Source organism: Streptomyces sp. NPDC041784, assembly GCF_055591025.1.
In genome coordinates this window covers 1-114,400 of sequence record NZ_JBVJAB010000008.1, presented here as the reverse complement: position 1 = coordinate 114,400, position 114,400 = coordinate 1, and the positions used below count along the sequence as shown (strand labels likewise).

General features: G+C 72.8%; 92 protein-coding genes, 4 pseudogenes and 1 riboswitch. Of the genes and pseudogenes, 58 read left to right on the top strand and 38 right to left on the bottom strand.

Annotated features, from left to right (window positions below; genetic code table 11):
* Positions 1-90: 90 nt before the first annotated feature.
* The 3 genes from coaBC (at position 91) to ACZ6D7_RS19080 (ending at position 5,158) form a co-directional block, all read left to right on the top strand.
* Positions 91-1,293 (top strand): bifunctional phosphopantothenoylcysteine decarboxylase/phosphopantothenate--cysteine ligase CoaBC, encoded by a 1,203-nt coding sequence (gene coaBC, locus ACZ6D7_RS19090; RefSeq protein ID WP_469491741.1) that lies wholly within the window; start codon positions 91-93, stop codon positions 1,291-1,293.
* A 240-nt stretch (positions 1,294-1,533) separates the two neighbouring features.
* Positions 1,534-2,742 (top strand): methionine adenosyltransferase, encoded by a 1,209-nt coding sequence (gene metK / locus ACZ6D7_RS19085; protein ID WP_469491739.1) that lies wholly within the window; start codon positions 1,534-1,536, stop codon positions 2,740-2,742.
* Positions 2,743-3,004: 262 nt separating this feature from the next.
* Positions 3,005-5,158 (top strand): primosomal protein N', encoded by a 2,154-nt coding sequence (locus tag ACZ6D7_RS19080; RefSeq protein ID WP_469491737.1) that lies wholly within the window; start codon positions 3,005-3,007, stop codon positions 5,156-5,158.
* Positions 5,159-5,226: 68 nt separating this feature from the next.
* On the opposite strand, the gene ACZ6D7_RS19075 is transcribed toward ACZ6D7_RS19080, so the two are convergent.
* Positions 5,227-5,760: a hypothetical protein gene (locus ACZ6D7_RS19075; RefSeq protein WP_469491735.1), complete on the bottom strand. Its 534-nt coding sequence runs from the start codon at positions 5,758-5,760 to the stop codon at positions 5,227-5,229.
* 267 nt (positions 5,761-6,027) lie between these two features.
* On the opposite strand from ACZ6D7_RS19075, the gene fmt reads away from it, so the two are divergent.
* Positions 6,028-6,960, top strand: a complete 933-nt coding sequence (fmt, locus tag ACZ6D7_RS19070; protein ID WP_469491733.1) for a methionyl-tRNA formyltransferase — start codon at positions 6,028-6,030, stop codon at positions 6,958-6,960.
* On the opposite strand, the gene ACZ6D7_RS19065 is transcribed toward fmt, so the two are convergent.
* Positions 6,957-9,797, bottom strand: coding sequence for a CHAT domain-containing protein (locus ACZ6D7_RS19065; protein WP_469491731.1), 2,841 nt, complete (start codon positions 9,795-9,797; stop codon positions 6,957-6,959). The two genes, fmt and ACZ6D7_RS19065, sit on opposite strands and share 4 nt — an antisense overlap.
* Positions 9,794-11,590 (bottom strand): tetratricopeptide repeat protein, encoded by a 1,797-nt coding sequence (locus ACZ6D7_RS19060; protein ID WP_469491728.1) that lies wholly within the window; start codon positions 11,588-11,590, stop codon positions 9,794-9,796. The genes ACZ6D7_RS19065 and ACZ6D7_RS19060 overlap by 4 nt, the downstream gene beginning before the upstream one ends.
* Positions 11,591-11,762: 172 nt before the next feature.
* Between ACZ6D7_RS19060 and ACZ6D7_RS19055 the strand changes: the two genes are divergently transcribed.
* The gene (locus ACZ6D7_RS19055) at positions 11,763-13,190 is read left to right on the top strand and encodes an RsmB/NOP family class I SAM-dependent RNA methyltransferase (RefSeq protein WP_469491726.1); all 1,428 of its coding nucleotides are present in this window, start codon (positions 11,763-11,765) and stop codon (positions 13,188-13,190) included.
* Here the strand turns inward: ACZ6D7_RS19055 and ACZ6D7_RS19050 are convergent.
* Positions 13,171-15,309, bottom strand: coding sequence for an MMPL family transporter (locus ACZ6D7_RS19050; protein ID WP_469491724.1), 2,139 nt, complete (start codon positions 15,307-15,309; stop codon positions 13,171-13,173). The two genes, ACZ6D7_RS19055 and ACZ6D7_RS19050, sit on opposite strands and share 20 nt — an antisense overlap.
* Positions 15,310-15,470: 161 nt before the next feature.
* On the opposite strand from ACZ6D7_RS19050, the gene rpe reads away from it, so the two are divergent.
* From rpe to ACZ6D7_RS19020, 6 genes are all read left to right on the top strand, one after another.
* The gene (gene rpe / locus ACZ6D7_RS19045; RefSeq protein WP_469491722.1) at positions 15,471-16,157 is read left to right on the top strand and encodes a ribulose-phosphate 3-epimerase; all 687 of its coding nucleotides are present in this window, start codon (positions 15,471-15,473) and stop codon (positions 16,155-16,157) included.
* Positions 16,158-16,258: 101 nt separating this feature from the next.
* On the top strand, positions 16,259-17,302 hold the full coding sequence (locus ACZ6D7_RS19040) for a sugar-binding transcriptional regulator (RefSeq protein WP_469491720.1): 1,044 nt from the start codon (positions 16,259-16,261) through the stop codon (positions 17,300-17,302).
* A gap of 77 nt (positions 17,303-17,379) precedes the next feature.
* Positions 17,380-17,685, top strand: a complete 306-nt coding sequence (locus ACZ6D7_RS19035) for a barstar family protein (RefSeq protein WP_469491718.1) — start codon at positions 17,380-17,382, stop codon at positions 17,683-17,685.
* A gap of 132 nt (positions 17,686-17,817) precedes the next feature.
* The gene (locus tag ACZ6D7_RS19030) at positions 17,818-19,260 is read left to right on the top strand and encodes a GuaB1 family IMP dehydrogenase-related protein (RefSeq protein ID WP_469492204.1); all 1,443 of its coding nucleotides are present in this window, start codon (positions 17,818-17,820) and stop codon (positions 19,258-19,260) included.
* 322 nt (positions 19,261-19,582) lie between these two features.
* Entirely contained in the window at positions 19,583-21,058 is a 1,476-nt protein-coding gene (locus ACZ6D7_RS19025) for an amino acid permease (RefSeq protein ID WP_469491716.1), read from the top strand.
* Positions 21,059-21,068: 10 nt separating this feature from the next.
* The gene (locus ACZ6D7_RS19020; RefSeq protein ID WP_055638498.1) at positions 21,069-21,521 is read left to right on the top strand and encodes an Lrp/AsnC family transcriptional regulator; all 453 of its coding nucleotides are present in this window, start codon (positions 21,069-21,071) and stop codon (positions 21,519-21,521) included.
* Positions 21,522-21,537: 16 nt separating this feature from the next.
* Here ACZ6D7_RS19020 and ACZ6D7_RS19015 read toward each other — a convergent pair whose 3' ends face one another.
* Positions 21,538-22,278, bottom strand: coding sequence for a GntR family transcriptional regulator (locus ACZ6D7_RS19015; protein WP_469491714.1), 741 nt, complete (start codon positions 22,276-22,278; stop codon positions 21,538-21,540).
* Positions 22,279-22,489: 211 nt separating this feature from the next.
* Here ACZ6D7_RS19015 and ACZ6D7_RS19010 point away from each other — a divergent pair, with 211 nt between their 5' ends.
* The 8 genes from ACZ6D7_RS19010 to ACZ6D7_RS18975 all read left to right on the top strand — a co-directional run bounded on the left by ACZ6D7_RS19010 (position 22,490) and on the right by ACZ6D7_RS18975 (position 32,070).
* Entirely contained in the window at positions 22,490-23,635 is a 1,146-nt protein-coding gene (locus tag ACZ6D7_RS19010; RefSeq protein WP_469491712.1) for an ABC transporter substrate-binding protein, read from the top strand.
* Positions 23,632-24,528: an ABC transporter permease gene (locus ACZ6D7_RS19005; protein ID WP_469491710.1), complete on the top strand. Its 897-nt coding sequence runs from the start codon at positions 23,632-23,634 to the stop codon at positions 24,526-24,528. The genes ACZ6D7_RS19010 and ACZ6D7_RS19005 overlap by 4 nt, the downstream gene beginning before the upstream one ends.
* On the top strand, positions 24,516-25,328 hold the full coding sequence (locus tag ACZ6D7_RS19000) for an ABC transporter permease (RefSeq protein ID WP_469491708.1): 813 nt from the start codon (positions 24,516-24,518) through the stop codon (positions 25,326-25,328). The genes ACZ6D7_RS19005 and ACZ6D7_RS19000 overlap by 13 nt, the downstream gene beginning before the upstream one ends.
* A 6-nt stretch (positions 25,329-25,334) precedes the next feature.
* On the top strand, positions 25,335-26,396 hold the full coding sequence (locus ACZ6D7_RS18995) for an ABC transporter ATP-binding protein (protein ID WP_469491706.1): 1,062 nt from the start codon (positions 25,335-25,337) through the stop codon (positions 26,394-26,396).
* Positions 26,397-26,477: 81 nt separating this feature from the next.
* A complete protein-coding gene (locus tag ACZ6D7_RS18990; RefSeq protein WP_469491704.1) occupies positions 26,478-27,935 on the top strand; it encodes an HAD-IA family hydrolase in 1,458 nt (485 codons plus the stop codon).
* Between the two features lie 106 nt (positions 27,936-28,041).
* Positions 28,042-29,262 carry an MFS transporter gene (locus ACZ6D7_RS18985; RefSeq protein WP_469491702.1) on the top strand — a complete coding sequence of 407 codons (1,221 nt, stop codon included), beginning with the start codon at positions 28,042-28,044 and terminating at the stop codon, positions 29,260-29,262.
* Positions 29,263-29,518: 256 nt separating this feature from the next.
* Positions 29,519-30,307 carry a carbon-nitrogen hydrolase family protein gene (locus ACZ6D7_RS18980; protein WP_469491700.1) on the top strand — a complete coding sequence of 263 codons (789 nt, stop codon included), beginning with the start codon at positions 29,519-29,521 and terminating at the stop codon, positions 30,305-30,307.
* Between the two features lie 50 nt (positions 30,308-30,357).
* A complete protein-coding gene (locus ACZ6D7_RS18975; RefSeq protein WP_469491698.1) occupies positions 30,358-32,070 on the top strand; it encodes a flavin monoamine oxidase family protein in 1,713 nt (570 codons plus the stop codon).
* 6 nt (positions 32,071-32,076) lie between these two features.
* On the opposite strand, the gene ACZ6D7_RS18970 is transcribed toward ACZ6D7_RS18975, so the two are convergent.
* Entirely contained in the window at positions 32,077-32,781 is a 705-nt protein-coding gene (locus ACZ6D7_RS18970; RefSeq protein WP_469491697.1) for a DUF5995 family protein, read from the bottom strand.
* A 143-nt stretch (positions 32,782-32,924) separates the two neighbouring features.
* On the opposite strand from ACZ6D7_RS18970, the gene ACZ6D7_RS18965 reads away from it, so the two are divergent.
* The gene (locus ACZ6D7_RS18965; protein ID WP_469492202.1) at positions 32,925-34,028 is read left to right on the top strand and encodes a glycoside hydrolase family 6 protein; all 1,104 of its coding nucleotides are present in this window, start codon (positions 32,925-32,927) and stop codon (positions 34,026-34,028) included.
* On the opposite strand, the pseudogene ACZ6D7_RS18960 reads toward ACZ6D7_RS18965, so the two are convergent.
* A pseudogene (locus tag ACZ6D7_RS18960) lies at positions 34,007-35,195 on the bottom strand (uracil-xanthine permease family protein); the annotation flags it as partial. The gene ACZ6D7_RS18965 and the pseudogene ACZ6D7_RS18960 overlap by 22 nt on opposite strands.
* Positions 35,196-35,286: 91 nt before the next feature.
* Here ACZ6D7_RS18960 and ACZ6D7_RS18955 point away from each other — a divergent pair.
* Positions 35,287-35,745: an acyl-CoA thioesterase gene (locus tag ACZ6D7_RS18955; RefSeq protein ID WP_469491695.1), complete on the top strand. Its 459-nt coding sequence runs from the start codon at positions 35,287-35,289 to the stop codon at positions 35,743-35,745.
* On the opposite strand, the gene ACZ6D7_RS18950 is transcribed toward ACZ6D7_RS18955, so the two are convergent.
* Positions 35,705-36,916, bottom strand: coding sequence for an MFS transporter (locus tag ACZ6D7_RS18950; RefSeq protein WP_469491690.1), 1,212 nt, complete (start codon positions 36,914-36,916; stop codon positions 35,705-35,707). The two genes, ACZ6D7_RS18955 and ACZ6D7_RS18950, sit on opposite strands and share 41 nt — an antisense overlap.
* A gap of 158 nt (positions 36,917-37,074) precedes the next feature.
* On the opposite strand from ACZ6D7_RS18950, the gene ACZ6D7_RS18945 reads away from it, so the two are divergent.
* Entirely contained in the window at positions 37,075-38,313 is a 1,239-nt protein-coding gene (locus tag ACZ6D7_RS18945) for an ROK family transcriptional regulator (RefSeq protein ID WP_469491685.1), read from the top strand.
* A gap of 62 nt (positions 38,314-38,375) precedes the next feature.
* Here ACZ6D7_RS18945 and ACZ6D7_RS18940 read toward each other — a convergent pair whose 3' ends face one another.
* Both ACZ6D7_RS18940 and ACZ6D7_RS18935 read right to left on the bottom strand, forming a co-directional pair.
* Positions 38,376-39,125 carry an SDR family oxidoreductase gene (locus tag ACZ6D7_RS18940; protein WP_469491683.1) on the bottom strand — a complete coding sequence of 250 codons (750 nt, stop codon included), beginning with the start codon at positions 39,123-39,125 and terminating at the stop codon, positions 38,376-38,378.
* A gap of 102 nt (positions 39,126-39,227) precedes the next feature.
* Positions 39,228-40,118: an RNA polymerase sigma-70 factor gene (locus tag ACZ6D7_RS18935; protein WP_469491681.1), complete on the bottom strand. Its 891-nt coding sequence runs from the start codon at positions 40,116-40,118 to the stop codon at positions 39,228-39,230.
* Positions 40,119-40,403: 285 nt separating this feature from the next.
* A riboswitch (FMN riboswitch) is annotated at positions 40,404-40,534 on the top strand.
* A gap of 146 nt (positions 40,535-40,680) precedes the next feature.
* Here ACZ6D7_RS18935 and ACZ6D7_RS18930 point away from each other — a divergent pair.
* From ACZ6D7_RS18930 to ACZ6D7_RS18890, 9 genes are all read left to right on the top strand, one after another.
* Positions 40,681-41,295, top strand: coding sequence for a riboflavin synthase (locus ACZ6D7_RS18930; protein WP_469491679.1), 615 nt, complete (start codon positions 40,681-40,683; stop codon positions 41,293-41,295).
* Positions 41,292-41,933, top strand: coding sequence for a nicotinamide mononucleotide transporter family protein (locus ACZ6D7_RS18925; RefSeq protein ID WP_469491678.1), 642 nt, complete (start codon positions 41,292-41,294; stop codon positions 41,931-41,933). Before ACZ6D7_RS18930 ends, ACZ6D7_RS18925 begins: the two co-directional genes overlap by 4 nt.
* A complete protein-coding gene (locus ACZ6D7_RS18920; RefSeq protein ID WP_469491676.1) occupies positions 41,930-43,219 on the top strand; it encodes a bifunctional 3,4-dihydroxy-2-butanone-4-phosphate synthase/GTP cyclohydrolase II in 1,290 nt (429 codons plus the stop codon). Before ACZ6D7_RS18925 ends, ACZ6D7_RS18920 begins: the two co-directional genes overlap by 4 nt.
* A 29-nt stretch (positions 43,220-43,248) precedes the next feature.
* Positions 43,249-43,734, top strand: a complete 486-nt coding sequence (gene ribH / locus ACZ6D7_RS18915; RefSeq protein WP_469491674.1) for a 6,7-dimethyl-8-ribityllumazine synthase — start codon at positions 43,249-43,251, stop codon at positions 43,732-43,734.
* Positions 43,735-43,768: 34 nt separating this feature from the next.
* Positions 43,769-44,041: a phosphoribosyl-ATP diphosphatase gene (locus ACZ6D7_RS18910; protein ID WP_161310382.1), complete on the top strand. Its 273-nt coding sequence runs from the start codon at positions 43,769-43,771 to the stop codon at positions 44,039-44,041.
* Positions 44,042-44,101: 60 nt separating this feature from the next.
* Positions 44,102-44,950, top strand: a complete 849-nt coding sequence (gene hisG / locus ACZ6D7_RS18905) for an ATP phosphoribosyltransferase (protein ID WP_469491672.1) — start codon at positions 44,102-44,104, stop codon at positions 44,948-44,950.
* Between the two features lie 13 nt (positions 44,951-44,963).
* On the top strand, positions 44,964-45,431 hold the full coding sequence (locus tag ACZ6D7_RS18900; protein WP_469491670.1) for a PH domain-containing protein: 468 nt from the start codon (positions 44,964-44,966) through the stop codon (positions 45,429-45,431).
* Positions 45,432-45,653: 222 nt separating this feature from the next.
* The gene (locus ACZ6D7_RS18895; RefSeq protein ID WP_469491668.1) at positions 45,654-46,979 is read left to right on the top strand and encodes a hemolysin family protein; all 1,326 of its coding nucleotides are present in this window, start codon (positions 45,654-45,656) and stop codon (positions 46,977-46,979) included.
* Positions 46,976-48,061 (top strand): hemolysin family protein, encoded by a 1,086-nt coding sequence (locus tag ACZ6D7_RS18890; protein WP_469491666.1) that lies wholly within the window; start codon positions 46,976-46,978, stop codon positions 48,059-48,061. Before ACZ6D7_RS18895 ends, ACZ6D7_RS18890 begins: the two co-directional genes overlap by 4 nt.
* Positions 48,062-48,122: 61 nt before the next feature.
* Here ACZ6D7_RS18890 and ACZ6D7_RS18885 read toward each other — a convergent pair whose 3' ends face one another.
* Together ACZ6D7_RS18885 and ACZ6D7_RS18880 are read right to left on the bottom strand one after the other, a co-directional pair.
* A complete protein-coding gene (locus ACZ6D7_RS18885) occupies positions 48,123-49,988 on the bottom strand; it encodes an AAA family ATPase (RefSeq protein WP_469491664.1) in 1,866 nt (621 codons plus the stop codon).
* A gap of 430 nt (positions 49,989-50,418) precedes the next feature.
* A complete protein-coding gene (locus ACZ6D7_RS18880; protein ID WP_469492201.1) occupies positions 50,419-51,039 on the bottom strand; it encodes a uridine kinase family protein in 621 nt (206 codons plus the stop codon).
* Between the two features lie 214 nt (positions 51,040-51,253).
* Here ACZ6D7_RS18880 and ACZ6D7_RS18875 point away from each other — a divergent pair, with 214 nt between their 5' ends.
* The 3 genes from ACZ6D7_RS18875 (at position 51,254) to ACZ6D7_RS18865 (ending at position 53,636) form a co-directional block, all read left to right on the top strand.
* A complete protein-coding gene (locus ACZ6D7_RS18875) occupies positions 51,254-52,630 on the top strand; it encodes a peptidase C39 family protein (RefSeq protein WP_469491663.1) in 1,377 nt (458 codons plus the stop codon).
* A 99-nt stretch (positions 52,631-52,729) separates the two neighbouring features.
* Positions 52,730-52,870 carry an SCO1431 family membrane protein gene (locus ACZ6D7_RS18870; RefSeq protein WP_469491661.1) on the top strand — a complete coding sequence of 47 codons (141 nt, stop codon included), beginning with the start codon at positions 52,730-52,732 and terminating at the stop codon, positions 52,868-52,870.
* 106 nt (positions 52,871-52,976) lie between these two features.
* Positions 52,977-53,636 (top strand): TetR/AcrR family transcriptional regulator, encoded by a 660-nt coding sequence (locus ACZ6D7_RS18865; protein WP_469491659.1) that lies wholly within the window; start codon positions 52,977-52,979, stop codon positions 53,634-53,636.
* Between the two features lie 141 nt (positions 53,637-53,777).
* On the opposite strand, the gene ACZ6D7_RS18860 is transcribed toward ACZ6D7_RS18865, so the two are convergent.
* Positions 53,778-55,019, bottom strand: coding sequence for a glycoside hydrolase family 18 protein (locus tag ACZ6D7_RS18860; protein ID WP_469491657.1), 1,242 nt, complete (start codon positions 55,017-55,019; stop codon positions 53,778-53,780).
* Between the two features lie 231 nt (positions 55,020-55,250).
* Between ACZ6D7_RS18860 and ACZ6D7_RS18855 the strand changes: the two genes are divergently transcribed.
* Positions 55,251-56,423 carry an acyl-CoA dehydrogenase family protein gene (locus ACZ6D7_RS18855; protein ID WP_469491655.1) on the top strand — a complete coding sequence of 391 codons (1,173 nt, stop codon included), beginning with the start codon at positions 55,251-55,253 and terminating at the stop codon, positions 56,421-56,423.
* On the opposite strand, the gene ACZ6D7_RS18850 is transcribed toward ACZ6D7_RS18855, so the two are convergent.
* Positions 56,386-56,661 carry a hypothetical protein gene (locus ACZ6D7_RS18850; RefSeq protein ID WP_469491653.1) on the bottom strand — a complete coding sequence of 92 codons (276 nt, stop codon included), beginning with the start codon at positions 56,659-56,661 and terminating at the stop codon, positions 56,386-56,388. The two genes, ACZ6D7_RS18855 and ACZ6D7_RS18850, sit on opposite strands and share 38 nt — an antisense overlap.
* A gap of 212 nt (positions 56,662-56,873) precedes the next feature.
* Here ACZ6D7_RS18850 and ACZ6D7_RS18845 point away from each other — a divergent pair, with 212 nt between their 5' ends.
* Both ACZ6D7_RS18845 and ACZ6D7_RS18840 read left to right on the top strand, forming a co-directional pair.
* Positions 56,874-57,989, top strand: a complete 1,116-nt coding sequence (locus ACZ6D7_RS18845; RefSeq protein ID WP_469491651.1) for an Rv3169 family protein — start codon at positions 56,874-56,876, stop codon at positions 57,987-57,989.
* A gap of 12 nt (positions 57,990-58,001) precedes the next feature.
* Positions 58,002-59,133, top strand: a pseudogene (locus ACZ6D7_RS18840) (phosphotransferase family protein).
* A gap of 10 nt (positions 59,134-59,143) precedes the next feature.
* Here the strand turns inward: ACZ6D7_RS18840 and ACZ6D7_RS18835 are convergent.
* Positions 59,144-59,590 (bottom strand): hypothetical protein, encoded by a 447-nt coding sequence (locus ACZ6D7_RS18835; RefSeq protein WP_469491649.1) that lies wholly within the window; start codon positions 59,588-59,590, stop codon positions 59,144-59,146.
* Between the two features lie 267 nt (positions 59,591-59,857).
* Here ACZ6D7_RS18835 and ACZ6D7_RS18830 point away from each other — a divergent pair, with 267 nt between their 5' ends.
* The 4 genes from ACZ6D7_RS18830 (at position 59,858) to fxsA (ending at position 64,109) form a co-directional block, all read left to right on the top strand.
* Positions 59,858-60,298: an Lrp/AsnC family transcriptional regulator gene (locus ACZ6D7_RS18830; protein WP_189936412.1), complete on the top strand. Its 441-nt coding sequence runs from the start codon at positions 59,858-59,860 to the stop codon at positions 60,296-60,298.
* Between the two features lie 112 nt (positions 60,299-60,410).
* Positions 60,411-62,021 (top strand): amidohydrolase, encoded by a 1,611-nt coding sequence (locus ACZ6D7_RS18825; protein WP_469491646.1) that lies wholly within the window; start codon positions 60,411-60,413, stop codon positions 62,019-62,021.
* 570 nt (positions 62,022-62,591) lie between these two features.
* Positions 62,592-63,392 (top strand): polyprenol monophosphomannose synthase, encoded by an 801-nt coding sequence (locus ACZ6D7_RS18820; protein ID WP_469491645.1) that lies wholly within the window; start codon positions 62,592-62,594, stop codon positions 63,390-63,392.
* Between the two features lie 165 nt (positions 63,393-63,557).
* Positions 63,558-64,109 (top strand): FxsA family membrane protein, encoded by a 552-nt coding sequence (gene fxsA / locus ACZ6D7_RS18815; protein WP_469491643.1) that lies wholly within the window; start codon positions 63,558-63,560, stop codon positions 64,107-64,109.
* A gap of 94 nt (positions 64,110-64,203) precedes the next feature.
* Here the strand turns inward: fxsA and ACZ6D7_RS18810 are convergent, their stop codons facing one another.
* The 4 genes from ACZ6D7_RS18810 to yczE form a co-directional block, all read right to left on the bottom strand.
* Positions 64,204-64,578, bottom strand: a complete 375-nt coding sequence (locus tag ACZ6D7_RS18810; RefSeq protein WP_020128921.1) for an RNA polymerase-binding protein RbpA — start codon at positions 64,576-64,578, stop codon at positions 64,204-64,206.
* A 278-nt stretch (positions 64,579-64,856) separates the two neighbouring features.
* Positions 64,857-66,206 (bottom strand): MFS transporter, encoded by a 1,350-nt coding sequence (locus tag ACZ6D7_RS18805; protein WP_469491642.1) that lies wholly within the window; start codon positions 66,204-66,206, stop codon positions 64,857-64,859.
* 51 nt (positions 66,207-66,257) lie between these two features.
* Entirely contained in the window at positions 66,258-67,025 is a 768-nt protein-coding gene (locus ACZ6D7_RS18800; protein WP_469491640.1) for a glycerophosphodiester phosphodiesterase, read from the bottom strand.
* On the bottom strand, positions 67,022-67,675 hold the full coding sequence (gene yczE / locus ACZ6D7_RS18795; RefSeq protein ID WP_469491638.1) for a membrane protein YczE: 654 nt from the start codon (positions 67,673-67,675) through the stop codon (positions 67,022-67,024). The genes ACZ6D7_RS18800 and yczE overlap by 4 nt, the downstream gene beginning before the upstream one ends.
* A 99-nt stretch (positions 67,676-67,774) precedes the next feature.
* Here yczE and ACZ6D7_RS18790 point away from each other — a divergent pair, with 99 nt between their 5' ends.
* Complete coding sequence (locus tag ACZ6D7_RS18790; protein ID WP_469491636.1) at positions 67,775-69,274, top strand: SCO1417 family PLP biosynthesis transcription factor; 1,500 nt, start codon at positions 67,775-67,777, stop codon at positions 69,272-69,274.
* 68 nt (positions 69,275-69,342) lie between these two features.
* Here ACZ6D7_RS18790 and ACZ6D7_RS18785 read toward each other — a convergent pair whose 3' ends face one another.
* Both ACZ6D7_RS18785 and ACZ6D7_RS18780 read right to left on the bottom strand, forming a co-directional pair.
* A complete protein-coding gene (locus ACZ6D7_RS18785) occupies positions 69,343-70,911 on the bottom strand; it encodes a hypothetical protein (protein ID WP_469491634.1) in 1,569 nt (522 codons plus the stop codon).
* Positions 70,912-70,963: 52 nt separating this feature from the next.
* Entirely contained in the window at positions 70,964-71,158 is a 195-nt protein-coding gene (locus tag ACZ6D7_RS18780) for a hypothetical protein (RefSeq protein WP_469491633.1), read from the bottom strand.
* 263 nt (positions 71,159-71,421) lie between these two features.
* On the opposite strand from ACZ6D7_RS18780, the gene ACZ6D7_RS18775 reads away from it, so the two are divergent.
* The 5 genes and pseudogenes from ACZ6D7_RS18775 to ACZ6D7_RS18755 all read left to right on the top strand — a co-directional run bounded on the left by ACZ6D7_RS18775 (position 71,422) and on the right by ACZ6D7_RS18755 (position 77,227).
* Positions 71,422-71,814, top strand: a complete 393-nt coding sequence (locus ACZ6D7_RS18775; RefSeq protein ID WP_469491631.1) for an ankyrin repeat domain-containing protein — start codon at positions 71,422-71,424, stop codon at positions 71,812-71,814.
* Positions 71,815-72,137: 323 nt separating this feature from the next.
* Positions 72,138-73,559, top strand: a complete 1,422-nt coding sequence (locus ACZ6D7_RS18770) for a HEAT repeat domain-containing protein (RefSeq protein ID WP_469491629.1) — start codon at positions 72,138-72,140, stop codon at positions 73,557-73,559.
* 217 nt (positions 73,560-73,776) lie between these two features.
* Positions 73,777-74,904, top strand: a complete 1,128-nt coding sequence (locus ACZ6D7_RS18765) for a glycosyltransferase family 4 protein (RefSeq protein WP_469491627.1) — start codon at positions 73,777-73,779, stop codon at positions 74,902-74,904.
* An 11-nt stretch (positions 74,905-74,915) separates the two neighbouring features.
* Positions 74,916-76,088 (top strand): annotated as a pseudogene (locus ACZ6D7_RS18760) (glycosyltransferase); the annotation flags it as partial.
* A 287-nt stretch (positions 76,089-76,375) separates the two neighbouring features.
* Entirely contained in the window at positions 76,376-77,227 is an 852-nt protein-coding gene (locus ACZ6D7_RS18755) for an SGNH/GDSL hydrolase family protein (protein ID WP_469491625.1), read from the top strand.
* Between the two features lie 69 nt (positions 77,228-77,296).
* Here the strand turns inward: ACZ6D7_RS18755 and ACZ6D7_RS18750 are convergent, their stop codons facing one another.
* The 5 genes from ACZ6D7_RS18750 to ACZ6D7_RS18730 are packed head-to-tail and all read right to left on the bottom strand — an operon-like array spanning position 77,297 to position 81,759.
* Complete coding sequence (locus tag ACZ6D7_RS18750; RefSeq protein ID WP_469491623.1) at positions 77,297-78,166, bottom strand: 5-oxoprolinase subunit C family protein; 870 nt, start codon at positions 78,164-78,166, stop codon at positions 77,297-77,299.
* On the bottom strand, positions 78,163-78,825 hold the full coding sequence (locus ACZ6D7_RS18745; protein ID WP_469491621.1) for a 5-oxoprolinase subunit B family protein: 663 nt from the start codon (positions 78,823-78,825) through the stop codon (positions 78,163-78,165). Before ACZ6D7_RS18745 ends, ACZ6D7_RS18750 begins: the two co-directional genes overlap by 4 nt.
* Complete coding sequence (locus ACZ6D7_RS18740; protein ID WP_469491619.1) at positions 78,822-79,580, bottom strand: LamB/YcsF family protein; 759 nt, start codon at positions 79,578-79,580, stop codon at positions 78,822-78,824. Before ACZ6D7_RS18740 ends, ACZ6D7_RS18745 begins: the two co-directional genes overlap by 4 nt.
* Before the next feature lie 20 nt (positions 79,581-79,600).
* Complete coding sequence (locus ACZ6D7_RS18735) at positions 79,601-80,431, bottom strand: putative hydro-lyase (protein ID WP_469491617.1); 831 nt, start codon at positions 80,429-80,431, stop codon at positions 79,601-79,603.
* Positions 80,428-81,759 carry an MFS transporter gene (locus ACZ6D7_RS18730; protein ID WP_469491616.1) on the bottom strand — a complete coding sequence of 444 codons (1,332 nt, stop codon included), beginning with the start codon at positions 81,757-81,759 and terminating at the stop codon, positions 80,428-80,430. Before ACZ6D7_RS18730 ends, ACZ6D7_RS18735 begins: the two co-directional genes overlap by 4 nt.
* Before the next feature lie 178 nt (positions 81,760-81,937).
* Between ACZ6D7_RS18730 and ACZ6D7_RS18725 the strand changes: the two genes are divergently transcribed.
* The 4 genes from ACZ6D7_RS18725 to ACZ6D7_RS18710 all read left to right on the top strand — a co-directional run bounded on the left by ACZ6D7_RS18725 (position 81,938) and on the right by ACZ6D7_RS18710 (position 90,021).
* Positions 81,938-82,642 carry a GntR family transcriptional regulator gene (locus ACZ6D7_RS18725; protein ID WP_469491614.1) on the top strand — a complete coding sequence of 235 codons (705 nt, stop codon included), beginning with the start codon at positions 81,938-81,940 and terminating at the stop codon, positions 82,640-82,642.
* A gap of 147 nt (positions 82,643-82,789) precedes the next feature.
* On the top strand, positions 82,790-84,319 hold the full coding sequence (locus ACZ6D7_RS18720; protein ID WP_469491612.1) for a hypothetical protein: 1,530 nt from the start codon (positions 82,790-82,792) through the stop codon (positions 84,317-84,319).
* Between the two features lie 136 nt (positions 84,320-84,455).
* Positions 84,456-85,334: a hypothetical protein gene (locus ACZ6D7_RS18715; RefSeq protein WP_469491610.1), complete on the top strand. Its 879-nt coding sequence runs from the start codon at positions 84,456-84,458 to the stop codon at positions 85,332-85,334.
* A 61-nt stretch (positions 85,335-85,395) separates the two neighbouring features.
* A complete protein-coding gene (locus tag ACZ6D7_RS18710) occupies positions 85,396-90,021 on the top strand; it encodes a coiled-coil domain-containing protein (RefSeq protein WP_469491608.1) in 4,626 nt (1,541 codons plus the stop codon).
* Between the two features lie 13 nt (positions 90,022-90,034).
* Here ACZ6D7_RS18710 and ACZ6D7_RS18705 read toward each other — a convergent pair whose 3' ends face one another.
* The 4 genes and pseudogenes from ACZ6D7_RS18705 to ACZ6D7_RS18690 all read right to left on the bottom strand — a co-directional run bounded on the left by ACZ6D7_RS18705 (position 90,035) and on the right by ACZ6D7_RS18690 (position 94,143).
* Entirely contained in the window at positions 90,035-91,600 is a 1,566-nt protein-coding gene (locus ACZ6D7_RS18705; RefSeq protein ID WP_469491606.1) for an APC family permease, read from the bottom strand.
* Positions 91,601-91,729: 129 nt separating this feature from the next.
* Positions 91,730-93,196 (bottom strand): aldehyde dehydrogenase family protein, encoded by a 1,467-nt coding sequence (locus ACZ6D7_RS18700; protein ID WP_469491604.1) that lies wholly within the window; start codon positions 93,194-93,196, stop codon positions 91,730-91,732.
* Positions 93,197-93,203: 7 nt separating this feature from the next.
* Positions 93,204-93,332: pseudogene (locus ACZ6D7_RS18695) on the bottom strand (SRPBCC family protein); the annotation flags it as partial.
* Positions 93,333-93,444: 112 nt separating this feature from the next.
* Complete coding sequence (locus ACZ6D7_RS18690) at positions 93,445-94,143, bottom strand: hypothetical protein (protein WP_469492199.1); 699 nt, start codon at positions 94,141-94,143, stop codon at positions 93,445-93,447.
* A gap of 420 nt (positions 94,144-94,563) precedes the next feature.
* Here ACZ6D7_RS18690 and ACZ6D7_RS18685 point away from each other — a divergent pair, with 420 nt between their 5' ends.
* From ACZ6D7_RS18685 to ACZ6D7_RS18670, 4 genes are all read left to right on the top strand, one after another.
* Positions 94,564-97,476: a sensor histidine kinase gene (locus ACZ6D7_RS18685; protein WP_469491602.1), complete on the top strand. Its 2,913-nt coding sequence runs from the start codon at positions 94,564-94,566 to the stop codon at positions 97,474-97,476.
* Positions 97,473-97,907, top strand: coding sequence for a roadblock/LC7 domain-containing protein (locus ACZ6D7_RS18680; protein WP_469491600.1), 435 nt, complete (start codon positions 97,473-97,475; stop codon positions 97,905-97,907). The genes ACZ6D7_RS18685 and ACZ6D7_RS18680 overlap by 4 nt, the downstream gene beginning before the upstream one ends.
* A gap of 9 nt (positions 97,908-97,916) precedes the next feature.
* Positions 97,917-98,312: a DUF742 domain-containing protein gene (locus ACZ6D7_RS18675; protein WP_469491598.1), complete on the top strand. Its 396-nt coding sequence runs from the start codon at positions 97,917-97,919 to the stop codon at positions 98,310-98,312.
* A 218-nt stretch (positions 98,313-98,530) separates the two neighbouring features.
* On the top strand, positions 98,531-99,136 hold the full coding sequence (locus ACZ6D7_RS18670; protein ID WP_469491596.1) for a GTP-binding protein: 606 nt from the start codon (positions 98,531-98,533) through the stop codon (positions 99,134-99,136).
* Positions 99,137-99,251: 115 nt separating this feature from the next.
* On the opposite strand, the gene glpK is transcribed toward ACZ6D7_RS18670, so the two are convergent.
* The 5 genes from glpK to ACZ6D7_RS18645 form a co-directional block, all read right to left on the bottom strand.
* Positions 99,252-100,772 carry a glycerol kinase GlpK gene (glpK, locus tag ACZ6D7_RS18665; protein WP_469491594.1) on the bottom strand — a complete coding sequence of 507 codons (1,521 nt, stop codon included), beginning with the start codon at positions 100,770-100,772 and terminating at the stop codon, positions 99,252-99,254.
* A 131-nt stretch (positions 100,773-100,903) separates the two neighbouring features.
* On the bottom strand, positions 100,904-101,659 hold the full coding sequence (locus tag ACZ6D7_RS18660; protein WP_469491592.1) for an MIP/aquaporin family protein: 756 nt from the start codon (positions 101,657-101,659) through the stop codon (positions 100,904-100,906).
* Between the two features lie 375 nt (positions 101,660-102,034).
* The gene (locus tag ACZ6D7_RS18655) at positions 102,035-103,690 is read right to left on the bottom strand and encodes an EAL domain-containing protein (RefSeq protein ID WP_469491591.1); all 1,656 of its coding nucleotides are present in this window, start codon (positions 103,688-103,690) and stop codon (positions 102,035-102,037) included.
* Between the two features lie 124 nt (positions 103,691-103,814).
* Entirely contained in the window at positions 103,815-105,005 is a 1,191-nt protein-coding gene (locus ACZ6D7_RS18650) for a lipid-transfer protein (RefSeq protein WP_469491589.1), read from the bottom strand.
* Positions 105,002-105,427 (bottom strand): Zn-ribbon domain-containing OB-fold protein, encoded by a 426-nt coding sequence (locus ACZ6D7_RS18645; RefSeq protein WP_469492197.1) that lies wholly within the window; start codon positions 105,425-105,427, stop codon positions 105,002-105,004. Before ACZ6D7_RS18645 ends, ACZ6D7_RS18650 begins: the two co-directional genes overlap by 4 nt.
* A 160-nt stretch (positions 105,428-105,587) precedes the next feature.
* On the opposite strand from ACZ6D7_RS18645, the gene ACZ6D7_RS18640 reads away from it, so the two are divergent.
* Positions 105,588-106,124 (top strand): NUDIX domain-containing protein, encoded by a 537-nt coding sequence (locus tag ACZ6D7_RS18640; protein WP_469491587.1) that lies wholly within the window; start codon positions 105,588-105,590, stop codon positions 106,122-106,124.
* A gap of 2 nt (positions 106,125-106,126) precedes the next feature.
* On the opposite strand, the gene ACZ6D7_RS18635 is transcribed toward ACZ6D7_RS18640, so the two are convergent.
* Positions 106,127-108,490: a glycoside hydrolase family 31 protein gene (locus tag ACZ6D7_RS18635; RefSeq protein ID WP_469491584.1), complete on the bottom strand. Its 2,364-nt coding sequence runs from the start codon at positions 108,488-108,490 to the stop codon at positions 106,127-106,129.
* A 214-nt stretch (positions 108,491-108,704) separates the two neighbouring features.
* Here ACZ6D7_RS18635 and ACZ6D7_RS18630 point away from each other — a divergent pair, with 214 nt between their 5' ends.
* Positions 108,705-110,672: an acetoacetate--CoA ligase gene (locus ACZ6D7_RS18630; protein ID WP_469491583.1), complete on the top strand. Its 1,968-nt coding sequence runs from the start codon at positions 108,705-108,707 to the stop codon at positions 110,670-110,672.
* A 156-nt stretch (positions 110,673-110,828) separates the two neighbouring features.
* Positions 110,829-111,731 carry a hypothetical protein gene (locus ACZ6D7_RS18625; protein ID WP_469491582.1) on the top strand — a complete coding sequence of 301 codons (903 nt, stop codon included), beginning with the start codon at positions 110,829-110,831 and terminating at the stop codon, positions 111,729-111,731.
* A 72-nt stretch (positions 111,732-111,803) separates the two neighbouring features.
* Here the strand turns inward: ACZ6D7_RS18625 and ptsP are convergent, their stop codons facing one another.
* Together ptsP and ACZ6D7_RS18615 are read right to left on the bottom strand one after the other, a co-directional pair.
* Positions 111,804-113,474, bottom strand: a complete 1,671-nt coding sequence (gene ptsP / locus ACZ6D7_RS18620) for a phosphoenolpyruvate--protein phosphotransferase (protein WP_469491581.1) — start codon at positions 113,472-113,474, stop codon at positions 111,804-111,806.
* A gap of 79 nt (positions 113,475-113,553) precedes the next feature.
* Complete coding sequence (locus tag ACZ6D7_RS18615) at positions 113,554-114,003, bottom strand: PTS sugar transporter subunit IIA (protein ID WP_469491580.1); 450 nt, start codon at positions 114,001-114,003, stop codon at positions 113,554-113,556.
* Between the last annotated feature and the right edge of the window lie 397 nt (positions 114,004-114,400).

The window sequence follows — 114,400 nt, the reverse complement described above, 5'->3', positions numbered from 1 at the left end:
CAGCTGACTTTTCCACAGGCCCGGCAGCGCGACTGCCGGGCCTGTGGTGTGTCATGGATGGCGTACGTTTCCGAGCCCGGGGAGAGACCGGTGGACAAGCCGAAGGTCGTGCTGGGGGTCAGCGGTGGCATCGCCGCCTACAAGGCCTGTGAGCTGCTGCGCAGACTGACCGAGTCCGGCCATGACGTGCGGGTGGTCCCCACCGCCTCCGCGCTGCACTTCGTGGGCGCCGCCACCTGGTCCGCGCTCTCCGGCCACCCCGTCTCCACCGAGGTCTGGGACGACGTCCACGAGGTGCCGCACGTCCGCATCGGCCAGCACGCCGACCTGGTGGTCGTCGCCCCGGCCACCGCCGACATGCTCGCCAAGGCCGCCCACGGCCTCGCCGACGACCTCCTCACCAACACCCTGCTCACGGCCCGCTGCCCGGTCGTCTTCGCCCCCGCCATGCACACCGAGATGTGGGAGCACCCGGCCACGCAGGAGAACGTGGCGACGCTCCGCCGCCGCGGCGCCGTCGTCATCGATCCGGCCGTCGGCCGCCTCACCGGCGTCGACACCGGCAAGGGCCGGCTGCCCGACCCCGCCGAGATCTTCGAGATCTGCCGGCGCGTCCTGGCCAGGGGCGTGCGCGAACCCGACCTCACCGGCCGGCACGTCGTGGTCAGCGCCGGCGGCACCCGTGAGCCCCTCGACCCGGTCCGCTTCCTCGGCAACCGCTCCTCCGGCAAGCAGGGCTACGCCCTCGCCCGCACCGCCGCCGCCCGGGGCGCCCGGGTCACGCTGATCGCGGCGAACACCGGCCTGCCCGACCCGGCGGGCGTCGACGTCGTCCCGGTCGGCACGGCCGTGCAGCTGCGTGAGGAGGTCCTCAAGGCCGCCGCCGACGCGGACGCGGTCGTGATGGCGGCCGCCGTGGCCGACTTCCGCCCCGAGACCTACGCCACAGGGAAGATCAAGAAGAAGGACGGCCAGGACCCCGACCCGATCGTCCTCGTACGGAATCCGGACATCCTCGCGGAGATCTCCGCCGACCGTGCCCACCCCGGGCAGGTGGTCGTCGGCTTTGCCGCCGAGACCGACGACGTGCTGGCCAACGGCCGGGCGAAGCTGCGCCGAAAGGGCTGTGATCTGCTGGTCGTGAACGAGGTGGGGGAACGCAGGACGTTCGGTTCCGAGGAGAACGAAGCGGTCGTCCTGGGTGCCGACGGCAGCGAGACCCCGGTGCCCCACGGACCCAAGGAAGCCCTGGCCGAAATCGTGTGGGACCTGGTGACGCCACGACTGGCCTGACTGTTTGATCGCTTCGCCGTTCCCCTGTCCCGTGCTCGATTCGGGCGTGGCGACTCTGGCCAAGGGTGCCCAGCATTGGGCAGAATGCCCGTGCCGCAGGTCACAGCGCTCCCGAGAGGCGAGACAGGTGGGCCGGTGGTCGAGCGCGACCGATAAACTGTTTCTCGGACGACGCCGGGCGCAGCCCCCGTCCCGTCCGCCCATGATCAGCCAGCAGCCGCTGCAACCACAGGGAGCGTTGTGTCCCGTCGCCTGTTCACTTCGGAGTCCGTGACCGAGGGTCACCCCGACAAGATCGCTGACCAGATCAGCGACACCATTCTCGACGCGCTTCTGCGCGAGGACCCGACCTCTCGGGTCGCCGTCGAGACGCTGATCACGACCGGCCTGGTGCACGTGGCCGGAGAGGTCACCACCAAGGCCTACGCGCCGATCCCGCAGCTCGTGCGCGACAAGATCCTCGAGATCGGCTACGACTCCTCCAAGAAGGGCTTCGACGGCGCCTCCTGCGGTGTCTCGGTGTCCATCGGTGCCCAGTCCCCCGACATCGCGCAGGGCGTCGACACGGCGTACGAGTCCCGGGTCGAGGGCGACGAGGACGAGCTGGACCGCCAGGGTGCCGGTGACCAGGGTCTGATGTTCGGCTACGCCTCCGACGAGACGCCGACCCTGATGCCGCTGCCGATCTTCCTGGCGCACCGCCTGTCCAAGCGCCTGTCGGACGTCCGCAAGAACGGGACCATCCCCTACCTGCGCCCCGACGGCAAGACCCAGGTCACCATCGAGTACGACGGCGACAAGGCCGTCCGCCTCGACACGGTCGTCGTCTCCTCGCAGCACGCCTCCGACATCGACCTCGAGTCGCTGCTCGCCCCCGACATCCGCGAGTTCGTCGTGGAGCCGGAGCTGAAGGCCCTCCTGGACGACGGCATCAAGATCGACACCGAGAACTACCGCCTGCTGGTCAACCCGACCGGGCGCTTCGAGATCGGCGGCCCGATGGGCGACGCCGGCCTCACCGGCCGCAAGATCATCATCGACACCTACGGCGGCTTCGCCCGCCACGGCGGCGGTGCCTTCTCCGGCAAGGACCCGTCCAAGGTGGACCGCTCGGCCGCCTACGCCATGCGCTGGGTCGCCAAGAACGTGGTCGCCGCGGGTCTGGCGTCCCGTTGCGAGGTCCAGGTCGCGTACGCGATCGGCAAGGCCGAGCCGGTCGGTCTCTTCGTCGAGACCTTCGGAACCCACAAGGTCGACGTCGACAAGATCGAGAAGGCCATCGACGAGGTCTTCGACCTGCGTCCGGCCGCGATCATCCGCGACCTCGACCTGCTGCGCCCGATCTACGCCCAGACCGCCGCGTACGGCCACTTCGGCCGTGAGCTGCCCGACTTCACGTGGGAGCGCACGGACCGCGTGGAGGCGCTGCGCAAGGCCGCGGGCCTGTAACTCCGCACGGTTCACGTATGGGGCCCGGCTTCCCGAGGGGAGGCCGGGCCTCGGCGTTCGCCCGGCACGGTTCGGCGGGTGGCTGCCGGTCCGCCTCGGTCCAGCGGGGCGATCGGGGCAACGGGGTGATCGGGGTGATCGGGGCGGCGGGCGGGCAACGTTTCGAGCGGTCGGGGACTCATTGAAGTAGCCGCTCGGGGCGGGAGGGGAAGCGGGGTGCGGGGGAGGGGCGTTGTCGGTGGCGTTTGGTATGAATGCAGGAGTGAGCAGCGAGAACGGGCAGGAGGGCGGTGGCGCGGCCGGCGAGGGCGCGCCGCCCGAACAGCTCGCGCTGATCCGGGAGAGCGTACGGCGGGCCAAGGCGCCCCGGGCCAAGCCGCGGACCTGGCGGGGGGCCGCGCTGGCCGAGGAGCTGCCGGTCGCGCGGGTGCTCGTCGACAAGGGCGTGCTCCATCTCGACCGGTACTTCGACTACGCGGTGCCCGCCGACCTGGACGCGGAGGCACAGCCCGGGGTGCGGGTACGGGTGCGGTTCGGCGCCGGGCGCGGCCGGGTGCGGGAGGGACGCCGCGAGGGCGGGGGGCTCATCGACGGCTTCCTGATCGAGCGGCTCGCCGCCTCCGACTACTCCGGACCGCTCGCGGCGCTCGCCCAGGTCGTGTCGCCCGAGCCCGTGCTCGGCGAGGAACTGCTGGGGCTGGCGCGGGCCGTCGCCGACCGGTACGCGGGAAGCCTGGCGGACGTCCTTCAGCTCGCCGTGCCCCCGCGCAACGCCCGCGCCGAGCAGCAGCCCTCGCCGGCGCCGCTGCCACCGCCGCAGGCACCCGGGCCCGGGTCCTGGGCGCGGTACGAGCGGGGGAGCGCGTTCCTGGAGTCCCTGGCGTCGGGAGGCGCGCCGCGTGCCGTGTGGAACGCGCTGCCGGGGCTCGAGTGGAGCGACGAACTGGCCCGGGCCGTCGCCGCGACGCTCGCCTCCGGGCGCGGCGCGCTGGTCGTCGTACCGGACGGGCGGGCCGCCGCGCGGGTCGACGCCGCGCTGACGGCGCTGCTGGGGGAGGGGCGGCATGCGCTGCTCACGGCGGACGCCGGGCCGGAGAAGCGGTACCGGGAGTGGCTCGCCGTGCGGCGCGGGAGCGTACGGGCGGTGGTCGGCACCCGGGCCGCCATGTTCGCCCCGGTACGAGACCTCGGGCTGGTCGCGCTGTGGGACGACGGGGACGACAGCCACAGCGAGCTGCACGCCCCCCAGCCGCACGCCCGGGAGGTGCTGCTGCTGCGGGCCGCGCAGGACCGGTGCGGCTTCCTGCTGGGCGGCTGGAGCTGCACCGTGGAGGGCGCGCAGCTCGTGGAGAGCGGATGGGCGCAGGGGCTGGTCGCCGCGCGGGAGCAGGTGCGGCGGGCCGCGCCGCTGGTGCGGACCGTGGGGGACCAGGATCTCGCGCGGGACGAGGCCGCCCGGGCCGCCCGGCTGCCCACCCTCGCCTGGCAGACGGTCCGGGAGGGGCTGCGGCAGGGGCCGGTGCTGGTGCAGGTGCCACGGCGCGGGTACGTGCCCCGGATGGCGTGCGCGCAGTGCCGGGCCGCCGCCCGGTGCCGGCACTGTGCCGGGCCGCTGGAGGCGCGGGACGGCGGGGCGCTGGCGTGCGGCTGGTGCGGGCGTGAGGAGAGCGCCTGGCACTGCCCGGAGTGCGGGTCGTTCCGGCTGCGGGCGCAGATCGTGGGCGCCAGACGGACCGCCGAGGAGCTGGGGCGGGCGTTTCCCGCGGTGCCGGTGCGGACGTCCGGGCGTGAGCATGTGCTGGACACGGTGCCGGGGGCGCCCGCGCTGGTGGTGAGCACCCCCGGGGCCGAGCCGGTCGCCGAGGGCGGCTACGCGGCGGCGCTGCTGCTGGACGGCTGGGCCATGCTCGGCCGGCCCGACCTGCGGGCCGGGGAGGACGCGTTGCGGCGGTGGATCGCGGCCGCCGCGCTGGTGCGGCCCCAGGGAGACGGGGGGACGGTCGTCGTCGTCGCCGAGCCGACCCTGCGGCCCGTGCAGGCGCTGGTGCGGTGGGACCCCGTCGGGCATGCCGTGCGGGAGCTGGCCGAGCGGGCCGAGCTGGGGTTCCCGCCGGTCTCGCGGATGGCGGCGGTGTCCGGGAAGGGGGAGGCGGTGGCCGCGTTCCTGGCGGCGGTCGAGCTGCCCCCGGAGGCGGAGCTGCTGGGTCCGGTCCCGCTGCCGTCCAGCCCTGCCGGGCAGCCGAGACGACCGGGAGCGCCACCGCCCGGGGAGCACTGGGAGCGCGCGCTGATCCGGGTGCCGCCGGGGAGGGGAGCGGCGCTGGCCTCCGCCCTGAAGGCGGCGCAGGCGGCCCGGATGGCACGGGGCGGGGAGGACGGCGTGCGGGTGCGGATCGATCCGCCGGACATCGGGTGAGGAGGGTCGGGGGCGGGCATGCGACTGCCCTCTCGGGAGGGGCCGAGAGGGCAGATGAATGAGGTGGGTCAGCCGTTGCGGGGGCCGGGGACGGCGGTCGGTCTGGCCTCTTCGCGCAGGGCCGGGCTGCCCGCGGTCGGCTGCGTCGGCATGGAGCGGGCGGCGGGGACCGTGGGGATGCCCGTGTTCACGCTGACCGTCCGGGTGGTGGTCGGCTCCGGTGTGTGCTCGGTCTCGGTGGCCGCCTGGGCGGGGGCGCGGCGGGCGCCGTAGCGGCGGTGCACCGCCTGCTTGGTGACGCCGAGCGCGGAACCCACCGCGTCCCATGAGAAGCCGAGCGAGCGGTCGAAGTCCACCGCCGCGGTGACCAGGGTCTCGACGCTGTCCCGCAGTTCCTGGGCGAGGCGGACCGTCGGGGCGGGGGCGCGTCCGTAGACGACGAATCCCGTGGAGGGGCCGGAGCGGCGGGGACGGTAGACGTTGCCCAGTTGGGCGGTGAGGGTGCGCAGCGCGTCCACCTGCCGGCGGACCCGCTCGATGTCCCGCACCAGCAAGTGCAGGCTGGCCCGGGCCTGGGCGTCGTGGGTTGCATGGTCGGCCATGAACAAGCCTCTCGAACCGGCGTTGAAGAGATGGGAGTCAACTCGTTCTTGACCAACGCGGGTTCGCTCCGCTGGTCACGGTGTGGGGGCGTATGGGCATATGCGTACGCCCCCTCTCGGTCGCTGTGCGCGGCGTGGCGTGCGGCCTTCGGGCCGGGAGCGGACGATTCCCGTGGGGTTTCCCGCCGTCGGCGGCCGTCTGGTCCGTCGTCATAAAATTGTGCGTTGCCCGTCGTCCGTTTCCGTCCGAGAGGCCCGTGTCCCTTCATGAAGCTCGTCTTCGCCGGTACCCCCGAGGTCGCCGTTCCCGCTCTGGACGCCCTGATCGCCTCCGGGCGGCACGAGGTGGCCGCCGTCGTCACGCGGCCCGACGCGCCGGCCGGACGCGGGCGGCGGCTGGTCGCCTCGCCTGTGGCCCAGCGCGCCGAGGAGGCCGGGATCGAGGTGCTGAAGCCCGTACGGCCCCGGGACCCGGAGTTCCTGGAGCGGCTGAGGGAGATCGCACCGGACTGCTGTCCCGTCGTCGCCTACGGGGCGCTGCTGCCCAAGGTCGCCCTCGACATCCCCGCCCAGGGCTGGGTGAACCTGCACTTCTCGCTGCTGCCCGCCTGGCGCGGCGCCGCGCCCGTGCAGCACTCGATCATGGCGGGGGACGAGATCACGGGCGCCTCCACCTTCCTGATCGAGGAGGGGCTCGACTCCGGCCCGGTCTACGGCACCGTCACTGAGGTGATCCGGCCCACCGACACCAGCGGGGACCTGCTGACCCGGCTCGCCTTCGCGGGTGCCGGTCTGCTCTCCGCGACCATGGACGGCATCGAGGACGGCGCGGTGAAGGCGCTGCCGCAGCCGAACGAGGGCATCACCCTCGCCCCGAAGATCACCGTCGAGGACGCGCACATCGACTGGGCCGCCCCGGCCCTGCGCGTCGACCGCGTGGTGCGCGGCTGCACGCCCGCGCCCGGAGCCTGGACGACCTTCCGGGGCGAGCGCCTCAAGCTCATCCACGTGCAGCCCGTGCCGGGGCGCGACGACCTCGCCCCGGGCGTGCCGGCCGTCGGCAAGAACAGCGTCCACGTCGGCACCGGCTCGTACGCCGTCGAGCTGCTGTGGGTCCAGGCCCAGGGCAAGAAGCCGATGCGGGCGGCCGACTGGGCCCGCGGGGTGCGGATCGGCGACGACGAGCGGCTGGGGGACTAGGGAGACCAGGGGGACTCGGGCTCCGGGAGACGCGCTCCCATTGAGGGGCCCCGGTCCCAGCCGGGTGGCAGGCCGAAGTAGGTGAAGGGGGCCCAGAAGGCGGGGTGGCGGAACGGGGCCCGTTCGCGCAGGCTGTTCCGGGCGGCGGTGAGTGCGTCCAGCGGGTGCAGGCCGCCGTCGACGAGACCTTCGTAGAACGCGTCCATGAACAGGCTCGTCGGGCGGTCGCGGACCGGCCAGCGGGTGGCCAGCACCCCGCAGGCGCCGCTCGCCAGGAAGGCGCGGACGAACCCGATCATCTCGTCCGTGCCCGACACCGAGCCGAGCCCGGTCTCGCAGCCGCTGAGCACGGCCAGGCACGGTTCGAGCCGCAGCTGGAGCAGGTCGCGCACCTCCAGGTTCCCCGAGCCGTCCGAGCCGTCGTCCGCGAGGACGATGCCGGAGAAGGCCGGGGTGTCCGGCTGGAGGTCGGTGTGCGCGGCCAGGTGCAGCAGCCGCGCCGTCGACGCCCACTCGGTGAACGCCGCCTTCGTCGCCGCGGCGCCGATCAGCGGACCGCCGCCCGCGATGTCCCGCACCTGCCGCCGGATCGCCTCGACCTCACCGCGCGCGTTCCGCAGGGTGTGGTCGGGGTCGGCCATGACCAGGGCGGGTTCGTAGGTCCCCGGCAGGTCGCGCAGGAAGTGGGATACCGACAGCGAGGGCAGATACGAGACGGCGTACTTCTCGAAAGCGTGACCGTCCGGGCCCAGCAGCGCCTCCAGGGGGAACCCGAACACCTCGGGTGTGGGGACGACGACGAGTTCGGTGGCTCCGGAGAGAGCCCCGGCGTCCTCGATCGGCGCCAGCAGCCGTGTGTGCAGGCTGCGGGAGAGCGCGGAGATCCGCTCCGTGTCCGAGCTGGTCCAGCCCAGTGCGGCCAGTTCGCGGTCCAGGGACCTGGTGCCGGCCAGCTCGCCGTGGCGGTGCACCGACAGCTCGCCGCGGTGGCGGACCAGGCTGATCAGCTCCTCGCCGACGACCGCGTACTCGACCACGGCGACCCGTCCGCCCGTCGCGATGTCCAGGGCCGACTCGTCGCCGGGTTCGACGGAGCTGAAGGACCGGTACGTGGGGTAGGACTGGGCGGCGAACGCCTCGTACTCGTCGAACTCGGTCCGTGCGCGGCGCAGTTCCCCGGCCAGGCGCTCCGGCGCATCCGGTGCGCAGTCCTCGCCCGAGCGGTGGGCCTGGAGCAGGGTCTGCCGTCTGCGCACCTCCCCGGCCAGGCCGGCGAGTCGGTCGCGGACCTCGGGCGGCAGGGCCACCGAGGCCGTGGGGGTCGAACCGAGCCGGTCCACGAGGACCCGCGCCCGGCTCCTCTCCAGGACGGCGAAGAGCCGTGACCGCCACAGCCGGGCCGCCTCGGGGCTCTCGCCGCTCTGCTCCTGCGCGAGGGCCAGGGACATGGCGCCGGTGACACAGTCCTCGGCGCTGGTGACCATGCCGAGCTGCACGGACTCGGCGAGGGTCAGCCGGCGCAGGGTCTCGTGGGCCGTCCAGGACCGCTCGTAGTGCTCCCAGGCGGTGGCCGGGTCGCCCAGGCGGGTGTTCAGATCGCCCATCGACTCGTGGACGGTCGCGAGGATCCGGTGGTCGCCGATCCTGCCGCCGATCTCCGCCGCCATGCCGAAGAAGTGCAGCGCGTCGGATCCCTCTCCCTCCCGTTCGAGCACGGCGGCCAGATGCGTGAGGGCGAGCGCCTGGCCCTGCTCGTCTCCCGCCCGGGCGTAGATCCCCCACGCCTCGGTGATGAGCCCCCGGGCCTGCCGGGGCTCCGAGGCGGCCGACAGGTTCAGCAGGGCGAGCGGCCGGCTCTCGCGCTCGTCGAGTTCCTCGGCGGAGTCCAGCGCCCAGCCGAGGTACTTCACGTACAGCCGGATCTGCTTCAGCTCCAGGTAGCACTGGGCGATGTTGTTGAGCAGCACCACCTCCTGGTCACGCCCGCCGATCCTCGCGTGGTGCAGCAGGGCCCGGTGGTAGTGGCGCAGGGCGAGGCGGACCTGGCCACTGGCGGCGGACACGTTGGCCCGGGCCGTCAGCGCGGCCGCCAGGGCGTCCGGTGCTCCTCCGGCCTCCGCCAGTGCGATCGCCCGGTCCGCCGCCCGGGCGGCGTCGTCGTGCCGGCCGATGCCGTTCAACGACGTGCTCAGGCTCGCCGCGGCCAGGGCCCGGTGTTCCGGCGGCGCGTCGTCGGGCATCAGCTCGTCCGCGGCCGCGAAGTCGGCGATCGCGGCCTCGGTCTGGCCCAGCCGCTCGCGCAGAATGCCGCGCCGGCGCAACAGCTCGGCGCGTTCCGGGCCGGCCGACGGTCCGGTCTCGACGGCCTGGGTCAGTACGGCGATGGCCTCGTCGGCCCGCTCCAGCGCGGCGAGGAGACGGGCCGTCTCACGTGCTGTCCCGGCGATGCCGTCCCCGGCGGCCTCCCGCAGCCGCCGCAGCGCTTCCTCACCCCGGCCCAGGGACAGCGCGCAGGTGGTGAAGGCGCTGACGAGCATGTCCGCCACATCGGGAGGCAACCCCCGCAGACCGGCCACGGCGCCGGCGAGCCTGTCGTGGGCGAGTTCCTTCTGCCCGGTGGTTCGCAGGGCCTCACCCAGCAGCAGGGCGACCCGTGCGGCGTCCGCGGGGTCCGGCAGTGTGCCGTCGAGAGCGGTGAGCACCGCGACGACGCGGTTCATCGCGGCCGGTGCCATCCGGGCGTCGATCGCCCGGGCGGCCGCCCGGAGCCGCTCGGGCAGGGGAGCCGCCCCGGATTCGAGCACGGAGATCAGTGCGGCGGCGTTCACCAGGCTCATCCCTCGCTCTCCCTTCCCTCGCTCTCCCTTCCCTCGTCCTCCTCGTCGCCGCCCCGTGCCGCCGCCCGTACGGAGCGGCAGGCGGCCAGGAGGGCCAGGGCCTGTCCGTGGTCCGGGACCCGGCGCAGGAGTTCGGCCGCGATCTCCTCGGCCTCGGCGAGGTGCCCCGTGTTGAAGTGGAGGGCGGCCAGCGCCAGGAGGGTGGTCGGAGCCTCCGGGGCGATTCGCCAGGCCCGTTCGACGTAGCCCAGGACCACCGACGGATCCGTGGTCTCGTCGGCGATGTTGAGGGCGGCCAGGGCCAGGTTGGCCCAGTGGAGGGCGTCGTCGGGGTCCTTGTCGACGGCCTTCTCGAAGCAGGCGAGGGCCCGGTGGCCGTCGCCGGTGTGCTGGAAGCAGACACCCAGGTCGTTCCAGGTCCGGCCGTCGTCGGGACACACCGCGAGATAGCGCTCGTAGTAGGTCACCGCCTCCGCCGGGTCGCCCGCGGCACCGGCGGCCTTCGCCCTGATGAACAACGCGCCGGAGGATCCGGGGTCCTGGGCCAGGACGAGGTCGGCACGGCTGACGGCGGTGCGGACGTCACCGTCGCGCAGCGCCACGTCCGCGCGGATCAGCGCGGTCGAGAGCCGGTCCTCGCCGCTGTCCGCCCTGGCGAGGTACTCCTGGGCCTCGGCAGGGCGGTCGAGTTCCCTGGCGGCCAGCGCACGCAACAGCCACCACTCCGAGGCCTCGGGGCGTAACGCGCACAGCGCGGCCGTCAGCTCCTCGGCCGTCTCGAAGCGGCCGCCGCCCAGCGCCGTCGCGGCGTGGCGGGCCAGCATGGAGACGGCGTTCTCCACCATGTCGGGCGTCATCTTCCAGCCGTCCGCGCGGATCCCGGCGCGCAACAGCGCCTCCGCTTCGAGCTCCTGTCCCCGCCCGGCCAGGACATGTGCCTTGTTGAGCAGCGCGGAGGGCCGCCCGGGGTCGAGTTCCAGAGCCCGGTCCAGGGCCACGAGCGCCTCGTCGGGCCGGCCGGCCGCCAGCAGGGCCGTACCGCGTGTCGCCTGGTACTTGGCGTCGTTCGGACGTTCCTCGCACAGGGCGTCGAGGATCGGGACCGCCTGGCCGGCCTCGGCGGCCCGGATCAGGCACAGGGCGCCGTTGAGGCGGGCGTCCCGGTCGTCGGGCCGGAGCCGGGCCGCCTCGGCCCAGAGGCCGGCGGCCTCCCGGTGCGCGTCGCGATCCTCCGCCGCCCGAGCCTCGTCGGCGAGGGCCCGGGCCCGGTCCCGTCGCTCGGACTCCGCGGGCCCGATGAGTGTGTGCATGCGGTCGCCCGACATCTCAGGTGGCAGATACAGGCTCGGCATCTCCCGTGCCGCCGTCCACGCCATGCGCTCCACCGGGTCCTGCGGCGGGGCGGGCAGGGCCGCGCGGTGCTCCTCGAACTCCGCCCCGCACACCGCCCAGGTGCCGTCCGCCTCGAGCGAGGCGATCGCCTCCCGCACGGGTTCCGCCTTGCTCGTCAGGGCCCTGAGCAGGCCGAAGGCGTTGAGGCGGGCACGGCCGGGGCCGGCCCGGCAGAGGTCGGTCATGGCCCGCAGGAAGCGAGCGCGCCACTCGTCCGGCAGGTCCTCGTCGTCCAGGAACCCGGACGTCTGGAGAGCCAGGGTCACGACCTCGTTGGTCACCAGCGGCGGGGCCGCGGACAGCACCCGCGCGGCGAGGTACTCCAGGGGGTCGGCCTCGTAGACCTTCGCGCTGTCCGTGCTCGCCCCGGTCAGGCGGACCCGACGAAATCCCACCGGCATCGAACGCCCCCGTCCCTGAACACCCCTCAGGAGGCCGACGGTACCCGGGACGATTTCCCCACAAACAATGATCTTGCCCCCGGTCGGCCGCTCCACGCCGGTACGTTCCCGGCTCTGCCCGCGTCGTAGGCTGGGAAACGCACCCCCCTTCCAGAAGCGGAGCACCTTTTTCGTGAGCGACCCGTCCCGCCGTCCCCGTAAGCCAGGCAAGCCGTACCGGCGGCCGCAGAAGGATCCCGTCCGTTTCCTCGCCTTCGAGGCGCTGCGGGCCGTGGACGAGCGGGACGCGTACGCGAACCTCGTGCTGCCGCCGCTGCTGCGCAAGGCGCGGGAGAAGGAGGGGCCCGAGAACTTCGACGGGCGGGACGCGGCGCTGGCCACCGAGCTGGTCTACGGGACGCTGCGCCGGCAGGGGACGTACGACGCCGTGATCGCGGCCTGTGTGGACCGGCCGCTGCGGGAGGTCGACCCGCCCGTGCTGGACGTGCTGAGCCTCGGTGTGCACCAGCTGCTCGGGACGCGCATCCCGACGCACGCGGCCGTGTCCGCCTCCGTGGAGCTGGCCCGGGTCGTGCTCGGGGACGGACGGGCCAAGTTCGTCAACGCCGTGCTGCGCAAGGTCGCCCAGCAGGATCTCGACGCCTGGATCGCGCAGGTCGCGCCGCCCTACGACGACGACCCCGAGGACCATCTCGCCGTCGTGCACTCGCATCCGCGCTGGGTCGTCTCCGCGCTGTGGGACTCCCTCGGCGGCGGCCGGGCCGGCATCGAGGACCTCCTGGAGGCCGACAACGAGCGGCCCGAGGTGACCCTGGTCGCCCGGCCGGGGCGTGCCACCACCGAGGAGCTGCTGGGCGAGGAGGCCGCCGTCCCCGGACGCTGGTCGCCGTACGCCGTGCGGCTCTCCGAGGGCGGTGAGCCCGGCGCCATCGACGCCGTACGGGAGGGCCGCGCGGGGGTGCAGGACGAGGGGAGCCAGCTCGTGGCGCTGGCTCTCGCGAACGCGCCGCTGGACGGACCGGACGAGAAGTGGCTCGACGGCTGTGCCGGGCCCGGCGGCAAGGCGGCGCTGCTCGCCGCCCTCGCCGCCGAGCGCGGGGCCGCCCTCCTCGCCTCCGAGAAGCAGCCGCACCGGGCGGGTCTGGTGGCGAAGGCGCTCGCCGGGAACCCCGGCCCCTACCAGGTGATCGCCGCCGACGGGACCCGGCCGCCGTGGCGGCCCGGCTCCTTCGACCGGGTGCTGATGGACGTGCCGTGCACGGGCCTCGGCGCCCTGCGCCGCCGTCCCGAGGCGCGCTGGCGCCGCCGCCCGGAGGACCTCGAGAGCTTCGCGCCCCTGCAGCGCGGGCTGCTGCGCACCGCGCTGGAGTCCGTCCGCGTCGGCGGGGTCGTCGGATACGCCACCTGCTCACCGCACCTCGCCGAGACCCGGGCCGTGGTCTCCGACGTGCTCAAGCACGTCCCCGAGGCCGACCTGATCGACGCCCGCCCCCTCCTGCCGGGCCTGCCGGCACTGGGCGAGGGCCCCGACGTACAGCTGTGGCCGCATCTGCACGGGACCGACGCCATGTACCTGGCGCTCATCCGCCGGACCGGGTGACCTCCGGCTCCTTCGGAGCGGTCGTGCCGTCCTCCCGCGCCAGCCGGTTCGGCCACCACACCTTCGGGCCGATGTCCAGGAAGAGGGACGTGACCAGGACGGAGCGGACGACGAAGGTATCCAGCAGGACGCCCAGGGCGACCGCGAAGCCGATCTCGGCGAAGGCGACCATGGGGAGGGTGCCCAGCGCGGCGAAGGTGCCGGCCAGCACCAGGCCGGCGGAGGTGATGACCGCGCCGGTGGCCGCGAGGCCCGTCACCACGCCGGGACGGGTGCCCTGGCGGCCCGCCTCCTCGCGGATGCGGGTCGTGAGGAAGATGTTGTAGTCGATGCCCAGGGCGACGAGGAAGACGAACACGAAGAGCGGGAAGTCCGTCGACTCGCCGGCGTAGTCGAAGAGATGACGGAAGGCGAGCGCGCTGAGGCCGAGCGCCGCCGCGAACGACAGGATCACCGTCGCGACCAGCAGCAGCGCGGCGATCACGGCGCGCAGCAGGGCACAGAGGATCAGCAGGACCACGAGCAGGACCAGCGGGATGATCAGCAGGTTGTCGTGCGTGGTCGCCTTGTCCATGTCCAGCAGGGCCGCCGTGCCGCCACCCACCTGGGCGTCGGCGTCGGGCACCGCGTGCACGGCGTCCCGGACCCGCTCGACGGTCTGTTTCGCGGCCTCGCTGTCCGACGGGTCGGTCATGGTCGCCTCGAACAGCACCTTGCCGTCGGACACCGGTTTCGCGCCCGGTGGGAGGCCGAGGGACGTCGGCACGACGCCCTCGGTGTCCGCGACCGCCTGGCCCACCTGCCGGGCCTGGGCCTGGTTGGAGACGATGACGAGGGGGTCGCCGCTGCCCGCCGGGAAGTACTCCTCGGACACCTCCTGGCCCGTGATGGAGTCGGGTTTGCCGGTGAAGGCGTCCGCGTTGCTGATGCCCTCCGCGCGCAGCTGGATCAGCCCGAGGGAGCAGATCGCGAGGACGAGCGTCGTCACGATCCAGATCATGCGCGGGCGCTCGGCGAGACCGCGGCCCGTGCGGGCCCAGACGCCGCGTTCGGTCGGGTCGGGCGTGCCGAAGTGCGGGATCACCGGCCAGAAGATCCAGCGGCCGCAGATCACCAGCAGGGCCGGGAACAGGGTCATCATCGCCAGCAGGGCGACCGCCACACCGATCGCCGCGACCGGGCCGAGCCCCCGGGTGGAGTTCATCTCGGCGGCCATCAGCACCAGCATGCTCAGCACCACCGTGGCACCGGAGGCCAGCACCGCCGGGCCCGCCCGGTGCAGGGCCAGCGCCATCGCCTCGTGCCGGTCCTCGTGCCGGCGCAGTTCCTCCCGGTAGCGCGCCACCAGGAGCAGCGCGTAGTCCGTCCCCGCGCCGAACACCAGCACCGTGAGGATGCCGGCGCTCTGTCCGTTCACGGTCAGGCCCGCGTGTTCCGCCAGGAAGTAGATCAGGGACTGCGCGGTGAACAGCGCGGCGATCACCGCGAGCAGCGGGACCACGAGGAGCGTCGGGCTGCGGTAGGTGATCAGGAGCATGACGATGACGACGGCCATCGCCGACAGCAGCAGGGTGGAGTCGATGCCCTCGAACGCCTCGGAGAAGTCCGCCGACGTGCCGCCGGGGCCGGTGATGTGCACGGCCAGTCCGTCGCCGCCCTCGCCGACGATGTCACGGATCGAGTCGACCGCCGGCGCGATCCGCTCCCAGCCCTGCTCGTCCATCGTGATCGGGACGAGGATCTGGGCGGCGCGCGGGTCCACCTGCCGGTCGTAGACCGGACCGCGGGTCTCGGCGCCCCGGATGCCGTGGTCGGTGAGCTGCTTCAGCTGCGCGGTGTCCTCGGTGATCTCCGCCCGGTCCTGCGCCGTCAGACCGCTGTCGCGGGCGTACACGACGACCGCGGGGATCTGCTCCGGCCGGAAGTCCTTCGAGATCTCCAGCACCTGGGTGGACTCCGCCGACCCCGGCAGCCAGGAGGCCGCGTCGTTGTCCTGGGCGTCGGTGAGCTTCTGGGCGAACGGCGCCGTCAGGAACAGCAGCACCAGCCAGAGCACCAGCACCAGCCACTTGGCACGCCGTCCGCAGACGAGGTGTGCGACACCGCGATTCTCGGCCATGGCTACCCCCCGAACCGGTCTGTCGACGCCGCGTGAGGCCGCGCCCCCCAAGGGGCGCGGGGAACTGCGCGCTCAGCCACAGCCGGTCCGCGGACGACGATCCACGGTCCCCCCGCGGGACCGATGCCCGCAACCCCCGGAGGGCATGGCAGGCTTGGGTCATGGCCGCGCAGATCAACCCCAGCATCCTGTCCGCCGACTTCGCCCGCCTCGCGGACGAGGCCAAGGCGGTGGAAGGAGCCGACTGGCTCCACGTCGACGTGATGGACAACCATTTCGTCCCGAACCTCACGCTCGGCGTGCCGGTCGTAGAGTCGTTGGCCCGTGCGACGGACACTCCGCTGGACTGCCATCTGATGATCGAGGCCCCCGATCGCTGGGCCCCGCAGTACGTCGAGGCGGGTGCCTCGTCCGTCACCTTCCACGTCGAGGCGGCCGCCGCGCCGGTGCGGCTCGCTCGCGAGATCCGTGCCAAGGGCGCCCGTGCCTCCATGGCGCTCAAGCCCGCGACGCCCATCGAGCCGTACGAGGACCTGCTGCCCGAACTCGACATGCTGCTGATCATGACGGTCGAACCGGGCTTCGGGGGCCAGGCGTTCCTCGACATCATGCTCCCGAAGATCCGCCGGACCCGCGAGTTGATCAGCAAGCACGGCCTCCAGCTGTGGCTCCAGGTGGACGGCGGCGTCTCGGCCTCGACGATCGAGCGGTGCGCCGAGGCGGGCGCGGACGTCTTCGTCGCCGGTTCGGCGGTGTACGGCGCCGAGGACCCGGCCGAGGCGGTCCGCGCGCTGCGGGCGCAGGCGGAGGTGACGACGGCCGGGGCGAGCTGGGCCTGCGCCCACTGAGACGCGGTCCATGCGGCCACTGGGCCACAGGAACGTGAACGGCTCTCATCGGGGCCGATCAAGACCGCCGCATCTGCGAGGATGAACGGCGTATCCAGAGTGTGAACAGCAGTGAGGAGATCGCCGTGTCGGGTATGTCGGCGGGCCGGTCAGCCATGCGGATGGGACCCGCAGAGCTGGTGCAGGCGGCGGCCATGGCCCGCCGCTTCTACCTCGAGGGCAAGTCCAAGATCCAGATCGCGGAGGAGTTCGGCGTCAGCCGCTTCAAGGTGGCCCGGGTCCTGGAGACCGCCCTCGAACGGGATCTCGTACGGATCGAGATCCGCGTGCCGGCCGAGCTGGACGCGGAGCGCTCCGACGCGCTCCGCGCCCGCTACGGCCTCAGGCACGCCGTCGTGGTCGAGTCCCCGGCCGATGCCGAGGAATCGCCCGATCCCGAGAACCTGGGAGAAGTGGCCGCCGATCTGCTCGGCGAGCTGCTGAACGAGGGAGATGTCCTGGGCCTGGCCTGGGGCCGCTCCACCATCCACATGGCGGCGGCGCTCGACCGGCTGCCGCCGTGCACGGTGGTGCAGCTGACGGGCGTGTACGACGCCGGGACCGCCGAGCGCGGCTCGGTGGAGGCCGTCCGCCGCGCCGCCCAGGTGTCGGGCGGCGACGCGCATCCCATCTACGCGCCGATGCTGCTGCCGGACGCGGCCACCGCGGCCGCGCTGCGCAACCAGACCGGGATCGCCCGGGCCTTCGAGTACTTCGACAAGGTCACGGTCGCCTGTGTCTCGATCGGCTCCTGGGAGCCCGGCATCTCGACCGTGCACGACATGCTCAGCGACGAGGAGCGGGCGCACTACGCCTCGCTCGGCGTCGCCGCCGAGATGTCCGCACACCTCTTCGACTCGGACGGCCGCCGGGTCGGGCGGGACCTGGGCGAGCGGTGCATCACGGTCAAGGCCGACCAGCTCCGCCGTATCCCCGAGGTCGTCGCGATCGCGGGCGGGCAGCGCAAGGCGGCCGCGATCGACGCTGTGCTGCGCTCCGGGCTCGTCACCAGCCTGGTCACGGACACGTCCGCGGCCGACTATCTGATGACGGCGGGGCCGACGCCGAAGCCGGCGCTCAACCGGTCGGACCCGGACGGGATCTGACGGACAGCGGGAGGGGGACGGCTCCGCGGGCCGTCCCCCTCCGCCGCAACCACCCACTTGCCCAGGACGGTGACGGAATGACCGAGCACATGCTCACGCTGGACCTCGACGGGGTGACGGACAAGGCGAGCCTGATGGACGCCTGCGCCCGGGACCTGGAGCTGCCCGACTGGTTCGGCCGCAACTGGGACGCGCTCGCCGACAGCCTCACCGACGTGCCGAACGGACCCGAGTCGGGGCCGGTGCTGGTCGTCGTACGCAACTGGCGGCCGTACGCGAAGACGCGGCCCGAGGAGTGGGAGATCGCGCAGGAGGTGTTCTCGTCGGCGGTGAACCAGGCGCCGGCACTCTCCGTGGTGCTCGCTCTCGGAGGATCCTCCTAACGCCCCGGTGAGCTGCTTGGACGTTCTGTCCGGGCAGCTCGGCACGGTCGTCATGGGAGAATGAAGTACGTGCTCTTCCCTCTGGCCGGCCGGTCGGGGGGTCACCTCTGATCGACTGGGATGTGCCAGCACGTGCGTTTCCTCAACGACATCCAGCCCGCCTACGACCTCACCTACGACGATGTCTTCATGGTGCCGAGCCGCAGCGCGGTCGGATCTCGTCAGGGCGTGGACCTCTCCGCCCCGGACGGCACGGGCACCACGATCCCGCTGGTCGTCGCCAACATGACCGCGGTCGCCGGCCGCCGGATGGCCGAGACGATGGCCCGCCGCGGCGGACTCGTCGTCATCCCGCAGGACATCCCGATCGACGTCGTCACCGAAGTCGTCTCCTGGGTCAAGAGCCGCCATCTGGTGCTGGACACCCCGATCGTGCTCGCCCCGCACCAGACCGTCGCCGACGCCCTCGCGCTGCTGCCCAAGCGCGCGCACAACGCGGGCGTCGTCGTCGACGAGGACGGCCGTCCGATCGGTGTCGTCACCGACCAGGACCTCAACGGCGTCGACCGGTTCACGCAGCTCGAGGTCGTCATGTCCCGCGACCTGCTGCTCCTGGACGCCGACATCGACCCGCGCGAGGCCTTCAACACCCTCGACGCGGCCAACCGGCGCTACGCCCCGGCCGTCGACCAGGACGGCAAGCTGGCCGGCATCCTCACCCGCAAGGGCGCCCTGCGCGCCACGCTCTACACGCCGGCCACCGACGCGCGGGGCAGGCTGCGGATCGCCGCGGCCGTCGGCATCAACGGCGATGTGGCCGGCAAGGCCAAGCAGCTGCTCGACGCGGGCGTGGACACGCTCGTCATCGACACCGCCCACGGCCACCAGGAGTCGATGATCAGCGCGATCCGCACCGTGCGCGCCCTCGACCCGCAGGTGCCGATCGCGGCCGGCAACATCGTCTCCGCCGAGGGCGTCAAGGACCTGATCGACGCGGGCGCCGACATCATCAAGGTCGGTGTCGGCCCGGGCGCCATGTGCACCACCCGGATGATGACCGGCGTGGGCCGGCCCCAGTTCTCGGCGGTCCTGGAGTGCGCGGCCGAGGCGAAGAAGTACGGCAAGCACGTCTGGGCCGACGGCGGTGTCCGCCACCCCCGTGACGTCGCCATGGCACTGGCGGCCGGCGCGTCCAACGTGATGGTCGGCTCCTGGTTCGCCGGCACCTACGAGTCGCCGGGCGACCTCCAGCAGGACGCGAACGGCCGCCTCTACAAGGAGTCGTTCGGCATGGCGTCGGCGCGCGCCGTGCGCAACCGCACGTCGGAGGAGTCGGCCTACGACCGCGCCCGCAAGGCGCTGTTCGAGGAGGGCATCTCCACCTCCCGGATGTTCCTCGACCCGGCCCGCCCGGGCGTCGAGGACCTGGTGGACTCGATCATCGCGGGCGTCCGCTCCTCCTGCACCTACGCCGGCGCCGGCTCCCTGGAGGAGTTCGCCGAGAAGGCCGTCGTGGGCGTCCAGAGCGCGGCCGGCTACGCAGAGGGCAAGCCCCTGCACGCCAGCTGGAGCTGACCCGACCCGTCCGGCCACGGCCCCCGCCGTCTCCCTCCCGGGAGGCGCGGGGGCCGTCGGCGTTCGGGTGATCGAAAACGCCTGATCAGGGGGTTCGCGCAACACTCGGCAGGCCCCGCGCAACGAACACCCGTCCCGCCCCGAGGAACGCAACGATCTTGCGGATACGCGCAAGGTTGCTGCATTACGACCGTGATGCCCCGGCTCATAGGGTCGTGCGCTGTACGTGGCGTGGCTGGGACCCCGCTCGGTGGTCCCCGCCCGCGCGGGCGTGCCATCCGGTCCCCGTCGCGTCGAGAGGCAGCGACAAAGGAGTCAGCGCGTGCTCGACCAAGGCGCACCCCCGCAGGACCGCACCCAGGCCGCCCCACCGTCCCCGGGGCCGGCCGCCCGGCTGATGCGGCGCAAGCCCGTGGAACGCCTGGTGGCCGAGGGTGGCCAGGGCGAGGGAGGGTCCCTCAGGCGCACCCTCGGGCTGTGGCAGCTCACCATGATCAGCATCGGCGCGACGCTCGGCACGGGCATCTTCGTCGTCCTCGGCGAGGCCGTCCCCAAGGCCGGTCCGGCCGTCACCCTCTCCTTCGTGATCGCCGGTCTCACGGCGCTCTTCTCGGCCCTGTCCTATGCCGAGCTGGCGGGCACCATCCCGGTCGCCGGGTCCTCGTACTCGTACGCGTACGCAACGATGGGCGAACTGGTCGCCTGGGTCTGCGGCTGGTGTCTGGTCCTGGAGTACGGCGTCTCGGTCGCCGCGGTGGCCGTCGGCTGGGGCGAGTACCTCAACGAGCTGCTCGACGGCACGATCGGCGTCACCATCCCGGACGCGCTGTCGGCGCCGCCGGGCGACGGGGGCGTCTTCAACCTCCCCGCGCTGATCGTCGTGCTGCTCGCCATGGCCTTCCTGCTCGGCGGTGCCCGTGAGTCGGCGCGCGCCAACACCGTCATGGTCGTCGTGAAGATCGCCGCGTTGGTGATGTTCTGCGCGATCGGCGTCCAGGGCTTCCGCTCGGGCAACTACGAGAACTTCATGCCGCTCGGCATGGCGGGCGTCAGCGCGGCCGGTGCCACCCTGTTCTTCTCGTACATCGGCTTCGACGCCGCCTCCACCGCCGGTGAGGAGGCGAAGGACGCGCAGCGCGACCTGCCGCGGGCGATCATGCTGTCCCTGGTCATCGTGACGGCGCTGTACGTCCTCGTCGCCGCCGTGGCCGTCGGCGCCAAGCCCTGGCGGCGCTTCGGGGACTCCGAGGCCGCGCTGGCCCAGATCATGCGCGAGGTGACCGGTCAGTCCTTCTGGGGCACCCTGCTGGCCTTCTGCGCGGTGATCGCCATCGCGAGCGTCGTGCTGACCGTGCTCTACGGCCAGACCCGCATCCTGTTCGCCATGTCCCGGGACGGCCTGGTGCCCAAGGTGTTCTCGCGCGTCCACCCGAAGACCGGCACGCCCCGGGCCAACACGCTGATCGTGTCCCTGTTCTGCGGTGTGCTGGCCGCCGCGATCCCGCTGGGCCAGCTGGCCGACGCCACCAGCATCGGCACGCTGTTCGCCTTCGCGCTGGTCAACGTGGCCGTCGTGGTGCTGCGCCGGAACCGCCCCGAGATGCCCCGCACCTTCCGGGTGCCGCTCTCGCCGGTCCTGCCCGCGCTGGGCTTCGCCTTCTGCGTCTGGATGATGGGCAGCCTCTCGGCCGTCACCTGGGTGGTCTTCGGAGTCTGGATGGCGGTCGGGCTCGTGTTCTACTTCGTGTACGGCTATCGCCGCTCCCGACTCGCCACACCCGTACCATCCGAGAAGTGATCATCCCACTGTGCTGAACGATCTCGACGAACGCATCGTGCACGCCCTCGCCGAGGACGCCCGCCGCTCCTACGCGGACATCGGCCACCTGGTCGGCCTGTCCGCCCCCGCCGTGAAACGGCGTGTGGACCGGCTGCGGGCGACCGGAGCCATCACCGGCTTCACCGTACGGGTCGACCCGGCGGCCCTCGGCTGGGAGACCGAGGGGTTCGTCGAGATCTACTGCCGGCGCAACACCTCCCCGGAGACCATCCAGCGGGGCCTGGAGCGCTATCAGGAAGTCGTGGCCGCCTCCACCGTCACCGGTGAGGCGGACGCGGTCGCCCAGGTCTTCGCCGCCGACATGCGCCACTTCGAACGCGTCCTGGAACGGATCGCGGGCGAGCCCTTCGTGGAGCGGACGAAGTCCGTGCTGGTGCTGTCCCCGTTGCTGCGGCGCTTCTCGTCGGGCTCGCCGACCTGACGGCGCGCCCCGGGTCCTACTCCGCCGTCTTGCGGGCCAGCGCGTTGTTCCCGATCGAGTTGTGCACGCTGAAGCTCACCGCGTCCGAGCGGTAGCGGTCGTCCGACCACTCCACCGGCCGCCCCTCGTACGTGGTCGTCACCCGGCGGACCCGCAGCAGCGGGCTCGTGCGGCGGACGCCGAGCAGCTCGGCGTCCTGGGCCCCCGCCGCCACCGCGTCGATGACGTGCTCGCCGTAGGCGAAGACCAGACCGGTGTCCTCCAGGAGCCGCTGCGTCACGGAGGGGCAGTCCGGCTCGATCGGCTCCACGGCGGGGGCGATCCAGCCGGCGTACACGGTCCGCTCCAGGAGGACCGGTTCGCCGTCCAGCCCGCGTAGCCGCAGGACGTGCAGCACCCGCGCGCCGGGCGTCAGCTGGAGCCGTACCGAGTCCTCGGTGGTCGCGGGCCGGTACTCCTGCGCGACCACCCGGCCGGTCGCCTCGCGGCCCATCGCGCGGGCCCACTGGGCGAAGCTGCGCAGCTCGGCGAAGCTCTGGCTGCGGCGGCTGGCCAGCACCACCCGGCGGGCGCCCTGGCGCGAGCCGATGAGCCCCTCGGCGGTCAGCGCGGCGACCGCCTGGCGGACCGTGCCGCGCGAGACGCCGTACCGGGTCGCGAGGTCCGTCTCGGCCGGCAGCAGAGCGCCGACCGCGTACTCCTCGCGGTCGATCGCCTGGCGCAGTTCGTCGGCGATCTCCTCGTGTCGCGCCGCCATGCTTCCCCTCGTAGTCGACTGCTGTACACAGCTTGACCAGCCTAGTCGACAGCCGGCGGTGATCGCCGTCGACCGTGAATGTGCGGTAAATCGGGGGTCAGGGTTTCGCCAGTGTTTACGAAGGGGACACCAGCGGCGTGCGTACTGAGGCCAACTTGTTCAGACAAGTTCTCCTCATCTCCTGCATTCTCGCGCGTCCCCTGGAGAAGCCGTGACCGTGTCCCTGCCGAGAACCGCCGCCCTCAGTGTCGTCGCCGCCCTCGCCCTGAGCGCCTGCGGAGCCGCCCCCGACACCTCCTCGACCACCGCCGACGGCAAGAACGCCGCCACGGCCACCTCCGCCGCCGACTTCGGCGGTCTCGACGCCCTGGTGAAGGCGGCCAAGAAGGAGGGCAAGCTCAACGCCATCGCGCTGCCCCGCGACTGGGCCAACTACGGCGCCCTCATCGACGGCTTCCAGAAGAAGTACGGCATCACGATCGAGGTCGAGAACCCGGACGGCTCCAGCCAGGACGAGATCAACGCCGTGACCTCCCGCAAGGGCCAGGACCGCGCGCCGGACGTCCTCGACCTCGGCAGCTCCTTCGCGCTCAGCGCCGCCCAGCAGGGCCTGCTCGCCCCGTACGAGGTGGCCTCCTTCGCGGACATCCCCGAGGGCCAGAAGGACGCCCAGGCCCGCTGGTACAACGACTACGGCGGCTACATCTCCATCGGCTGCGACGCGAAGCGGGTCAAGACCTGCCCGACGACCTTCGCCGACCTGCTCAAGTCGGACTACAAGGGCCAGGTCGCCCTCAACGGCAACCCCACCAAGTCCGGCTCCGCCTTCGGCGGCGTGTACGCGGCGAGCCTCGCGAACGGCGGCTCCTTCGACGACATCCAGCCCGGCCTCGACTTCTTCGCCAAGCTGAAGAAGAACGGCAACTACACGCCCGTCGAGTCCACCCCGGCCACCGTCGAGAAGGGCGAGACCCCGATCAGCATCGACTGGGACTACCTCAACGCCGGCTACGCCGACGCGTTCAAGTCCAAGGGCGTGGACTGGAAGGTCGCGGTCCCGACCGACGGCCAGTTCTCCCAGTTCTACTCCCAGGCGATCAACAAGGACGCCCCGCATCCGGCGGCCGCCCGCCTGTGGCAGGAGTACCTCTACAGCGCCGAGGGCCAGAACCTCTGGCTCGCGGGCTACGCCCGGCCGGTCCTGATGACCGTCCTGGAGAAGGCCGGCACCCTCGACAAGACGGCCGCCGCCAAGCTGCCCGAGGTCTCCGGGACGCCCGCCTTCCCGACCGAGGAGCAGCAGGGCAAGGCCAAGACGGTGCTCGGACAGGGCTGGGCGAAGGCCGTCTCCGGATGACGGCCACCGCCGTACGGGTCGACACGGCGTCCGCCGCTTCGGTGAAGCGGCGGCGCCGGTCCCTCGGCTGGATCGCCGTCGTCCCGCTGCTCGCCTTCACCGCGCTCGCCTTCGGCCTGCCCGCCCTGGCCATGCTGGACGGCGCGTTCACCGTCAAGGACCCGGCCACCGGCGCCACCGCGTACACGGCGGACAACCTGACGGCCTCGCTCCAGGGGGCCTACCTCACGGCCCTCCTCGGCAGCGTGAAGCTGTCCGCCGTGTCGGCGGCCCTGGGCACGCTGCTCGGGCTGCCGCTCGCGCAGGCCGTGGTGACCTCCCGGTTCCGCGCGCTGCGCGAGGCCGTGCTCACCGCGTCCGGCGTCCTCGCCAACTTCGGCGGGGTCCCGCTGGCCTTCGCGTTCGTCGCCACCCTCGGCAACGCGGGCGTGCTGACCCGGCACCTGGGCCTCACCGACAAGGGCTGGGACCTCTACAGCTTCTGGGGACTGGTCATCGTCTACCTGTACTTCCTGATCCCGCTGATGGTCCTCACCATCACCCCCGCCCTGGAGGGCCTGCGCACCCAGTGGCGGGAGGCCGCGCAGAACAACGGGGCGACCCCCGCGCAGTACTGGCGGCACGTGGCCCTGCCGGTGCTGCTGCCCTCGCTGCTCGGCGGTCTCGTGCTGCTCTTCGGCAGCGCCTTCGCCGCGTACGCCACCGCCGCCGCCATGGTCGGCAGCTCGATCCCGCTGGTCACCCTCCAGATCGCCGACGCGATCTCGGGCAACGTGCTGGTCGGGCAGGAGAACGTGGCCCTCGCCCTCAGCCTCGACATGGTCCTGGTCGCCGGCCTGGTCATGGCCGTGTACCTGCCCCTTCAGCGAAGGAGCGCGCGATGGCTCGCCTGAACCTGTGGCGCTGGGGCGTCCTCGGCCTCGCCGGGCTGTACTTCGTGGTCCCGCTGGCCGCGTCCGTCGTCTTCACCGTCGACGTGCCCGGACAGGGCGTCACCTTCGACGCCTACACGCAGATCTTCGCCACCGACGGCTTCACCTCCAGCCTGCTGCTCTCGCTGGAGCTGGCCGCCGCGACCATCGCCGTCGTCCTGCTGCTGATGGTGCCCGCCATGGTCGCGCTGCGGCTGGGCGCGCCCCGGCTGCGGCCGGTCGTGGAGGTGGTGTGCTCGCTGCCGCTGGTCGTGCCGCCGATCGCCTTCGTGGCGGGCCTCGGCACGGTCCTGAAGTGGGGCCCCGAACACCTCTCCCGCACGCCGCTGTTCCAGACCTTCGTGGCGATCCAGAACCCGGACTTCCCGTTCGTCCTCGTCCTGGCGTACGTCGTGATGGCGCTGCCGTTCGTGTACCGGGCGCTGGACGCGGGCCTGCGGGCCGTCGACGTCCGCACCCTCGTCGAGGCCGCCCGCAGCTGCGGTGCCGGCTGGCCGCAGGCGCTGGTCCGGGCCGTCCTGCCCAACCTGCGCGGCGCGCTGCTCAACGCCTCCTTCCTCACGCTGGCCCTGGTGCTCGGCGAGTTCACGGTGGCGCAACTGCTCGGCTTCCGGCCCTTCGCCGTGTGGATCGTGAACGTCAGCGGGTCGCAGGCCCAGCTGTCCGTCGCCGTGTCCGTGCTCAGCCTGCTCGTGACGTGGGTCCTGCTCCTCGCGCTCGCCGGCGTCGGCGGGCGTACCCGTACTACCTCCCGGGGATGAACAACCATGACCGTGACCACGACCCAGAAGGCCGCGACCGTCGAATTCCGTGGCCTGAGGCGTGAGTTCGGGCCGACGGTGGCGCTCGACGGCCTCGACCTGACCGTCCGGCCGGGTGAACTCCTCGCCCTGCTGGGCCCGTCCGGCTGCGGCAAGACCACCGCGCTGCGGATGCTCGCCGGCTTCGAACACCCCGACTCCGGTGAGGTGCTCGTCGACGGCGAGGACGTGACCCAGGTCCCGGCCCACCGCCGCGACGCCGGGATGGTCTTCCAGTCGTACAGCCTCTTCCCGCATCTCGACGCCGTCGACAACGTGGCCTTCGGGCTGCGGATGCGGAAGGTCCGTACGTCCGAACGGCGGGCCCGCGCCGCCGAGTTGCTGGAGCTGGTCGGACTCGCCGACAAGGGCGGGCGGTTCCCGCACCAGCTCTCCGGCGGCCAGCAGCAGCGCGTCGCCCTGGCCCGTGCCCTCGCCCTGCGCCCCCGGGTCCTGCTCCTCGACGAACCGCTGTCGGCGCTCGACGCCAAGGTGCGGCTCAGCCTCCGCGAGGAGATCCGGCGGCTCCAGCAGGAGCTGGGCATCACCACCCTGTTCGTCACCCACGACCAGGAGGAGGCCCTGTCCATGGCGGACCGGGTCGCCGTGATGCACGCCGGCCGCCTCGAACAGTGCGCGCAGCCCGCCGAGTTGTACGGGCGGCCCGCCACGGCCTTCGTCGCCGAGTTCGTCGGCACGATGAGCCGGATCCCGGGGCGGCTCACCGGCGGCGAGGCCGAGGTGCTCGGGCAGCTGCTGCCGGTCGACGGCCCGCTGCCGTCGGCGGCCGAGGTGGACGTCCTCGTCCGGCCCGAGTCCGTCGGGGTCCGCGCCGACGCCGACGGCGACGCCCGGGTCGTCGCCACGTCCTTCCTGGGTGCGGCCGTCCGGGTCACCGTCCGGCTCGCCGACGGCACCGAGGTGAAGGCCGACCTTCCCGCGCACGACGCCGCCGGGCTCGGCGCGGGCTCCCCGGTGAGCGTGTCACTGCCGCGGCGGCCGGTGCTGGTGGCGGAACGTACCCGCTGAACCCACCCTGCGTACAGATCCCGAACGACTCCCGAACGACTCCCGAACGTCTCCCCCCACGACCGCACGAAAGAGAGAACCGTGACTCGACTCCCGCTCCAGGCCGTCCTGTTCGACATGGACGGCACGCTCGTCGACACCGAGCGCCTGTGGTGGGAGGCGGTGGAGCAGGTGGCCGGCCGGGCGCTGACCGAGGCGGACCGGCCGGACGTGCTGGGCCGCCCGGTCGAGCACACCGCCGACTGGCTCGCCGCCGCCACGGGCACCCCGGCCGCCGCACTCGCCTCGACCCTCCACCGCGAGTTCGCCGACCGCGTCCGCACCGGCATCGCCCCCCGCCCCGGCGCGCTCGCGCTGCTCGACGCCCTGGCCCGCGAGGGCGTGCCCACCGCCCTGGTGACCGCCTCCCCCCGCTCGGTCGCCGACACCGTCCTGGCCGCCCTCGGCGCGAGCCGCTTCGCCGTCTCCGTCACCGCCGACGACACCGGCCGCACCAAGCCCGCCCCCGACCCCTACCTCGCCGCCTGCCGTGCCCTCGGCGTCGACCCGGCGGCCTGCGTGGCCGTCGAGGACACCGACACCGGGGTCGCCTCCGCCGAGGCGGCCGGATGCGCGGTCCTCGCCGTGCCCTCGCTCGCGCCCATCGCGGCGGCGCCCGGCCGGACCGTCCTGAGCAGCCTGGAGGGCGTCACCGTCACCGCTCTGCGTGCCCTGCTGCCCTACCGGCTGCGCGTGATGACCTGGAACCTCTGGTGCGGCGGCACCCAGGTCCGCGACCACCGCGCCAAGCAGCTCAAGGCCATCGCCGAGACCGACGTCGACGTGGTCGGCCTCCAGGAGACGTCCGGCACCGCCGCCGAGGAACTCGCCGAGGCGCTCGAATGGCACCACCATCGCGCCGGGGAGAACCTCGGCATCATCAGCCGCCACCCGATCACCGCCGTCCTCGGCGACCCCGACGTCGGCTTCTACGGCGCGGCGGGCGCCCGGATCCGCGTCGCCGAGGGCGCCGAGGTCGAGGTCTGGACGGCCCACCTCGACTACACGCCGTACGGGCCCTACGAGGCCGCCTTCGACGGGCTGCCGGCCGCCGACCTGATCGCTCACGAGGGGGTCCGGCTCGCGCAGATCGAGGACGCCCTGCACCGCATCGGCGGCACCGGGCCGGCCGTGCTGGTCGGCGACTTCAACTGCCCTTCCCACCTGGACCGGCCCGACGTGGAGTGGCCGGTGACCAAGGCGGCCGAGGAGGCGGGGTTCGCCGACTCCTACCGCGAGGCGCACCCCGACCCCGCGCGGGATCCCGGTCACACCTGGTCCCCGGTGCACGCCGAGCACGAGGACGGCAGCGGCCGCCCGGAACCCCAGGACCGGATCGACTTCGTGCTCCACCGGGGCGGTCTGACGGTGCTCGACTCCCGGACCTACGTCCGCGGCACCCCCCGGACCTGGCCGGACGTCGAGGACAACGACTGGCCGTCCGACCACGCTTCCGTGATCACCACATTCTCGCTGGGCAGCGGGGCAGGACCTGTCTAACATCGGTGGCATGACCTGGCGACATTGATCCTGCAGCCACGCCTCCCGAGGGCCGCCTCGGACGCCGTACCCCCGACGTCCGATCCGCCCCCCTCGGGAAGGCTTCATGACACTCTCACCCCCGCGCGCGCCCGTCACCGGCGTCCGGCGGCTCACCGCCACGCTGTACGGCTACGCGTTCCTCGACGAGTTCGTCCTGCTCTACCCGGTGTACGCGCTGCTGTTCGCCGACACCGGGCTGTCCGTCTGGCAGATGTCCTCGCTGTTCGTGCTGTGGTCGGCGACCGGCGTCCTGCTGGAGGTCCCCTCCGGCGCCTGGGCGGACGCGTTCTCCCGCCGGGCGCTGCTGTGGCTCGGTCCGCTGCTGGGCGCCGCCGGCTTCGCCCTGTGGGTGCTCGTCCCCTCGTACGCGGCGTTCGCGGCCGGCTTCGTGCTGTGGGGCGCGCGCGGCGCGCTGGGCTCCGGCGCGCTGGAGGCCCTGGTCTACGAGGAGCTGGAGCGGCTCGGCGCGGCGGACCGGTACGCCCGGGTCATGGGCCGCGCCCACGCCGTCGGGCAGGCCGCCGCGATGGCCGCCATGGGGCTGGCCGGACCGGTCTTCGCGGCCCACGGATACCCGGCGGTCGGTGCGGCCAGCGTGCTGGCCTGTCTGCTCTGCGCCGCGACCGCGACCCGCTTCCCCGAACACCGCCTCCCGGCCGCCGAGGGCGAGGGAGAGGGCGAGAGCGGGAGTGAGGGCGTCGGCGCCGACTGGACGGCGACCCTGCGGGCCGGGCTCACCGTGGCCCGCCGGGACCGCTCCGTGCGGGGCGCGCTGCTGCTGGTGCCGGCCGTCGCCGCGGTCTGGGGCGCCCTCGACGAGTACACCCCGCTGCTGGTGCGGGACACCGGCGTCCCGGACCCGGCCGTCCCCTACCTGCTGGTGCTGATCTGGGCCGGTGTCACGGCCGGCAGCCTGCTCGCCGGACCCGCCGAGCGGCTGGGCCGCACCGGGTTCGCCGCGCTGCTCACGGGCTCCGCGCTCGCCCTCGCCGTCGGCGCCGCCGCCGGGACCCCGGCCGGCATCGCCCTCGTCGCCGTCGCCTTCGGCGGGTTCCAGCTGGCGACCGTGCTGGCCGACGCCCGGCTCCAGCACCGGATCGAGGACGGCGGCCGGGCCACCCTCACCTCGGTCGCGAGCCTGGGCACCGAGGCGGTGACCATCGGCGTGTACGGCACCTACGCCGCCCTCGCCACGCCAGGCGGCCACGCCACGGCCTTCGCGCTGTGCGCGGTGCCGTACCTGGCGACGGCGGCGGCCATCGCCCGGGGGAGGAGGCGGGAGTGAGGGGGTAAGGGGTGAGGGGGCTGGTGGGGGCGGCGCCGATGGAGGTGCCGGTGAGGGCGGCGCCGGTGGGAGCCCCGGGTGTGGGCGGCGCCGGTGGGAGCCCCGGATGCGGGTGCGCAACGAATCGCCGTCGGGTGCCCTGTGCACGCAACGTTCCGCTCACCGCCGCGCAACGGCTCCTCCTTGTCCGGCCCGCGCGGCCGACCGTACCGTCTTAGGTAGCCCCCAGACCCCCTCGTACCGGTGAGGATCACGCATGCGCACCGCCCTGCTCCAGAGCTCCGGCCGCCCCGGATCCGTCGTCGAGAACCTCAAGGTCCTCGACGAGGCCGCGGGCCGGGCCGCCGCCGCGGGTGCCGGGCTGCTCGTCGCGCCGGAGATGTTCCTCACCGGGTACGCGATCGGCGACGACATCGCCCGCCTCGCCGAGCCCGCCGACGGGGACTCCGCCGACGCGATCGCCGATTTGGCCGGCCGGCACGGGCTGGCGATCGCCTACGGCTACCCGGAGCGCGCCTCCGACGCCGTGTACAACTCCGCCCAGCTGATCTCCGCCGACGGCACCCGGCTCGCGAACTACCGCAAGACCCACCTCTTCGGCTGCTTCGAGCGCGACCACTTCACGCCGGGGGATCAGCCGGTCGTCCAGGCCGAGCTGGGCGGCCTCACCGTCGGCCTCATGATCTGCTACGACGTCGAGTTCCCGGAGAACGTCCGCGCCCACGCCCTGGCCGGCACCGACCTCCTGGTCGTCCCGACCGCGCAGATGCACCCCTTCCAGTTCGTCGCCGAGTCGGTGATCCCGGTGCGCGCCTTCGAGAGCCAGATGTACGTCGCGTACGTCAACCGGGTCGGCCCGGAGGGCGAGTTCGAGTTCGTCGGGCTCTCCACGCTGGCCGGACCCGACGGGATCGCCCGCGCCCGCGCGGGACGCGGCGAGGAGCTGGTGTTCGCCGACGCCGACCCGGTCGCCCTCGCCGCCTCCCGCGAGGCGAACCCGTATCTGCAGGACCGCCGCCCCGGCCTCTACGGGTCCCTGGTCTGACGTCCGCACCCCCACCCCCGCTCATCTTCGCCGCAAGGAGTCCGTACCCCATGACGTCCATGGTGCCCAACGCCGTCGAGCACACCGACGAGCAGCAGCCGCCGATCACCATGTTCGGCCCGGACTTCCCGTACGCCTACGACGACTTCCTCGCCCACCCGGCGGGGCTCGGCCAGGTCCCGGCGACCGAGCACGGCACCGAGGTCGCCGTCATCGGCGGCGGACTCTCCGGCGTCGTGGCCGCCTACGAGCTGATGAAGATGGGCCTCAAGCCCGTTGTCTACGAGGCCGACCGGATCGGCGGACGGCTGCGCACGGTGGGCTTCGACGGCTGCGACCCGTCGCTCACCGCCGAGATGGGCGCGATGCGCTTCCCGCCGTCCTCCACCGCCCTCCAGCACTACATCGACCTGGTGGACCTCGAGACCCGGCCGTTCCCCAACCCGCTCGCCGAGGCCACCCCCTCGACGGTCGTCGACCTCAAGGGCGAGTCGCACTACGCCGAGACGATCGAGGACCTCCCGCAGGTCTACCGCGATGTCGCCGCGGCGTGGAACAAGTGCCTCGACGAGGGCGCCGACTTCTCCGACATGAACCAGGCCATGCGCGAGCGGGACGTGCCGCGCATCCGGGAGATCTGGGCGAAGCTCGTCGAGAAGCTCGACAACCAGACCTTCTACGGCTTCCTCTGCGACTCCGAGGCCTTCAGGTCCTTCCGGCACCGGGAGATCTTCGGCCAGGTCGGCTTCGGCACCGGCGGCTGGGACACCGACTTCCCCAACTCCATCCTGGAGATCCTGCGGGTCGTCTACACCGAGGCCGACGACCACCACCGCGGCATCGTCGGCGGCTCCCAGCAGCTGCCGCAGCGCCTGTGGGAGCGCGAGCCGGAGAAGATCGTCCACTGGGCGCAGGGCACCTCGCTGGCGACCCTGCACGAGGGCGGCGAGCCCCGCCCGGCCGTGACCCGGCTGCACCGCACCGCCGGCAACGGGATCACGGTGACGGACGCCGACGGCGACATCCGCACCTACCGGGCGGCGATCTTCACCGCCCAGTCCTGGATGCTGCTGTCGAAGATCGCCTGCGACGACTCGCTCTTCCCGATCGACCACTGGACGGCGATCGAGCGCACCCACTACATGGAGTCCAGCAAGCTTTTCGTGCCCGTCGACCGGCCGTTCTGGCTGGACAAGGCCGTCGACGACAGGGGGAACCCGACGGGCCGGGACGTCATGTCGATGACCCTCACCGACCGCATGACCCGCGGGACCTACCTCCTCGACGACGGTCCGGACAAGCCCGCCGTCATCTGCCTCTCGTACACCTGGTGCGACGACAGCCTGAAGTGGCTGCCGCTGTCCGCGAACGAGCGGATGGAGGTCATGCTGAAGTCGCTCGGCGAGATCTACCCGAACGTCGACATCAGGAAGCACGTCATCGGCAACCCGGTGACGGTGTCGTGGGAGAACGAGCCCTACTTCATGGGCGCGTTCAAGGCCAACCTGCCCGGCCACTACCGCTACCAGCGGCGCCTGTTCACCCACTTCATGCAGGACCGGCTGCCCGAGGACAAGCGGGGCATCTTCCTGGCCGGCGACGACATCTCCTGGACGGCCGGCTGGGCCGAGGGCGCCGTGCAGACCGCGCTGAACGCCGTCTGGGGCGTCATGCACCACTTCGGCGGCGCGACCGACGCCACCAACCCGGGCCCGGGTGACGTGTACGACGAGATCGCGCCGGTCGAGCTGCCGGAGGACTGACGACCCTCACAGGGGCGTGAGGAGCATGCGCCCCGCGAAGCCGACCGCCGTGTCGAGGCGGTCGGTGAACTCCTGGGCGACGTCGGGGAGTCCGCGCAGCGCCCACAGCGCCCGGGCCGCCGTCCAGGTGGCGTCCCGGGCCCGCTCCAGGCTCCAGGAGCCGAGCAGATGGGTGAGCGGGTCGGCGATCTGGAGGAGGTCGGGGCCCGGCATCAGCTCCTCGCGGATGCGCTCCTCCAGCGCGACGAGGAGATCGCCCACGCGGTCGTACTCGTCCTCCAGATCGGCCGGTTCGCAGCCGAGGCTACGACAGGCGTCCACGACGGCCAGCGCCAGGTCGTGCCCGATGTGCGCGTTGATGCCCGCGAGCGCGAACTGCAGCGGCCGTACGCCGGGATGGCGGCGCATCTGGACCAGCGGGCGCCAGCAGGCCGGCGGACGCCGGTCCTCCCGCGCCGCGTCGACCGCCGCCAGGTACCGCTCCGCGAACCGGACGTCCAGCGTGACCGCGGCCCGGGCGTCCCCGAACCGGCCGGTGTCGATGCGCCGGTCCACCTCTTCGGTGACGGCGAGGTAGACGCGGTTGAAGACCGCGATCCCGTCCCGCGGCGGCAGGGCCGCGTCGAGGGCGCGCATCCGGGCGAGCACGTCGTCGACCGCCGTGTCCACGGGCGTCTCGACGGAAAGGGTGAAGTGTTCCGATCGCGGCATGGGGGAAGGGTGGCAGCCCTAGGCTGGCCCGCGCGTCGGCGGGCCGGAGGCTTCCCCGGAACGGGGGAACGAGTCCGTCGCGCGGGAGGGGGAACAGCAGGGTGCGAGGCTTACCTGGGCGACGGGCCGGCCGGCGCGGGGTGATGGTGGCGGTCGCCTCGGCGGTGGTCGCCGTGGCCACCGCGGCGGGGACGATGACCGCGCTCGGCGAGGACGCGGCGGACGACGGGCGGGCGCCGCACCGGACCGGTCCGCGGGCGGGCACACCGGCCGCGCGGAACACCGCGTCGCCCACCCCGACCCGTGCGGCCCCGTCGGCCGCTGCGTCCGCCGCGAAGAGCCCGAGCGCCACTCCCGCCCCGAGGAAGCCGCGGAGCGCCGCCGTGTCCTCCGCCCGCCTCTACCACCACCCCGAGTCGCAGGTCCTCGACTGGGTCCGGGACCATCCGGACGACCCGCGCCGCGCGCTCGTCGAGTCCCGGATCGCGAGCCGCCCCGCGGCGGTGTGGTTCACCGAGTACGCGCCCGGCACCCTCACGTCACGGGTCCGCGCGGTCACCTCCGGCGCCGCCGCCCGGGGCCGGGTGCCGGTCCTCGTGGCGTACGCGATCCCCGACCGGGACTGCGGCGGCGCCTCCGAGGGCGGGGTGCCCGACCTCGACGCCTACGACGGCTGGATCGACCGGTTCGCGGCGGGGCTCGGTTCCCGCGAGACGATCGTGATCCTGGAGCCCGACTCGATCGCCCAGGCCGACTGCCTCTCCGCGGACGGCCGCGCCGCTCGGTTCGCGGCGCTGGCCCGCGCGGGCCGGGTCCTGAAGGCGGCGAACCCCAGGGCCCGCGTCTACTACGACGCCGGCCACTCCCACTGGAACACCCCGGCCCGGCAGGCCGCGCTCCTGAAACAGGCCGGAGCGGCCTCCTCCGCCGGCATCTTCAGCAACGTCTCCAACTTCCGGCGCACGGCCGACGAGATCGCCTACGACCGGCAGGTGCTGGACGCGCTCGGCGGACCGGCCGGCCTCGGGGCGGTCGTCGACACCGGCCGCAACGGCAACGGGGCGCCCGCCGACGGCCAGTGGTGCGACCCGGACGGCCGGGCGATCGGCCGCGCCCCCACCCTCGACACCGGCGAGCCGCGCATCGACGCCTACCTGTGGGTGAAGCCGCCGGGGGAGTCCGACGGCTGCAAGGGCGCGGCGGGCGGGTTCAGCCCGTCGTACGCCTACGAGCTGGCCTCGTCGTAGGAGCTGGTGCCCTCGTCCAGCAGGGGCTGCTGGGTCTTGAGGTGGGCGGGGGCGAAGGCGCGCAGGGCGTGGTAGCCGATGATCACGACCAGGGTGCCGAGGGCGATACCGCTGAGCGTGAAGGTGTCCGTGAACTCCATGGTCACGTTGCCGACGCCGATGACGATGCCCGCGGCGGCCGGGACCAGGTTCAGCGGGTTGCGCAGGTCGACCCCGGCGATGATCCAGATCTGGGCGCCGAGCAGGCCGATCATGCCGTACAGGATGGCGGTGATGCCGCCGAGGACCCCGCCGGGGATCGCGGCGACGACCGCGCCGAACTTCGGGCACAGGCCGAACAGGAGCGCGAAGCCGGCGGCTGCCCAGTAGGCGGCCGTGGAGTAGACGCGGGTCGCGGCCATCACGCCGATGTTCTCGGAGTAGGTGGTGTTGGGCGGGCCGCCCACCGCCGTGGAGAGCATGGAGCCGACGCCGTCGGCCGCGATCGCCGTGCCGAGCCCGTCGTCCAGCGGGTCGCCGGTCATCTCGCCGACCGCCTTGACGTGCCCGGCGTTCTCCGCGACCAGCGCGATCACCACGGGCAGCGCGACCAGGATCGCCGACCACTCGAAGGACGGTCCGTGGAAGCTCGGCAGCCCGATCCAGTCGGCCTGGCCGACCGCGGAGAGGTCCAGCCGCCAGCGGTCGGTGACCTTGCCGCTCGCGTCGGCCGAGTGGATCCGGCCGAAGATCCGGTCGAACGCCCAGGAGACGGCATACCCGAAGACCAGGCACAGGAAGATCGCGATCCGGGACCAGAAACCGCGCAGACAGACGACCGCCGGCGCGGTGAACGCCATGACCAGCAGGGCCGTCCACTGGTCCTGCGGCCAGTAGGTGGTGGCGGTGACCGGGGCGAGGTTGAAGCCGATCAGCATCACGACCGCGCCGGTCACGATCGGCGGCATCGCCGCGTGGATGATCCGCGCGCCGAAGCGCTGCACGGCCACGCCGACCAGGAACAGCACCACGCCGACCACGAACACCGCGCCGGTGACCGTGGCGCTCGTGCCGCCCTGGGCCCGGACGACCGCGGCCACGCCCACGAAGGAGAGGGAGCAGCCGAGGTAGCTGGGCCACCCGGCCGCAGGTGGCCAGCAGGAAGAGCATGGTCGCGACGCCCGACATCCATTCTCGGGGCAGAAACGGAGGGTGAGCGACCGCTTAGACGACCATTAAGCTGGGAGTCGTTGTCCCGTACACGCACAGGAGCCCCGCCGTGACCGCCGAAGCCCCGACCGCCCCCGCCCTGTCCCACGGCCGGCTCATCCCCGTCACCGTCCACTTCGACGACCTGGACGCGCTCGGGCTCCTGCACAACGCCCGCTACCCGCTGATGGTCGAGCGTGCCTGGACCGAGCTGTGGCAGGAGTACGGCGTGCGCTTCGAAGGCGACTGGGCGACGGCCGGCGACGCCTGCAACGCCGTCAAGGAACTACGCGTCAGCTACGAGGCACCGGTCACCAGGCCCGGCGGGTACGCCGTCCACCTCTGGCTGGAGCGGCTCGGCACCACCGGCCTCACGTACGGCTTCCGGTTCTGCTCGACGGACGGGGCCCTCACCTACGCGCGGGGCACCCGGGTCCTGGTCCGGCTGGACCCGGCCACCATGCGCCCCGCTCCGTGGAGCGAGACCCTCAGGGCCGCGGGTCGGGCACTGCTGCGGCCGGCCGGCTGACCTCCGCGCCCTTGCGCTCGCCGCCGCGCAGCACGCCCGCGAACACCACGAGCCCGCACGACAGCGCCGTGACCACGACGAACGACACCATCAGGCTGGTCAGCTGGGCCACCCCGCCGATCAGGCTCGGCGCGATCAGCCCGGAGGTGTACGTGATCGTCGCGACGCCCGCGATCGCCTGACTGGGGTTCGGCCCGCTGTGTCCGGCCGCGGCGAAGCACAGCGGGACGACGACGGCGATCCCGAGGCCCATCAGCCCGAACCCGGCCATCGCCACCGCCGGATCACCCGCGACCACGACCAGCAGCCCGCCGAGCGCGGCGAGCACCCCGCCCGCCCGGACCGTGCGCACCGCCCCGAACCGGTTGACCACCGCGTCGCCGGCGATCCGGGCCACCGCCATGGTGAGCATGAACCCGGTCGTGCAGGCCGCCGCGAGACCGGCCGAGGAGCCGATGTGGTCCTCCAGGTACACCGCCGACCAGTCCAGACTCGCGCCCTCGGCGAAGACCGCGCAGAACCCGACCGCGCCGATCAGCAGCGCCGAGCGCGGCGGCAGCGCGAACCGCGGGGGCGGCTCCTCGTCCTCCGTGGGCCGCAGGTCCAGCACCCAGCGGCAGGCCAGCACACCCAGCACGGTGAGCACGGCCGCCGCCAGCGCGTGGTGGACGCGCGCGTCCGAGCCCAGGTGCGCGGCGAGCGTGCCGCCCGCGGAGCCGATCAGGGCGCCCGCGCTCCACATACCGTGCAGACCGGACATGATCGACTTGTCGAGCCGCTGCTCGACCTCGACGCCCAGGGCGTTCATCGCCACGTCGGCCATACCGGCCGTGGCGCCGTACGTGAACATCGCCAGGCACAGCGTCAGCAGGTTCGGCGCCAGGGACGGCAGGGTCAGCGACAGCGTCCACAGGACGATCAGGACCCGCAGGGCCCTGCGGCTGCCGAGCTGGTGGGTGATCCGCCCGGCCAGCGGCATCGAGCAGGAGGCGCCGAACGCGGTGAACGCCAGCGCGAGACCGAGCTGCCCCGCGCCCACCGAGGCGTGGTCCTGGATCCAGGGCACCCGGGTCGCGAACGATCCGGTCACCGCGCCGTGCACGGCGAAGACGGCCGCCACGGCGTACCGGGCGCGCCGGACCTCCGTCGGTGCGTGGACCACTGCGTTCATTCTCCCGCCCCTTCCGGAATCCGTGCCGCCGCGATGCCCGGCTCGACGCACGCCCTGATGCCCGTCTCGACGCGCGACGTAAACTATCAGGAACCCTGCCTGATAAATAGAGTGCGGTACGGAGGGGATCCCCGACCGCCCGTGGGAGGATTCCCGGCATGCCCGCATCACCGAGCACCGCACGGGCCATCAACGACCGGCTCGCCCTGCGCCTGCTCCAGGACGAAGGCCCGCTGACGGCGGCGCAGTTGAAGCAGCTCACCGGCCTGTCCCGGCCGACCGTCGCCGACCTCGTCGAACGCCTCGCCGTCTCCGGTCTGATCGAGGTCGTGGGGGAGGCGGGCGAACAGCGGCGCGGCCCCAACGCCCGGCTCTACGGCATCGCCGCCGACCGCGCCCACCTCGCGGCGCTGGACGTGCGCACCGAGGGCGTCGCCGTGCTCGTCTCCGACCTGGTCGGCCGGGTGCTCGCCGAGGCCTCGGTGCCGATCGGCGGCGACACCGGCACCGGGCCCGCGGTGGAGCGTGCGGTGACGCTGGTCGAACAGGCGGCGAAGGAGGCGGGCGCCGACCGGCTGCACACCGTCGGCATCGGCGCACCCGGCCTGATCGACCCCGCGAACGGCGAGCTGCGGAACTCCTCCGGCCTGCCCGAATGGCACCGGCGCCTGGTCGCCGCGCTCCAGGAACGCTTCCCGCAGGCGCGGGTGAGCGTCGAGAACGAGACCAACCTCGCCGCGCTGGCCGAACAGCGCGAGGGCGCCGCCCGGGACCGGGACACCTTCGTCCTGCTCTGGCTGGGCGACGGCATCGGCGCCGCCGTCGTCCTCGACGGCCGGCTGCGCCGCGGCGCCTCCGGTGGCACCGGCGAGATCGGCTTCCTGCCGGTGCCGGGCACCTCGGGCCTGCCCTCGGCGACGGACTGCGAGGGCGGCTTCCACTCCCTGGCCGGCTCGGCGGCGATCACCGCGCTGGCGGGGGAGTACGGGATCACCGCGGGACCGGAGGCGACGGAGCGAGCGGGGGCGGCGGTGGTGCGGGAGGCGGTGCGGGTGGCGTCGGCGGGGGGTGCCGGGGACCGCGGTGCGCAAGGCGGCGCAGCGGGCCTTGCCGGTCTCGCCGCCGCCGACGCCTTCCTCGACGCCCTGGCCGAACGTCTCGCCCTGGGCGCCGCCTCCGTCGTCGCCGTCCTCGATCCCGGATGCGTGGTCCTCGGGGGCGAGGTCGGGCAGACGGGCGGGGAGGAGCTGGCCGGACGGGTGGCCCGCCGGCTGCGGCGCATGACGCCGCTGCCCACCGAGGTACGGCCGAGCGCCCTGGGCGGCGGCGCGGTGCTGCGCGGGGCGCTGCTCACCGCGCGCGAGTCCGCCCAGGAGACGCTGTTCGGAGCGCCGTAGCGGCGGCCCTGCGGCTCGGACGCCGTACGGAGGGTCTCAGCCGCGGTCCTGCGGCCCGCGTCTCAGCGGCCGCGGCGCGCGCGTGCCGCCAGGTACTCCTCGAAGGTGCCCTTGCCCACCGCGTGCTCCGGTGCCAGGTGACCGCCCGCGCGGAACTGCCGGTAGGCCGCGCCCCACAGCGGCACGTTCACCACCGCGCGCCGCCTGCCGCTCGCCTTCAGATACGCGCGGGCCAGCGACTCGAACGTACGGACCTCGGGTCCGGCCATGTCCGCCACCCGCCCCGCCGGAGCGCCCGCCGCCAGCTCCGCGAGCCGCTCAGCGACCTCGGCGACCTCCACCGGCTGGTCGCGCACCCCGGCCGGCAGCAGCATCACCGGCACCTTCGACACCGCCTCGAAGACCTGGACCAGCAGATCGTGGAACTGGGTCGCGCGCAGCACGGTCCAGCCCATTCCCGAGGCCTCCACCAGCCGCTCCACGGCGAGCTTGCTCTTGTAGTAGCCGAACGGCACCCGGTCCACGCCGACGATCGAGATGTAGACCAGATGGCCGACGCCCGCCGCCCGCGCCGCCGCGATCAGCCGCTCGGCCGCCCGCTCGTCACCGCCCCGGGGCGAGGTCGCGCAGTGCACGATCGCGTCCACGCCCGCGACGGCCGCGTCCAGCCCCGGTCCGCCCTCCCGCAGGTCGACGGCGTACGGCTGGGAGTGCCGGCTCAGCACCCGCACCGTGTGCCCGTCCGCGCGCAGCCGCTCGGTGACGAGCCGGCCGAGGGTTCCGGTACCGCCGGTCACCAGGATCGTGCTCATGCTGTTCAGCCCCTTAGGACAACGCGGCGCTCCCGGGCGGAGCGCCCCCTGGTCAGCTGAGACCGGACAGCGCCGCGAAATGTGACAGCCCCGAGGCCGTCGTCATACCGGGCCGAGCTGACGCCGTACGAAGTTCAGCTTGTCCGGATTGACCACGGCCCGCACCCCCGCGACGACGCCCGCGCGGCACTCGAAGGAGACCGTGCACACCAGGGCGGCGTCGCCGTCCCGGACGACCACGGCCGGGCCGCCGTTGATCTCGGCGACCGTGAAGGTCAGCCGTGCCGCGAAGCCCCGGCTCGCGCCGGCCAGGAACCGCAGCACCTTCTCGCGCCCCTCGATCGGCCGCAGGGCCGCCCTGGCCCGGCCGCCGCCGTCGCTCCACCAGGTCACATCGGCCGCGAGGATCCGCTCCAGCCCGGCGAGGTCCCCGTCCCGGGCGGCCGACAGGAACGAGGCGACCAGCTCCTCCTGCTGCGCGGGCGCCGCCTCGAACCGCCCCTCCGGCGCGGCCAGCCGCTGCTCCGCCCGCCGGTACAGCTGACGGCAGTTGGCCTCGCTCAGATCGAGCGTCCCGGCGATCTCCCGGTGCCCGTAGGCGAACGCCTCCCGCAGGACGTACACCGCCCGTTCCGTGGGGGTGAGCCGTTCCAGCAGCACGAGCATCGCGAGCGAGACGGCGTCCCGCTGCTCGGCCGACTCCAGAGGGCCGAGCGTGCCGTCCGAGGTGACGACGGGCTCGGGCAGCCAGGCCCCGACGTACCGCTCGCGCCGCGCCCGCGCCGAGGTCAGCCGGGTCAGACAGAGGCGGGTGACGGTGGTGGCGAGCCAGGCGGCCGGGTGGGTGATCGTGTCCCGCTCGGCGCCGCTGAACCGCAGATAGGCGTCCTGGACCGTGTCCTCGGCCTCGTCGGCCGAGCCCAGCATCCGGTAGGCCAGGCCGAACAGCCGGGGACGGTGGGTCTCGAACTCGTCGGCGGTCGCGGTCGTCACGGCATCACCCTGCCAGAGCCCGGAGTTGGGGCCGGCGCCGCCCGTGGGGGCCCGGCGGCGGGCAAGGGCCGTCGTCACCGCCGCCGGGACCGCACCCGCCGACCCTAAAGAGGACTAGACCACTGCGTCAATAGGTATGGACCAATCCCAAGAGGGGTGGGCGACCCGGCAGTTGGGGCCTGCGCGGCCGTCCGAGAAGTCCAGCGAGGCGGCCTGTGAGCCACCCCACACCGTTCGCCCGTATGGACCCCGATCGGGCGTGGCACACTGGCCCTGTACCTAAAGCAGCGCACTCCGGGGTCGGTGAAAGTCCGAACCGGCGGTTACAGTCCGCGACCCGGTCACTTCCAGTGACCGGTTGACCAGGTGAAATTCCTGGACCGACGGTTAAAGTCCGGATGGGAGGCAGTGCGCGGCGGGCGGGCATTCGTGCGCGCCGCCGTATGTGTACTCGTCCATGGACGAGTCTGTCCGGCGTCGCCCCGGTCGTCCTCACCCGTACTTTCTGTCGTCCTCGACAGGCCCCGGAGTCCGTGCCCTATGAGGCAGGAGGACCCGGGAAGTGTTCACCGGAATCGTCGAAGAGCTGGGTGAGGTCACCGCCGTCGAGAGTCTCGGCGACGCCTCCCGCTTCCGGCTGCGCGGCCCCGTCGTGACCGACGGCGCGAAGCACGGCGACTCCATCGCCGTGAACGGCGTCTGTCTCACCGTCGTCGAGCACGAGGGTGACGAGTTCACCGCCGACGTCATGGCCGAGACCCTCGACCGCTCCAGCCTCGGCGCCCTCGCCGTCGGCTCCCGCGTCAACCTCGAACGCCCCACGGCCGTCGGTGCCCGCCTCGGCGGACACATCGTCCAGGGCCATGTCGACGGCACCGGCGAGGTCCTGGCGCGCACCCCCTCCGAGAACTGGGAGATCGTCAAGGTCTCCCTCCCCGCCGGCCTCGCCCGGTACGTCGTGGAGAAGGGCTCCATCACCGTCGACGGCATCAGCCTCACGGTCGTCGAGGCCGGCCCCGACTACTTCACCGTCAGCCTGATCCCGACCACCCTCGCCCTGACCACGCTCGGCCTGAAGAAGCCCGGCGACCCGGTCAACCTCGAGGTCGACATCGTCGCCAAGTACGTCGAGCGCCTGCTCGCGAACACCCAGGGCACGCAGGGAGCGGACCGGTGAACCGGCTGAACTCCGAGGCGTTCGTCCTGTTCGACCAGCACATCCTCTGGTCGGACATGATCGGCAACATCCTCGGCCTGATCGCCCTCGCCCTCGGCTGGCGGCGCTCCCTGTGGAGCTGGCCGGTGCAGTTCCTCTCCGGCCTCATCCTCTTCGGCGCCTTCTACGGCCACCTCACCGGCAGCGCCGGCAAGCAGGCCGTCGTCATGGCCGTCGCCCTGTACGGCTGGTGGCAGTGGAACCGCAACAAGGGGCAGTCCGGCGACGGCCACATCGTCCCGCGCTTCGCCACCTGGCCCGAGCGCGGAGCGATGATCGGCGCCGCGGCCGTGGGCACGGTCGCCGTCGCCCTGCTCTTCAAGGCCTACCCGACCCTGTCCTGGGACCCCTGGCCGGACGCCTACATCTTCGTCGGCACCGTCGTCGCCATGTACGCCCAGGCCCGCGGCATGGTCGAGTTCTGGTTCGCCTGGCTCCTCGTCGACCTGGTCGGCGTCCCCCTCAACTTCGCCAACGGCTACGCCTTCTCCGGCTTCGTCTACGTCATCTACGGCGCGCTCGTCCTGTGGGGCATGCGCGACTGGTGGCTGCGCTCCCGCCAGGGCACGCGGCCCGCTCTGGAAGGAGCGCCGGCATGAGCACGGCACCGATCCTGTACAGCACCGACGGCCTTGAGGACCTCACCCTCGACCCGGTCGAGCGGGCCATCGCCGACATCGCCGCCGGCCGCCCGGTCGTGGTCGTCGACGACGAGGACCGCGAGAACGAGGGCGACCTCGTCGTCGCCGCCGAGAAGGCCACCCCCGAGATCGTCGCCTTCATGATGAGCGAGTGCCGCGGCCTGATCTGCGCTCCCATGGAGGCCGACGAGCTGGAGCGGCTCAGGCTCCCGCAGATGGTCGAGGACAACACCGAGTCGATGAAGACCGCGTTCACGGTCTCCGTCGACGCCTCCGCCGCCCACGGCGTCACGACCGGCATCTCCGCCGCCGACCGCGCCACCACGCTCCGGCTCCTGGCCGGCGGCGAGGCGGACGCCACGGACTTCGTCCGGCCCGGCCACATCTTCCCGCTGCGGGCCAAGCCCGGCGGCGTCCTCACCCGCAACGGTCACACCGAGGCCGCCGTCGACCTCGCCCGCCTCGCGGGACTGCGCCCGGCCGGCGCGATCGTCGAGATCGCGGGCGAGGACGGCCGGATGCTCCGCCTTCCCGAGCTGATCCCGTTCGCCCGCAAGCACGGCCTGACGATCATCTCCATCGAGGACCTGATCGCCTACCGCCGCGACGCCGAGCCGACCGTCCGCCGCGAGGCCGAGACCCGGCTGCCCACCGCCCACGGCACCTTCACCGCCTACGGCTACCGCTCCACCGTCGACGGCGTCGAGCACGTCGCACTGGTCCACGGCGAGATCGGCGAGGGCGAGGACGTCCTGGTCCGGGTCCACTCCGAGTGCCTCACCGGCGACATCTTCGCCTCCCAGCGCTGCGACTGCGGCCCCCAGCTCGACGCGTCCCTGGAACGCATCCAGAGCGAGGGCCGGGGCGTGGTGGTCTACCTGCGCGGCCACGAGGGCCGCGGCATCGGCCTGCTGTCCAAGCTGCGCGCGTACGAACTCCAGGAGCAGGGCCACGACACGCTCGACGCCAACCTGGAGCTCGGCCTGCCCGCCGACGCCCGGGACTACGCGGCCGGCGCGCGGATCCTCGCCGACCTGGGCGTACGCAGCGTCCGGTTGCTGACGAACAACCCCGACAAGAGCGACGCGCTCGTCCGGCACGGCATCGAGGTCGCCGCCCGCGAACCCATGCCCGTCCAGGCGGGCGAGCACAACATCCGCTACCTGCGCACCAAGCGGGACCGGATGGGACACGACCTGCCCTGGCTGGACACGGCCCCCGTGTCCCCCTGCGGCAACCAGTAAGAACAGCACGACGGCCCAAGAGGAGAGACGTGAGCGGCAAGGGCGCACCGGAACTGTCCGTACGCAATGTGGGTGACCTGCGGGTCGCCGTCATCGCGGCCCAGTGGCACGAGAAGGTGATGGACGGACTGGTCGACGGCGCCCTGCGCGCCCTGCACGACCTGGGCATCGACGAGCCGACCCTGCTGCGGGTCCCCGGCAGCTGGGAGCTGCCGGTCGTCGCCAAGGTGCTGGCCGGCCGGGGCTACGACGCGATCGTCGCCCTGGGCGTCGTCATCCGCGGCGGCACCCCGCACTTCGAGTACGTGTGCCAGGGCGTCACCCAGGGCCTCACCCAGGTCGCCGTCGAGACCGGCGTCCCCGTCGGCAACGGCGTCCTCACCTGCGACACCGAGGAGCAGGCCCTGGACCGGGCCGGTATCGAGGGCTCCAACGAGGACAAGGGACACGAGGCGGTGACAGCGGCCCTGGCGACCGCGGCCATCCTCCGCTCAGTATCTGAACCCTGGAGGTAGGCCGCGGCGCATTGCGGCTAGGGTGGGCAGCACCATGTCCAAGAAGACGTTCGAGGAGCTCTTCACCGAGCTCCAGCAGAAGGCCGCCAACGGCGACCCCGCCACTTCCCGCACCGCAGAACTGGTCGAGAAGGGCGTCCATGCCATCGGCAAGAAGGTCGTCGAAGAGGCCGCAGAGGTCTGGATGGCCGCCGAGTACGAGGGCAAGGAGGCGGCCGCCGAGGAGATCTCGCAGCTGCTGTACCACGTCCAGGTGATGATGGTCGCCCGCGGAATCTCACTGGACGACGTGTACGCCCACCTGTAGAAACCCTTTTCAGCCGCCCACACCCCTTTTCTCACCTTTCACGCGAAGGAAGCCGACCTCATGCTGCGCATCGCCGTCCCCAACAAGGGTTCCCTGTCCGGCCCTGCGGCGGAGATGCTGCATGAGGCCGGCTACCAGCAGCGCCGCGAGTCCAAGGAACTGCGCATCGTCGACCCGGAGAACGAGGTCGAGTTCTTCTACCTCCGCCCCCGCGACATCGCGATCTACGTCTCCTCCGGCCGCCTCGACATCGGCATCACCGGCCGCGACCTGCTGATCGACTCCGGCGCCAACGCCGAGGAGATCCTCCCGCTCGGCTTCGCCCGCTCCACCTTCCGCTTCGCCACCAAGCCCGGCACGGCGACCACCGTCGAGGACCTCAAGGGCCGCACGGTCGCCACCTCCTACGAGGGCATCGTCGCCAAGCACCTCGCCGAGCAGGGCGTCGACGCCTCCGTCGTCCACCTCGACGGCGCCGTCGAGACCGCCATCGAGCTGGGTGTCGCCGAGGTCATCGCCGACGTCGTCGAGACCGGCACCTCGCTGCGCAACGCCGGCCTGGAGGTCTTCGGCGACCCCATCATGAAGTCCGAGGCCATCGTGATCCGCCGCACCGGCGCGGACATCGAGGAGCCGAAGGTCCAGCAGTTCCTGCGCCGCCTCCAGGGCGTCCTGGTCGCCCGGACCTACGTGATGATGGACTACGACTGCCGGGTCGAACAGCTCGAGAAGGCCGTCGCGCTCACCCCGGGCCTGGAGTCCCCGACCGTCTCCCCGCTGCACAACGAGGGATGGGTCGCCGTCCGTGCCATGGTCCCCGCCAAGGAGGCCCAGCGCATCATGGACGACCTGTACGACATCGGCGCCCGGGCCATCCTGACCACGGCCATCCACGCCTGCCGCCTCTGAGAACCCCGGGACCATGTCCGACCTTCCCACCCTTCCCGTCACCTTCCGGCCGGGCCGCACCCGCGCGGTGCTGCTCTCGGCCGGAGTGGTGATCTTCCTCGTCCTCTCCGCCGTCGCCCTGCTGCTGGAGCAGCTCGGACCGGGGGAGAAGCTCAGCTTCGTCCTGACCGGCGCCCTGATCTTCTGGGCGCTTGCCCGGTTCGCCCGGGTCCGGGTCGTCGCCGACGACTCCGGCGTCACCGTGGTGAACATCGCGAGCCGACGGCGCCTGGACTGGGCGGAGATCCTCCGGGTGAACCTCCGTCCGGGCGACGCCTGGGTGTTCCTCGACCTCAGCGACGGCACCAGCCTGCCCGCGCTCGGCATCCAGCCGGGCATCGACAAGAAGCAGGCCATCACCGACGCGCGCACCCTGCGGGCGCTCACCGAGGCCCGCTCGATCCGCGACCCCGAGGCCGCCCCCGAGCCCGATAAGGGCTGACCCGCCGCAAGATCGGGGCTGACTGGGGGACGTCCACCCTGCCGCAGAAGCCCCTGTCTTGATTAATCTGGTGACGGAGGCGTTCCCCTTGTGCCTCCGCCCCTGTTGTGCCCTGCCGGGCGCACGGGGGTTCCTGCTACCCGAGGAGTGACCCTCTCCGGCGATGGACGGTTCGTCCTGTAGTACCTGCGCCGCCCCCTACCCTGCTCAGGCGGCGGCATCATGACCATCCCCCTGCTGCTCCTGGCAGCCGCGTTCCTGCTCATCCTGGCCAACGGCTTCTTCGTGGCCGCCGAGTTCGGCCTCGTCACGGTCGAGCGCCCGGAAGCCGAGAAGGCCGCCGCCGAAGGCGACCGACGAGCCCGTACGGTCGTGGAGTCGCTGAAGGAGCTGTCCTTCCAGCTCTCCGGCACCCAGCTCGGCATCACCATCACCTCCCTCGTCGTCGGCATGCTCGCCGAACCGGCGCTCGCGGAGTTGCTGCACGGCCCGTTCACGGCCGTCGGCATCCCCGAACGGGCCGTGGGCGGTGTCACCGTGGTCGTCGGCATGCTGCTGGCCTCCGCCGTCCAGATGGTGATCGGCGAACTCGTTCCGAAGAACTGGGCGGTGTCCAAGCCGCTCCAGGTCGCACGCTTCGTGGCCGGCCCGCAGCACGCCTTCTCCCGACTGTTCCGGCCGGTCATCGCCGCTCTGAACACCGTCGCCAACCGTCTGGTGCGCGCCCTGGGCGTCGAGCCCACCGAGGAGCTGGCGTCCGCCCGCACGCCCGGTGAACTCGTCTCCCTGGCCCGCCATTCGGCCCAGGCCGGCGCGCTCGAACAGGACACGGCCGATCTCTTCGTCCGGACGCTGTCCCTGGCCGAGCTGACCGCGCAGCACGTCATGACCCCGCGCGTGAAGGTCAGCGCCCTCCAGTCGTCGGCCACCGCCGAGGACGTGGTCAACCTGACCCGTGCCACCGGTCTGTCCCGTTTCCCCGTCTACCGCGAGAAGATCGACGAGATCGTCGGCATGGCCCATCTCAAGGACGCCCTGGCCGTACCCGTCCACGACCGGCTGCGCACCCCCGTCTCCCGCATCGCCCGTCCGGCGCTGCTGGTCCCCGAGACCCTGCCGGTCCAGCCCCTGCTGTCCCGGCTGCGCAGCGAGCAGCCCATCGCCGTCGTCGTCGACGAGTACGGCGGCACCGCCGGGGTGGTCACCCTGGAGGACATCGTCGAGGAGATCGTCGGCGAGGTCCGCGACGAGCACGACGGCCAGGACACACCCGAACTGGCCGCCGCCCCGCCCGAGGAGGGCAGACCCGCCTGGGACGTCGACGGCAGCTGCCGTGTCGACACCCTCCAGCGGATAGGTCTCGACGTGCCCGAGGGCCCCTACGAGACGGTCGCCGGCCTCGTCGCCGACCTGCTCGGCCGGATCCCGGCCGTCGGCGACCGGGCCGAACTGCCCGGCTGGCGGTTGTCCGTGCGCCGGGTAGGCCACTACCGGGCCGAGCGGATCCGGCTGGTACGGACCGGCGCGGTCGTGGAGGTCGCCCGATGAGCCTCCTCCAACTGGTCTTCGCCGCGCTGCTCGTCCTCACCAACGGCTTCTTCGTCGGCGCCGAGTTCGCGCTCGTCTCCGTCCGCCGCAGCCAGATCGAACCCCTGGGCACCGCCCGGGCCCGCCAGGTCCTCTACGGCCTGGAGCGGCTGCCGCAGATGATGGCCGCCGCCCAGTTCGGCATCACCGTCTGCTCCCTCACCCTGGGCGCGGTCGCCGAACCGACGGTGGCGCACCTGCTGGAGCCCCTCTTCGAGTCCATCCACCTCCCGCACGGCATGATCCACCCGCTGGGCTATGTCATCGCGCTCGCCGCCGTGGTCTTCTTCCACCTCGTCATCGGCGAGATGGTCCCGAAGAACCTCGCCATGGCGGCCCCGGAGAAGGCCGCGCTGTGGCTCAGCCCCGGCCTGGTCGCGTTCGCGCGGCTGTGCCGGCCGATCACCGTCGCGCTCGGCGCCTGCGCCGCGGCCATCCTGCGGCTCTTCCACGTCGAGCCCAGGGACGAGGTCGAGGCCGTCGTCACCAGCGAGCAGCTGAACCGGCTGCTGGAGGACTCCGGCCAGGCCGGCCTCCTCGCCCCCGAGGAGCAGGAGCGCCTGGAGGACGCGCTGGAACTGGGCTCGCGCCCGGTGACGGACGTCCTGCTGAAGCGGGAGTCGCTGGTCACCGTCAGTCCCTCGGTCACCCCGGGCGAGATCGTCGAACTCACCGCCCGCACCGGCTACTCCCGGTTCCCGATAGCCGCGGAGAACGGCGCCTTCATGGGCTATCTGCACGTGAAGGACGTCCTCGACGTGGAGGACTCCGAGCGGGCGGTGCCGCAGCAGGTGTGGCGTCCGATGACCACCCTGCGCTCGGAACTCCCGCTGGACGACGCGCTCACGGTGATGCGCCGCGCGGCGACCCATCTGGCCCAGGTCGCGGACGCCTCCGGCAAGGTACTGGGGCTGGTCGCCCTGGAGGACGTGCTGGAGCTGCTGGTCGGCGAGGTACGGGATCCGGCCCACCGGGAGCTCCCGGAGGTCAGGCTCACGGAGCCGAGGGCGACGGGCACTCCGGAACAGGCACTGGCGACCTAGGGGGTGCCGTCGGCGGGGGCGCCGCGGGCGGGTGGCTTCCGCCCGCCCGCGGCCCGCCGGCTCATATCGCCGACGGGTCCTGCGGCCCCCGCCCCGACAGCACCTCGCCGTACGCCTGCATCAGGTCCGGCAGCCGCAAGGTCGACAGATCGTCCCGGGTCAGCGTGCCCGGGTACGTCGACAGCCGAAGGTCCCGGTACGCGCAGCTCTTCTCGTACAGCGTCCGCAGGAACCGCCCGTTGCCCAGCTCGTCGATCCACCCCTGCTCTACGACGTGCCCGGCGATCGAGCGCAGCTCGTCGAGCGCCTCCTCGTCCCACACGTCCCCGTTCTCCGCGGCGAGGACCTCGCCGATGGAGGTGAGCTCCAGCGGCCGGTACGAGGGAAAGTCCACGCGGGTCGTGAAGCGGGACGACAGTCCGGGGTTCGCGGCCAGCAGCCGGTCCATCCCCTCCGGGTATCCGGCCAGGATCACCACCAGGTGGTCCCGGTTGTCCTCGGCGCGCTTCAGCAGCACCTGCAACGCCTCGTCGCCGTACGCGTCGCCCTTGCCGTAGCCGGAGTTGGAGAGGGAGTACGCCTCGTCGACGAAGAGCACACCGCCGAGCGCCGAGTCGATGAGTTCGTTGGCCTTGACCGCCGTCTGGCCGAGGTACTCGCCGACCAGGTCGGCCCGCTGCGCCTCCACCAGATGGTCGCCGCCGAGCAGACCGAGGGCGTAGAAGACGCGGCCCAGGATGCGAGCCACCGTGGTCTTGCCGGTGCCGGAGGGCCCGGAGAACACGAAGTGCCGTTTGGGCGGCTGGACCGGAAGGCCCTGCCCGGCCCGCAGCCGGGCCATGTTCAGCTGTGCCGACAGGGCCTTGACCTGGCGTTTCACCGGTTCCAGACCCACCATGCGCTCCAGTTCCGCGAGCGCCTCCTCGAGTAACACGGGGTCCGTCGGCCCGGCCGGCAGCGGCGAGGGCACCACCTGCTTCTCGCGCACCGCCGGGTCGGTCACCGACGGCAGCGGGCCCACCGGCGGCAGATCGGCCGGCTCCGTCAGCTTCAGGTCCCGGCCCTCGGTGCCGAACAGCGGGTCGAAGCCGTCCGGCCCGTCCACGCTGTCCTGCCCGATCCCGGTGAGCGTGATCGCCGCGAGGTCGGCGGGATCGTCGTACCCGTCGCCCTCGGCGATCGCGGCGAGCCGGGCGGAGGTGTCCATGAACGCGGGGTCGACGCGGTGCACCGCCCGGTACAGGGGCAGGGCGGCCGCCGAGCGGCCGGTGCCCTCGTGGGCCCGGGCCAGCCAGTACCGCAGCTCCTTGCGCTGCGGCTGCTCGCTGCGGCAGCGCATCAGGGCCGCCGACAGCATCGGCTCGGCCTGCCCGTACATCTCCAGCCGGACCCGGGCCATGCCGCCGAACAGGCCGGCCTCGATGCCCAGCAGCGGGTCGTTCAGCAGCGGGTCGGTGTGCCGGACCAGCTGCTCCCAGTCCTTGACCAGGTAGGCCCGGCAGGCGTGCAGGAAGCGGACCTGGTGGTCGGTGTCGACGGGCGGGAGTCCGGCGAGCGCGCGGTCCAGCTCGGGCACATGGCGGCCGTCCAGCCAGTGCGAGGCATGGGCCAGCAGCAGGTCGCGCGGGCTCTCCAGGACCGGCTGCACCCACCAGCCCAGCCAGTACCAGGAGTTGAGCGGACGCCGGTGCCGGGCGCGCTGTTCGCCGAAGCGTTCGCGGTGCCGGAACATCCTCAGCAGCGCGGTCGTCGTGTCCACGCGCAGCGCGTGCAGCCCGAGCCAGCCGTCGGCCATCCCGGGATCGATCCGCACCGCGGTGCGGAACTCCTCCTCCGCCTGTGGATACGCGCCCATGGTGTAGGCGTCCACGCCTCGGAGCCAGGCGAGGTCGGCCGGCGCCTCGGGGCCCCGCGTGCCGAAGTCCATCACGTCCCCCACAAACCGTGCCCCCGTCGGTCGGCCCGCGGGCCGATGCCCGCCGGCTGCCTTGGTCGAACCGCTGTGCCGCGGACCGGAGTTGCAAGGTGCGCGCAGCAGCTGTCGACAGGTCGCACCGAGGGCATCGTACCTGCGGGGGAGTGCCCGCCGAAGGGTGCCGCACAGGCCGTTTGACGAGGTGGGAGCAGTCGGGGCGCGCGGGCGGACGGTGACCGAGGGTGAGCGGATCGGCGCGCGCGGCGTCCGGGAGACGGGCCCGGGGCAGAACGAAGCCCCCGATCACGGGGGAACAACCGGGGGCTTCGCGACTGAGGGCGGCTTCGATTGCCGCACATTGAGAACGTAAGTCCTGTCCGGGCCCCCGGTCAAGCGCAGTTGGAGCACTTGGCGAAGTTCGAGCGTACGGACCTTCACAGGTTCACCACATCGCGGCCGGTCCCTCACGGTGGGTGACATCCGGGTGCGGGTCAGGGTCTCCCACGGGCCCCGGCAGCACCTCGTACCCCTTCTCCAACTGCCGTACCAGAAAGTCGGCGTACGGTTTCGACGGGTCCTCGGCGAAGTGCGCCTCCTCGGCCGGGACCCATCCGTCCCAGAACTCCCGCTGGTCCTCCCCGTCCCGTGAGCGGCCGCGCGCCCAGGCGGTCTCGCGCGGCAGATCCAGCCACAGGAGACACGCCAGATACGGGCGCAGGGCGCGGCGGCCGGCGCCGACGCCCTCGACCAGGACGACGGGGGCCGGGGGCAGCGCCCGGGGCGGGCCGAAGCGGCGCTCGCGCCAGTCGTAGGGGGCGTAGTGCGCGGTCGCTCCGCGGCCCAAGGGCTCGATCACCTCGGTGAGCAGCCGGCGGGTCCAGTCGAACAGCTCGTCGTGGCTGGCGATGTCGTCGAGGCGCAGCACGGGCGCACCGCCGAGGGCCTCGGCCAGCCGTCCGGCGAACGTGGACTTCCCGGAGCCGGCGTGTCCGTCGATCCCGACCAGGCGGACCGGGCCGCAGGACGGGGGGAGACGGCGGAGCCGGGAGGCGAGCTGGTGGATGGCGGGTCCTGGGGGAGGGGCGCGGCGGGGGTTGGGGGAAAAACGGTCGGGGCGGGTGTGCGGCGGGCCAGTCTAGTGCGACACGGCCGGGTCTCCCGGGGCGGAGGTGCTGGCGGGCGGGGACACCCGCGTCCATAGTGGGCGCACAGCCGCACAGCCGCACAGCCGCACAGCCGCACAGCCTCGCACCGGACACCCTGGGGGTCCTCCGCTCATGAGCAGGGCAGAACAGCCGTCCCGCCGAAGGATCCTCACCGCCGCGATCGCCGTGGCCGCCGTGGCCGGCGGCACGGGCGCGGCGGTGGCCGCCGGCACCGGCGACACCGCAGAGACCGTGGGCGCCGGGGGCGCCCCGGCCCGCCCGATCGACCATCGCTCCTGGATCACGTACGCCGACTGGAGCACCGGCACCGCCCGGGGCACCCGGGCCGTCGCGGGCGCCCGGCCGGGTCTGGTCGTGGACGCCCCGCTCGGCACCGTCGACTACGCCGACCCGCACACGAAGACCACCGCCGCCTGGGAGTACGCGACCTGGACGTCCCCCCTGCACCGGCTCGCCGTCCCCGCGACCGAGGCGATCGCCTTCTGGAACGCGAGCACCCCGGCCGGCACCTGGCTCCAGGTCGAGCTGAGGGGCACGTACTCCGACGGCACGGACACCCCCTGGTACGTGATGGGCCGCTGGGCGGCCGGCGACCAGGACATCAAGCGGACCTCCGTCGACGGCCAGACCGACGGCCGCAGCACGGTCTGGACGGACACCCTCGCGGTCGACGACGCCTCGACCGGCCTGCGGCTGGCGGCGTACCGGCTCCGGCTGACCCTCCACCGGCGCCCCGGCACCGGGCTCACCCCGACGGTGTGGCGTACCGGTGTGACGGGCTCGGACGTCCCGGACCGCTTCACCGTCCCCGCCACGGTGCCCGGCCTCGCGCGGGAGCTGGCCGTGCCGCGCTACTCGCAGGAGATCCACAAGGGCCGGTACCCGGAGTACGACAACGGTGGCGAGGCCTGGTGCAGCCCCACCTCCTCGCAGATGATCATCGAGTACTGGGGCGGCCGGCTGACCGCCGCGCAGCTGAAGTGGGTCGACCCGGCCTACACCGACCCGCAGGTGTGCCACGCGGCCCGCCACACGTACGACCACCAGTACGGCGGCTGCGGCAACTGGCCGTTCAACGCGGCCTACGCGGCGACCTTCAAGGATCTCCAGGGCGTGGTGACCCGGCTCGCCTCCCTCACCGATCTGGAGACGCTGATCGCGGCCGGGATCCCCGCCATGACGTCCCAGTCCTTCCTCAAGGAGGAGCTGACCGGCGCGGGGTACGGCACGGCCGGGCACCTGATGACCGTGATCGGCTTCACGGCCGGCGGCGATGTGATCGCCAACGACCCGTACTCGGCCGACGACGCGGCGGTGCGGCGCGTGTACCGGCGGCGGGAGTTCGAGAACGTCTGGCTGCGGACCAAGCGGTACAACGCGAGCGGCACGGTCGTCTCCGGGACCGGCGGGGTCTGCTACCTCTACTTCCCGGCCCGTCCGACGGCCCGGCAGCGCGCGGCGCTGGGGACGGTGGGCGTCCGCGCCTGACGATCACCGAAGGCCTGTGAGCAAGGTCTCGGCCGTAAAGCGCCTGAACGGTGGCAAGGTGGACAGAACGCAGCCCCTCCCCCACCTCAGCGAGACGCCATGACCGCACACGCAGCCGCCACCGCCCGCACCCGCACCGGCGGTCCCCGGGACGACGGTCCGAAGGTCGTCGAGCACCTCATGGGCTGGGTCCTCGTCGCGGTCGTCGCGATGCTGGTGACCCAGCTCGGACTGCTCTGACAGGGGACCGGCCGCTGCCCGCTGCGGTATGACCGATGTGACCTGATCCACGGTTCGACCTGACATACTGACGTCGTCCCGCCGACCGTTGGAGACCAGGTCGAAAGTGAAAATCAGCCAACAGCGCGACGCCGCCCGTCCCCGGGCGCGGGGAACCGAGCGCTCGCTCGCGCGTCGTGCCGAACTCATCGCCATCGGGCGCAGGTTGTTCGCCGACACGTCCTACGACGCGCTCTCGATGGACGACATCGCGCGGCAGGCCCACGTCGCGAAGGGGCTGATCTACTACTACTTCCAGTCCAAGCGCGGCTATTACCTGGCGATCGTCCAGGACTCCGTCGCCGATCTGGTCTCCTTCGCCGCGAGCGGCCTCGAACTTCCCCAGGTGGACCGGGTGCAGCGCACCATCGACGGCTATCTGCGCTACGCCGAGCACAACCAGGCCGCCTTCCGCACGATCGTCAGCGGCGGGGTCGGCTTCGACACCGAGGTGCACGCCATCCGCGACGGGGTGCGCGCGGCGATCGTGGCGACCATCGCCGAGGGCGCCTACGGCCGCGGTGACATCCCGCGGCTGCCCCGGATGGGCCTGCTCGCCTGGGTGTGCAGCGTGGAGGGGGCCACCCTCGACTGGATCGACCGCCCCGAACTCTCCCGCGCGACCATGTGCGACCTGCTGGTGAAGACCCTGGGCGGCACCCTGCGCGCCATCGAGGAGATCGATCCGGTTTTCACGGCTCCGAAGCCGGCCCGCCGGGACGCCTGACAGCTGACGCCCGACATCTGACGCATGACGCCCGACATCTGACGCCTGACCTCCGGCGCCCGAGTGCCGACCCGGCACCGGGGCGGAGGCTCGTGGTCCTCCGCCCCGAATGCCCCATGAGCCGGGCCACTCGATCGCGCGCTACCTGATCGCGTCGATCAGCTCACCGTCCGCGGTGTCCCCGCTCAGCTCCCAGAAGAAGGTCCCGGCCAGTCCCTGGCGGTCCTTGTACCTCATCTTGGTCGCGATGGTCCTCGGGGTGTCGTAACTCCACCACTCCGAACCGCACTTGGCGTAGGCGGTGCCGCCGACCGTGCCGGTCGCCGGGCACCTCTCCTTGAGGACCTTGTAGTCCTCGTTGCCCGCCTCGTACGTGCCCGGCGCGGGTCCCGTGGCCGTGCCGCCCGGCTTCGCCTGGGTGACACCGGTCCAGCCGCGCCCGTAGAAGCCGATGCCGAGCAGCAGCTTGCGCGAGGGGATGCCCAGGCTCTTGAGCTTGGCGATCGTGGTCGCGGTGTCGTTGCCCCGCTGCGGGATGCCGCGGTAGGAGGTCAGCGGCGAGTGCGGTGCGGTGGGGCCGGTGGTCGCCCAGGTGCCGAAGTAGTCGTAGGTCATCGGGTTGTACCAGTCGACGTACCGTGCCGCGCCCGCGTAGTCGGCCGCGTCGATCCGGCCGCCGACGGAGGCGTCCGCGGTGATCGCGGCCGTGACCAGGTCGCGCTTGCCGAACGTGGTGCGCATGGCCTTCATGACGTCCCTGAACGCCTCCCGGCCGCTGGTGTCGCAGGTCAGGCCGCAGGCGTTGGGGTACTCCCAGTCGATGTCGATGCCGTCGAAGACGTCGGCCCACCTGGGGTTCTCGACCAGGTCGTGGCAGGACTCGGCGAACGCGGCCGGGTCCTTGGCCGCCTCGCCGAACCCGCCGGACCAGCTCCAGCCGCCGAAGGACCAGATGACCTTGAGGTTCGGGTGGAGCTTCTTCAGCTTGCGCAGCTGGTTGAAGTTGCCGCTGAGCGGCTGGTCCGCGGTGTCGGCGACGCCGTCCACGGACTCCTGCGCGGTGAACGGCTTGTCCGTGTCGGCCCAGGCGTCACCGAGGGCGCACTTGCCGTCGGTGACGTTGCCGAAGGCGTAGTTGATGTGCGTGAGCCGGTCGGCGGAGCCGGACGTCTCGATGTTCTTGACGAAGTACTGGCGGCCGTAGATGCCCCAGTCGGTGAAGTAGCCCACGACCTTGGAGCGGTTCGTGTGGGCCTCGGTGCGGTCGGGCTCGTTCGCCGTGGCGGTGCCCGCGCCGGCGAGCAGGGCGGCGCCGAGGACGGCGCAGCAACCAGCGGAGAGCAGCGCCCGGAACCGGGTGCGGGGGCGGAACGGGGTGTGCATCGGGTGTCTCCTCGCAGGGGACAGGGAGGCGATCGCACGCCGATCGGCATGAACGCGGGGAGGCGTTGGTCCGAAACGGTAGGAGGACTAGACCAGTTCGGTCAATGGTTCGGACCAATCCGGGCGGAGCCCGGGAGACCGGTCGGGGACCTGTCTGCCCGTGCGGCGCGGGCGTCCCCGGGGCATACTCACAGCGCCAGCCCCTGGTCCGTCAGGGAGGAGAGCGCCGCCATGCCCGACCGTGCGCCGACACCGGTGGACCGTGCCCTGCCCACGGACGAGGCCCGGGAGCTGATGACGCTCGTCCGTGACATCGCCCGGCGCGAGATCGTCCCGGCCGCCGCCGAGGAGGAGGCCGCCGGACGCTTCCCCCGCGCGCTGTTCACCCTCCTGTCGGAAGCGGGCCTGCTGGGTCTGCCGTACGACTCCGCCCACGGCGGCGGCGACCAGCCCTACGAGGTCTACCTCCAGGTCCTCGAGGAACTCGCCGCGGCCCGTCTCACCGTCGGGCTCGGCGTCAGCGTCCACACCCTGGCCGCGTACGCGCTGGCCGCCCACGGCACCGAGGAGCAGCGGGCCGTCCATCTGCCCGCGATCCTCGGCGGCGGGCTGCTCGGTGCGTACTGCCTCTCCGAGCCGTCCTCCGGGTCGGACGCCGCCTCGCTGCGGACCAGGGCGGTGCGGGACGGCGAGGACTGGGTGATCAGCGGCACCAAGGCCTGGATCACCCACGGCGGGATCGCCGACTTCTACACCGTCCTGGCGCGCACCGGCGGCGAAGGGCCGCGCGGGATCACCGCCTTCCTGGTGCCGGGCGACGCCGAGGGGCTCTCCGCCGCGCCGCCGGAGCGGAAGATGGGTCTGAAGGGCTCGCCCACCGCTCAGGTCCACCTCGACGGCGTACGGGTCCCCGACGCGCGCCGCCTCGGCGACGAGGGGCAGGGCTTCGCCATCGCCCTGGCCGCGCTGGACTCCGGACGGCTCGGCATCGCCGCCTGCGCGGTGGGCCTCGCCCAGGCCGCCCTCGACGAGGCGGTCGCGTACGCGGTGCGGCGACGGCAGTTCGGGCGGCCCCTCGCGGACTTCCAGGGGCTGCGATTCCTGCTCGCCGACATGGCGACCCGGATCGAGTCGGGCCGCGCCCTGTACCTGGCGGCGGCGCGGCTGCGGGACACCGGCCGGCCCTTCGTCCGGCAGGCCGCCATGGCCAAACTCCACTGCACCGACGCCGCGATGCAGGTCACCATCGACGCCGTCCAGGTGCTCGGCGGGTACGGCTACACCGCCGACTTCCCCGTCGAGCGCTATCTGCGCGAGGCCAAGGTCCTGCAGATCGTCGAGGGTACGAACCAGATCCAACGGATGGTCATCGCCCGTCACCTAGTGGGTCCGGAGAGCCGCTGAACTGCCCCGGCCGCACCTGCGGCGCCGCGAGCCGCACCCACTCCGGGTCGTGGCGTCCCGGCAGCGTACGGCCCCGCTCGGCCCAGGTGTGCAGCAGGGCGCGGTAGATGGGCGGGTCCTGCGGCACCGGTGGGGCCGGCGGAGCCAGCGGAACCGATTCTGCGCGCGGCGCCTCCCGGTGCACGGGGACGAAGAGCTGCCGGTGCCGTGCCGCCGTCGCGGTGTACGTGAGGGTCATACCGGGGCAAACGCGGGGGCGCCGCCGCAGGTCACGGCTCGGGTCGTCGGGAGTGCGTTCGGGGTGCGCCCGGTGTGGGGCCCGGCGCGACGCCGACGGGGCAGCGGCGGCTCGGCCGGCCGGGCCCGGACCGGCTTCGGCCGGCCGCGCATCTGGTCGCCCGCGAGCGACTGACGTACCGTCAAATTCCTTGCTCCCACGGAGGTGTGCCCGTGGTCGACGACCGTCCCGTGCCGCTCGACGAGTACCCCGTCCACCAGGTGCCCCTGTCGATGAAGCACGTCGCGACCGGGGACCGCAACGCCTACGACCGCTGCATCTTCCACGTCCTCGACCACGAGGGGCGCGCCCTGCTGATCGCCGGTCTCGGGGTCTACCCCAACCTCGGTGTGATCGACGCGTACGCCACCCTCCGCCTCGGCGACACCCTGTACGCCGTGCGCGCCTCCGACGCCCTCGGCGACGACCGGACGCGCCTGGAGGTCGGCCCCCTGCGCATCCGGGTCGAGCGCCCGCTGCGGGACTTCGTCCTGAGCTGCGCGGCGGACCCGGACGACCCGGACGGGCTGTCGTACGAGATCCACTGGTCGGCGGACTTCCCGGCGCTGTGGGAGCCGCACCACCAGCAGCGGCGCGGCGGGCGGCTCACGCTGGAGGGGAAGCGGTTCGTGCAGGCCGGCCGGTGCGTGGGGCGGATGCGGGCGGGCGGGCGGGAGATCCGGCTGACGGCGGGCGCCTGGACCGGGACCCGGGACCGCAGTTGGGGCGTGCGCCCGGTGCCCGGCGAGGAGGGCGGGCGGCTGGCGCAGGACCATCCGACCGAGGGGTTCCACTGGATCTGGTGCCCGGTCCGCTTCGAAGACCGCTTCCTGATGGTCGTCGTCCAGGAGGACGCGGACGGCCACCGCTCCCTGAACGACGCCACCCTCGTCCGCCCGGGCCGCCGTGACCGCCAACTCGGCTGGCCGCAGGCCGAGATCGGCTACCGGCCCGGCACCCGCCACCCCGAGCGCGCCCTGATCCACCTCGGGGACGTCCGCAAGCCCCTGGAGCTGACGGCGGAGATCCTCACCTCCTCCCCGCTCGCGATCGGCGCCGGCTGTCCGCCGGCCGACGACTGGCAGCACGGCACCTGGCAGGGCCCCGGCTGGACCGACCGCCGCACCTACGACCTGACGGCACCTCACCCCCGGGCCGCCTGCGGGGTGACCGATCACGCGGCCCGCTTCCGGATGGACGGCCAGACCGGCTACGGCATCTTCGAGCACGGCTCGTTCGGCCGCCACGACCCGAGCGGCTTCACCGGCTTCGACTCGGTCGCACCCTAGGGAGGCGAGGGCATGGCGACGACACCGCGTCCCCGCGCCACCACCCGGGACCTCGAGGAGCTGACCCGCCGGCTGAGCGTCTGGCTCGCCGCGCGGCTGCCGGGCGCCGAGGCGACCGGCGTGACCGTCCCCGCCTCCAACGGCATGTCCAGCGAGACCCTGCTCTTCGGCCTCGAGCACCCCCGACCGCCGGTGCGCGCCTGCGCGTTGAGGCCGGCGGCGGATCCGGCGGCGTACACCGTGTTCCCCGTCTACGACATGGTCCGGCAGTACCGCACCATGCACCTGGTCGCCGAGCGGACGGACCTCCCGGTGCCGAAGGCGCTCTGGCTGGAGGAGGACCCCGGCCCGCTCGGCGCGCCGTTCTTCGTGAGGGAACGGGCCGAGGGCAGGGTTCCGCCCGACGTGATGCCGTACACCTACGAGGGGAACTGGCTGCACGCCGCGGGCGACGCGCAGCGGGAGCGGCTGGAGGCCGCCACGATCGGGCTGCTGGCCCGGCTGCACGACCAAGTACCCCCGCACGAGGCCGAGTTCCTCGACCCACCGGGCGACGGGGACGCGCTGCGCCGCCATGTCACGGCCCAACGTGCCTTCCCCCACTCTCGGCTTCCCTCGAGCGGGAGGGGTCCCCATCGACTGGGTGGTGGCCGGACTCGCCCCCTCACCGCTGATCGAGGCGGCCTTCGACCGGCTGGCGCAGCTGTGGCCGGACGACCCGGGCGCACCCGTGCTGAACTGGGGCGACGCCCGGATCGGCAATGTCGTCCACGACGGCTTCGAGCCCGCCGCCGTACTGGACTGGGAGATGGCGGCACTCGCCCCGCGCGAGGTCGACCTCGGCTGGACGATCTATCTGCACCGCTTCTTCCAGGACCTGACCGTAGCCTCCGGACAGCGCGGACTGCCGGACTTCCTGCGCCGCGACCGGGTGGAGGCGCGCTACGCGGACCTCACCGGTCACACCCCACGGAACATGGAGTTCCACACCCTGTACGCGGCGCTCCGGCACGCGATGGTGATGCTGCGGATCGCCTACCGCCAGGCGTACTTCGGTGAAGTGGCCGTCCCGGCGGATCCGGACACACTGATCCTGCACCACGGCAGCCTGCGGGCCATGGTGCAGGGCAGCTACTGGGACTGAGCGAGCCGGCTCAGGCGGCGTGGCGGCGCATCGCCGGCACGCGCATCGGGCGCGAGCCCGGGCCGCCGACGTGCGAGAAGGGCTGGGTGCGCCAGTCGAGCCCCTGAGGGAGCGTCAGCAGCAGCGCGGTGTCCTGCTCCTGGGGCGTGAAGGACTCGTCGGCGGGCCGGGCCTCGGCCGCCGTGCGCCCGGTGCCGGCGCAGACCGTGAGCCCGAACGGGTTCCACGGCGAGGCGCACAGTGCGTGCTCCGGCAGGATCTCCTCGTCGGCCAGCAGTGCGATGGGCTGCGCGCAGTCCGGGCAGATCACCCGGTACATCTCGAAGGTGTCGTACGTGTCGAGTTCGTCGCCGTCATAGGTCTCGGCGAAGTCGGGTTCGACGCCCTCCGGCTCGGACTCGACCACGGACATGAGCCGCTTGGGCGCGGTGCGACCAGGGCGCTTCAGACTCTGCATGGGATTCTCCCCCTCGGGCTGGGCCGTTCAGGCACTGCGGCCTCGACCACAGCAAGCACTTCCCAACCCGTCTCGGCGGTAATCACGAGGACATCACGAAGCCCCGACGAAGTCTGTGGCCTTCGTCACATGCCAATCGCAGGTGCCTCGTGCGCGGCTGAACCGCTCAGGCCGCGCACGGACGACTCCCGGCCACATCACGAACCGGGTATGACCTGCGCTGCATAGGTATACGCGGAGATCAGACGCACTGTAGGTTCTTCCGTCATGGAGGAGCTGGACCGACAAATCGTGCAGCTGCTCGTCAAGGACGGGCGGATGAGTTACACCGATCTGGGCAAGGCCACGGGCCTGTCCACGTCGGCCGTGCACCAGCGGGTGCGCCGGCTGGAACAGCGCGGCGTCATCCGGGGGTACGCGGCCGTCGTCGACCCGGAGGCCGTCGGGCTGCCCCTGACCGCCTTCATCTCGGTGAAACCGTTCGACCCCAGCGCTCCCGACGACATCGCCGACCGCCTCGCCGGGGTGCCCGAGATCGAGGCCTGCCACAGCGTCGCGGGCGACGAGAACTACATCCTCAAAGTGCGGGTGGCCACCCCGCACGAACTGGAGGAGCTGCTGGGGCGGCTGCGGGCCCTCGCGGGCGTCTCGACACGGACGACGGTCGTCCTGTCGACACCGTACGAGGCTCGGCCGCCGCGTATCTGAGGGCGGTCCGTGCGCCCGGCGGCCGCGGAGCGGAGGGGGTCCGTGCGCCGGGCCCCGCGATCGGAGGGGCCCGTGTGCCGGGCGGCTCCGGTGAGGCGCGAGACTGTTCCCCATGAGTGAGCGCACCCCCGAGCCGAAGACCGTCCTGCTCCGCCGCGGAGAGGTCCACAGTCCCGCCGACCCGTTCGCGACCGCGATGGTCGTCGAGCGCGGTCAGGTCGCCTGGGTCGGCTCGGAGGGCGCCGCCGACGCCTTCGCGGACGGCGTCGACGAGGTGGTCGACCTCGACGGCGCCCTCGTCACCCCGGCCTTCACCGACGCCCATGTGCACACCACGTCCACGGGCCTCGCGCTGACCGGCCTCGACCTCTCGACCGCTCCCTCCCTGGAGGCGGCCCTCGCCCTGGTCCGGGACTTCGCCGCCGCCCGGCCGCAGGACAAGGTCCTGCTCGGGCACGGCTGGGACGCCTCCCGCTGGCCCGGCGGCCGTCCGCCGACCCGCGCCGAACTCGACGTGGCCACCGGCGGCCGTCCCCTCTATCTGTCCCGGATCGATGTGCACTCGGCGGTCGTCTCCACGGCCCTGCTGGAGCTGACGCCCGCCCTCGGCGCACCCGACGGGCCGCTCACCGCCGACGCCCACCACACCGTCCGCGCCGCCGCGTTCGCGGCCGTGACGCCGGCCCAGCGCACCGAGGCCCAGCGCGTCGCCCTCGCGCACGCCGCCTCCCTCGGTATCGGCAGCGTCCACGAGTGCGCCGGCCCCGAGATCTCCTCCGAGGACGACTTCACGGACCTGCTGCGGCTCGCCGCCGAGGAGACGGGACCGCGGGTCGTCGGCTACTGGGCCGAGCAGGCCGCGGAAGGCGTGGCGAAGGCGCGGGAGCTGGGCGCGCTCGGGGCCGCCGGTGATCTGTTCGTCGACGGCGCCCTCGGCTCCCACACCGCCTGTCTGCACGCCCCGTACACCGACGCGGCCCACACCGGCACCGCCTACCTGACCGCCGCCGACGTGGCCGCGCACGTGCTGGCCTGCACCGAGGCCGGGCTCCAGGCCGGCTTCCACGCCATCGGCGACGCCGCTGTGACCGCCGTCGTCGAGGGTGTGCGCGCCGCCGCCGAGAAGGTCGGCCTCGCCCGCGTCCGCGCCGCCCGCCACCGGGTCGAGCACGCCGAGATGCTCACCCCGGGGACGATCGCCGCCTTCGCCGAACTCGGGCTGACCGCCTCCGTCCAGCCCGCCTTCGACGCCCTGTGGGGCGGCGCGGACGGCATGTACGCCCAGCGTCTGGGCGCCGAGCGGGCCCGCACTCTGAACCCCTTCGCGGCCCTGCTGCGGGCGGGTGTGCCGCTGGCCTTCGGCTCCGACAGCCCCGTCACCCCCCTCGACCCCTGGGGCACGGTCCGGGCCGCCGCCTTCCACCGCACCCCCGACCACCGCGTCTCCGTCCGCGCCGCCTTCACCGCCCACACCCGCGGCGGCTGGCGGGCGATCGGCCGCGACGACGCCGGCGTCCTGGTCCCGGGCGCGCCCGCCGACTACGCGGTCTGGCGGACCGAGGAGCTGATCGTCCAGGCCCCCGACGACCGGGTCGCCCGCTGGTCCACCGACCCCCGCTCCGGCACCCCCGGCCTGCCCGACCTCACCCCCGGCCGGGACCTGCCGCTGTGTCTGCGCACGGTGGTCGGCGGACGGACCGTGTACGTACGGCCGGGTGAGTGATCCCGGGACGCCGGGCCCGGAAGATCACCCGTCCGCGCATCGTCGTACGGCCCGGATCACCTCCCCGCTGACCTGGGCATTGTCCGAAGAGCCGCAGGTCGAACGGCTGTTGACAGCCGATGGCCGGGGGCCGGTAGGTTCGGCCGGGTCCACCATCGGACGCCCCGCCGCGTAACGTCCGCGCACTCGCCGCGGCGCCGCTGGGTCAGGGACGGTGTGCCGCACCGGGGCACCGCCACTGGCAGCCAGGCTCAGCGCCAGCGCCGCAGCGAGGGAACGTTCCGTCCGGCCGGGGAGGTGTGACCCGGGTGGGGCCCGGGCGCTCAGTAGACAACGGCTTTCGGTCGACCCGCAGCCAGCGGGCCCCAGGTCGGCCCGAAGAGCGCCGGGCCCCCCGCCGCGGCGGGCTTGGCACGCGTCCGTGCGGGGTACGTGCGTACATACAAGCCCAAAACGACAGTCTTACCCCGCTTTTAGGGAATCGACACCACCATACGAACGTCCTGTTCGCGTCACCGCAGGCGGCGGCCACTATGGTGGTCCCCTGCGTACGGACACGAAGGGGCAGCAGTGAACGACGGCGACGGGACCCTCGCGGCACAGGACCGGGGGAGGCAGTTCGGCCCGCTCGGCACCGCCTTGGTGATCATTCCGACCTACAACGAGGCGGGGAACATCAAGGGCATCGTCGGCCGGGTGCGCAAGGCCGTCCCCGAGGCCCATGTCCTCGTGGCCGACGACAACAGCCCCGACGGCACCGGCAAGCTCGCCGACGAACTGGCCGCCGACGACGACCAGGTCCAGGTCCTGCACCGCAAGGGCAAGGAGGGCCTCGGCGCCGCCTACCTGGCCGGCTTCCGCTGGGGCCTGGAGAACGGCTTCGGCGTGCTCATCGAGATGGACGCCGACGGCTCCCACCAGCCCGAGGAACTGCCCCGGCTGCTCACCGCGCTCAAGGGCGCCGACCTGGTCCTGGGCTCCCGGTGGGTGCCGGGCGGCCGCGTGGTGAACTGGCCCAAATCCCGCGAGGTCATCTCCCGCGGCGGCAGCCTCTACTCCCGGCTCGCCCTCGACCTGCCGCTGCGCGACATCACCGGCGGCTACCGGGCCTTCCGCCGCGAGACCCTGGAGGGCCTCGGTCTCGACGAGGTCGCCTCCCAGGGCTACTGCTTCCAGGTCGACCTGGCCCGCCGCGCCGTCAAGGCCGGCTACCACGTCGTCGAGGTTCCGATCACCTTCGTCGAGCGCGAGCTCGGCGACTCCAAGATGAGCCGCGACATCCTCGTCGAGGCGCTGTGGAGGGTCACTGCGTGGGGCGTGGGGGAGCGGGTCGGCAAGATCACGGGGCGGAACGAGCCGCCGCAGAAGTAGCGGGCCGCCGCGGAAGTGGCGAGTCGCCGCGGAAGTGGCGAGTCGCCGCGGAAGTGGCGGGCGGAGCTGTCCCGGCGGAGGCGGTGTGCCCGCCGGGGGGTGCGCACAGAAACGGCTGATCGTCCCCTTATGCCGCTCTGAGCTTCGTCCAGGCACACTGGACGTATGACGACTGGCGCCCCGATCCCGACGTACCCCACCTCCGGTGCCTCCGGCCCGCGCGCGAGCCGGCCCCGGCGTTCCCGCCTGCGGACGTTCCTGCCGCTGGGGCTCGCCGTGTGGCTGGTGCTGGAGATCTGGCTGCTGACGCTGGTCGCGGGCGCGGCCGGTGGATTCGCGGTCTTCCTGCTCCTCGTCGCCGGGTTCGTGCTCGGCTCGGTGGTCATCAAGCGCGCCGGCCGCCGCGCCTTCCGGAACCTCAACGAGACGCTCCAGCGCGGCACCGCCCCCACCCGGGGCGGGGGCAACGGCCTGATGATGCTCGGCGGTCTGCTCCTGATGATCCCTGGTGTGATCTCGGACGCGGTGGGCCTCCTTCTGCTCCTCCCGCCCGTCCAGAAGGCCATCGGCTCCTACGCCGAGCGCAAGCTGCTGGCTGCCGCGGGCACCCCGGGCTCCCTGGGCGACGCCTACCAGCAGGCCCGGATCCACCGCCCCGACGGCAAGGTCGTCCAGGGCGAGGTCATCCAGGGCGAGGTCATCCGCGACGAGCGGTAGCTCCCGCCGCCGGACGCACAACGACCGCGGGCGCCGTACGTGCATCACGTACGGCGCCCGCGGTCATTGGCGTCTGTTGCCGGCCGGCCGTCCGCTAGGCGGACTTGCGGCTGTCGCGGGGATGCACCGCAAGGTTCATCGCCCCGGACCGCAGCACGGCCAGGCGCTCCTCGAGGACCTCTTCGAGTTCCTCGCGGGTGCGCCGCTCCATCAGCATGTCCCAATGCGTACGCGCGGGCTTGGCCTTCTTCTCCTCAGGGCCGTCGCCGTCCACGAGGAGTGCAGGGGCTCCGCAGACCTTGCACTCCCACTCCGGCGGAATCTCCGCCTCGACCGAGAAGGGCATCTCGAAGCGGTGCCCCTTCTCGCATGCGTACTCCACGGCCTGGCGCGGGGCCAGGTCGATACCGCGGTCCGTCTCGTAGCTGGTCACCACGAGGCGCGTGCCGCGAAGAGCTCGCTCACTCATGAATCGTGCCTCCCGGGCTTGTCGCCCACAGGACAGGTGTCGCTGTCGTCGTCATCCGGTCAACGTCCGGTCGGCGGTAAAGATTCCCGTTCCGAGTCCCGTTCCGGGTCATGCGTCGCCGTCGTAGCCGCAGCCTTGTCAACCAGTGCAGTACCCACCGGCGCCCGGTTTGTCACATCTGAAAGGAGATGTCACCCAGCGTTTCGGCATCTTTGACGCGCAGTAACGGTACGCCTGACAGGCCAAACGCGTACACTACCGCCCTTTCGCCTTGAGTGCTAAATCTTCTCGGGCACGGGGTTGCCGGCCTCGCCGATCGCCCGCCGTACCGGGACCCGGGCGAGCAGCACGAACCCGATCACGAAGAAGGCCACCAGCGAGATGATCGCGTCCCGGTAGCTCCCGGTCAGCTGGTAGGTGATCCCGAAGAGCAGCGGGCCCAGCCAGCTCATCCCGCGGTCGCTCAGCTCGTACGCCGAGAAGTACTCGGCCTCCTTGCCCGGTGGGACCAGATGGGAGAAGAGGGAACGGGACAGCGCCTGGCTGCCGCCGAGGACCAGTCCGATCGCCGCCGCCAGGAGGAAGAAGCCCACGGGTGCGCCTTCGGGAAGGAAGTACCCGGCGCCCAGGGTGAGCGTCCACGCGATCAGCGAGCCGAGGATCGTGCGCTTCGCGCCGTACGTCCGGGCCAGGCGGCCCATGCCGAGGGCGCCCGCGACGGCCAGCACCTGGACCAGCAGGACGGCGCCGATCAGCGTCGACTGGCTGAGGCCGAGTTCCTCCGAGCCGTAGACCGAGGCCTGGGAGATCACGGTCTGGATGCCGTCGTTGTAGACGAGGTAGGCGAGGAGGAAGGCCAGGGTCAGCGGGTGGCGGCGCATGTCCCGGACCGTGGCCGCGAGCTGGCGCAACCCCGGAGCCGTCGGCGCCTCCCGTGCCGCCGGCGGGCGGTCCCGCAGCCGCAGCAGCGGGATCAGCGTGAAGCCGCCCCACCACAGACCCGCCGAGGCCAGGCAGATCCGCACGGCCGTCGACTCCGAGACGCCGAAGGAGTCGTGGGCGAGATAGAGGACCAGGTTCAGCACCAGGACCAGGGAGCCCGCCGCGTACCCGAAGGCCCAGCCGCGCGAGGAGACCGCGTCGCGTTCCTCGGGCGGGGCGATCTGGGGCAGATAGGAGTTGTAGAGCATCATCGCCACGGACTGGGCCGCGTTCGCCACGATCAGCAGCGCACCGCCGAGCAGATAGCGGTCCCCGCCCAGGAAGAACATGCCCGTGGTCGCCGCGGCCCCGGTGTACGCGGCCGCCGCCAGCAGCGGCTTCTTGCGGCCTGTGCGGTCGGCGGCCGCGCCCACCAGCGGCATCAGCAGCACGGCCACGATCACCGACAGGGACACCGAGTACGGGAAGAACGACCCCGCGCGCACCGGGATGCCCAGCGGGTGCACATACCCCTCGGGGTCTGCCGCCTCCTTGGCGACCGAGGTCAGATACGGACCCAGGAACACGGTGAGCACGCTCGTCGAGTAGACGGAGCACGCCCAGTCGTAGAAGTACCAGCCGCGCTGCTCGCGCCGCCGCCCGGCGGCCTCGTCGGACGCCGCCGTCCGCACGGTGTCGGTGCCCACCCGTGCCCTCGCTTCCCCGCTGAAGGTGCCGCGCGAGGGCGGCGAGGGTCCTCAGGCCCAGACGCCCCGGTCCTCCATGACCTTGCGCAACGTGTCGATGTGATCGGTCATGATGCCATCGACTCCCAGGTCCAGGAGCCGGTGCATCCGCTCCGGCTCGTTGATCGTCCACACGTGCACCTGAAGCCCGCGTGCGTGGGCGGCGCGTATGAAGCGGGCGTCCACGACCTGGATGCCCGACTGGGTCTCGGGAACCTGGGCGGCGACCGCCGATCGGCGCAGCGCCGCGGGCACGCCCCAGGACCGCAGCCGCAGGTTGAGCACGCCCCGGGTGCCGTACGAGGTGGCCAGGCGCGGCCCGGCCAGCCGCTGGGCGCGCACCACACGGGCCTCGGAGAACGAGCCGACGCACACCCGGTCCCAGGCGTCGGTGCGCGCGATGAGGTTGAGCAGGGGGTGGAGGGCCGGCTCGGCCTTGATGTCGACGTTCCAGCGCACCTCGGGGAACGTCTCCAGCAGTTCCTCGAAGAGCGGCACCGGCTCCTTGCCCGCCACGCGCGCGTGCCGTACGTCCGCCCACGGCAGATCGGCGATCCGGCCCGCGCCGTCGGTCACCCGGTCCAGCGTCGAGTCGTGGAAGGCGACGAGCTTGCCGTCCCGCGTGGCGTGCACGTCGGTCTCGATGTACCGGTAGCCCGCCTCGACCGCGCGCCGGAACTGCGCCATCGTGTTCTCCAGGCCGTCGGCGTCACCGCCGCGGTGCGCGAACGGGATGGGCCCGGGATGGTCGAGGTACGGGTGGCGTATCAGGGTGCTCACGGACGCAGTATCGCTCCACGGGGTGGCCCGGTGGCAACGACCGTGCTGCCGCCGGATGCCGCCCGGACGGCGAACACCCGCAGGAAGAGCTGTGCGAGCGGGCCGATCGAGACCGCGTACAGCAGCGTCCCGACGCCGATCGTGCCGCCGAGCAGGAAGCCGGTGACGACGACCGCCACCTCGATCGCGGTGCGCATCAGCCGGATCGAGCGGCCGGTACGCCGGTGCAGCCCCGTCATCAGCCCGTCGCGTGGGCCCGGTCCGAAGGCGGCGGCGATGTAGAGGCCCGTGGCCGCGCCGTTGAGCACGATGCCCGCCACCAGCAGGGGCACGCGGACGGCCAGGGAGTGCGCCCCGGGGACCAGGGCGAGCGTGCCGTCCATCGCGAGGCCGACCACGAAGACGTTGGAGACCGTGCCCAGGCCCGGGCGCTGGCGCAGCGGGATCCACAGGAGCAGCACCGCCGCGCCCACGACGATCGAGACGACCCCGATCGTCAGGCCGGTGAGTTCGGCCAGGCCCTGGTGGAGCACGTTCCATGGTTCGAGACCCAGGCCCGCCTCGACGAGAAGGGCGGAGCTGGCGCCGTAGAGCGCGAGTCCGGCGTAGAGCTGGACCAGCCGGCGTGTGAGAGGTGCCCGGGTCGGCAAGAGGTGCCCCCTGTGGTGGAAGTGGCCTGACCCGTGACACTCTGTGGCGTGGATGGAATCGTCATCCATGGCCAATTCGGGGAAGGTGGACTGGTATCCATGGCGCAGTGGACCTCCGCGGTGGGCGCCGCACAGCTCGCGCGGCTGCTCACGTCCCAGCAGGACCGCCCGGCGGGCCCCGGCACGCGCCGGCCGCCCGCCTACCGCGCCCTCGCCGACGGCGTCCGGTTGCTGGTGCTGGAGGGCCGTGTCCCGGTGGCCGCCCGGCTGCCCGCCGAACGCGAACTGGCCCTCGCCCTGTCCGTGAGCCGTACGACCGTCGCCGCCGCCTATGAGGCGCTGCGCGCGGAGGGGTTCCTGGAGTCCCGGCGCGGCGCCGGCAGCTGGACGGCCGTCCCCGCGGGCAATCCGCTCCCGGCGCGCGGCCTGGAACCCCTGCCGCCCGAGGCCCTCGGCTCGATCATCGACCTGGGCTGCGCGGCCCTGCCCGCGCCCGAACCCTGGCTCACCCGCGCCGTCCAGGGCGCGCTGGAAGAGCTGCCACCGTACGCCCACACCCACGGCGACTACCCGGCCGGACTGCCCGCGCTGCGCGCGATGATCGCCGACCGGTACACCGCGCGCGGGATCCCGACCATGCCCGAGCAGATCATGGTGACCACGGGGGCGATGGGCGCGATCGACGCCATCTGTCATCTCTTCGGCGGGCGCGGCGAGCGCATCGCCGTCGAGTCGCCCTCCTACGCCAACATCCTCCAGCTCATGCGGGAGGCGGGCGCCCGGCTGGTGCCCGTCGCGATGGCCGAGGGGCTCGCCGGGTGGGACATGGACCGCTGGCGCCAGGTACTGCGGGAGGCCGCGCCGCGGATCGCGTACGTCGTGGCCGACTTCCACAACCCGACCGGCGCGCTCGCCGACGAGGACCAGCGGCGCCGGCTGGTCGAGGCGGCCCGCTCGGCCGGGACCGTGCTGGTCGCGGACGAGACGATGAGCGAGCTGTGGCTCGACGACGACGTGGAGCTGCCCCGGCCGGTGTGCGGCTTCGACCCCGCCGGGTCGACCGTGATCACGGTCGGATCGGCGAGCAAGGCGTTCTGGGCCGGAATGCGCATCGGCTGGGTCCGGGCGGCTCCGGACGTCATCCGCAGCCTGGTCGCGGCCCGCGCCTACGCCGACCTCGGTACGCCCGTGCTGGAGCAGCTGGCGGTGAACTGGCTGTTCGGCACCGGCGGCTGGGAGCACGCCGTCGAGCTGCGCCGCAGCCAGGCCCGGGAGAACCGGGACGCGCTGGTCGCCGCCGTGCGGCGGGAGCTGCCCGACTGGGAGTTCGCCGTGCCGAAGGGCGGCCTGACGCTCTGGGTGCGGGCCGGGGGCCTGTCCGGCTCGCGGCTCGCCGAGGCGGGGGAGCGAGTCGGGGTGCGGGTGCCGTCCGGGCCCCGCTTCGGCGTCGACGGCGCCTTCGAGGGGTTCGTGCGACTGCCGTTCACCGTGGGGGGCGCGGTGGCGGAGGAGGCGGCGGCCCGGCTGGCCGCGGCGGCCCGGATCGTGGAGAGCGGCGGCACGGCGGGCGGCGAGGGGCCGCGGACGTTCGTCGCCTAAGGCGCATGTGCAAAAGGGCGGGCCGGTCCCTCGGGGACCGGCCCGCCCTTTCCCGTACCTGGCTGGCCCTAGTCGGCGACCGCCGCCTCGGCCGGTACCGGGAGCGACTCCGTCGCCGGGTCCACCGGAGCGGTCCGCGGCGGCAGCAGCTCCAGCACCGCCTGCCGCTGCGCGTCGCTCGTCGCGTCGTCGTACGGATCCGGGGTGGCAGGCACCTGGAGGCGGTGCACCGCGCCCGCGCCCAGCCGGGCGTAACCGCGTCCCGGAGGGACCTGCTCGACGGGAGTGGTGTGCGGGGGAGCCCCGAGGACGGCCGTCAGCTGACCCGCTGAGGCGGGGCCGAGCACGACACGCGCGCGCGTGTGCTGCCGTACGGCGTCGCTCAGGAGGTCCAGGCTGTCGAACTGTTCGGCCACGACCACCGTCACCGCCGCCGCGCGGCCGTGCCGGAGGGGGACCTGGAGGAGGGACTGCGGGTCCCCCCGGCCGTCCGCCTCGGCGAGGTGGGTGAAGACCGTGGGGCGGTCGAGGAGGATCCACAGGGGGCGCTTGGTGTCGTCCGGCGGCGGATGGCCCTCCTGGCGGGCCCGGTTCGCGGCGATCAGTCGGCGCTCCGTCTCGTGCGCCGCCCACTCCAAGCCCGCCACCGCCCCGGCCAGCCCGACCTCGATGCCCAGGACGCCGTCCCGGCCGGTGAGGCAGGCGTACTCGCCGGTGCCGCCGCCCTCGACGATCAGGACGTCGCCGTGCCGAAGGGCCTGGAGGGCGATGGAGCGCAGCAGGGTGGAGGTGCCGCTGCCGGGCTGGCCGACCGCCAGCAGGTGCGGCTCGGTGGAGCGGACACCGGTGCGCCAGACGACCGGCGGGACGTCGCGCTGCTCCTCGCCGTGGGTGAGGGGGAGCGTGCGCTGGACGCGTGAGGGGTCGGTGATGCCCAGGACCGTCTCACCGGGGGCGGTGACGAAGCGCTGGGCGGCGATGTCGGTGGGGAGCGGGGCGAGGACGCCGACGGTGAGTTCGTTGCCCTCCTGGTCCCAGGTGAAGAGGTACTCGCGGCCGCGTCCCGCCTTCGCGGTCAGCAACTGCTCGATCCGCGCGCGGGGACCGGCCTCGCCGTCCGGGAAGTAGGCCGGGTAGCGGATCACCAGGTCGGTGACGCGGCCCGAGCCGTCGAACTCGTAGGCCGGGAAGACCTTCTCCCACTCACCGCCGTGCGCGTACAGGGGAGAAGGGTCCTCGGCCGTCGAGAAGTACGGGACCAGGGCCTCGTACAGCGACTGGAGCCGCTGGGTCTGCGACTCGTCGGGGCCTTCGGGAACCGGTGGGGTGCGGTCCCGGCCCTGCCAGGCTGCCGCCGCCATCAGCGTGATGACGGCGAGCAGCGGACCGTACGGCACCAGGGCCACGACCAGGACAACCGAGGCCGCCAGGAACAGCAGCGGGCCGCGCTTGTCCTTGGGGGTGTCGGCCCACGTGCGCCGCCCGGCGGAGGCCAGCCGGCGCAGACCGCGGGTGATCGTGATCAGCGGGTGGAGGACGTCCGTGGCGCTGTCGGCCGCCGTCCGGGCCAGCTCCCGGCTCCGGGCGATCTGCGCGCTGCCTGTGCTCAGGATGCGGGGGAGGGGGCGCCGGGCCACTGCTGTCTCCTGAAAGTGCGTACGGAAGGGACGGACGGCGGGTCGGCCGGCGTCAGAACTTGATGCCGCCGAGGAGGCTCGCGAGACTCTCGCCGCCGGCCTTGATGCTCGGGGCGATCGCCGTGCTCGCCAGGTAGAAGCCGAAGAGCGCCGAGACGCATGCGTGCGACGCCTTGAGTCCGTCCTTGCGGAAGAACAGGAAGGCGATGACGCCGAACAGGACGACGCCTGAGATGGAAAGGATCATTGGGGATCTCCTGGTTCGTGGGGACAGTCACCATGAGTACTTCCAGGATCACAGGATGTATCCATACGATAAAAGGTGCAACTGGGTGAAATTCAGCTGATTTCCACCAGGTGGCGTAAGGTCTGCTGGGCCGCCTGAGCAGGAGAATTGCGTCGAACGGGTCTCTTCGTGATCTTTGCCTCGGAGGGCACCGGCCATGTGCGCGACGAGCCAGTACCCTGGCGATTCACCTGAACGGTTGAAGCGAGAGGCGGTCCAGGCCGATGACTGAAGCCCCCGACCCCGAGGTCGTGGAGCTGGCGACCAAGATCTTCGATCTGGCCCGGCAGGGCCGGACCGAGGAGCTCGTGGGCTACGTCGACGCGGGCGTTCCGGCCAACCTCACCAACGATCGCGGTGACTCGCTCGTGATGCTCGCCGCCTACCACGGCCATGCCGACGCGGTCCGGGCCCTGCTGGCCCGCGGCGCCGAGGCCGACCGGATCAACGACCGGGGCCAGACCCCGCTCGCCGGGGCCGCCTTCAAGGGCGAGACCGAGGTGATCAAGGTCCTGCTGGAAGCCGGAGCCGATCCTTCCGCGGGCACTCCCTCGGCCGTCGACACGGCCCGGATGTTCGCCAGGACCGAGCTGCTCGACCTGTTCGGCACGCACTGAGCCGACGGTCCCGGGCAGCTGACAAGCAGGTGCCGACCAGGTAAATCAACGACCACGGGGGAGGCGGTACAAGGCCGCCGGAAATTTCGGTCGCGGCAGGCAGAACAGCCGGGTCATCATGACGACGTGATTCACGGACGCGATGGCTGGGCAGGTGTTGCCGCACCGCGCGGGCCGTGATGCGGTCCGCATGGGCCACCGACGAGAGGCAGAGGAAGATGGTCTACAGCAAGCAGGAAACGGCGGGCGCCCCGACGTGTTGTCACGCGGCCAGGTAGTGCACGTCCCCGGTTGCGTCGACGCTTGATGTGAGGCTGTTTCCCATGTTCGATCCGGTCATAGCGCCCAGCGGTACGCTGCTCGGCCTCCTCCAGAGGGGTCGCGGCGACGGCACGCTGCACGCGCTCACCGCACCGCGCGCCGAAGCGCTCGCGGCGCTGAATCACTGTGTGCTGCGGGATCCCCGCCACGACTGGCAGGTGGAGAACCGCTCGCTCTACTACGCCCGGCTCTACCTCGACCTGGGCGGCGACCTCGACGAGATCGAGGCGCACCTCTTCGACGTCGAGGACGTCTTCGACACCGAGGAGTCACGCACGGGCCTCGCCCTGGCCGTCCTCGGCCATCTCGCCTCCTATGGCAGGCGGGACGCCCTCGACCTGCTGCGCAGGTACGCGGCCTCGGGCGCCAACTGGGCCTGGGCCCTGGACGAACTCGCGCTGCGCGACGACGACGCGGGCCTGCGTGCCCTCGCCGTCCCGGTGCTCGCCCGGTTCGCGACGGACGCCGAGGGCGAGTCCGAACTGGCCGCCGCCGTACGCGACGCCTTCGAGCCACGGCCCTGGCGGCTGTGGGCCGAGGATCCCCGCGAACACATCTCCACGCGCGTGCGTGCCGCACAGGAAGCCGGCTGCTTCGACCGCTGGCAACGGCAGATGAGTCCCGGCGGACCCCGCCCCGGCTGGAGCGTGAGCGCGGTCCTCGAATGGGCCCAGCAGGGCGTCGAGCGCGGCGCCGCGCTCCATGTGCCGGCCGCCCGCTGCCTGATCGCCGTGGCCGGCCCGGAGGACCGCCCGGAGATCGTGCGGGCCGCCCAGGACGGCACCGAGGGAGCCCGGTGCACCGCCCTGCGCTACCTCGCCGACTGCAACGATCCCGAGGCCCTCCCCCTGATCGAGCGGGCCGTGGCAACCGGCAGCACGGCCGTTGTGGAGGCCGCCGTCGACGCCTTCGAGCGCATGCGCAGCCTCGCCGCCATCGACCGGGCCCGCGGCTGGGCCCGCCGGCCCGACTCCCTCGGCGCCGCCGCCGGACGCGTGCTCGCCTGCCGGGGCGGCACCCGGGACAGTGACCTCGTCCTCGGCGCCCTGCGCGAGGCCGTGCGCGGCGAGGGCTGCGACGCACCCACCCTGTGGACCCTCGTCGACGGCGCCGGGCGCCTCGGTATCGTCTGCGCCGCACCCGTACTGCGCCACATCTACCGCGAGACGGCCTCGTCCCATCTGCGCGGCCGCTGCGCCCGCGCCCTCGCCGCCACCGACCCCTCCTTCCCCACCGGCTTCGCCGTCGAATGCCTCTGGGACTGCGAGGAGGCCACCCGTGAGGTCGCCGCCCGGCACGCCGAGACCGGCGACGCCCGGGTCGTCGAACGCCTGCGCCGGCTCGCCGCCGACCCCGCCGAGGAGGCGGAGGTACAGACGGCCGTACGGAGCCGGATCGGACCGGACGCGGCCTCCGCCATGTGACAGCCGTACATCGGCGCGATGTGATCGCCGGACGCCGGACTCGAGCGTTCACCGGGCACGAGTGTGCCCGCTGGGTGAACGCGGGGTGACTCGCAGGTCAGACGCGCATGGATGCCGTCTGACCTGCTCGGGTGCGCAGCGCAACGCTCATGGGACGTTCGGCGTTCGGAAAGATCCACTTTGACGCGGGCACGTCCAGCACGGCGACAACACCGGTATGCGTGTCGTCATCGTGACCGAATCCTTTCCCCCCGACGTGAACGGCGTGGCCCACTGCGCGCTCCAGACCGCCCGGCACCTCGTAGATCGCGGTCACTCCCCGCTCGTCGTCGCACCGGCCACCGCGGCCGGTACCGGGCCGGACGCCCTCGCGCCGTGCCCCGTCGTCCGTGTCCCCTCCCTCCCGCTCCCGGGCTACCCCCAGGTCCGCGTCGCCCTCCCCAGCCGACGTGTCGCCGCGGCCATCGTCGAGCACCAGGCCGACATCGTGCACCTGGCCAGCCCCTTCATCCTCGGCGTACGCGGTATGGCCGCCGCCGCCCGGCTCGGCATCCCGGCCGTAGCCGTCTACCAGACCGACCTGGCCGGATACGCCCGCACCTATGTGCACGCGGGCGAGGCCGCCGCCTGGCGGCGGATACGGTCCGTCCACGCCGCCGCCGACCTCACCCTCGCGCCCTCCAGCGCCGCCCTGCACGACCTGGAGACGCACCGTGTGCCCCGGGTGAAGCTGTGGCAGCGCGGAGTGGACACCGAGCGCTTCCGCCCCGACCGCCGCGACGAGGCCCTGCGCCGCGAACTCGCCCCGAACGGTGAACTGATCGTCGGCTACGTCGGCCGCCTCGCCCCCGAGAAGCAGGTCGAGCTGCTGGCCGGCGCCTGCGAGCTGCCCGGCGTGCGGGTCGTGGTGGTGGGCGACGGGCCCAGCCAGGCGAATCTGACCGAGGCCCTCCCCGGCGCGGTCTTCCTCGGCCGGCGCACCGGCGACGACCTCGCCCGGATCTTCGCCTCACTGGACGTCTTCGTGCACACGGGTCCCTTCGAGACGTTCTGCCAGACCGTGCAGGAGGCCATGGCCAGCGGGGTGCCGGTCGTCGCGCCCGCCGCCGGCGGCCCCCTGGACCTGGTCGCGCACGGCCGCACCGGCCTGCTCGTCCCGCCGCGCGACGCCGACGCGGTACGCGACGCGGTGGCCTCCCTGGCCGCCGACCCCGCGCTGCGGACGGCGTACGGGACCTCCGGACGCGCCACCGTCGAGGGTCGCACCTGGGCCGCCGTCGGCGACCAGCTCCTCGGCCACTACGCGGACGTGCTCTCCGCACGCCGGCCGGTGGTGGCGGCGTGAGCGCGGGGCGGATCTCGACAGGTGCCGGGGCGCCCGGCGCGCCCGGTGCGAGAGGCGAGGGGCTGCGGATCGTCCGGCTCGCCAACTTCGTGGCCCCCGCCTCCGGCGGGCTGCGCACCGCGCTGCGCGAGCTGGGCAAGGGCTACCGGGCGGCGGGCCACGAGTCGGTCCTGATCGTGCCGGGCGAGCGCGTGAGCGACCGGGAGACCGAGCAGGGCCGGGTGATCACCCTGCCCGGACCGCTGCTGCCGGGCACCGGCGGGTACCGCGTCCTCACCGACAAGCGGCGCGTCGCCCGGCTGCTGGAGGACCTCGCGCCGGACCGCCTCGAGGTCTCCGACCGTACGACCCTGCGGTGGACCGGCAGATGGGCGCGGCGGGCGCGGGTGCCCGCGGTGATGGTCTCCCACGAGACCGCCGACGGCGTGCTGCGCACCTGGGGCATGCCGGAAGCGGCCGCCCGGCGGGCCGCCGACGCGCTCAACATCCGTACGGCGCACACGTACGCGCGCGTGGTGTGCACGACTGAGTTCGCCGAACGGGAGTTCGTGCGGATCGGCGCCCGCAACGTGGTGCGGGCACCGCTCGGCGTCGACCTCGTCGAACGGCACCCCTCGCTGTACGACGCCGGGCTGCGGGCCCGCCATGCGCGCGAGGACGAGGTGCTGCTGGTGACGTGCACCCGGCTGTCCGTGGAGAAGCGGCCCGCGACGGCGCTGGACGCCCTGGAGGCGCTGGTGCGGCGGGGCGTGCGGGCGAAGCTGGTGGTCGCCGGGGACGGGCCGCTGCGCGCCCGGCTCGAACAGCGGGCACGGGAGCGGGCGCTGCCGGTGACCTTCCTCGGACACGTCGCCGACCGGGGATCGCTGGGCGCGCTCCAGGCCTGTGCCGACGTCTGCGTGGCCCCGGGGCCCGCCGAGACGTTCGGCCTCGCCGCCCTGGAGGCGATGGCCTGCGGCACACCGGTGGTCGTGAGCGCCTCGTCCGCCCTGCCCGAGGTCATCGGGGCGGCCGGGGCTGTCGCCGTCGACCGCGGGGAGGCGTTCGCGGACGCGGTGGAGAGCCTGCTGGCGCGTCCGGAGACGGACCGGCGCGAGGGCGCACGCGCGCGTGCGGAGTGCTTCGGGTGGGGGACGGCGGTGGAGGCGTTCCTGGCGGCGCACGATGCGACGGTGCCGGAGCGTTGTGACGTGGGCGGTGCGACGGGACGGGAGCGTTCTGACGTGAGCGGTGCGACGGGTCCGGTTCGTCCTGACGCGGGCGGTGCGACGGGTCCGGTTCGTCCTGACGCGGGCGGTGCGACGGGGCCGGTTCGTCCCGACGCGGGCGACGCGACGGGGCCGGTTCGTCCCGACGCGGGCGACGCGACGGTGGCGTCCCGTCCTGACGCGGGCGACGCGACGGGACCGGTCCGTCCCGACGTGCACGGAGTGACGATGCCGGTCCGTCCCTTCGTCTCCGGAGGGCTCGGATGAGACCCGTACGGTTCGTCGCGCTCGGGGACTCGCTCACCGAAGGCGTGGGCGATCCCGTGGGGGACGGGTGGCGCGGCTGGGCCGCGCTGCTCGCCGGCGGGCTCGCCGAGAAGTCCGTGGAGTTCACCAACCTCGCGGTGAGCGGCGCGCAGACGCGGGACGTGCTGGAACGGCAGCTCCCGGCCGGGCTGGAGCTGCGGCCCGACGTCGCCGCCGTGGTCGTCGGTGTCAACGACACCCTGCGCTGCACCTTCGACATACACGCCGTGGCCACCCGGCTCGACGCGGTGTACAGCGCGTTCACCGAGCGGGGCGCGGTCCTGCTCACCGCGTGTCTGCCCGATCCCGGCGCGATGCTCGGGCTGCCGGGGGCGCTCGCCCGTCCGTTGGCCCGGCGGCAGCGCGCGGTCAACGCGGTCGTCCACGCGCTGTCCGACCGGTACGGGGCGGTCCATCTGCACGCCTCCGAGGGTGCCTGGCTCACCGACCGGGCGATGTGGAGCGCGGACCGGCTGCACCCCGGCGAGCGGGGGCACCGGCAGTTGGCCGTGCGGTTCCACGCGCAGCTGGCGGAGGCGGGCCTCGCCACCGGGACCGCGCCCTCGTCCGAGCCGGAGTTCCCGGTGCCCACCAAGTCGGCGAGCCTGTGGTGGCTGGCGACCGCGGGCACCGGCTGGGTGGCCAGGCGCTGCACCGACCTGCTGCCGCAGCTGCTCACCCTGGCCGTCGACGAGATGCGGCACCGCGCCCGCGGCACGAGTGCCCGGCTCGATGTGCGGGCCGCCGCCGCGGTGTCCGCGGCGCTGGCCGCGCTCTCGGTGGGGGAGCGGCAGCCGGACGCCGCCTAAACGGTATCCGGGCGTCAGCGGTGCCGGTGCCGGGCCTCAGAGGTGGCGGTGCAGTGCCGTTGCCGGGCGTCAGCGTCGGCGTACCGCCACGAAGCGGACCGGAGTGCCAGGTACCGCCTGGGCGGTGGGCGCGAGGTCGGCCGGGCGGACGACCCCGATCACCGGGTAGCCCCCGGTGGTCGGGTGGTCGGCCAGGAAGACGACCGGTCGGCCGTCGGGCGGTACCTGGACGGCGCCCAGGACCATGCCCTCGCTCGCCAGCTCCCCGGTCCGGGCCCGTTCCAGGGCGGGCCCCTCCGTGCGCAGCCCGATGCGGTTGCTCGCCGGGGACACGCGGTACGCGTGCGAGGTGAAGGCGTGGACCGCCGCCGCGGTGAACCAGTCGTCGCGCGGGCCGAGGGTGACCCGCAGGACGAGTTCGGCCGGGGGAGCCGGCTGCGGGGCGACGTCCACGCGCGTGTGCCCGGTGGGTTCGAGCCCCAGGGGCAGGACCGCGCCGTTCGTCAGGGGCATCGGGCCGAGGCCCGAGAGCAGGTCGGTGGAACGGCTGCCGAGGACCGGTTCGACGAGGACCCCGCCGCCCACGGCGACGTACGCGCGCAGCCCGGAGACGGCGGTTCCGACGTCCAGCACCGCCCCCGCCGGCACCCGCACGGGTGCGCCCCAGGGGGCCGGGCGGCCGTCCACCCGGACCGGGCAGGGCGCTCCGGCGACCGCCACCGTCACATCGCAGCGCGGCCTGAGGGCACAGCCGGTGAAGGTGGTCTCCAGGACCGCCGCGCCCGGCGGATTGCCGACCAGCCGGTTCACGAGGGCCGCCGCGGGGGCGTCCAGCGCGCCGGAGCGGGGCACGCCGAGGTGGGCGTGGCCCGGACGCCCCCGGTCCTGCACCGTGGTCAGGGCCCCGGCGCGGACGACGAAGAGCGCACGGTCGCTCATGCGGCACCCACCCGTCCTTTCCCGCCCTCAGGGCCAGCGGCGCCCGGCGTCGGGACGAACCGCACCCGCGTGCCCGGCGACAGCAGCGCGGCCGGCACGCGCGTGTGGTCCCACAACACCGCGTCCGTGGTGCCGATCAGCTGCCAGCCGCCCGGCGAGGAACGCGGGTACACACCGGTGTACGGCCCCGCCAGCGCCACCGCGCCGGCCGGCACGGAGGTGCGCGGCGTGGCCCGGCGCGGAACGTCGTAGCGCGCGGGCAGGCCGGTGAGATAGCCGAAGCCGGGTGCGAAACCGCAGAAGGCGACCCGGAACTCGGTGCCCGCGTGCACGCGGGCCACCTCCTCCGCGGAGACACCCCAGTGCGCGGCGACGTCGGCCAGGTCGGGGCCGTCGTAGCGCACCGGCAGTTCGATCACCTCACCCGCCTGCGCCGGGGCGGGCGGGATCTCGGCCGTGGTCAGTTCAAAAACCCAACGGACGGGGTCGACGAGACCGTCCAGCAGGACCGTGCGGGCCGCCGGGACGATCTCACGGACGGCCAGCACACCCGCCGCACGGCGGCGCAGCAGCTCCGCGTGCAGCGCCTCGGCCTCCGCGCCCGACGTCACCTCGACGAGCAGGGCGTCGTCGCCGACGGGCAGGACGCGCCTGCTCATGCGAACGCCTCCAGCCGTACGCCGGACTCCTCCAGCCGACGCCGGACCCGGCGCGCCAGTTCCACCGCGCCGGGCGTGTCGCCGTGCAGGCACAGGGAACGCGCGCGTACCTCGATGGACGACCCCGCGCGGGAGACGACCGTGCCGGAGCGGGCCAGGCGTACCGACCGCTCCACGACGGTGTCCGGGTCGGTGACCACGGCGCCGTCCTCGGAGCGCGGCACCAGCGTGCCCCGCTCGGTGTACGCGCGGTCCGCGAACGCCTCCGGGACGGCCTCCAGTCCCGCCTCGCCGGCCAGCGCCAGCAGCCGTGAACCGGGCAGCCCCAGCACGGGCAGCGCGGCGTCGGCGAGGAGCACCCCGTCGATCACCGCGGCGGCCTGCTGTTCGTCGTGCACCACCCGGTTGTAGAGCGCGCCGTGCGGCTTGACGTACGCCACGCGCGCGCCCGCCGCCCGGGCGAAGATCTCCAGGGCGCCGATCTGGTACGCCACCTCGGCGGCCAGTTCGGCGGGCGGCACGTCCATCGCGCGCCGCCCGAACCCCGCCAGGTCCCGGTAGGAGACCTGCGCGCCGATCGTCACGCCCCGCTCGGCCGCCAGATCGCACACCCGGCGCATGGTGGCCGGGTCCCCGGCGTGGAACCCGCAGGCCACGTTGGCGCTCGTCACGACGGACAGCAGCTGCTCGTCGTCGGTGAGCCGCCAGCGGCCGAAGCCCTCGCCGAGGTCGGCGTTCAGATCGATGGTGCTCATAGAATCCAAGTGTCTCCTGATCAGGCCACGCGGTACTGCTCGTCGCGGGCGTCGGTGAGGAACATCTGTCCCGGGGCGTGGGTGAGGGCGAACGGCGGGCGCGAGGCCGCCACCGCGGCCTGCGGGGTCACACCGCAGGCCCAGAACACCGGGATGTCGTCCGGCTCGGCGTCCACCGGGTCGCCGAAGTCGGGCCGGCCGAGGTCGTCGATGCCCAGCCCCGACGGATCGCCGCAGTGCACGGGGCTGCCGTGCACCGCCGGGAGCAGACTGCTCTCCCGGATGGCGGCCGCCAGATGCTCCGGCGGCACCGGCCGCATGGAGACCACCATCGGCCCCCGCAGCCGTCCCGCCGGACGGCACTGACGGTTCGTCACGTACATCGGGACGTTGCGGCCCTGCTCGACATGGCGGATCGGGACACCCGCCCCGGACAGGGCCCACTCGAAGGTGAAGCTGCATCCGATCAGGAACGACACGAGGTCCGCGCGCCAGTACGCGCGCACGTCGGTCGGCTCGTCCACCAGCTCGCCGTGCTCCCACACCCGGTAGCGCGGCAGATCGGTGCGCAGGTCAGCGCCCCCGGCCAGCACGGTCGTCCAGGAACCGGCGTCCGTGACGTCGAGCACCGGACACGGCTTCGGGTTGCGCTGGCAGAACAGGAGCATGTCGTACGCCCAGTCCGCGGGCACCGAGATCAGGTTGACCTGGGTGTGGCCGGCGGCGACCCCGGCCGTGGGGCCCGCGAGGCCCTCCCGGAAGCGGGTCCGGGCGGCCGCGGGGCTCCACGCGTGCGCGTGCCCGTCGACGAGGGTCAGGGGACGGTCTTCGGTCGAGGCCGGACGGTTCACTCGAGTTCCTTCCCGCGCGTCTCCGGCAGCCCCAGCAGCGCCAGGGCGGCGATGGCGTAGCCGATCGCGCCGAAGACCAGCGCGCCGCCCACACCCCAGCTGTCGGCCAGGAAACCGACCGTGGTGGGGAAGACGGCGCCCACGGCGCGGCCGGTGTTGTACGTGAAGCCCTGTCCGGTGCCGCGCACGGCCGTCGGGTACAGCTCGCTCAGGAAGGACCCGAAGCCGCTGAAGATCGCCGACATGCAGAACCCGAGCGGGAAGCCGAGCACCAGCAGCAGGGTGTTGGCACCGTCCGGGATGTTCGCGTACGCCAGGATGCAGAGGGCCGACAGCAGGGCGAACAGCCAGATGTTGCGGCGCCGGCCCAGCCGGTCGGTGAGATGGCCGCCGGTCAGGTAGCCGAGGAACGCGCCCGAGATCAGGAACGTCAGATAGCCGCCGGTGCCGACCACGGACAGGCCGCGTTCCGACTTCAGGTACGTGGGCACCCAGGTCGCCAGGGTGTAGTAGCCGCCCTGGACACCCGTGGACAGGAGCGCGGCGAAGAAGGTCGTACGCAGCAGCCGGCCCTTGAAGATCGCCAGGAACGAGCCCTTGCCGGCGTGCTGCTCGCGCGCGGCGGCGGCTTCCGGGGCGTCCTTCACCCGGCGCCGCATCCACACCACGAGCAGCGCGGGCAGGGCGCCCGTCCAGAACATCACGCGCCAGGCCACGTCGTCGCCGAACACCGAGAAGACCAGCGTGTACACGATCGCCGCCAGGCCCCAGCCGACGGCCCAGGAACTCTGGACCGCGCCCAGGGTGCGGCCCCGGTGCTTCGCGCTCGCGTACTCGGCGACCAGGATCGCGCCGACCGCCCACTCGCCGCCGAAGCCGAGCCCCTGGAGGGCCCGGAAGACCAGCAAGGTCTCGTAGTTCGGCGCGAAGCCGCAGGCGACGGTGAACACGGCGTACGTGATCACCGTGATCATCAGGGCCCTGACCCGGCCGATCCGGTCCGCCAGCACGCCCGCGACGGCGCCGCCGATCGCCGAGACGACCAGGGTGACGGTGGTGAACAGGCCGGTCTGGCCGCTGTCCAGGCCGAAGTACGCGGCCAGCGCGACCATGCTCAGCGGCAGGGTGAAGTAGTCGTAGGAGTCGAGGGCGTAGCCGCCGAAGGCGCCGGCGAAGGCGCGGCGCCCGCGCGGGCCCAGAGCCCGCAGCCAGGCGAACGCCCCGTCGTCGGGGAGGCGCTCGGCGGAGGCGGACGAGGAGGCGGAGGCGGACGCGGACGCGGGGTGTGGGGCTGTGGTGGGGGGCTGCGGTGGAGGGGTCGTGCTCATGGGGCACCTCGCAGAGGGATGACGAAGGGTGCTGGGACTGAGCCGTGCCGTGCCGTGCGGGAGCGGGGGCGCCGCGGTGGGGACGGGGCGGTGCCTGATTCAGCAAGGTAGGGGATCGTTGAACGATCCTTCAATACCCGTGTTGTTTCGTTCTCGTGTCTGCGATTGAATTCCGGGCATGGCAGAGCAGCTGGCGGGACTGGCCGACGACCGCGCCCTCCTGGGCCGCACCAGCACGGCCGAACGGGTTTCGGACATCCTCAGGAGCCGGATCGCCGAGGGCTACTTCCCGCCCGGGACTCGGCTGTCGGAGGACAGCATCGGTGGGGCGCTCGGCGTCTCCCGCAACACGCTCCGCGAGGCGTTCCGGCTGCTCACGCACGAGCGCCTGCTCGTCCACGAGCTGAACCGGGGCGTCTTCGTCCGGGTCCTGACCATCGAGGACGTCCAGGACATCTACCGCACGCGCACGCTCGTCGAATGCGCCGTCGTACGGGGCCTCGGGGAGTCGCCGTACGCGCTCGACGGGCTCGCCGAGGCCGTCGAGGAGGGGCTGCGGGCGGCGCGCGAAGGTGACTGGAAATCGCTGGGCACGGCCAACATCCACTTCCACCGGGCACTGGTCGCCCTGGCGGGAAGTGATCGCACCGACGAGCTGATGCGCAGCGTCTTCGCCGAGCTGCGCCTCGCCTTCCACGTCGTCGACGATCCGCGGCGGCTGCACGAGCCCTACCTGGCCCGCAACCGGCAGATCCTCCAGGCGCTCGAGGCGGGCGACAAGGCGGAGGCCGAGCGGCTGCTGAGCGTCTACCTGAGCGATTCGCTGGAGCGGGTGGTGGAGGTGTACCGGCGCAGGGTCGGCGACGACGTCACCGGCGGCTGAGACCCCTCCCGTCCGGGCCGGTCGCGTCGTGCCGGCCGAGCAGGTCCTGTCCTGCTGCCGGGGCCCGGCCCTGTCGTGCCTTCCTGACGGTGGTCGCAACTCCGGTCGTTTGGGTCGATGTCAGACCGAGGACCTAGTCTGTGCACCGTGACTTCGCCTGCATCGACGGACCGTGTTCCGCCCCGGCTCAGCGCGGGGCCGCGCCCAGCTCCGGGCCCGGCCGCCGACGAGGGGCTGGCGCGGCGGCTGCGCGCGCTCGCCTGCACGGCACCCATCCACGACCTCGACGCGCGCAAGGCCAACCTCGCCGGCGAGTACTCGGTGTACGGCATGGCGGAGATCGCCCTCGCCGCCATCGACCTGGTCACGCTCAACATGGACTTCGACACCGGCGCCGACCACGACCAGATCGTCGCCCGGCTCATCCCGCGCATCGCCGCGCAGGCGCCCGGCCGGCCCGTCGCCGAGCACGAGCGGGTGGCCCGCTGGGTCCTGGAGAACCTGATCAACGTCGGCAGCGTCGACCGCGGCTTTCGCGCGATGTACGGCACCTTCGCGGCGGACGGCACCTATGTGCGCCGCGACTACGACTTCAAGCTGGTCGAGGAGGTCCCCGGCCGCGACGGCGTGGTCTACCTCCGCACGACCGACGAGGCGGTCAACGTCCTCGTCGGCGCCCTCGACACGGACGTCACCAGCGCGCAGATCGCCGCCGAGGTCAAGCTGGAGGTCCTCATCCGGCGCGGGCGCCTCGCCGACGCCCAGCTCGCCGCCGAACAGGCCCGCTACCGGACCGTGCAGTACTCCGAGACCCTCCGCAGGGCCCTGGAGGCCACCCGCCGCAACGTCCGCGCGGTGGACTGGCTCAACGCCGTCCCCGACATGATCGCCGAGGCCCTCGACCACGTGGCCGACCGCTACCGCCACGAGAACGCGATCCTCACCAACATCCGCAAGGCCCGCGACGAGATCGAGGACGCCGACAACAAGCGCCGCGCCGCCGAACTCGTCGACATCGTCAAGGACTGCATCCGCCGCCACACCCAGCTCCAGTCCCGCCTCCTGGAGGCCGGCCCGCTGTTCCGCGCCGAGCAGGACCGCCAGGCCTTCGCCACACCGATGACGTCCTCGGGGATCGACCTCTACGGCCATCTCGTCGCACCCGTCCTGCCGTTGCCGCTGGAGCAGGCGGCGCGGGTCACCGGAGCGTTCTTCGCCCGCGGGACCGGCCTGCGCACACCGGCCGCCGTGCGGATCGGCGACCTGGTCGACCTGTTGCTGACCCCGCCCGTGGAGCGCGAGCACCTCGGCGCGGAGATGCCCGAGCCCGACCTCATCGCGACCCCGGACGACAGCCGTTTCAGCGAGGAGCAGCTGGCGACGGCCAAGGATCTGCTCGACCTGCCGGCGGACGCGCCGCGCCGGCTGTCGGGGCTGCTGGAGGAGGCCAGGGCCACCGGCGACGCCGATCTCGCGTACCTGGTCGCACTGCTGGCCGTGCACGCCGCGAGCCCGGCCGTGGGCACCGCCTACCGGCAGGGCGAGGAGAAGCTGCTGTTCGCCGTGGACGACGGGACAGACCTGGACGACCCCGAGTTCGGCGGCGCCGACCTCATAGTCGGCACCGCCCTGCTCGACGCCGCGGGGATGGCGGCGGACCGTTCGGAGGCGGCGTGATGCCCGTGCCGACGGGCGGCCGCGCAGGCGGCGCGGTCGGTCCCGCCCACGCGGCGGAGCCGTATACCGGCACAGCCCGCGCCCCATGGGGAGTCGTCCCGGCCCCGGAATCCGAGAAACGCAAGGAGTCGCAGTCGTGAGCGAGCAGGTCGAGTGGAGTGAGCCGGACGGCGGCCCGCCGCCTGCGTCCGCCGCCGTCACCCCCGCCGACGCCGCCGACGCGGCCCGGCTCGTCGCCTTCGGGCTCCAGCCCAAGCTCCAGCCCGCCCGCGACCAGGAGTACGCCGAGCTGCTGCGCCGCCACCGCGAGGACCCGGCGTTCGCCCGGCTCGCCGACGCGATCGCCGCCGGGCTCGGACTCGTCGTGCTGGAGGTGTCCCCGCGCGCGGGCATGGCCGTGACCGCCGCCGAGGACTCGGTGTTCGCCGTACGGATGGGCGACTACGCGCGTCGTACGTCCGCCGACGGCGGCGACCGCTTCCTGCACGGCCTCGCCCATCTCGCCGTCGCCGCGATGGCGTTCCCGCGCCCCGAGGACCTCGCCGACGACGGCTACATCGGACGAGTCAGCGTCAACGGCGTCGACGCCTTCGTCCGGCAGGCCTGCCGCCGGCTGGAGGAGCGGGCCGAGCAACAGGGCGAGAACACCGACCCGGCCACCGACGCGCCCGGCCTGGAGGCCGCCTGGCGGATCTGGGCCAGACGCAGCGCCGCCGGCGCCACCAAAGACGCCCGCAGACTCGCCGGCTCGACGACCGGCATCGTCGGCAAGGCCGTCGCCTTCCTCACCGACTCCGGCTTCCTCCAGCGCACCGGCGACGACAACGGCGGCACGTACCGCACCACGGCGCGCTACCAGCTCCAGGTACGGGACATGGCGGGCAGCGCCGCCCTGGCCGAACTGCTCGAGCTGGGCGTCGTCCCGGTCACCGGCGGCACCCCGACACTGCTGCCCCCCGAGGAGACCGACGACCTGGACCTGGTGGCCGACGCCGGTCTGCCGTTCCACTCCTGAGGCCCCTCGGCCACCGCAGCCCCCCACCCCCCGATCTGCCGAAGACTTACGAGAGTCCGCCATGTACGAGCTGTCCCGGGTCCGCCTCTACTCCATCGGTCCCGCCGGTGCGCGCTACGCCGACACCGTGCTTGACCTGCGGGGCGTCGGCGACGTCGTGCCCGACCCCGCCCCCATGCAGGCGGAGTTCTTCGAGGAGGAGCCGGTCGGCCCGCCGCGTCGGCCCGCGCCCGCCGGCGTGCTCTTCCTGGAGAACGGCGGCGGCAAGTCCGTACTCCTGAAGCTGATCTTCTCCGTGATGCTGCCCGGCCACCGCAACACCCTCGGTGGCGCCAGCTCGGGCGTGCTGCGCAAGTTCCTGCTCGCCGACGACTGCGGACACGTGGCGCTGGAGTGGCAGCACGTGCTCACCGGCGAGTGCGTCGTCGTCGGCAAGGCCAGCGAGTGGCGCGGCCGACAGGTGTCCAACGACCCGCGGAAGTTCGCGGAGGCCTGGTACTCCTTCCGGCCCGGGCCCGGGCTGAGCCTGGACAACCTGCCCGTCGCCGAGTCCACCGCCGTCCGCCCGCCCGTCGAGGGCGCCTCCGGGGCGCAGGGGCGCCGGCGCACGATGAAGGGGTTCCGGGACGCCCTCACCGAGGCGGGGAAGGCGTACCCGCACCTGGAGGTGCACTGGGAGGAGATCCACGACCGGTGGATCGAGCACCTCGGCGAGCTGGGCCTCGACCCCGAACTCTTCCGCTACCAGCGGGAGATGAACGCGGACGAGGGCGAGGCCGCCGGCCTCTTCGCGGTCAAGAAGGACTCCGACTTCACCGACCTGCTGCTGCGGGCGGTCACCGACACCCGGGACACCGACGGACTCGCCGACCTCGTCGGCGGCTTCGGCAACAAGCTGGGCCGGCGCGCCGAGCTGATCGCCGAACGGGACTTCACCGCCGGGTCGGTGGACCTGCTCGGCCGGATCGTCGAGGCCGCCGAGACCCGCGCACGCGCGCGTGACGTCCACGCGGGCGCCGAGCGCCGTACGCGCACCCTCGCCCGCCGGCTCTCCGCCCGGGCCGGGCAGGAACGCGCGCGGGCCACCGACCTCGCCCAGCGGGTCACGGCCGCCGCCTACGCCGTCACGCACTCCGAGGGCGCGCGCGAGCGCAGCGCGCTGATCGCCGCCGAACTCGCCTTCCGGCACGCCTCGCTGGCGCTCGCCGCCGCCGAGAAGTCCGCCGCCGCCCAGAAGCGCGAACTCGCCGACGCGCGCACCCTGCACTCCGCCTGGCAGGCCGCCGAGGCCGTACTGCGCCACCGCGCCGCCGCCGACCGGGTCGCCCGCGTGTCCGCCGCCATCCAGGAGGCCGAGCGGGACGCCGCCCCGGCCCTCGCCGCCCGCGCCAGGGCCGCCGTCGACCTCGTGCGCGCCCTGCACGCCGCCGCCGAGAGCGCCGAGACCCTCGCCAACGAGGAGGAGGAGCGCTCCGCCGCCCTCCAGGAGGCCGGCGAGACCGCGTACCGGGACTCCACGTCCGCCGCGACCGAGGCACAGCGCGCCCGCAGCGAGATCGGGCACCTGCGCCAGCGCCTCGCCGAGGTCGAGCAGGAGACAGCCGAGGCCGTCCGCGCGGGCTGGCTGGACGACAGCGCGCCCGACGCCGACCCCGCGCGCGCCGCCCTCGCCGCCAGCGACGCCGAGAAGACCGCCGTGGCCGCCTGGGACACCGCCCGCGAGGTGTCGCGGCGGGCCTCGGAGCACGCGCGCGAGGCCGCCTCCGCCGAGTCCCGCGCCGAGCTGACCGCGGCCCGCGCGGCGGACGCGGCGACGGCGGCGCACCGCTCGTACGACGCCGAGCACCGGCTCGCCGAAGCCCTCGCCGGCGAGGAGCGGCTCGCGGAGCTGCTCGGTCTGACCACCGCCGTCCCGCGCGGGCCGATCCCGCAGCCCCGGCAGGACGGCGAGTCGGTCGAGGCCCTGCTCACCCCGGAGGACCTCGACCGCTGCGCGGACGAACTGCGCGCACTCCTCGACGACGCCGTCTCCTCCGCCGAACGCCAGCTCTTCGACCTGCGCACGGCCGCCGCCGACGACTCCCGCATCCTCGGCGCACTCGGCGACGGCGGACTGCTCCCGCCCGGCCCGGACGTGCTGGCCACCGTCGAGTTCCTCGGCGAGCACGGCATCCCCGCCCTGCCCGGCTGGCGCTACCTCGCCCAGGCCGTCGACCCCACCGACCACGCGCGTGTGCTCGCCGCCCGCCCCGAGCTGGTCGACGGCGTGATCATCACCGACCCCGCCTCGCACGCACGCGCGCGTGAAGCGCTCGGCGAGGCCGCGCTGCTGCCGCGCTCGGCCGTGGCCGTCGGCACCGCCGCGGCCCTGCTCGCCCCGACCCCGGCCGCCGACGCCCGGAGCGGCCCCTACGCCGACGTGTTCCTCGTCCCGCCGAACCCGGCCATGCACGACGAGCACGCCGCCGACGAGGAACGGCAGGCGCTGCGCGCGCGGGCGACCGAGCGGGACGAGGACATCCGCCGGCTCGCGGCGCGCCTCGGCAAGGACCGCGAGCTGGCCGCACGGCTGGCATCCTGGCGCACCGGCTGCCCGGCGGGGCGGCTCGCCGAACTGGCGCGGGCCGCCGAGGACGCACGCGCGTTCGCCGAGGAGTCCGAGGCCGAACTGGCCGAGGCACGGACCGTGCGCGCGGAGGCCGACGAGACCGCCGCCGAGGCCGCGCAGGTGCGCGACGAGAAGCAGGAGACCGCCCAGAAGGCCCGGCGCGCCGCCGACGCCCTCGCCGGGCTCGCCTTCCGGCTGCGCGAGCGGGCGGGCTGGCAGGTCAAGCTGCGCGAACTCGCCGACGAGGCCGCCGAGTCGGAAGCCCGCGCCCAGACCTGCCTGGAGCGCGCCCGCGCCGCCGACGAGGACCGCCGCGCCGCCCAGCGCGCCGCCGACGACACCCGCCGCACCGCGCGTGCGCTGCGCGCCGAGCGCGCCGAGATCGCCGGCGCCCCCGACGACGTACCGGAGGCGGACGCCGACGCGCCCAGGCCGTCGCTGCCCGCACTCCGCGAGGCCTACCGGGCCGCCTCCCAGCTGTACGAGAAGGTCGGCGTCGGCGCCGACCTGAGGGCCGAGCAGGCGCGCGCGGAGAGCGACGAGAGCGCCGCCCGCGCCGAACTGGACCGGCTCAGCAACAAGGTCCGCACGCGCGCCGAGCAGTTGCTCCAGTCGCCCGACGGCTCGGACGGACCCTCGCGGCAGGCCGCCGCCGCCCGCGCGGAGGAGCTGGTCCAGCTCCTGGAGACCCGGGTGTCCACCGCCAGCGAACAGCTCGGGCGGCTGCGCGGCGAGGCCGAGCGGCACGCCCCCGAGGACGGCGAGGCCCACACCGAGCTGTCCGAAGAGCTCCAGCCGCGCGACGCCGAGCACGCCCAGGCCCTGCTGCGCACCGCGACGACCGAACTCGCCTCCCGCACCGAGGCGTTGGCCCAGGCCCGCGAGGCGCACGCCGAACTCCTCGACGCCCACCGCGCCGCGGAGGACGCGGCGGGCGGCTTCGACGAGATCGCCGCGATGCTCCGCGACCTGCTGCGCGAGCACGTCTCCGAGGAGGAGCAGGAGACCCCGGAGCCCTACCCCGGCACCCTGGAGGAGGCCCGCGGGTCGGCCGCCGAGGCCCGCCGCTCGCTGCGCGGCTGCGCCGCCGACCTGTCCGCCGCCGAGTCCGCCGTACGCGAGGCGAGTGACGTGCTCGTCCGGCACGCCAACTCCACGCGCTACGAGCAGGTCCGCACCCCCGCCCGGCAGCAGATCCGGGAGCTGCCCGCCTCCGCACTGCCCGAGCACGCGCAGAAGTGGGCGGACGCGTTCGCGCCTCGACTGCGGGTGCTCACCGACGAGTTGGCCCAGCTGGAACGCAACCGCGACTCGATCGTGGACCGGCTGCGAGGGCTCGTCGAGTCCGCGCTCGCGACCCTCCGCTCGGCCCAGCGGCTCTCCCGGCTGCCGGAGGGCCTCGGCGAGTGGTCCGGCCAGGAGTTCCTGCGGATCCGCTTCGAGGAGCCCGACCAGGCCACCCTCACCGAGCGGCTCGGCGAGGTCATCGACGAGGCGACCCGGGCGGCCGTCAAGAAGAACTCCGACCTGCGGCGCGACGGCATGTCCCTGCTGCTGCGCGGGGTCGGGGCCGCGCTCCAGCCCAAGGGCATCGCCGTCGAGATCCTCAAGCCGGACGCCGTGCTGCGCGCCGAGCGCGTGCCCGTCGGGCAGATGGGCGACGTCTTCTCCGGCGGGCAGCTGCTCACCGCCGCCATCGCCCTGTACTGCACGATGGCCGCCCTGCGGTCGAACGACCGGGGGCGGGACAAGCACCGGTACGCCGGCACGCTGTTCCTCGACAACCCCATCGGCCGCGCCAACGCGACGTATCTGCTGGAACTCCAGCGGGCCGTGTCGGACGCGCTCGGCGTGCAGCTCCTGTACACCACCGGCCTGTTCGACACGACGGCGCTCGCCGAGTTCCCGCTGGTCATCCGGCTGCGCAACGACGCCGACCTCAGGGCCGGGCTGAAGTACATCAGCGTCGAGGAACACCTCCGCCCGGGACTGCCTCAGCAGCCCCAGGCGGGGGAGGCGGTGCGCAGCGAGATCACGGCGACCCGGATGTTCAAACGACCGGCGGCTGCCACGCCGTAGAGAACCGGGCTCCTCAGGCGTCGGCCGACGGGGTGGCGACGGGAGCGGGCTCGGCCGTGGCGTCCAGGCGGTGCTCGGCGAGCACACCGGTCCGGTGCCGCTGCACGAACCAGTAGTAGGCGTAGCCGCCGCCCGCGATGATCGCGACGAACAGCACGGCGCCCCACTTCAGGTACCAGTGGAAGGGCGCGGCCGCGTTGTAGACCGAGGCGCGCGGCCAGATCAGGTTGATCGTCATCGCGGCGCCCCACACCACCGCGAGGAGGTTGACCGGCAGCCCCCAGCGACCGAGCGAGAACCGTCCGTCGCCCGCGGGCTGCCACCGGCCGCGCAGCCGCGCGACCAGCATCGGAGCCGTCACGCCCAGATAGGCGAGGTAGATCATGATGATGCCGATGCTGGTGACGACCGTGAAGATCTGCGGCTGGCGGATGTTGACCACCAGGATCGCCAGCGCCAGGACCCCGATGATCACGGTCGGCAGCACCGGCGTCTGGAAGCGCGGGTTCAGCTTGGCCAGCCGCGAGGACGCGGGCAGGTTGTTGTCGCGGGCCATCGCGAACGCCAGCCGGATCGCCGCCGTGTGGACGGCCAGGGCGCACACCGTGACCGCGATCAGGACGCACCACAGCATCGCCTTGCCGGCCGTCGGCCCGAGGACGTCGAGGACGACGTACTGGAGACCGTCGGTGGACAGCTTCTCGCCCTTCAGGCTGGAGACGCTCATCAGCGCCAGCAGCAGGATCAGTCCGCCCAGGACGAACGAGGCGACGATCGCCCGGATGATCGCGCGCGGCGCGTTGCGGGTCGGGTCCAGGGACTCCTCGCCGAGCGAGGCGGCCGTGTCGAAGCCGTACATGACGTACGCGGACGCCAGCGAGGCCACGAGGAACGCGCCGAGGTACCCGGCGCCGTAGCCCGCCCCGGTGCCGTTCGTCTCCGTGATCACCTGCGGGCCGCGGGTGATGTGCACCGCGAACAGGACGATCAGTACGACGGTGGCGATCAGCTCGATGAACACGCCCGCCGTGTTGATCGTCGCCATCAGCTTGACGCCGAAGGCGTTCACCAGGGTGGTGAACAGGATCAACACCGCGGCCAGGATGACCGCGTTGGTCGCCACGTCGTACTTTCCGGTGCCGTCCCCGACGAACTGGAACACGTCGGAGATCTGCGGCAGCGTCAGCTGGTAGGCCAGCGCCACGGCCGAGATCGACACGATCGAGGCGATCAGCATCATCCAGCCGGCCAGCCAGCCCAGATGCGGATTGCCTATCTTCTTCGACCAGTTGTAGACCGACCCCGCCACCGGGTAGCGGGCGGCCAGTTCGGCGAAGCACAGGGCGACCATGAACTGGCCGACGAACACCATCGGCCACGACCACCAGTACGCGGGGCCGCCGCTGCCGTAGCCGAAGTAGAACAGTTGGAAGGTGCCGGTGAGGATCGAGATGTAGCTGATGCCCGCGGCGAAGGTATGGAAGTTGCCGAGGGTGCGCTTGAGTTCGGGTTTGTAGCCGAACTCGGCGAGTTCGGTGTCGTCGTGGTGGGGGCCTGGCGTTTGCTCGGTCGTCGTCATCAGCGGACTCCTGGTGGGGGAGGGGAGGGAGCCGGTCGAGCTGCGGGTGCCTGGATCGGTGAGAGGGTTGCACAGGGATATCACGTGCGGCTGATCACAGGGGAGTCGACCGCCCCGCCGGTGAGCGGGCTAGGCGAACCAGCCCTGGGGGGCGGGGGCGGTGTTGCGCCAGATGTGCTTCGCCTCCTGGTACTCGGCGAGCCCGGAGGGCCCGAGTTCCCGGCCGAAGCCGGACTGCTTGAAGCCACCCCACTCGGCCTGGGGGACGTAGGGGTGGTAGTCGTTGATCCAGACCGTGCCGAGCCGCAGCCGGGCCGCGACCCGCGCCGCCTTCGCCTCGTCGGTGGTGAAGACGGCACCGGCGAGGCCGTAGACGGTGCCGTTGGCGAGCCGCACCGCCTCCGCCTCGTCGGTGAAGCGCTCGACGGTCAGCACCGGCCCGAAGGACTCCTCCTGGACCACCGACATCGCGGCCGTGCACTCGTCCAGCACGGTCGGCGGGTAGTAGAAGCCCTCGTCGAGACCGGCGCCGGACGGTCGCTCGCCGCCGCACCGCAGCACGGCGCCCTCGGCCAGCCCCTGGGCTACGTACGCCTCGACCTTCTCCCGGTGCGCGGCCGAGATCAGCGGCCCGGTCTGCGCCCGCTCGTCGAACGGCCCGCCGAGCCGGATCCCCGAGGCGCGCCGTACGACCTCGTCGACGAACCGGTCGTGCAGCGCGTCCTCGACCAGGAGCCGTGCCCCGGCCGAGCAGACCTGCCCGGAGTGCAGGAACACCGCGGTCAGCGCCATGTCGACGGCCGTGTCGAAGTCGGCGTCCGCGAACACGATGTTGGGGTTCTTGCCGCCCAGTTCCAGCGCGACCTTCTTGACCGTCCCGGCCGCGGCCGCCATCAGCCGCCGGCCGGTCTGGAGGCCGCCGGTGAAGGAGACCAGGTCGACGTCCGGATGGTCGCCGAGCGGGGCGCCCGCCTCGGGGCCCGCGCCGAGCACCAGATTGCCGACGCCCGGCGGAAGCCCGGCCTCCGCCAGCAGCCGCATCAGGTGGATCGCGGTGTGCGGGGTCAGCTCGCTCGGCTTGAGGACGAAGGTGTTGCCGGTCGCGAGCGCCGGGGCGACCTTCCACGCGGTCTGGAGCAGCGGGTAGTTCCAGGGCGTGATCAGCGCGCAGACGCCGACGGGCTCGTGCACCACCCGGCTGTCCACGTCCGCCCGCCCGGTGTCGACGACCCGGCCGGCCTCGTCCCCCACCAGCCGCCCGAAGTAGCGGAAGCAGTTCACGATGTCGTCGATGTCGTACTCGCTCTCCACCAGCCGCTTCCCCGTGTCCAGCGACTCGGCGCGGGCCAGCGCGGCCTTGTCGCGGGCCAGCAGGCCGGCGACCCGCAGCAGCAGCTCACCGCGCTCGACCGCGGGCGTGTGCCGCCAGGGGCCGGAGTCGAAGGCGCGGCGGGCGGCGGCGATCGCCTCCGCCGTGTCTTTGCCGCCGGCCTCGTCGACGGTCCCGACTAGAGAGCCGTCGGCGGGACAGCGGATCTCGCGGGTGCGTTCGTCGAGCGCACCCCGCCACTCGCCGTCGATGTACAGATCGGGCATGGTCGCCTCCGAGCCTCTCGACGAGCCACTCGTGGAAGATCCCGATGTGGTGCTCGTGGGGGACCAGCACACCATCCCGGCGACAGGCCCGCGAGGACAACCCCGGCTGAGTCCGTTCACACACCTCGACGTCCCGGGCGGGCGGGGCGGTGAGGCCCCGCCCGCCCGGGACGTCGGGCCCGCCGATGCCCTCGGCCCGCGGTCGCCGTCAACTCGCCTCAGGGCGGGACTTCGTGGGACTTCCCGTCTCAGGGGTGGGACAACTGCCCAGCGCCGCCCTGGCGGCGTATCCGCTCCTGGGAGCGCTCGGCCGCCCGCGCCTGGCGTCGCGCCCGGCGGCGCTCGCGTCGCAGCGACCGCGCGGTGCTGCTCGGAGTGGAGACCACGCCGTTGCGCTGGTTCCACACCTGACGGGTCACCCAGACGTCCAGCACACCCCAGGTGGCCATGACCGTGCTGAACACACTGCTGATCACCATGGGGAAGGCCAGCCAGGATCCGGCCAGGGTGGACAGGAAGGCGACCATCGCCTGGATCAGCGTCACGGCGATGATGATCACCGACCGCACGGCCGCCGTACGCACCGGATCCGGCATCCGGCGCCGCCGCGCGGGCTCCTCGACCCACAACGGCCGGTATGCCACCCGCTCCTGCCCGGGCCCGCGCTCGCCGCGCTCGCCGCCGGTATCGGCCGCGGCGCCGCGCACGACGGTCTCCTCCCGCGCCGAGCCGCCCGGCCGGACGCCCTCGAACGCCGCCGCGACGAGGTCCGCGCCCGCCGTCACCTCCTGGTCCCCCGCTCCCGCTTCGTCCGCCTCGATCGCGCGCCGGTCCGACGCTCCGCCCCCGCTCGCCGGAATGTCGCGATCCGGTTCCTCGGGACTCCGCAACGCCGTACCGCGCGACGCGCCGTTCTCGGGCGTCCCGCGCCGCTCCGCCGTGCCCATCACCGTGTCACTCCCCACCGCCAGCAGACCGCTCGCCTCCGGGTCGACGACCCGGCTCCCCAGTGGCTGCCCGCCTTGCTCCGAATTACGCCGCCCGGGTGGGGCATGCCGCTCCCGCGACTCGTTCCGCCCCCAATTCCCAATGACTAGGACGAACGACGCGCCTCGAAGATTCCCGAGCTGCGAAGAAATCTGGCCAACTCCGCCACGGAGCCGATCGGATGAGGACGGAGGGAACAGCCCGGATTCCGGGACGCAATCTCCCGCAATGACCGGACAACTCCCCATGTCTCGACCCTGGTGCGGAAGTTCGGGTTCCGGACGGCTCTTCGAGTTCACTGTGCGTCGGTAGTAGGCTCGCGCCGGTTGTTGACACAGATGTGCACCCCCGTGCGGTGGGGGTCCGAGCAGGGGGAGGCCATGCGCTTTCGCGGGAAGTCGATCCGCCGGAAGATCGTGGCGCTGCTTCTCGTGCCGCTGGTGTCCCTGACCGCCATCTGGGGCTTCGCCACGGTACTGACGGGGCGTGAGGCGAGCCGGCTGTTCACGGTCTCCTCGCTCATGGAGAAGGTCGGTTACCCCGTCGAGGACACCGTCCGCGTCGTCCAGCAGGAACGCCGGCAGACCCTCGTCTACCTGGCTGACCCCCGGGCCGCCGACGCGCTCTCCGCGCTGCGCCGCACCCGGACCGCCACGGACGACGCCCTCGCCGAGATCCGCGCCAACGCCCAGGACCCCGACGTACGCGACGTCCTGGACCAGGACGACGGCGAGGGCCTGACCGCGGTGCTCGACGCCTTCGACGGCGTCGACTCCCTGCGCCGCAGCGTCGAGGAGGGCACGGTCACCCGGGCCCAGGCCCTCGGCCTCTACAACCAGCTGATCGACCCGTGTCACGCGCTGCTGGCCAAGCTGGATGTGGTCGACAGCGTCGAGATGGACAAGCAGTACCGCGCCCTCGTCAGCATCGCCCGCGCCCATGAGCTGCTCTCCCGGGAGGACGCCCTGCTGGGCTCCGCGCTGGTCGTGGGCCGGCTCGGCCGTGACGAGATCCGTGACGTCGCCGACCTCGTGGCCCAGCGGGCCGTCGTCTACGACATCAGCCTCGCCCAGGTGCCCGCCGCGGAGCGCGAGCGCTACGAGAGCTTCTGGAAGAACGCCACCACCGCGCCCCTGCGGACCGCCGAACAGGCCGTCGTCGCCACCGCGCCGGGTGACATGCCCCGTGGTGTGACCGCCCGGAACTGGGACACCGCGGCCGGAAACGTCCTCGACGAACTGGGCACCCTGGACGAGCAGGCCCACGACCGCTACCAGGACCGCGTCCGGCCGCTGGCGACCGAGGTCATCGTCAGGGCCGTCGCCGTCGTGGCCGTGGGGCTGATCGCCCTGATCGTCTCGCTCGTGCTGTCCGTGCGCGTCGGCCGCGGCCTCATCCGCGACCTGCGCCAGCTGCGCGTGGAGGCCCACGAGGCGTCCGGTGTGCGGCTGCCCAGCGTGATGCGCCGCCTCTCCGCCGGCGAACAGGTCGATGTCGAGACCGAGGTACCGCGGCTGGAGTACGACAAGAACGAGATGGGCGAGGTCGGCCAGGCCCTCAACACCCTCCAGCGCGCCGCCGTCGAGGCCGCCGTCAAGCAGGCCGAACTACGGGCCGGCGTCTCCGAGGTCTTCGTCAACCTCGCCCGCCGCAGCCAGGTCCTGCTGCACAAGCAGCTCACCCTGCTCGACACCATGGAGCGCCGCACCGACGACACCGAGGAACTCGCCGACCTCTTCCGCCTCGACCACCTCACCACTCGCATGCGCCGGCACGCCGAGGGCCTCGTGATCCTCTCTGGTGCCGCGCCCTCCCGGCAGTGGCGCAAGCCCGTCCAGCTCATGGACATCGTGCGCGCCGCCGTCGCCGAGGTCGAGGACTACGAGCGCATCGAGGTACGCCGACTGCCGCGCCTCGCCGTCACCGGCCCGGCCGTCGCCGACCTCACCCACCTCGTGGCCGAACTCCTCGAGAACGCCACCGTGTTCTCCCCGCCGCACACCGGCGTGCACGTCCTGGGCGAGCGGGTCGCCAACGGCTTCACCCTGGAGATCCACGACCGCGGCCTCGGCATGGCGCCCGAAGCGCTGCTGGAGGCCAACCTCCGGCTCGCCGAGACGCCGGAGTTCGAGCTGTCCGACACCGACCGCCTCGGACTGTTCGTGGTCAGCCGGCTCGCGCAGCGGCAGAACGTCCGGGTCTCCCTCCAGCCCTCCCCGTACGGGGGCACGACCGCCGTCGTCTTCATCCCCGACACCCTGCTGACCGACGACGTTCCCGACACCAACGGCATCGGCTTCCGCCTCGACCGTCCCCGCGCCCCGAAGGAGGCCGCGCCCGCGGAGAACCGCAGGCCGGCGCTCTCCTCCTCGGTCCAGCTCCCCGGCGTCCCGGCCTCGCTGCTGGACGGTCCGGTCGAGCTGGAGGCACCCGTCGACCTGGACGCCCTCAGCGATTTCCCGGCCGCCCTCGACGAGGAGGACGACGAGCGCGGTGGCCTGTTCCACCCGCGCCGCTCCCTCACCCGGGCCGACGGCGATCCGGCCGCCGGCGCCGCCGAGCAGCACCGCAGGTTCGACACCCGAGGCGAACCGGACCGGACCGCCGACGACCCGTCCGCCCCCGTGCCGCTGCCCGGCCGCCATACCCCCAAGCTGGTCAGCTCGCACGGCCGCCCGGTCACCGAACAGCGCCCCCGGCGCACGGAGACGGGGGACGACCCCGCCGTACGGCCCGGACCGCGCCGCGTGGAGACCGACGGCCCGGCACCCCTGCCCACGCGCCGCCGCGGCAGCACCGCACAGATCCCGCACAACGGCGGCTCGATCCAGCCGCCCGTGCTGCCGACGCGGCCCGCGCGCGGGACCGACGAGCCGTCCCAGCCACCCGCCCTCCCGCAGCGGACCCGGCAGGCCACCGCCGGCCCCGGCGGTGGCCTGGACGAGACACCCGCGCCCGCGGACACCACGCCCGCGCGGGCAGGCGGTTTCGCGCCCCGTGGCCCCGGGGAGACCACCGGGAACCGGACGGCCGCGCCGCTCGGTCAGGGCCCCGGCCTCGGAGCGCTGCCCCGGCGCGTACGGCAGGCGAACCTGGCCCCGCAGCTGCGGCAAGGCCCGGCGCCACGCACCGAGGACCGCTCCGACCCCGCCGACCGGGACGCCGACGAGGTACGCAGCCGTATGGCCTCCCTCCAGCGCGGCTGGCAGCGCGGCCGGGAAGAGAACGCCGCGGGCGACGACGCCCACAGCGGCACAGCACCACAAGGAACGACAAAGGGGGACGGTCGATGACCGCACCAGAGGCGACCGGCCACACCACTACCAACTACGGCGAGCTGAACTGGCTTCTCGACGAACTCGTCGACCGCGTCGCCAGCATCCGCAAGGCCGTCGTCCTCTCCGGCGACGGCCTGCCGACCGGCGTGTCCAAGGACCTGAGCAGGGAGGACAGCGAGCATCTGGCCGCCGTCGCCTCCGGGTTCCACAGCCTTGCCAAGGGCGTGGGCCGCCACTTCGAGGCGGGCAGCGTCCGCCAGACCGTCGTCGAACTCGACGACGCCTTCCTGTTCGTCACGGCCGCCGGCGACGGCAGCTGCCTCGCCGTCCTCTCGGACGCCGACTCGGACGTGGGGCTCGTGGCCTACGAGATGACCCTGCTCGTCAAGCGGGTCGGCGTACATCTCGGCACCGCCCCGCGCACCGATCTGCCCTCGGGCGGGTAGTGGGATGGCATGAGCACAGACGGTCACGGAAGCAGCCACTGGTTCGACGACGACGCCGGACCGGTCGTCCGTCCGTACGCCATGACGCGTGGCCGCACCACCAGTGCGGTCCAGCACCGCCTCGATCTGATCGCGGTGGTCGTCGTCGAACCCCACGCGGACGACCCCGAAGCGGACCACTCGCTGTCCCCGGAGCACGTGGACATCGTGGACCTGTGCCGGGACGCGCCCCAGTCGGTCGCCGAACTCGCCGCCGAACTCGATCTGCCCATCGGAGTGGTGCGCGTCCTCGTCGGAGACCTCGTGGCGGCGGAGTTCGTCCATGTGAACCGGCCCGTACCCCCTGCCGAGCTGCCGGACGAGAGCATTCTGCGCGACGTGATCACCGGCCTCCGAGCGCTGTGAGCGGCGGGGAAGCGGGGCGACGACGTGACCGGCGAGTTCACCCTTCGGCCCGGCGGCGGGGGCGCCGACAGGCTGGAACGCGCGGACGGCACGGTGACCGAACGCGGCGGCGACTTTGGTGGACGTCGGCCTGCGGCGACGTCCTCGTCCTCGAAACCCCCGGCGGCGGAGGTCACGGCCCGCCGCCACACACCCCCATCGAGCAGGAGAAGTGATCGATGATCTTCGGGCGATCTGAGCGAGGCAAGCCACCGGTGGAGCCCGTCACGCTGAAGATCCTGGTGGCCGGCGGCTTCGGCGTGGGCAAGACCACCCTCGTCGGCGCGGTCAGCGAGATCAGGCCGCTGCGCACCGAGGAGTACCTCACCGAGGCGGGCCGTCCGGTCGACGACACCACCGGCGTCGAGGCGAAGCACACCACCACCGTCGCCATGGACTTCGGGCGCATCACCCTGCGCGAGGACCTGGTGCTCTACCTGTTCGGCACCCCCGGCCAGGAGCGGTTCTGGTTCATGTGGGACGAACTGTCCGAGGGCGCGCTCGGGGCCGTCGTGCTCGCCGACACCCGCCGCCTGGAGGACTGCTTCGCCGCCATCGACTACTTCGAGCGCCGTTCCATCCCCTTCATCGTCGGCGTCAACTGCTTCGAGGGCGCGATCCGTTACCCGGAGGCGGACGTGCGCCGGGCCCTCGACCTCGACGACGACGTACCCGTGGTGCTGTGCGACGCCCGCGACAAGCTGTCGGTCCGGGACGTCCTGATCGGCGTCGTCCAGCACGCGATGGACTTCGGCTCCGACCGCCGGCAGACCGTCACCACCTGAGCCCCCGCACGGCCCGTACCCCCGCCGAACGGGGTGCGGGCCGCGGCCCACGGCCGGACGGCGATACGCACACGCGTGTGTGCGTATCGCTATGCACACACAAGCGTGCGGTGGGCTACTGCTCGCTTTCCTCCAGCCAGCCGAAGCTCTTCTCCACGGCCTTGCGCCAGTTGTGGTACTCGCGGTCCCGTGTCGACGCCTCCATGGCCGGAGTCCACTCGATGTCCTTCTGCCAGTGCGCCTTCAATTCGTCGAGGTCGTTCCACACACCGGTCGCCAGGCCCGCCGCGTACGCCGCGCCCAGACAGGTCGTCTCGGAGACCCGGGGCCGGATCACCGGTACGCCGAGCACGTCCGCCTGGTGCTGCATGAGCAGGTTGTTCTTCGTCATGCCGCCGTCCACCTTCAGGGTCGTGATATGGACCCCGGAGTCCTGGAACATGGCGTCGACCACCTCACGCGTCTGCCAGCTCGTCGCCTCCAGCACCGCGCGCGCGAGATGCGCCTTCGTGACGTAGCGGGTGAGCCCGGTGACGACACCACGCGCGTCGGAGCGCCAGTACGGCGCGAACAGACCGGAGAACGCGGGCACGATGTACGCGCCTCCGTTGTCGTCGACGCTCGCCGCCAGCGGCTCGATCTCGTCAGCCGTGCGGATGATGCCGAGCTGGTCCCGGAACCACTGCACGAGCGCACCCGTTATCGCGATCGAGCCCTCCAGACAGTAGACCGGCGCCTCATCGCCGATCTTGTATCCCATCGTCGTCAGCAGCCCGCTCTTGGACGGCACGGGCCGGTTTCCGGTGTTGAGCAGCAGGAAGCTGCCCGTCCCGTACGTGTTCTTGGCCGTTCCCACGTCGTAGCAGGCCTGGCCGAACACCGCTGCCTGCTGGTCGCCCAGCGCCGAGGCGACCGGCACCCCGGCGAGCTGGCCCCCCGCCGTGCCGTACACCTCGGCGGAGGACCGGATCTCCGGCAGCACGGCCTCGGGCACGCGCATCGCGGAGAGGATGGAGGCGTCCCACTGCAGGGTCTCGAGGTTCATCAGCATGGTGCGCCCGGCGTTGGTCACGTCGGTCACGTGCCGGCCGCCGTCGACGCCTCCGGTGAGATTCCAGATGAGCCAGGAGTCGATGGTGCCGAAGGCGATCTCGCCGCGTTCGGCACGGTCCCGCAGGCCGGGCACGTTGTCGAGCAGCCAGGCCGCCTTGGGTCCGGAGAAGTAGCTGGCCAGCGGCAGCCCGGTCTGTTCACGGAACCGGTCCTGGCCGTCGGAGCCGCCCAGCTCGTTGCAGAGCCCGGCGGTCCGGGTGTCCTGCCACACGATCGCGTTGTGCACCGGTTTGCCCGTGGCCCGGTCCCACAGCACGGTCGTCTCGCGCTGGTTGGTGATGCCGAGCGCGCTGATCTGGTCGGCGCGCAGCCCGGCCTTGGCGATCGCCCCCGCGACCACCGCCTGCACCTTGGCCCAGATCTCGGTCGCGTCGTGCTCGACCCAACCGGGCTTGGGGAAGATCTGGCGGTGCTCACGCTGGTCGACGGCGACGATCGCGCCGTTCTGGTCGAAGACGATGCAGCGGCTGGAGGTGGTGCCCTGGTCGATTGCGGCGACGTACTTCTCGGCGTTGTCCGTCATGGCTACCCCTTGGGCTGTTCAGAAGGGCGCGCGATCACCGCGCACATGGCTGTGTGGGCCGACGGCCCGGCTCGGCGCGCCGGACCGGTGCTCGGCCTGACGTTGTTCCGACCGGTGCTCGGCCGGACCGCTCAGAAGGCCACGTTGTAGAGCAGCCCCGCGAGCAATCCGCCGATCACCGGGCCGACGACCGGGATCCAGGAGTAGCCCCAGTCCGACGTGCCCTTGTTGGGGATCGGCAGGAAGGTGTGCACGACGCGCGGGCCGAGGTCACGGGCCGGGTTGATGGCATAGCCGGTGGGCCCGCCGAGGGAGAGGCCGATGCCCACGACGAGCAGGGACACGATCAGAAGGAGCGTGCCGGACTCGGCGAGCCCCTTGGTCAGCCCGAAGGCGAGGATCGGCAGGACGAGCGCGATCGTCGCGATGATCTCCGTGATCAGGTTGGCGAGCGGATTCCGGATCTCCGGGATGGTGGAGAAGATGCCCAGGGTCGGCGTCGGCTCCTCGTCCGCGCCCTTCGAGCCGTCCGCGCTCGGCTGCCGTACGTTCGCCTGGAACTGCGCCAGGTACACGAGGTAGGCGAGCAGCGCGCCGAGCATCGCCCCGACCAGCTGGCCCAGCACATAGATCCAGACCTTGCTCCACTTGTCCGTGTCGACGGCGATCCCCAGGGTGACGGCCGGGTTGAGATGTCCGCCGGACAGCGGCGCGGCGGTGTACGCCCCCGCCAGCACGCCGAACCCCCAGCCGAAGGCGATCACGATCCACCCCGAGGCCCGCGCCTTGGAGTGTCTGAGGGTGACGGCGGCGCAGACGCCCGCACCGAACAGGATGAGGATCGCGGTACCGATGACCTCGCCGACGAATATGTCTGCGTTGCTCATGGCGGCTCCTAGGCCGGCCCGGGGCCATCCGCCCCGGTGCTCCGTGCAGGGTGCGGTGCGCGTGGCTGCTTCGGCCATGGCAGGGAGGTCCCGCGCCCCGCCCGGCGTCCGTGACGAGCGTGCCGTCGTAGCCGAATCGCCCGTGGGGAGCCGGGCTCGGTCGGGGAGCCCGCGCGGCGCGTGCCTGTATACACCGAATATTACGGCGATATCGGCTGACACCGGGAAGTGTTCACCGGTGCCCAGGGAGCGTCAAGGAGGCCGACGACAACGGTTGGGGGCCGGCGGGGGCCGGGATGGAGGGGGTTCCGCCGGGCCGCGCGCCGCTCCACCGCCTCCGCGGCCTCTTCGACAGGAGCCCGGACAGGAGCCCACTCACCCCATGCCCGGTTCCGCCCCCACCGGCTCCGGGCCCGCCGCGGCCATCGGCGGTGCCCCGCGCCTGACCTCGTACCCCGTCGACCCGCCGCGCCCCAGCACCCAGCTCGCCCCGGCCAACGCCTTCGCGGCCTTCTTCAGCGGTGCCAGACACGCGGCCGCCTGCCGGTGATCCGTCACGCTCCCCGGCGGACACAGGACCGTGGCCAGCGACAACGTGACCGAGCGCCCACCGGCCGACCACGGGTGTTCCAGTACGGAGAGGGCCAGCGGATCCAGCCCCTCCGGATCGGCCAGCACCAGGAAGTCGTCCCCGCCGATGTGCCCCACCCGCGTGCTCCCGGACGCCGCGCCCTGCAACGCCCGCCCGACCGACCGGATCAGCTCGTCGCCCGCCGCGAACCCGGCCCCGTCGTTGACCTGCTTGAAGTGGTCGACGTCCAGCCAGCTCAGCGCGAACGTCCGCCCGGCCGCGATCCGCCGGTCCACCTCGGCCGTGATCGCGTCCGAGCCGGGCAGCCGCGTGAGCGGATTGAGCCCCACCGCCTCCTCGACCCGGTTCTCGGCCAGCGCCCGCACGAGATCCGCCAGCCGTACGACGCCCACACACCGCCCGTAGCGGTCGACGACGGCCACGTCGTCCGAGGTACGGTCCGGGCCGCCCACCGCGACGACGTCCAGCACCTCCCACGCCGTCGCGTCGACGCCCACCGTCCGCGGTGGGTCACCGAGCTTGGCCGCGGGCCGGTCCGCGTACAGGGCGTGCCCGTAGCGCCCCGACATCGACAGCAGGAACCGTGAGCGGTGCACCGAGCGGACCGGGACCCCCGCCCGGTCCACTAGCAGCACCCCGGACACCTCGGACGACCCGGTCAGCAGCGCCCGCACCTGGCCGGCGGAGGCGGTCACGGGCAGCAGCGCGGCCGGCCGGACGAACTCCCGCACCGACGGCCCCGCCCCGGCCGTCGACACGCTGCCGGAGACCCGCGGCGGAAGGTACACCTCGGCGGCCGGCAGCCGGGCCGGGGGCGCGAACAGCACGCCCTGGGCCAGCTGCGCCCCGGCCGACAGCGCGGCCGCACACTGCGACTCCGTCTCGACGGCCTCGACGGCCAGGAGCGCGCCCAGTTCGTCGCACAGCGTCCGCATCGCCCGTACCGCCGCCGGCCGCGCCAGCAGGGACGCGTCGAGCTTCACGAGGTCCGGGGCGATGTCCACGAGCAGCCGAAGCGGTACGTCCCCGTCGCCGACGCCGTCCGCGCTGATCCGGAACCCCTGCTCCCGCAGCGCGGCCAGGGCCTCCAGCAGCGCCGGCTGCGGCACGTGCGTGTACGGCGGAACGATGTCGAGCGTCACCTCCCAGGGGAGCCGCCCCGCCTCACGCACGGCGTCGTGCAGCGGGGTGAGCCCACCGAGGTCGGCCAGGGTGCCGGCGAACACGTTCACGTGCAGCGGCAGCAGCGTCTCCCTGCGCACCGCCGCCCGGACCGCCAGCACCGCCAGCCTGCCGTCGAGTTCGGGATCGCGGCGGGCTTCGGCGAGGACGTCGCCGGACTCGGGGCGGGCGAGTATCTCCAGCCCTGCCACCGCTCCGGTCGTCAGATTGACCACCGGCTGGAAGGCGAAGCGGAGAGTGTCCGTCCAGGAGCGCACGGGAAGCATGATGGCCCTACGGGCGTACGCCCAGGCGCAGTTCATAAGACGTTCACGCACGTTTCCGGAGCGATCACGGAGCGTACGCGGCACCGCCCGAAGTCCGTTGCGCCACATGTGTCCCTCACCTCACGGCGATCACCGCCGATCCGTGTCCGAACAGCCCTTGGTTCGCCGTGATGCCCGCGCGCGCGTGGGCGATCTGACGCTCGCCGGCCTGTCCCCGCAACTGCCAGGTCACCTCGCAGACCTGCGCGATCGCCTGAGCGGGCACCGCCTCCCCGAACGAGGCCAGCCCACCGCTCGTGTTCACCGGCGTCCGTCCGCCCGGGGCCGTCGTGCCCTCCCTCAGCAGCTTGGCGCCCTCGCCGTCGCCGCACAGTCCCAGGTCCTCGTACCACTGCAACTCCAGGGCGGTGGACAGGTCGTAGACCTCGGCGAGGGACAGGTCCTCGGGCCCCACGCCCGCCTCCTCGTAGGCCGCGCGGGCGATCGACGCCCGGAACGGCTCGTCGGCCGGATCCACCGCGACCGCCGAGTCGGTGGCTATGTCCGGCAGGTCCAGCACGGTGGTGGGGTAGCGGGGTGTCACGGTCGACACGGCCCGGATCCGCACCGGATCCACGGCCCCGTGCCGGCGGGCGAACTCCGTGCTGGACAGGACCAGGGCCGCCGCTCCGTCCGAGGTCGCGCAGATGTCCAGCAGCCGCAGCGGATCGGCGACGACCGGGGAGGCGGCGACCTCCTCGGCGGTGACCCGCGCGCGGTAGCGGGCGTTCGGATTCAGCGCCCCCATGGCTGCGTTCTTCACCTTGACCTGGGCGAAGTCCTCCGGGGTGTCCCCGTGCACGGCCATGCGCCGACGTGCGTACAGCCCGAAGTACGTCGGGTTCGTGGCGCCGAGCACGCGGAACCGCAGCCAGTCCGGATCGTCCGGCCGGTCCCCGCCCGCGGGCCGGAAGAAGCCCTTGGGTGCCGAGTCGGCCCCCACCACCAGCACCACCTCCGCCAGGCCGGCCAGGATCTGCGCCCGTGCCGTGCTGATCGCCTGCGCCCCCGACGCGCACGCCGCGTACACGCTCGCGACCCGGGCCCCCTGCCAGCCCAGCGCCTTCGCGAACGTCGCCCCGGCCACGTACCCCGGGTAGCCGCCACGCACCGTGTCCGCGCCCACGATCGAACCGACGTCCCGCCAGTCCAGACCGGCGTCGGCGAGCGCAGCACGCGCCGCGACCACCCCGTACTCGACGAATCCGCGCCCCCACTTGCCCCAGGGATGCATCCCCGCGCCGAGCACCGCCACCTCTGCCGTCATCCAGCCACCCCCGTCGGCCGCCACTGCCAGGTCGTCCAGGTCGTCTCCGCGTCCTCGTGGAGCACGCCCGCCACGACCTCCACCTCCATGCCCACCGCCAGACCGGCGACGGTGACCCCGGGAACCGCCTGCCCCAGCACCACGATCCGCTCGGACTCCAGCTCCACAGCGATCAACGCGTACGGCTCCCACGGAAGTTCCGGATCGGTCACATAGGGTGACGGAGGCCGGTACCGGCTGTCCGTGTACGACCAGATCCGCCCACGCCGCGACAGCGGGACCTCCTCCAGATCGCCACTCCCGCAGCCCGGGTTGCGGCAGTACGCGTCCTCGCGCGGGAAGAAGACCGCCCCGCACGCCGAGCAGCGCGTCCCGAGCAGCCTGAAGTCGTCCCCGTCCCCGGAGAACCACCCGGCGACCACCGGTGTACGTGTACGTGACAAGACCCCTCCCCGGTACCGGATCTGACGGAACGTCAGGAGTGTGGCACGCGCACCGGGAATTGGGCAGGGACCGGACGCGGCAAGGGCGTCGAGACGCTCGCGTACGTCGCCCTCGTCAAGATCGGATACGCTCCGCCGCGTGTCCGAATCTCTGCACTCCATTTCGAACTCCGCGCGCGACTCCCACTGTTCGAGCTGCGGAGCGCCCTACGGGGAGGGCGTCACCGGCTGGCCCCGCACCTGTCCGGCCTGCGCCACCGTGGCCTACCGCAACCCCCTGCCGGTGGCCGTCGCCCTCCAGCCCGTGTACGACACGAAGGGCACCGCCCTCGTCGTCATCACCCGGACCGTGGCCCCCGCGCGCGGCGGCATCGCACTGCCCGGCGGCTACATCGACGACCGCGAGGACTGGCGCCAGGCCGTCGTCCGCGAACTCAGGGAGGAGACCGGCATCGACGCCGCGAGCCGCGACGTACGACTCGCCGACGCCATGAGCTCCCCCGACGGCCACCTGCTGCTGTTCGGGCTCCTCCCGGAGCGCCCCGCGGACCGGCTGCCGGAGTCGGCCGCCACGGACGAGACGGAGGGCTGGCACCTCCTGCACCGGCCGGAGGAACTCGCCTTCCCCCTGCACACGCACGCCGTGCGGGCGTTCTTCGAAGGCCGCTACATCTGACCTCACCCCTCGTCGAGGCCGCGCACGCGCACGGGGCGGGACGGCTCGTGCACGCCGTCCTCACCCTCCCGCGCGACGACCACCCGCCGGCCCACCCAGCGGGCGACGTACCGCTCGACCTCCGGCTCCTCCCAGCCGTCGCCCGCGTCCCGCACCACCAGGCCGCCACCCGACCGCCCCCGGGCTGGAGCCCACACCTCCAGCTCCAGCCCGTCGTCCCCCCGCACCGGTATGACGGCACCCGCGCGCGCGAACACCGGAATCCGTGACAGCGGCGCGTCCACGAGCACCTGCCCCGGCCCCCGGTACGACCGCCCCGTGGCCGTGTCGTACCAGAGCCCGCGCGGCAACTGCACCGCGCGCCGGTCCGCCCCCGGGTCGAGCACCGGCGCCACCAGCAGACAGTCACCCAGCAGGAAGGCGTCCTCACAGTCCCGCAACGCCCGGTCCTCGGGCGCTCCCCACCACACAGGACGCACATAGGGAGCCCCCGTACGCCGCGCCAGATGCGCCAGCGTCGTGAAGTACGGCAGCAGCCGCCGACGCTCGACGAGCGCCACACGCGCGTGCTCCAGCACCTCGGGCCCGAACTCCCAGGGCTCCCGGCGCCCCGCCTTCAGGCTCGCGTGCGTACGGAACAACGGCAGATACGCGCCCAGCTGGAGCCACCGCAGATACAGCTCCGGCGACGGACTGCCGTCGAAGCCCCCCACGTCCGGCCCCGAGTACGGCACCCCGCACAGCCCCAGCCCCATCACCAGCGACAGGGACGCACGCAGCCCGGGCCAGCCCGTGGCGACATCGCCGGACCACGTGCCGCCGTAGCGCTGAAGACCCGCCCAGCCCGAGCGGGAGAAGACGAACGGACGCGCCTCGGGAGCCAGCTCCCGCAGTCCCTCGTAGGCCGCCCAGGCCATGCACAGCCCGTAGACGTTGTGCGCCTCCCGATGATCGCCTCCACGCCCCTCCAGGGCGTGACGGGCGGACCGGGGCAGCGTCGACTCGCCGAAGGCGGTGAACGACGTCGGCTCGTTCATGTCGTGCCAGAACCCGGAGAACCCCTCCGCGAGCCGCTCGGCGTAGAGACCACCCCACCAACGCCGCACACGCGCGTCCGTGAAATCGGGGAAGACCACCTCCCCCGGCCACCCCACACCCTCGACGAAGCGCCCCGAGGCGTCCCGCACGAACGCGTCCCCGGCGACACCGCTGTCGTAGACCGCGTTGCCCGGCGCGGCCCGCACCGCCGGGTCGACGATCGACACCAGCCGGATCCCGTCCCGCCGCAGCTCCTCGGCGAGCACGGGCAGCTTGGGGAAACGAACCTGGTCCACCGTGAACACCTGGTGCTCGTCGTAGTGGTCGATGTCCAGATGAATCGCGTCGAGCGGCAGACCGTGCTCCTGGTAGCCCGCCACGACCCGGCGCACCTCCTGCTCACCGCCGAAGCCCCAGCGCGCGTGATGGTGCCCCAGCGCCCACGCCGGAGGCAGCGCCGGCGCCCCGGTCAGCGAGGCCCAGGCGAGCAGCACGCGCGCGGGGGTGCCCACCATCACCCAGCAGCGCAACGGGCCGCCGTCCATGCGCAGCTCGCACGCCCCGGCCCGGTCGTGCCCGGACCCGGCACCCTCCTCGCCCTCCCGCAGCGTCACCGTGCCGTCCCAGGAGGTGTCGTGGAACACCAGATGCGTGCCCGCGTCCGACACCACCACCTGCACCGGCATCGTCAGATAGAGCGGATCGTCCCCCCGACCGAACGCGCGCCCGGGATCCCTGTTCCACAGCCGGTACGTCCCACCGCGCAGACGCGGCCCGGCCGCCCGCCCGCCGAGACCGAAGAAACGCGCGTCCGCCGCCACCTCCGACCGCTGCATCCAACGCGCCGCACCCCCCTCCTGCGGCTCCCACCAGCGCGGCGGCAGATCCCGGCGCAACGTCACACCACCCGGCGTGCACACCTCGATCGCACCGTGCCGCGAGACCACCACGGTCACCCGCTCGGCCACCACCCGCCAGCCGCCGTCCTTGTCCGGCTCCAGCACCACCCGGGGATCCGGCTCCGGACAACGGCCGGCCAGCGCGTACGACGGCTCGGGCTCCGCACCGTCCCAGCCCCAGAACACCGCCCCGTTCACAGCGACGAGGATCCTCAGCTCCGAGCGGCTGAACCGCAGCGTCCCGCCACCCGGCGCCGGCTCCACCTCCTGCACCGGACCCGGAACCCGCGCGCGCTCGACACCCCGCGCGGGCAACCCGGCGGCGTCGGCACGCCTCCTGCGCCAAGCCGCCCTCACGGTGCGCAACCTCTGGGCCGCCCCCACAGAACCGACCACCTTCATCGAACGCACCAGGTCACGACCGTCCATGCTGCTCACCCTGCCACTCACCGCTCCACACGCGCGTGTCGTTCAACTGCCGTTCACCCATGCCGGGACCACTTCTTCACGACACGGACTGTGTGGGGCACACCCTGGTGCAGAAGTCGATCACATGGCATCGTCCGTGTCAGCCGCGTCACGCGCACCACCCAGGCTCGTGCGCGGGCGACGCACACGACGCGTACAGTCCGGGAGCCGCCCCATGCCGACCGTGAACCCCGAGCCGCTCTGGCGGCCTGATCCGCAGCGCATCGCACAGGCCCAGGTCACCAGATTCCAGATCTGGGCGGCCGAGCGCCACGGAGCCCCCTCCGAAGGGGGCTATCCGGCCCTGCACCGCTGGTCCGTGGACGAGCTGGAGACGTTCTGGAGGGCCGTCACCGAATGGTTCGACGTACGGTTCTCGACGCCCTACACGCGCGTGCTCGGCGACCGGTCCATGCCCGGCGCCCAGTGGTTTCCCGAAGCCACCCTCAACTACGCCGAGCACGCCCTGCGCGCCGCCACCACCCGCGCGGACGAACCGGCCCTCCTGTATGTCGACGAGACCCATGAACCACAGCCGGTGACCTGGGGCGAGCTGCGCCGCCAGGTCGGCTCGCTCGCCGCCGAACTGCGCACCCTCGGCGTCCGCCCCGGCGACCGGATCAGCGGCTACCTCCCCAACGTCCCCCAGGCCGTCGTCGCCCTCCTCGCCACGGCGGCCGTCGGCGGCGTCTGGACCTCCTGCGCCCCCGACTTCGGCGCCCGCAGCGTCCTCGACCGCTTCCAGCAGGTCGAACCCGTCGTCCTGTTCACCGTCGACGGCTACCGCTACGGCGGCAAGGAACACGACCGCCGCGACATCGTCGCCGAACTGCGCCGCGAACTCCCCACCCTGCGTGCCGTCGTCCACATCCCCCTCCTGGGCACCACAGCCCCCGAAGGCGCCCTGGAGTGGTCGGCGCTCACGTCCGCGAACGAGGAACCCGTCTTCGAACAGGTCCCCTTCGACCACCCCCTGTGGGTGCTCTACTCCTCCGGCACGACCGGTCTGCCCAAGGCCATCGTCCAGTCCCAGGGCGGCATCCTGGTCGAACACCTCAAACAGCTGGGCCTGCACTGCGACCTCGGCCCCGAGGACCGCTTCTTCTGGTACACCTCGACCGGCTGGATGATGTGGAACTTCCTCGTCTCCGGCCTCCTGACCGGCACGACGATCGTCCTCTACGACGGCAGCCCCGGATACCCGAACACCGGCGCCCAGTGGCGCATCGCCGAACGCACGGGAGCCACCTTCTACGGCACCTCGGCCGCCTACGTCATGGCCTGCCGCAAGGCCGAGGTGCACCCGTCCCGGGAGTTCGACCTCTCCAAGATCCAGTGCGTCGCCACCACAGGCTCACCGCTCCCGCCCGACGGCTTCCGCTGGCTCCACGACGAGGTCCGCGACGACCTGTGGATCGCCTCCGTCAGCGGCGGCACCGACGTGTGCTCCTGCTTCGCCGGAGCCGTCCCGACCCTTCCCGTGTACACCGGCGAACTCCAGGCCCCCGGCCTCGGCACCGACCTCCAGTCCTGGGACCCGAGCGGCCACCCCCTCATCGACGAGGTCGGCGAACTCGTGGTCGCCAACCCCATGCCGTCGATGCCGGTCCACTTCTGGAACGACCCCGACGGCAGCCGCTACCACGACAGCTACTTCGACACCTATCCCGGCGTGTGGCGCCACGGCGACTGGATCACGCTCACCTCACGCGGCTCGGTCGTCATCCACGGCCGCTCCGACTCCACACTCAACCGCCAGGGCGTACGCATGGGCTCCGCCGACATCTACGAGGTCGTCGAGCGGCTCCCCGAGATCAAGGAATCCCTGGTCATCGGCATCGAACAGCCCGACGGCGGCTACTGGATGCCCCTCTTCGTGCACCTCGCACCCGGAGCCGTCCTCGACGACGCCCTCCTCGGCCGCATCAAACAGGCCATCCGCGAACAGCTCTCGCCCCGCCACGTCCCCGACGAGGTCATCGAGGTGCCCGGCGTCCCGCACACCCTCACCGGCAAACGCATCGAGGTCCCGGTCAAACGCCTCCTCCAGGGCACCCCACTGGAGAAGGCGGTCAATCCGGGCTCCATCGACAACCTCGACCTCCTCCACTTCTACGAGGAACTGGCCCGCAAGCGCGCCTGACGGCGCCCAGCACCGCGATCCGCCCCTGTCGGCGGCCTCGGACTCGCCCGGCCAAGGCGAACCCCGGGGCCGCCCGCGCACACCGCCAAGACTCCGTTGTCAGTGCCGCCGGTTACTGTGAGTGAGCATCGATCGACTGTGCACACAGGGGGAAACATGGCACACACCGACAACCAGACCATGCGACGCGTCCTGCGACGTGAGATCGCCGGCACCATCGGCCTGCTCACCGACGAACACGACTTCCGTGCCATGCGGCGCTACCGCAGCTTCACCTTCCACGACCACGCCACCTACCTCCGGCAGGTCGAAGACCTCCTCAGGACACGAGCCCAACAGGGCACCCACACCACCGTGGCCCTCTTCGACCCACAGGAGTACGCCGACTACTGCACCACCCGGGGACTCGACCCCGACGTCCCCGCCAACCGCACCCGCTTCACCGCCCAGATCGCCACGACCGGCCCCACCATCCCCTACGACGGCCAACCCCTCGCCGACCTCGTGCCCGCCCTAGTCGACGAGGCCGTACGTCAGGCCACCTGGGAGTACGCGGCCACCCTCCTGGCCCGCCTCGGCGCCTGCGCGACCTGCGGCGAGGACATCGGCCGCGCGGCCTTCGCACGCGCCTCCGACCTCGTCCGCCGCATCCTCGACACAGCGCCACCGGGCAACCGGCACCTCGTCTGCAGCGTGACGGGGACCCCCGAGACACTCGTCGCCGTCCTCCACGCGGACGAGGAAACCGCCGGCGCCACCCATCTCGACGAGGCCGAAGCCCTCGAATTCACCACCGTTCTCGCCCTGGGCCTGACCACCCATGGCCCCGGCGGCCTGGTCATGCGCACCAGCGCGCCCGACACCCCCGACCGCATCTACGGATGGCGCCTGCGCGGAGACGGCCTCGAACCCCTGACCGCCGGCGAGGTCTTCGACGCCTACTGCACCGACATCGAATCCGGAGACCTCATCTCACCCGAGTCCGGTGTGGACTACTGCGCCCCGCCGGACCTCGGGCAGGAGGGCACGGACGGGCCGATGCCGGGCCACCCGCACTGACACACACGACAGGGGCGCTCCGCCCAAAGACGGAGCGCCCCTGCTCGACAGCGCCGAACACCGGCGCGACCTCTACTCGCCGGACAGCACAGCCTGCGCGGCGTTGCGCGCCTCCTCGGCGCTGTCCGCCGCACGCGCCGCCGCCGCGGCACGCTCACACTGCGCCAGCGTGAACTTCGCCAGCGTCGCCCGGACGTAAGGAATCGACGCCGAACCCATGGACAAGGAGGTGACGCCCAGACCGGTCAGCACACACGCGAGCAGCGGGTCCGACGCGGCCTCGCCGCACACACCACAGCTCTTGCCCTCGGCCTTGGCCGCCTCGGCGGACAGCGCGACCAGGTCGAGCAGCGCGGGCTGCCACGGATCCTGGAGCCTGGACACCGCACCCACCTGCCGGTCCGCGGCGAAGGTGTACTGCGCGAGGTCGTTCGTGCCCAGCGACAGGAACTCGACCTCCTGGAGGATCGAGCGGGCCCGCAGCGCGGCCGACGGAATCTCCACCATCGCGCCGAACTTCGCGCGCAGCCCCGCCTCACGGCACGCGTCCGCGAACGCCTTGGCGTCGGCACGGTCCGCCACCATCGGGGCCATCACCTCGAGGTAGACCGGCAGACCCTCCGCGGCCTTCGCCAGCGCCGTCAGCTGGGTACGCAGGATCTCCGGGTGGTCCAGCAGGGTGCGCAGACCACGCACACCCAGCGCCGGGTTCGGCTCGTCGCCCGGGGTCAGGAAGTCCAGCGGCTTGTCCGCACCCGCGTCCAGCACGCGCACGACGACCCGCCCCTCGGGGAATGCCTCGAGCACCTGCCGGTAGGCCTCGACCTGCTTCTCCTCGGACGGCGCGTTCTTGCTGTCGTCGAGGAAGAGGAACTCGGTACGGAACAGACCGACGCCCTCCGCACCCGCCTCGACGGCGGCGGGCACATCGGCCGGACCGCCGACGTTCGCCAGCAGCGGCACCTTGTGACCGTCAGCCGTGGCACCCGGACCGGTCGACGCGGACAACGCCGCCTTCCGCTCTGCGGCCGCAGCCTCGAGCTGGGCCTTCTTCTCCTCGGTCGGGTTCACGAAGATCTCACCGGTGCTGCCGTCGACGGCGATCACCGTGCCCTCGGCCAGCTCACCGGCACCGGGCAGGGCCACGACGGCCGGCACGCCGAGCGCACGCGCCAGAATCGCGCTGTGGCTGGTGGGCCCGCCCTCCTCGGTCACGAAACCGAGGACCAGCGTCGGGTCCAGCAGAGCGGTGTCGGCCGGCGCCAGGTCCCGGGCCACGAGAACGTACGGTTCGTCGCTGTCCGGGACGCCCGGCATCGGGACGCCCAGCAGACGGGCGACGATACGATTCCGCACATCATCGAGGTCGGCCACGCGACCGGCGAGGTACTCGCCCGCTCCCGCCAGCAGCTCGCGGTAGGCGGCGAACGCGTCGTACACGGCACGCTCGGCCGTGCTCCCGACGGCGATCCGCCGATCGACGTCCGCCATCAGCTCGGGATCCTGGGCCATCATGGCTTGTGCCTCGAGCACCGCCTGGGCTTCGCCCCCCGCCAGATTGCCGCGCGCCATCAGGTCGGCTGCCACAGCGTCCACGGCCTTGCGGGCGCGCCCCTGTTCGCGCTCCGCCTCCTCCGCCGGGATCTGCTTGGCAGGCGGTTCGAGAACCGCCGTTCCCATGTGCCGAACCTCGCCGATCGCCACACCGTGACTCACGCCGACGCCTCGCAGCGTTGTCTCCATCTCACCCGTCTCCGATAGTGCGGCGGGTCCCGCCGCCGCGGTGGTTGTCCTGCACGCCGTCAATACGACGGCCGGGGCATCACTGCCAGGAAAAGAGAGCGTCGCCGGCCTTCACATCGCCGTCTTCGCGGAGTTCGCCGAGGGAGTCGGCTGTGGCCTCCAGCGCGACGATCGGGCACACGGGGGACTTGCCTGCCGCTTCCACCGCGGCCGGGTCCCACCGCACGATGCTCTGGCCGCGGGTCACGCTGTCACCCTTGTTCACGAGGAGCTCGAAGCCCTCGCCGTTGAGCTGCACGGTGTCGATGCCGAGATGGGTGAGCACGCCGTGCCCCTCCGAGTCGACCACGACGAAGGCGTGCGGGTGGAGGGAGACGATGACTCCGTCCACGGGTGCGACGGCCTCGGAAGGCTCACGCACCGGGTCGATCGCCGTGCCCGGGCCGACCATGGCCCCGGAGAAGACTGGATCCGGCACAGCCGCCAGTCCGATGGCGCGTCCTGCAAGAGGGGACGTCACGGTGGTCATGGGAAGCCTCCCAGGGGTGGAGATGTACATGGGCCGTTACTGCCTGTCCAGGACGGCGCACTGTGCAGCAGGGTATGTCATATGAAGTACCGGTTCCGCACGAGAGCTCCCGATCCGTGGTCTAGACCACTAGCCTAATGGATTTGCAAGCGCTCTGCGGCCGCGTGTACAGTCGTACTCCTGCTTGAGGGTGAGCGACGCGATCAAGCGCACTTGCCGAGCAGCATCCAACTTGTCAGATCCTAATCTCTGGGTCGCCTTCTGCATGCCTGCAGGATGGTGGTCAGGGAGGCAGAAAAACCCTGATAGAGTCGGAAACGCAAGACCGAAGGGAAGCGCCCGGAGGAAAGCCTGAGAGAGTCTCTCGGGTGAGTACAAAGGAAGCGTCCGTTCCTTG

What these genes read in the sequence shown, in the direction of transcription:
- ACZ6D7_RS19015 (WP_469491714.1), bottom strand. Translation starts at nt 22,278, where the DNA reads ATGGCGGCGCGACACGAGGAGATCGCCGACGAACTGCGCCAGGCGATC.
- ACZ6D7_RS18755 (WP_469491625.1), top strand. Translation starts at nt 76,376, where the DNA reads ATGAGACCCGTACGGTTCGTCGCGCTCGGGGACTCGCTCACCGAAGGC.
- ACZ6D7_RS18700 (WP_469491604.1), bottom strand. Translation starts at nt 93,196, where the DNA reads ATGCCCGATCTGTACATCGACGGCGAGTGGCGGGGTGCGCTCGACGAA.
- ACZ6D7_RS18940 (WP_469491683.1), bottom strand. Translation starts at nt 39,125, where the DNA reads ATGAGCACGATCCTGGTGACCGGCGGTACCGGAACCCTCGGCCGGCTC.
- ACZ6D7_RS18685 (WP_469491602.1), top strand. Translation starts at nt 94,564, where the DNA reads ATGCGCTTTCGCGGGAAGTCGATCCGCCGGAAGATCGTGGCGCTGCTT.
- ACZ6D7_RS19050 (WP_469491724.1), bottom strand. Translation starts at nt 15,309, where the DNA reads ATGGCCGAGAATCGCGGTGTCGCACACCTCGTCTGCGGACGGCGTGCC.
- ACZ6D7_RS18650 (WP_469491589.1), bottom strand. Translation starts at nt 105,005, where the DNA reads ATGACGGCAGAGGTGGCGGTGCTCGGCGCGGGGATGCATCCCTGGGGC.
- ACZ6D7_RS18740 (WP_469491619.1), bottom strand. Translation starts at nt 79,580, where the DNA reads ATGAGCACCATCGATCTGAACGCCGACCTCGGCGAGGGCTTCGGCCGC.
- ACZ6D7_RS18775 (WP_469491631.1), top strand. Translation starts at nt 71,422, where the DNA reads ATGACTGAAGCCCCCGACCCCGAGGTCGTGGAGCTGGCGACCAAGATC.
- ACZ6D7_RS18780 (WP_469491633.1), bottom strand. Translation starts at nt 71,158, where the DNA reads ATGATCCTTTCCATCTCAGGCGTCGTCCTGTTCGGCGTCATCGCCTTC.
- ACZ6D7_RS18690 (WP_469492199.1), bottom strand. Translation starts at nt 94,143, where the DNA reads ATGGGCACGGCGGAGCGGCGCGGGACGCCCGAGAACGGCGCGTCGCGC.
- ACZ6D7_RS18810 (WP_020128921.1), bottom strand. Translation starts at nt 64,578, where the DNA reads ATGAGTGAGCGAGCTCTTCGCGGCACGCGCCTCGTGGTGACCAGCTAC.
- ACZ6D7_RS18900 (WP_469491670.1), top strand. Translation starts at nt 44,964, where the DNA reads ATGTCCGACCTTCCCACCCTTCCCGTCACCTTCCGGCCGGGCCGCACC.
- ACZ6D7_RS18770 (WP_469491629.1), top strand. Translation starts at nt 72,138, where the DNA reads ATGTTCGATCCGGTCATAGCGCCCAGCGGTACGCTGCTCGGCCTCCTC.
- ACZ6D7_RS19065 (WP_469491731.1), bottom strand. Translation starts at nt 9,797, where the DNA reads ATGAGCCTGGTGAACGCCGCCGCACTGATCTCCGTGCTCGAATCCGGG.
- ACZ6D7_RS18625 (WP_469491582.1), top strand. Translation starts at nt 110,829, where the DNA reads ATGGCACACACCGACAACCAGACCATGCGACGCGTCCTGCGACGTGAG.
- ACZ6D7_RS18725 (WP_469491614.1), top strand. Translation starts at nt 81,938, where the DNA reads ATGGCAGAGCAGCTGGCGGGACTGGCCGACGACCGCGCCCTCCTGGGC.
- ACZ6D7_RS18945 (WP_469491685.1), top strand. Translation starts at nt 37,075, where the DNA reads ATGCCCGCATCACCGAGCACCGCACGGGCCATCAACGACCGGCTCGCC.
- ACZ6D7_RS18985 (WP_469491702.1), top strand. Translation starts at nt 28,042, where the DNA reads ATGACACTCTCACCCCCGCGCGCGCCCGTCACCGGCGTCCGGCGGCTC.
- ACZ6D7_RS18860 (WP_469491657.1), bottom strand. Translation starts at nt 55,019, where the DNA reads ATGCACACCCCGTTCCGCCCCCGCACCCGGTTCCGGGCGCTGCTCTCC.
- ACZ6D7_RS19075 (WP_469491735.1), bottom strand. Translation starts at nt 5,760, where the DNA reads ATGGCCGACCATGCAACCCACGACGCCCAGGCCCGGGCCAGCCTGCAC.
- ACZ6D7_RS18850 (WP_469491653.1), bottom strand. Translation starts at nt 56,661, where the DNA reads ATGACCCTCACGTACACCGCGACGGCGGCACGGCACCGGCAGCTCTTC.
- hisG (WP_469491672.1), top strand. Translation starts at nt 44,102, where the DNA reads ATGCTGCGCATCGCCGTCCCCAACAAGGGTTCCCTGTCCGGCCCTGCG.
- ACZ6D7_RS19060 (WP_469491728.1), bottom strand. Translation starts at nt 11,590, where the DNA reads ATGCCGGTGGGATTTCGTCGGGTCCGCCTGACCGGGGCGAGCACGGAC.
- ACZ6D7_RS18910 (WP_161310382.1), top strand. Translation starts at nt 43,769, where the DNA reads ATGTCCAAGAAGACGTTCGAGGAGCTCTTCACCGAGCTCCAGCAGAAG.
- ACZ6D7_RS18870 (WP_469491661.1), top strand. Translation starts at nt 52,730, where the DNA reads ATGACCGCACACGCAGCCGCCACCGCCCGCACCCGCACCGGCGGTCCC.
- ACZ6D7_RS18635 (WP_469491584.1), bottom strand. Translation starts at nt 108,490, where the DNA reads ATGGACGGTCGTGACCTGGTGCGTTCGATGAAGGTGGTCGGTTCTGTG.
- ACZ6D7_RS18660 (WP_469491592.1), bottom strand. Translation starts at nt 101,659, where the DNA reads ATGAGCAACGCAGACATATTCGTCGGCGAGGTCATCGGTACCGCGATC.
- ACZ6D7_RS18895 (WP_469491668.1), top strand. Translation starts at nt 45,654, where the DNA reads ATGACCATCCCCCTGCTGCTCCTGGCAGCCGCGTTCCTGCTCATCCTG.
- ACZ6D7_RS18920 (WP_469491676.1), top strand. Translation starts at nt 41,930, where the DNA reads ATGAGCACGGCACCGATCCTGTACAGCACCGACGGCCTTGAGGACCTC.
- fxsA (WP_469491643.1), top strand. Translation starts at nt 63,558, where the DNA reads ATGACGACTGGCGCCCCGATCCCGACGTACCCCACCTCCGGTGCCTCC.
- ACZ6D7_RS18875 (WP_469491663.1), top strand. Translation starts at nt 51,254, where the DNA reads ATGAGCAGGGCAGAACAGCCGTCCCGCCGAAGGATCCTCACCGCCGCG.
- fmt (WP_469491733.1), top strand. Translation starts at nt 6,028, where the DNA reads ATGAAGCTCGTCTTCGCCGGTACCCCCGAGGTCGCCGTTCCCGCTCTG.
- ACZ6D7_RS18710 (WP_469491608.1), top strand. Translation starts at nt 85,396, where the DNA reads ATGTACGAGCTGTCCCGGGTCCGCCTCTACTCCATCGGTCCCGCCGGT.
- ptsP (WP_469491581.1), bottom strand. Translation starts at nt 113,474, where the DNA reads ATGGAGACAACGCTGCGAGGCGTCGGCGTGAGTCACGGTGTGGCGATC.
- ACZ6D7_RS18890 (WP_469491666.1), top strand. Translation starts at nt 46,976, where the DNA reads ATGAGCCTCCTCCAACTGGTCTTCGCCGCGCTGCTCGTCCTCACCAAC.
- ACZ6D7_RS18965 (WP_469492202.1), top strand. Translation starts at nt 32,925, where the DNA reads ATGGTGGCGGTCGCCTCGGCGGTGGTCGCCGTGGCCACCGCGGCGGGG.
- ACZ6D7_RS18855 (WP_469491655.1), top strand. Translation starts at nt 55,251, where the DNA reads ATGCCCGACCGTGCGCCGACACCGGTGGACCGTGCCCTGCCCACGGAC.
- glpK (WP_469491594.1), bottom strand. Translation starts at nt 100,772, where the DNA reads ATGACGGACAACGCCGAGAAGTACGTCGCCGCAATCGACCAGGGCACC.
- ACZ6D7_RS18615 (WP_469491580.1), bottom strand. Translation starts at nt 114,003, where the DNA reads ATGACCACCGTGACGTCCCCTCTTGCAGGACGCGCCATCGGACTGGCG.
- ACZ6D7_RS18745 (WP_469491621.1), bottom strand. Translation starts at nt 78,825, where the DNA reads ATGAGCAGGCGCGTCCTGCCCGTCGGCGACGACGCCCTGCTCGTCGAG.
- ACZ6D7_RS19005 (WP_469491710.1), top strand. Translation starts at nt 23,632, where the DNA reads ATGACGGCCACCGCCGTACGGGTCGACACGGCGTCCGCCGCTTCGGTG.
- rpe (WP_469491722.1), top strand. Translation starts at nt 15,471, where the DNA reads ATGGCCGCGCAGATCAACCCCAGCATCCTGTCCGCCGACTTCGCCCGC.
- ACZ6D7_RS18630 (WP_469491583.1), top strand. Translation starts at nt 108,705, where the DNA reads ATGCCGACCGTGAACCCCGAGCCGCTCTGGCGGCCTGATCCGCAGCGC.
- ACZ6D7_RS18975 (WP_469491698.1), top strand. Translation starts at nt 30,358, where the DNA reads ATGACGTCCATGGTGCCCAACGCCGTCGAGCACACCGACGAGCAGCAG.
- ACZ6D7_RS18830 (WP_189936412.1), top strand. Translation starts at nt 59,858, where the DNA reads ATGGAGGAGCTGGACCGACAAATCGTGCAGCTGCTCGTCAAGGACGGG.
- ACZ6D7_RS18765 (WP_469491627.1), top strand. Translation starts at nt 73,777, where the DNA reads ATGCGTGTCGTCATCGTGACCGAATCCTTTCCCCCCGACGTGAACGGC.
- ACZ6D7_RS18730 (WP_469491616.1), bottom strand. Translation starts at nt 81,759, where the DNA reads ATGAGCACGACCCCTCCACCGCAGCCCCCCACCACAGCCCCACACCCC.
- ACZ6D7_RS19000 (WP_469491708.1), top strand. Translation starts at nt 24,516, where the DNA reads ATGGCTCGCCTGAACCTGTGGCGCTGGGGCGTCCTCGGCCTCGCCGGG.
- ACZ6D7_RS18885 (WP_469491664.1), bottom strand. Translation starts at nt 49,988, where the DNA reads ATGGACTTCGGCACGCGGGGCCCCGAGGCGCCGGCCGACCTCGCCTGG.
- ACZ6D7_RS18670 (WP_469491596.1), top strand. Translation starts at nt 98,531, where the DNA reads ATGATCTTCGGGCGATCTGAGCGAGGCAAGCCACCGGTGGAGCCCGTC.
- ACZ6D7_RS18835 (WP_469491649.1), bottom strand. Translation starts at nt 59,590, where the DNA reads ATGCAGAGTCTGAAGCGCCCTGGTCGCACCGCGCCCAAGCGGCTCATG.
- ACZ6D7_RS18995 (WP_469491706.1), top strand. Translation starts at nt 25,335, where the DNA reads ATGACCGTGACCACGACCCAGAAGGCCGCGACCGTCGAATTCCGTGGC.
- ACZ6D7_RS18950 (WP_469491690.1), bottom strand. Translation starts at nt 36,916, where the DNA reads ATGAACGCAGTGGTCCACGCACCGACGGAGGTCCGGCGCGCCCGGTAC.
- ACZ6D7_RS19035 (WP_469491718.1), top strand. Translation starts at nt 17,380, where the DNA reads ATGACCGAGCACATGCTCACGCTGGACCTCGACGGGGTGACGGACAAG.
- ACZ6D7_RS18790 (WP_469491636.1), top strand. Translation starts at nt 67,775, where the DNA reads ATGGCGCAGTGGACCTCCGCGGTGGGCGCCGCACAGCTCGCGCGGCTG.
- ACZ6D7_RS18705 (WP_469491606.1), bottom strand. Translation starts at nt 91,600, where the DNA reads ATGACGACGACCGAGCAAACGCCAGGCCCCCACCACGACGACACCGAA.
- ACZ6D7_RS18675 (WP_469491598.1), top strand. Translation starts at nt 97,917, where the DNA reads ATGAGCACAGACGGTCACGGAAGCAGCCACTGGTTCGACGACGACGCC.
- ACZ6D7_RS18680 (WP_469491600.1), top strand. Translation starts at nt 97,473, where the DNA reads ATGACCGCACCAGAGGCGACCGGCCACACCACTACCAACTACGGCGAG.
- ACZ6D7_RS18970 (WP_469491697.1), bottom strand. Translation starts at nt 32,781, where the DNA reads ATGCCGCGATCGGAACACTTCACCCTTTCCGTCGAGACGCCCGTGGAC.
- ACZ6D7_RS18825 (WP_469491646.1), top strand. Translation starts at nt 60,411, where the DNA reads ATGAGTGAGCGCACCCCCGAGCCGAAGACCGTCCTGCTCCGCCGCGGA.
- ACZ6D7_RS18980 (WP_469491700.1), top strand. Translation starts at nt 29,519, where the DNA reads ATGCGCACCGCCCTGCTCCAGAGCTCCGGCCGCCCCGGATCCGTCGTC.
- ACZ6D7_RS18750 (WP_469491623.1), bottom strand. Translation starts at nt 78,166, where the DNA reads ATGAGCGACCGTGCGCTCTTCGTCGTCCGCGCCGGGGCCCTGACCACG.